This window comes from Glutamicibacter sp. B1 (assembly GCF_039602135.1).
GTDB lineage: Bacteria > Actinomycetota > Actinomycetes > Actinomycetales > Micrococcaceae > Glutamicibacter > Glutamicibacter ectropisis.
This window is the reverse complement of the sequence record NZ_CP125942.1, coordinates 402,769-516,994: the sequence shown is the minus strand read 5'-3', so window position 1 is coordinate 516,994 and position 114,226 is coordinate 402,769. Positions and strand designations below refer to the sequence as shown.

Below are 114,226 nucleotides of genomic sequence, written 5' to 3'. Positions count from 1 at the left end.
TGGAAGTGCTTGGCACCGTCAGGAATGCACCGCCCCAGTTAGCTGCACCGCCTGGGAAGACATCGGCAAAGTCCCAACCGTCCGATGCGTCACCACCGGCGCCTTCAACCTGGCCCTTGACGTTGCCCAACATCCAGCCTGGGCATGGCATCACTGCGAAGGAGCCGTCGACGAATGCTTGTCCCTTGCCCCAGTCCCATTGGGTCTGTGCCGAGGACAGTCCCTTGGACGCTGCAGCCGAAAGTTGGTCCCACCGCTCACGCAGTGCGGTGTTTCCCTCAATGTTCAGTGAGCCATCGGCTTTGTAGTAGCCTTCGTCGAGCTGGTTGACCATGGCGTTCCAAACAAAACCGGACTGATCGTAGAAGGCTTTGTCGGTTTTCTTCACGTAGTCCTCGCCCACGGAGAAGAAGTCATCCCACGTGGAGTCGGCGCCGCCGAAGAGTTCGGCAACCTGTTCGCGATCGCTGGGCAGACCGGCTGCCTTGAAGAGCTTGCTGTTGTAGCACAGCCCCATTGGTCCAATGTCGGTGCCGTAGCCGATGGTGCGGCCTTCAGCGTCGGTGGCCTGCTTTACTTTCCAGTCCACCCAGTCGCCGGCGATATCTTTGGCACCGTACTCGTTGAGGTCGGTGAAGCTATCTGAAACGGTCATGACTTGGCCAAGCCAGCCCTCTTCTACGGCTTGAACATCGGGCAGTCCGGCGCCGGCTGCTTGCTTGGTTTTCCAGTCGGTCAGTGCATTGCCACCGGTATCAATGTTGGTGGCTTCAATGGTGATGCCTGGGTTATCGGCTTCGTACTGCTTGTACAAGGGATCCAATCCCTGAGTGCCGAAGGTGGTGATGGTCAGGGTGACAGGATTATCCGCGGAGGCTGGCTGGGCGGCGTCCTTGCTATCGCCCGATGCGCAGCCTGCTGCGAGCAGGGCAATACTTGAGCTCAGGGCTACAACCTTGGCTAGCCGAGCTGTTCGTGAGGGGTTCACGGTGACTCCATTCAAGTCTTGTTTGTGCGAGTGAGGTGAGACCAACATATTTTGAGAGCGCTCTCAAAATGTGGCAAAAATATGAGGGTTCTTCCTGAACCCCATTTGCCATGGCAATGACAGCAACTCCGCTTAGCTATTTTGTGAGCGCTCTCACAAAACTTCTTCCATAATTCTCCACGATGGATTCTGCTTGTCAACCCTTAACGAAAAAATCGGCCAGACAACTACCCCAAGGAAAGTTATCTGGCCGATTGAACTAGCTAATGCTAGCCCTTCTTGTTCAACTGCAATCCGACCAGAACCGGATCATGATCCGATGAACGGTACTGGTTCGAGCTAAACAGGTTGGTGATGTTGTAGTTGTAGCGGCTGTATTCATAGCCGACGGATTCGATGGCGTTGATATTCCAGATATCCTGGCCGGTGACCTTGGAAGCCAGCTCTGGGGAAGCCAGAATATGATCCAAGGAACCGCTCAGCCCACCATAAACGTAGCTCTGCGAGTCAGCTTTGGCACCGAGATCAACGTAGCCCGCCTCGGCGAGCACTCGAATTGGATCTTCGGCAGCGTAGGAATTGAAGTCGCCAGCGAGCAAGACCTTCTGGGTGTTACGTGACTTCTTCAGCTGCTCCGCAAAACTAACCAGCGCCTTAGCCTGATCAACTCGATCGGCGTTCCAGGCACCCTGACCATCGCCGGAGTCAGCGTTGCCCGAACCATCCTTCGGGTCTGAGCCCTTCGACTTGAAGTGATTGGCTACGACCACAAAACGAGTCTTCTGATTTCCGCCGACCTTCTGGAAGGCTTGACCCAGTGGTTCGCGCGCATTATCAAAGGCCTCGTCTTCGAGAATGACCGATTCGCCGATCGGCTTCACAGCTTTGTTGCGGTAGATGATTGCGGTGCGGATCACGTCTTCATCAGCCGGGGTAGCATCCGGGCTTGGGACAAACTTCCAGATCTTTGAACCGGCGGCCGAGTTCAACTGATCCACCAGATGAGCTAGGGCAGCATCACGATCCTGGCCGAAGCGAGCCGAGTTTTCAATTTCTTCCAGTACCACGACATCCGCGGTAAATTTGCTCAACGCAGCAACAATTTTGGACTGCTGACGTTCAAAACTGGCCTGGTTGGCAGCTCCGCGGGCATCGCATCCCTGGCGCACGGTCACTGGATTGCCTTCGCGATCCGAGTAGTAACTGCAACCGGAAAGTTCATCGCCGGTAGTGGTGAAGTAGTTCAGCACATTGAAGCTACCTACGGACACATTGCCGCCGACATCCTGTGGGGCACTATTATCGATCTGCTCAAAGTGCAGGGCGATATCTGCGTCATCGGAGCCGATCACCTGCCCCTGAGGCTGCAGTCGCCACAGGTCATACCGGTAGTCCAGAATCATCGGTCCGGTGAAGGTGGTTTCCGCTCCAACACTGACGCGTTGAGCGGAATCAATATACGGCAGGGCAACGGTGGTGTTTTTGGCGGTGCTGAAATTCAAGGTGGCACCATCGTCCACCACGATCGAGCGCTGCTCGTTTTCTTTCTCCAGCTCAGCGGCCTGCGCACTGCCCGGAGCAAAGACGTCGGTGGGCTGACGCAGCAGCTTTTCCCCTGGCAGGATGGAGCTTGTTCCCATGGCTAGGGTCAGTTCACCGTACTGGTTCAGCGAATAGTTATCCGAGACAGTGAACTCCCCCTGAGGTTCAATGAGCATGGATTCGATCTGCTCACGCCCGGCTTCGTCGCTAGGCAAGGTGATGGCCAATGGCTTAACGCTTTCGGCCGGCTCACTCAGGGACTTCACACTCTGGGCTTTGATCTGGGTGAGCCCGTAGTACTCACTGACCGTTCCAGAGACCTGCAGGTGGTCCCCGACCTCAACTGAAGCTACATCGTCCGGGGCGTAAATGAACACCGCCGAGCTTCCTTCTGTTGGAATCTCTGCCCCACTGCCGGCGCTTTGTAGGTAGAATCCGCGAATTCCACCCTCTGCATAGGCGGCGGTAACCACGCCACGTACGGTGGTCTTTTGGCCGACCAATGGGGAGGTATCCCCCGTACCTTGCACCTGCTCGATGGGGGTGATCTCCACTGTGTCAGCCTGAGCTGCCGTGAAGGTGGATGCAACAACAGCCCCAGACAGCAACACTGCCGCAATACTGGTAGTTCGTCTCTTGCTCATAGGTTCCCTCGGTTGATGATCGTTAGGCGGTAGTCAGAACCGCCAATGGCGACTAGGCTTCGAGGTAATCAGAGTTCAGTGAACTACTCGTGAACTCCACACCGCGTTTATAAGGCCTAGCCAAGAACCATCCAAGAGCATCAAGCGGTTTACGTCTAGACGTGATTAAAGGAATATTCTCCCTAATTGAACTGACCGGTCAGTTCAATTAGTCTTGTTTTGTGCTTATCGCAGACTCACTTTCCGTCAAGGGACGCCACGATTTACTGGTGCCCCCCACCTCGCTTCACGTAAATCGCGGAGAGGTACACCTTGTGGTGGCCGACCCGCAAATCTCACGTACCGCCATGGCCCTCGCCCTGAGTGGGCGCATGAAACCATCTGCGGGGACCGTCTCGTGGGGTCACGCTGACTCGCTGAAAACCCTGCGCCAGCACACCGCCCTCCTGGATTCTCCAGAGGTCAACGAACCTGAATCACATATGAAGGTCCGCGATCTCATCGCCGAAGACCTCGCCCTTCTGCCGGGCCCGATCTGGAGAAAACCACGCAATAAGAAGTGGACGGCACTGCACGGGTTCGATGATGTGGCCAAAGAATGGGCAGATTCCCTAGACCCTGCCCGACGGTTGGAACTGCAACTTTTATTGGCTGCAGAAGACTCCCGCATCGAACTTATCGTCCTTGATTCTCCTGATCGCCACGACATGCAAGATGATGTCTGGCTGGATCTCCTGCTTGAATTTGCTGGTTCGAACCGCGCATTCGCGGTCGTCGCAATTGTCAGTAACGCCCCTTACGAGTGGGATGGACCGATTACTTATCTCGGATCCAACGAATACGAAGAATTTGAATCGCCGGAAGAAGCCACCGCGCTCATCTCCGAAGAACCTCTAGTTGAAGAGCCAGAAGAACCCGAAGAACTAGAAGAGCCAGAAGAGCTCGAAAATTCTGAAGCGCCTGCAGAACTAGAAGAACCCGATAAAACTGAGGTTTTGTCGCAAGAATCTGTTCAAGATGAACTGGATCTAGACGTTTCAGAGGCAGCGGAGCAAGAGGCAACGGAGCAAGAATCCACACCGGCCGAACACAGCGACGCAGAACCAACTGTCGCAGAGGATAGCGACGCGAAGGAAAAAGAATGACCACTTTGCAACTTGCGCTCTCCGAGCTAAAGCGCATGACCCGTGGCACCCTGCCAAAGCTGGCGCTCATTGCCGTGACCTGTGTGCCCCTGCTTTATGGTGCCCTCTACCTCTACGCCAACTGGGACCCTCAGGGGAACTTGGACAAGGTCACCGCGGCCGTCGTTAATCTCGATGACGGCGGGGAAAAGGACGGCAAATTCACCCGTGTCGCCGACGATGTCGTTGAGAACCTCGAAGACGATGGGACCTTCAGCTGGGCGCATCTCGATTCGAGAGACGAAGCCGCCGACGCGGTGGCCAGCGGCAAATACGCCTTCGCCCTGGTTCTGCCCGATAACTTCACCGCTGCGCTGCTGTCCCCCGGCGACTTCAAAGATGCCAGCCAGGCCAATATTGAGCTGCTGACCAATGACGCGAATAACTTCATGGTCTCCAACTTCGCAAGGACCCTGACCACCTCGGTGCGCACTTCGGTCTCCGAACAGGTCGGCACCGAAACCGCGTCAGCGATGATCGCCGGCTTTGTAGACATTCACAGCTCCATGGACAAAGCCGCGGACGGCGCACAACAGCTCTACGACGGCACGATCACCCTAGGTGATGGCATCGTGACCCTGGCCGATGGCACCACCAAGCTTGTTGATGGCAGCAGCGATCTTTCCGACGGTGCCGTCCAGCTTAAGGACGGAACCAGCGAACTTTCCAGTGGCCTTTCTCAGTTGGTCACCGGCCAGAAGAAACTGCTCGATGGCAGCAATTCTCTGGCCGATGGCACCGGCGAGCTAGCCACGGGTGCCGATACGCTCAGCGATGGTTTGAGCACCATGAAGTCCAAAACCAAGACCCTGCCAAGCTCGGTCAAACAGCTCAACGATGGCGCCCAGAGCGCCAAGAGCGCTGCCGACCAGTTGGCCACCGGCGCACGTCAGGTCGCCGATGGAAACAAGAAGCTCTCCGACACCGCCGATGACGCCATCTCGGTGATCAACGAGCTGCAGGACGAAACCGACAAGCAACTGCAGAACGTCAAAACCGATACGCAGGCCGAGCTGGACAAGCTGGTAACCGACGGAGTGCTGACCCAAGAGCAGGCAGACACCATCAAGTCCAAGGTCAGCGACAGCGTGGAGAACTCGACGCTAAGCAACACCCTGAAGAACAAGGTGGACAAGGTCAACACCGGCCTTGCAGGACTGCAAGATAACCTGCACACGCTCTCGGATGGTGCCGACAAAGTCGCCGATGGTAACGAACAGCTCGCTACCGGCCTGGGCACCCTTGCCCAGGGCACCAAGACGCTGAACGCTGCGGTACCAAGCCTCGTTGACGGAATTTCCTCGGCCGCTGACGGCTCAGCGAAGCTTGCCACCGGCGCCAACAGCGCCCACGACGGTGCCAAGCAGTTGGCCGCAGGCCAGAAGTCCGCACTGACCGGTGCAACCCAGGCCTCCGAGGGAGCCAAGAAACTGGATTCCGGAGCCGGTTCTCTGGTGACCGGCGCCGACCAGCTCCACAGCGGTTTGGTCCAGCTTTCCGATGGTGTCGGGGATCTGTCCGACGGTACCACCAAGCTCCAAGATGGCTCCAACGAGCTGGCCACGGGCTTGGATGACGGCGTCAAGCAGGTTCCTAACCCGGATAAGAAGACCAGTGAAGAGCTCTCCGACGTGATCGGTAACCCGGTGACGGTAGAGAACACCAAGCAGTCTGAAGTCCAGGTCTATGGTGAGGGTCTAGCCCCATTCTTCATGACGCTGGCGACCTTTATCGGTGTACTAATCCTCACCCAGGTAATGCGACCCATTACCAAGCGCGCGCTACTCTCTAACGGCAGCAACTGGAAGATCTCGCTCGGTGGTTGGATACCATTCGCCGCGATTGCCGTGATCCAGACCAGCTTGCTCTACGCAGTGGTGCACTTCGGACTGGGTCTACACACCGCGCACCCATGGATGGCATGGTTCCTTCTGGTCCTCGCCGCCCTGTGCTTCAGCGCCCTCATCCAAGGCTGCTTCGCCCTGCTAGGAACTGCCGGCAAGTTTGTGGTGCTCGTCTTGATGGTGCTACAGCTGGTCACCGCCGGCGGTACCTTCCCGTGGGAGACACTGCCAGCGCCATTGCACTTCCTGCACCAGATCTTGCCGATGGGTAATGTGGTCGTCGGACTACGTCACCTGGTGTACGGAGCGGAATTGAATGTGCTCTCCGCGGTCGCAGGCTCCTTGCTCATCTACACCGCGATCGGGCTCTTGCTGAGCATGCTTGCGGTACGTAAGGGCAAGACCTGGACCCTGAAAACACTGCAGCCGGAGTTGAAGGAATAATGATGCTTCCAGGTGCTCGTCGTCGAGTTCGCACCACCGATTCCAAGGAACGGCTCTTTGAGGCCGCGATGGAGTTGCTCGGTTCGCGTTCCCCCGAGGCTGTCTCGGTCGATCAGATTGCCGCTGCCGCAGGGGTGTCCAAGGGGACCGTGTACTACAACTTCGGTTCCAAGGACGAACTGGTCAGCCAGATTCTGGAATACGGTGCGGGCAAACTCATGCATCAGCTAACGCAACTGGCCAAGGACGATGATCCTTATCAGGCGCTGAAGTCTATGATCGAGTTCGCCATGGAGTTTGTCACCGGTTATCCGTCCTTCGCCCAATTGTGGATGCAGGAACAGCTGCAATCGGACAAGTCCAGCGACTTTGCGCAGAGCCCGTTGCACCGCCAGGTCACCGCCCTGCTCATCGAAGTGCTCGATCGACTGGTGCACCTTGATCAGGCCGAAAAACTACCGGTGGCCAGCACGATCTTCGGTGCGGCCCTGTTCACCGCTCGGATGAGTAGTACGCGGCGCGATGATCTGGCCCATGAGCAAGTGGTTCGCGCGATCCTGCTCACGGTTGATGGTTTGCTGGCAACCCGGCCTCGCACCACAAACTAGTCGCTTCGATCCCCGGCAGCGCCCCGGAAAAGATCACCACTCCCGGGTAGTTGTTCACCCGCTGCACCACATACTGGTAGCCGGTGAGTGGCAGCCGGGTCAGGAGCTGATCGAGCACGAGCACCGGTGGCTCACGCAACAGGGCGCGAGCCACCAGCAGTGCCGCCTGCTGGCCAGGTTCCAACGGCTCCCCGCCCCGCCGCAACCGCGTTGCTTCCCGTTGCGGCAATGCTTCTAGATCCAGCCCACACTTCTTGGCCAAGTCCAACGCTTTTTCCACGGAAGCTGAGGGGTGACGATACCGTAGGGCCCGGGCAAGAGTGCCACGTTCCGGGACCATACTTTCCAAGGCCGCACCGATCACCTTGCGTCGAGTGGTCGGCAGCAAATCCTCACTGCGCCCCTCGGCAACCCACACCCCGTAGTGGCTCGCACCCAGATTCCCCAGGCTTCCGGTAGCGATCGCGGTCAATAACCTCGTGCGCTGGCGCTCTGCCCCGACGATGTGTATGCGTTCACCGGGCTGAGCCCGCAGTACCGGGAACTGGCCGAAGTCATCGACTGGAAACTGAATTCGCACGGCCGAAAATTGCCCCATGAATTCCTTAGCATCCCTGGTACTGACCAGCGGTGTCCCGGCCCGGGAAAATTGTGCTTCCTGCGCTAGCAGAGGTGCGATGATCCGGCGTCCGGCCTTGTAATTTTGTCGGTATTCTACCGCTTTACCCCATTCGCCCAGGCTCCCGGCGCAGATCCCCATCAAGGTCAGGGCACTGGCCACCGCAGATCCCGGCAACCCCAACATCTGGCACACCGAGACGACCAGCGCCGTGCCCAACAGCGGCACGGCCAACGCCGAGGATCGCAGAGCCGCAGCATAGCGCGCCCGATGCACTGACGCGTCGACGACCTTCTGCGCACTGCTCTGGACCCGCGCCACCTCACGCTGAACCCCGCCACCGGCAGAGATCGCGGTCCTCGCCGCCACCGTGTCCGCAATTCGGGCAGCCAAGTTACCTCGGTGCCGGCGCAGAGTCCTGGCACTGGAAAAAGTTCCACCAGCTAGCCCGAACAAAAACACCGCTTCTAGCGCCAGGGTCAATCCCAAACTTGCCGCCAGCAGGGGGTGCAGCGCGAACAGCCCCACCCCGCTGACCAGCAATAACGGCAGGCCCGCCATTAATGGCACCATTCCAAAGACGATCCAATTGCGGATCGAGGACAGATCATTGGTGGAACGCGCGATAGTGATTCCGGTCGATGGTCCACGTTCGCTCAGCAGCGCATGGGTCACCAGCCCGCGCCGTAATTCCGCCACATAGTTCTGGCCAAGTTTCTCGGCCAGGACCCGTTCCAGAAACTTCGCCACAAAGAATCCGGCCACCAATACCAGCACCCGCAGCGCTAGCCAGAGGTTAAAACCGCCAGCTAGCTGGCCGATCAGCCAGCCAATGGCTAAGGAGAACAACCCCGCGGTGATACCAAGGCTGACCAGTTGTGCCAGCAACTTGCGTCGCCCGGGAGCGTAGAGCTGGGGCAACATTACTTGGCCGGTAGCAGACTGACGGCCACCTCGGCCCGGCACAGCTCGTAGGTGCCGATCACCGGTGTGGACAGCTGAGCCTGAGCTTCCTGGGTAGCTAATGGTGACGCGGTCACCACCCCGCAGACCGCAGCGAGATCCACACCTGCTTCTAGCAAAATACGCTCGCCGGCCTGTGCACCTAACGAGTCCTGCGCGCTAAAGAGCACCCGATCCACATGCTGGGTAAAGATCGGGTCAGCAAGAAGCCGCGAGGTTTCACCCTGGAATAGTCCGTCGGCAATTTCGATGACGACCGCATCGGCACCCGTGGCACTTTGCTCTCGGATCATCGCCACCAGCAGCGAGCGCACCGTCTCGTACTCCAAACGGTAGGTGGTCGGGAAGCCGAAATCGGTGAAGTCGCAGACGCTGAAGGCCCCGGCATCGGTGAACAGGTTCGGGTCATTTCCGGCGCCGGTTCCCGTGGCCTTGCCCGCGGCAACGTTCAATCCTGCATTGACCAGCCCATTGACGAGGCACCCTAGGGTGGTGGACTTTCCGGAGTTCATCGAGGTTCCCAACACTGCGATGACCGGCGGGTGCACGGCTCCGGATTGTGCAGCCTGCGGTGATTCGTTGTTGATGTCTAGGGGTGCAAAGTCTGCGAGGTTAACTACCTGACCGTGGCGCATCAGCAAACCCACTGGCTCTAGTTGCGTGGCCTGATCGATGGAGGCATGCTGTTCGATCACTTCACTGGCCACGCCGCCTGAGGCCACCAACTGGCATGGCCCCAAATCCTTGGGAACGTGGGCCAGGAACTGGTCCGGTGCATAGCGATGGCCGTAGGCGACCATGATTTCTTGTCCGACAAACATCAGTTGGCGCCGGGATACCGGGGATTGCAAACGGGTGTGCTTACCTAGTTCGCTGACCTTCGCGATCACCACATCCCCTGCTGAAGGAACCATTGACGCCCGGTAGAGGATCTGGAAGTCTTGGGGATTGCGCTGGACTTCTGCGGCCACAAAACGCGTGGTGTAGGCGACTCGTATGCTCTGGGCACGTGGTGCGTCCAAAACCTGGTGCACTTCATCACGGGCAACGCTGCTCTGAGCTGGAAGTGTTTCTGCGATGACGGCCATAGTCCCATTCCTCTTTCACACATGAACCGTGGCACTTTTCGGTGCTACGGTGTTGGCGGTGCTGCCAACAGTGTTCAGTGAAACGAGTAATGGTTAATCAAAGATGAACTGAAGCTGGTGTCTTCCCGTGGGAGAGATGAGAGGGTTTTCATAACCCCAGATCATCCAAATAATGCTCTTTGACTAGTGCATAAGAAAATATTCGGTGAGAGTTTTCTCATTCGGGCCGGGGAGCTACGAAATGCGTCACCCGGGCATCCCGCGCATCTAGATGCGAGTACGAATAGTTGGTTTCCAATACGGTAGTCCCCAACGTCGGATAATTCATCGCCAACTCGTAGACGGCTTCCTCATCCGAATCAACCGATGCCAATCGCAAGGCGAGTTCTTGAAGGATGGGTTGGTGTCCAATGACCAGCAAAGTACTGACGGTATCGGGCACTTCGTTGATAATGGAACACAGCTCAGACACCCCTGCACCATAGATCCTGGAGTCCACATAGGGCGTTGGCCCCTTTTCGCCCAGCTCAGAAAGCACCCATGCGCAGGTCGAACGTGCACGTAACGCATCCGAACACAGAATGTAGTCCGGTATCAGATCGTTCTCCACGAGCCACGCGCCAGCCGAGGGAGCCTCACGGTTTCCGCGCGCGGCCAAGGGGCGATCATGGTCGGCCAGTCCCAATGGATAGTCGGACTTGGCATGGCGCATCAAGATCAACTTACGCGTGTGCATGGTATTCATATTCTCAGCTTAAGACAGTAGCGGCGGGCAAACCGAATATGGTTTGCCCGCCGCTACTGGGAAACGACCTTAGATCGAGTATTCAGGTGCTGCCCAAACGACAACTTCTGGGTGCTCATAGAAGCGGTAACCCTGACCGCGCACGGTGCGCACGGTGTTAGCCAAGCGCCCAAGCTTGGAGCGCAGGCGACGGATATGCACGTCGATGGTGCGCTCGTTGGGAACCTCTTCGGCATTGCGCCACAGGTTTTCAAGCAGTTCTTCGCGACCCACGGTGCGAGTACCGTTTTCAACGAGGAAGTTCAGCAGTTCGAACTCCTTGAAGGTTAGGTTCAGCGTTTCACCGTCCAGGTACACTTCTCGACGTGACAGGTCGATCAGCACGCCCGAAGGACGTGGAGTGCTCGGACGAGCTTCGGTGCGTGGGCGACGCGAAACCGTTGGGTCACCCAATGCCTGACGGACAACGTCAATGGGTTCACCCTGGGCACTGGTTGGTGCCAGTGCAACAGCAGCATGGGTCTGTGCTTGTGGTGAGAGGGTGGCCAAGAACGCGCGAACCTGGGTCGCCAGCTTGCCCAGCGAGGTGCCCTGTGCCTGCGCTGCGGCTTCGTCTAGTCCGACATACAGGACAAATCCTCGTGCCGAGGTATCTGCGCTGGCCTGACCGGCTGCCTGTACCGGAGCGTTGGTCGACTGATGCGTTGTTTCACGAGTTTCATGAACGTTAGAAACTGCACGCAGTGGGCGATAACCTGCTGGAGCATAGTTGCCAGTGGCCTGGCGCTGTGCAGCAGCTGCGCGGTTCTGCGCGTTGCGAATTGAAACGTGGACGTATCCGGATCCAGCCGACATGATGTTTTCCTCTTTTAGTGCGAAGGCCAAGTGGTTTGGCGCTCGTGCTTCGGGTTTTGCTTGCGCTGTTCGCGGCCTTCGTCCACGTTCAGCAGTTGGGTTCCCCGTCAGCGACTGACAAGATGTCGATTACGAATTACTCGTAAATTCCATTTATCTTTCGCTGACGCCGAGCATTCGATTGCAACTTGCATCGGTACGCCACGGCTGTCCGCCGGGATACTTTTTGCTGTTCTGCGCCGTACTCACACCTCTAGTTTCCTCGTAACATTGTCAACTTGCAAGTAACAAACCAGGGGCATGTCCACATAGTGAGACAATAATGCTCAAAGGTGATGCACGCCACGTTAGCCATATCGAGGGTATCTAAGCGCTTAACTAAGCAATATGTTCAATACTCTAGTCACCAATAGAACACATCGACTGGTCCATTCATTGCGATGTATAAGCATTCATGGCGACACGCTGTCCACACTTCAATCATTCGCCGATCGGCAAAGTTGACCAAATTAAGCACTATCCATCAGCAATTTTCCTGCATAAACTCGACATACAGTCATAGCTCCCGCACAGCAAAAACATATTCTTACCCCATGGCAATAGGAGACGCTTTTAAACATGAATGAATCTCGGTTTTCACCTTCGCAATTGCCCCGTCTCACCCATCCTGATGGCACCCCCATTAAAGTCCTCGTAGTCGACGACGAACCATCGCTGGCCGAACTAGTCTCCATGGGAACCCGCATGCTCGGCTGGGAAGCCACCGTCGCACACGATGGTCCAGAAGCCGTCGCCACCGCACGTAACCTGGCACCAGATGTTCTTGTCTTGGACTGGATGCTGCCCGGCTTTGACGGCCCAGAAGTGCTACGCAAGGTCCGCACCCACTTCCCCGAGATTCCCGTACTGTTCCTCACCGCCAAGGACGCGGTCGAAGATCGCATCGAAGGTTTGGGCGCAGGCGCCGATGACTACGTCGCCAAGCCATTTAGCCTCGAAGAGGTGCTGATCCGCTTGCACCGTTTGGTGGAGCGCTCGGGCGCCGCAGCAGCAGACTCTGCCGAACTGGTCGTCGGTGATTTGGTCTTGAACATGGACTCCCACGATGTCTCCCGTGCTGGCCGTGACATTTCGCTGACCGCCACCGAGTTTGATCTGCTCAGCTACTTGATGAGCAACGCTCGTCGCGTGGTTTCCAAGTCCCAGATCCTTGATAACGTCTGGCACTACGACTTCGATGGCCAGGCAAATATCGTCGAACTTTACATCTCCTACCTGCGCAAGAAGATCGACGTTGACGCAGAGCCAATGATCCACACCGTACGTGGCGTTGGCTACGTACTGAAGCCGGCGGCATGAGTTTTTTCTCCCCTAGTACCAAGGTCAGTTCCCCCCACTCCTTGCAGCGCAAACTCCTGTTGATCCTGCTGACTTCGTTGACCGCTGTCTCCGTCTTGTTGGGTGTGCTCTACAACGCGGGCATGCGCCAAACCCTGATGGATCAGCTCAACAGCCAGTTGCGGTTGACGACCGAGCGCGCGCTGAATTACTCACAGGGCGCGCCAGCGGTGAACTCTCGCTTGGATGCACCAGGGCAGTCCGCGGGCACGCTCACCGCGCGCTTCGTTGATAAGTACGTCTTCAATGGCGGAGTGCTTGATGAGCGCACCGGTGAATTGCAACAGCTCAGCCAGGAAGATGCCATCCCGATGGTAGATCTTGAGCTCAGCGACGTTCATCAGGACAGCGATAATTTCCACCCGGTACGCGCCCACCTGACGGTCGGCGACTACTACCTCGTCGCGGTCAAAGATTCTGGATCCAATGGCATCCTGATCGTCGGATTGCCACTACACAGCACCGACATGGCGCTGCGCGGGATGGCATGGCTGACACTATTTATCGCGTTGATTTTGATCGCTGGTGCCGGGTTGGCTGGGTCGTGGTTGATTTCCCGTTCCCTAGCTTCCTTGAAGCGCGTGGCCTCCGTGGCGGCGTCCGTGGCAGAAGAGGATCTGGATTCAGGCAAGGTCGCGCTGACCCAGCGGGTGCCAGCTGCCGATGCTGTTCCCGGGACCGAAGTGGGCAACGTCGGCAATGCGCTGAACGCCATGATTAGCAATGTTTCCACGGCGCTGACCGCTCGCGAAAAGTCGCAGGCCCAGATGCGCCAGTTTGTGGCCGATGCCTCGCACGAATTGCGCACCCCGCTCTCCTCAATTCGCGGTTACACCGAATTGCTATCGGCCACCGAGCACTTCTCGCCAGACGGCCAACGCTCGGTAGACCGCGTGCTTCAGCAAAGTAGCCGCATGGGAACCTTGGTGGAGAATCTGTTGCTGTTGGCTCGTTTGGACGAAGAAAGTTCGTTTAAGCGCAGTAGCTTGGATCTGAGCATGCTCACCGCCGATATCACCGAAGATTTCAAGCTCACCGCCAGCGACCATCATTGGAAATTCGAATGCCTCGCTGAACAAACAACGGTCTTTGGTGACGCAGCCGCGCTACGCCGAGTCATCACCAATTTGCTGGCCAACGCGCGCAAGCACACCTCCGCGGGCAATACCGTCACCGTGACCATTGACCAGGACGATGACACCGACGAAGCAGTACTTGAAGTGCACGACACCGGCGAAGGCATCGCGCCTGAGTTCCTCCCCAAGGTGTTCGAACGCTTCACCCGAGCCGATAAGGCTCGATCCGGATCCGATGGCACCACCGGGCTGGGCCTGCCGATCGCCAAGAGCATCGTCGAAGCTCACGGCGGTAGCATTTCGGTACGCTCCGAACCGGGCAACACGGTCTTCGAGGTTCGTCTGCCACTGGCGGATGAGGAAACCGAGCCAGAAACACCTCAGGCCACGATCAAGTGATCGTGGCCTGAGGGCTAAAGCTTGATGCGGTTAGGCAATCGGTGGGGTGACGCCGTACAGGCGGTCACCGGCATCGCCCAGACCTGGAATGATGTACGACTTTTCGTTCAGTTTCTCGTCCAACGAAGCGAGCACAACATGTACTCGATCGTCGTCCCCATGGATTTCTTCCAAGCGGGCCACGCCCTCAGGGGCGGCGATCAGGCAGATGCACGTCACGGACTCGGCGCCACGATCGAAAATGAACTTAATGGCTTCAGCCAAGGTTCCACCGGTAGCCAGCATCGGGTCAAGCACGAATACCTGTCGGCCGGTCAGGTCGTTAGGCACGCGGTCGGCATAGGTGATGATGTCCAGGGTTTCTTCATTGCGAGCCATACCCAGGAAGCCGACCTCAGCGGTAGGCACCAGACGGGTCATGCCTTCAAGCATGCCCAACCCGGCGCGCAAGATAGGAACAACCAACGGAGTTGGCTTGGCAATAGCAGTGCCAACGGTGGTAGCAACCGGGGTCTGAACCTCAACTCGTTCGGTTCTCACCTCGCGGGTTGCCTCGTAAGCAAGCAGGGTTACCAGTTCGTCAGTGAGCTGACGGAAGATCGAAGACGGGGTGTTCTTATCTCGAAGAACCGAAACCTTGTGTGCCACCAGCGGGTGGTCGACTACCTGTACGCGCATAAGTAGAAATCTATCAGCACCGCTATGCTCGAATCGATAGAAAACCCCGAATTTCCGCTCATAAACGATAATGATGTGCCCAAAGAAACAGGAATGAGGCCCAAGCACGTAGAGTAAAAGCACTATGGTGCACGAATACGATGCTTGGATGGACCTCGCGCTGAGTGAAGCACGCGCGGCTCTAGTCACCGATGATGTCCCCATCGGCGCGGTGATCTTCTCCCCCGACGGTCAGGTGCTTGCCACCGGACGCAATGAACGCGAGGCGATCAAAGACCCCACCGCTCACGCGGAAGTCGTGGCCATTCGCAATGCAGTACGCGCGCTGGAAGCACGAGGTGAAAGCGACGGGTGGCGTCTAGAGGATTGCACCCTGGTGGTGACCCTTGAGCCCTGTGCCATGTGCGCCGGAGCGATCGTGCTTTCAAGAATTCCACGGCTGGTCTTCGGCGCGTGGGATGAAAAGGCCGGAGCCTGCGGATCAGTGTTCGACATTGTTCGCGAACCCCGACTCAATCACTGGGTCGAAGTCTATTCGAGGGTGAAAGAACAGGAATGCGCGGAGCTCTTGCGGCAATTTTTCCGGGCAAAACGCGGCTAAACCCGTCAATTCGTGTGTTTCGAACCACTTCAGCCGGATTATTGGGTTCTCGTTTTTGTATTCACCTTAGGTTCGGTATAGAGTTATCAGGTCTGGTGACGTGTCCGAGCGGCCGAAGGTGCAACACTCGAAATGTTGTGTACGGTAACCCCGTACCGTGGGTTCAAATCCCACCGTCACCGCCAAGAAAACCCCGTAGATTCAACGAATCTACGGGGTTTTACTTTGCCTGAGTGCTAGTTGGAGAATAGGTCTACGAGCTTGCCCTTGGCATCCCACAGTGCCAGTGAATCTCCCCCATTGTTCAGTATCGCTGCACCGCCTAGGTAGAACGCATCATCGCTATTGGTTCCTGGCCCGGGGTACACGCGTAGTTTCTCACCCGGCTTCAAGACGTAGCCGTCGCCGACCTGCAACTTATTATTAGCAGCATCACGAATCAAGTAGCCACTGACGTCAATGGTGCGATGTCCGGTGTTCTCCAAGATAACGTGTTCGCCGTTTTCCGGGGTTACGTCGCTGCCTGGCACGTCGTTGATGGCATCCGAAATCACTACACCATTATTTGCAGGGAATACCTTTTGCCCGTCGAGGTGACGGTCGATTTGCTGCGGAAAGTCGCCGGTAATGCGTTCAACGCCTAAAGCCAATGCTTCGTCTGCAACTTCAGTGGCATCGACCGTGTAAACGCCTAGGTCCAACCCCGCATCCTTCACACGTTTCGCTCCGGCAGCATCAAGGGTGCGGTAGCTGGTACCAAAAGCGTCTGCGTAAGTGGCGTAGTGCTCAAGCACCTGAGCAGACGGTACGGTTCCGGTAAGTTGTTGCAAAGGCACGTCGGGAGCCAACTGGGCAAAACGCTCATTGGAGGCGGCATCAAAACCCAAAACTTCGATCTTTCCCGCACGGAGCAAGGAATTCCATTGGTCTTCGTTGGCCAGCGCATCGGCGACTACCTGCTCGACCCCTGGAGATTTTGCGGGATCTTTGATCTCAATGAACACGCCAGTCTGGCCAGTCAAGGATCCAGGAACATCGTCAAAGCGCGGGATTTTGGTCCCGATAAACTTGTCTGAGAAATATGAGCCTGCATCCAATTGTTGTAGTTCTTCCCATGTGAACGAGGTAATCGGATCATTGGCACGATCCGGAAAGATGTCTTCAACGTTGGTGGTGCGAGCAGGTGTGCCATCGTGGAAAATGAACGGCACCCCGTCTTTTGAAAGCTGTACGTCGATTTCAATGAAATCAGCGCCGGACTGACTTCCGGTTCTGATTGCTTCCAAAGTGTTTTCTGGTGCCACGCCCGCAGCGCCGCGGTGCCCAATAACTAATGGGTTGCCTTTGGAGGTCTCACTGTCGTCGGCGACTGTTGGGACTGAAATTCCAGCAACGAGGCAGAGAGTTGCCACGCCAAGGGTGATACTGCGCAGTTTCATGTTGGGTATCCTTTGGTGTCGTTGATGAACACCCAACATGCTTTCGTGCGTGCATGACCTTCACTTCACGCAAAGTTGAAGCGAAGATTAATCTTTCCTAATCAATGACGTGTTCGCTGAACGTTGTCTCCAAAGTTGTCCCGTTCAACTCAAGATAGATCTGGCCCTCAGTTACCGAAACGGACATCGTGTTTCTGCGTGTTAGGCAACGCACGGCGTCATCGATGAAGCTGGGATCAAAAGATCTAAAACGGATGTCTTCAGCCTGGTGGATAGTCTTGCCGCGCCACGCCGAAAGCAGTTTCTCCGGATCACGATGGGTATAGATTGCAGCGCGGTCTGCGCGCTTGCTTCCAAGATGTAGACGTTGGGCATCTGGCGCACCGACTTCAATCCACGCCGTGATAAGTCCGGTCAGATCTTTGACAAGAATCGCTGGCTCTTCACCAGTTGATACTCCACCGGCCGAGAAAGCGATACCTTCTTCATATTCCAAGCAGTAAGCAAGAACTCGCGTGATCATGTAAGCGTCTGTTTCAGACGGATGTTGCGCCACACGCAGTGACAAATCCTCGTAAACCCCGCGATCTACGTCAGCAAGTTGAACCTCAAAAGTGTACATAGTCGCGCCGATAGCCATAGTTCTCGAGTTTACAGCGGTTGAGACGCAGCTGAGCGCCATCCACCGTTCAGCATCTAGGATGCTTCGGGGAATATTCGAATGATACGGACGTTTTGAGAATTCTTCTTCCGACCATCGATCTGTTCAGATAGCAATTTATCTATCCGCGCTAGGCCAATTATGGGCGGTGGCGAGGATTCATAGGTGACTTCGCCGGGCGGATGGATCTTGATCTTATGAGGGTATTCCCGAACGACTTCTTCAGTCCATCCGGGAGCTTCTTTGGCCAAATTGCAGAATTCACATTTCATGCACCCATTGCTGCAGCTAGTTTTCCCACCCTTGCTGTGCTGATGCACATGATCTGCGTGGCGAGGTTTGTTATTGCAATATGGGGTGCGGCAGTAAGGGTCTCTTAGCTGCAGAAGTTTGCGTAATGACCCTTTGAAGAGCCGCTCTTTAGAATCCATCGCCACCAGATCCTGGCCACCAGGCATGGTGTAGAGCCGCCGTATCGTTGGGAAGACTCTGATTCTGCGACGCAACAGGTCAAGTTCTGAAATTGGGGAGCAATCATCAATCTCGTCGTAGGCTTCTACCAAGCGCCTGGCATAGTTTGCCGGCACCGTGCCGTAGCCAGGGATTGTGGCCGGTTCGTTCCCATCCATCAATAAAGCCATATCCGTCATTACAAGATTTACGTGCAGCTTTATAGGCAGTGGCTTATCCGAGGGGTGGCCGGTGAGCCGCGAGACCAAAAGATCTGCCTTGAGCTGAGAAATTGAGCGCTCATCGCCGGCCTTTTTCAGCTGCTGAGCTTCATGCTCAAGTGAAGCTTCCACCGCAATACCCACTTCGATAGGCAAGCTGGCGTTCAACTTGACGCAGTCTTTTCCTTTGAAGAAGGAAACTCCGCGGTGGTTCGTCTTGCGTTCAATGTCTTCATCACGATTTTCACCGCGGACTTTGTCTACTGCTTTTTGGGAGAGATCACGGGCCTCACTAACTGAGGCAGTGTCAAACATGGCTGGAGCCTTGGCGAAGAACCTATCAAACTCTCGGCGTTCTGCTCTGCTCATATCTTCCAGCGGAGCCAAGATGGCCATGATCAATTTTTCACTGAAGTCGCCATGCTGATACCGCGAAAATAGATATGGTAGGTCAGCAATCAAGAAACGCATGCGACGCACATACGCCAGGGACCCATTCTGTGAGCGACGACGTGCCATTGCCACTTGATGAGCCGTTCCGCGCTGTTTAGCTGTCGCCGGCCCATTAAGAGTTCCGCCCTGAGTAGCGTCTAGATGAGCCGTTACTCGCGCTTGAACCGAAGCGAGAAAAGCCGTCTGAGATTCAATTTTCTGAAGTGCTAAAACGCTAAGAGTAGGGTCATCCGAGGCGAGCACCTCTTTGATAAATGACATTTCCTGTTCAGAAAGACATGGAGTATTAGCGAAGGTAGTTCCCACAGGAACCGTATCTTCGAAATCACTACCGAACACTTCATTGTCTTCGAACATATATCCAGTATACGCTCAACATCCCTTTAAAAACAGGGGTTATTCACAAGAGTTATTTCGGTCGCGGACGTGGAAAATTCGAAAACTCGTCCGTCTTAAGCGTCCTTGTCCGGGTGTTCGTCGGCCCATTGATGGGCGCGTGAGACCAATTGCTTCGAGAGGGCGGACAGATCGCCCTTGGCACTGCCCAAAGCAACGCCGAGTAAGAAGGTACTCAATGGTGCGGCAGGGCGGGCGACCTCGTGAGCCACGTGCTTGGCAACGTCCAATACCGTCGCGATGTCGACTTCGGTGGCGTCCAGGCCGAGTTCTTCGGTGGCGGCTTCGAGCCATTCGGTCAGTGCTTCGGGAGGCAAATGTACAGCCACGTTAGTCCTTTTCATTGTTGGGTTTCATTGTTGCGGGCGCGTTCTAGAGCCTGCGGAGTATCGATGTCGTTGGTGGTTTCATCATCCACCGGCAGTTCGGCCAAATCCAGTGTGCCCAAGGAGGCGCGCACTGGGGCGTTGACCAGCCGATCGCCGAGTTCAGTGCAAGCGTCGGCGACGGCGGTCGTGCGATATATGCCGGCCAGCCACTGCAGGTAGCCTTGAGCATCGCGCAGCACCATTCCGTCGGCGGCGCGGCGATCGAGGTTTTCCAGGAGGGTGCCGATCACCGCGTCGGGGTGCTGAAGATCGCAGGCCAAAATCAGGCACCAGGGGTGATCCACGGCCGCGATTCCGGCGGCGATGCCAGCCAGCGGACCGGCGAAGGGCGGGTCTTCTCGCACGAGGGCGTCGGCCTTGGTGCCGGCGGGCGAATCGCCGATCACCACCACGCGCTGTGCCCCTGCACGACGGGCAGCATCGATGACCCGATCTACGAGGCGCTGGCCGTGCAGCAATAGTTCAGGCTTGTTCGCACCGCCGAGCCGGGTGCCGCGGCCGCCGGCGAGGATGAGGGCGTCGAAGGTGATGGTCATGGCGCGGTCCGTAGTACCTCGACGGTGTCACCTGGGTGTACCTGTTGGATGCCGTCGGGGATCAGCGCGTAGCCTTGGGCAGCGCCGAAGCCTCCGACCGAATGGGAGATGCGCCCGGCGGCCACTGCGGGGGCACAGCGCAGACTCTGGCCGTGCTCGAACACGATGGGCAAAACCTGCAACCGGTTGCCTGCGGTGCTCCACCCTACGGCAGCCACGGCCTGCAGTCGGGGGCGTTGCAGCTGGCCATGACCCTGCATGGCGCGCAGTGCGGGGCGCACGAAGAGTTCGAAGCTGACCGCGGCGCTGACCGGGTTTCCGGGCAGGGCAAAAATCATCGCGCCACCGATTAACCGGCCGGCGCACTGAGGCTGACCTGGCCGTACGCGCACGCGGGTGGCGTAAACACGAGGCTGATCGGCCAACACCTTGCGCATCACGTCATAATCCCCCGGGCCCACCCCGCCGGTACTCAGGATCGCGTCGTGCGTGGCGGAAAGTTCAGCAAGCTTCGCGCGCACGAGGTGTTCGTCGTCCACACAGTGCGCGATCGTGGCCGCGGTGATGCCCGATTCGGCAAGCAGCCCGGACATCAGGAAGGAATTGCTCTCCGGGATCTGACCGCGGGCCAGTTCTTCACCCGGCGAGCGCAATTCGGCGCCGGTGATCAACACGGCGACCCGAGGCGAGGTGCGTACGCTCAGTTCGCTGGCCCCGGCAGCTGCCAGCGCGGAGAGTCGGGCCGCGGTCAGTTCTTCGCCGGTGCGGGCGATCAGCTCGCCAGCAGTGCGGTCTTCACCGGCTGCACGCACGTCCTTGCCAGCGGGTACCGGCAGATTGACCTGCACGGTGGACACATCCCAGCCAGTGGTCGCGGCGCTGGTGTCCTCGATGCGCACCACCGCATCGGCAGTGCTGGGCAGTGGGGCGCCGGTCATGATCTTCACGCACTGACCTGCTAAAAGTTCCGGGTCCCAGCTACTGCCGGCAGGAACTTCGCCGATCACCTCCAAGGTCGCTGGGGCGTTAGCCGTGTCGGCGCTGCGCACCGCAAACCCGTCCATCGCGGAGTTATCCCACAAGGGCATCGCGTGCCCGGCGAAGACATCGCTGGCGAGCACCGCTCCGTGTAGGGCCGGGCTGATCGGCACGGTCTTCACGGTGAGCGGGTGGACGAGGTCAAGTAGCCGGGCCAGGTGTTCGTCGACGCTGATGGCTTCATCGCGCTGGTGCTTCATTCTCGCTCTTTCTGGGCGGCGGCAGGAAGGGTGGCAACCACGGCGCGCATAAACCGGTTGACCGGGTTGGCAAAAACTTCTTGCACGCTGCCTGAGTCAACGATCTGCCCGCGGTCTAGGACCACCAGTTCGTCGGCCAGCGATTGGGTGTCGGCGGCGGAGTGCGAAATGAGGATGGCGCTGGTTGAGGTGCGGGTGAGCTCATCACGCACCAGTTGGCGCATATCCATGGCGGCCTCCACATCCAGGGAGGCGAAGGGTTCGTCGATCAAGAGCAGCTTGGGTCGGGCGGCGAGCGCACGGGCTAGGGCAATGCGCTGGCGTTGCCCGCCAGAGAGCGCGGCCGGACGCTGATGAGTCAGCTCTTCTAGGCCCAGTCGTTTCAGCCACCCTCGGGCCATTTCCAAGGCCGCCGGTTTAGCGATCCCCGAAGCGTGTGCCCCAAAAGCAATGTTCTTCAGCGCGTCCATATGCGGGAACAGGTGCGGTTCCTGGCTCAGCAGTCCCACCCCGCGCAGGTGCGGGGCCAGGTGCTGGTGTTCGTCGGCCAAGACTTTTGAATCAAGTTCGATCCGCCCGCCAGCAATTTTCTGGGTGCCGGCGATCGCGTTCACGATGGTGGACTTGCCTGCACCGCTGGGGCCCATGATCGCCAAGGTGGACCCGGCGCGCACCTGAAATTCCGCGTTGACCTCAAACCCGGTGCGCGGTACCTGCACATGTGCCCGGAGCCTCATTTGATCGCCCCCGGACGCCAAGCCCGCACGCACAAGAGCACCAGCACGGCGGTGGCCAGCAACAACAGGGAGAGTGCCACCGCGGTGTCCCGCCCGGTGCCCGCGCCGTTAAACGCGGTGTAGATCGCCAGCGGCATGGTCTGGGTGATCCCCGGAGCGTTGCCGGCAAATAGTGCGGTCGCCCCAAATTCGCCGATGGCCCGCGCAAAGCACAGGATCACCCCGGCGACCAGGCCAGGGGCGGCCAGTGGCAGGGTGACGCGGGAAAGGACCATCCAGCGTCCGGCGCCCAGGGTCGCGGCGGCCTGCTCGTACCCGGTACCGGCCGAACGCAGTGAGCCTTCCACCGAGAGCACCAGAAAAGGTAGGGCCACAAAACTTTGGGCGATCACCACGGCCGCGGTGGAAAAGGGTAGGGTGATCCCCCACAGTGAATCGATCAGTTGGCCGATCGGGCTGGTGCGCCCAAAGAGGAAGAGCAACGCAACCCCGCCGACCATTGGCGGCAAGACTAGTGGCACGGCGATCAGCGCACGCAAAAGTTGGGCGACCTTCGGGCTACTGCGGGCGATCAGCAGCGCTAATGGCACCCCGAGCAGCACACAGAGCGCGGTGGCCGCCACCCCGGTGCGTAAAGACAGCCACAGCGCGGATACCGCCTGCTCGCTGGTGGCATCAGCCAGCAGGGTGGACCAACTGGCCCGGCCAATCAGGGCCAGCAGGGGCAAAATCAACAGGGCCAGCCCCAGCACCGCAGGGGCCAGGGTGAAGGCCGGTACGCGCAGCCCGGTATCGCTAGCCATTGCCCTGGGCCGCCCCACTGCCAAAGCCGTAGTCGGTGAGGATCGCTTGGCCACGCTCGCCGATCACGAAGTCTACGAATTCTTGGGCCCCTGGCTGATCGGTCAGTGTGGCGATCGGGTAGCTGTTGACAACCTCGTCCGCCCCCTCGGGCACGATCGCGGCAAGCTGGGAATCGTCCTGCACGTCGGTGGCGTAAACCAACCCGGCGTCGGCTTCCCCGGCGGCCACCTTCTGCACCACCGCGCTCACGTTTTGCTCTTCACTGACCGGTTTCACGCTCACCGAAGCATTTTCCAGCAGCTGCGCGGAGGCATTTCCGCAAGGCACCTGCGAGGCGCAGAGCACGGTATTGGCGTCGGCTAAATCTTCGAGCGCTGTAATGTTGGCGGGATTGCCTTTGGGCACGGCGATCACCAGCGTATTGCTGGCAAAAATGACCGGTTCATGACCGAAGCCAGCCTCGGTGACCGTGGCCATATTCGCTTCGTCCGCGGAGGCAAAAACGTCTACTTCGGCCCCTTCGACGATCTGGGTCGCTAGGCTGGAGGACCCGTCATAGTTGATGCCGGCGATCTTCACCTCGGGGTGCTCGGCCTGAAATTCCTTGGCGATCTGCTCAAAAGCTCCGTGTAATGAGGCGGCCGCCGAAACGGTGATACTTTCTTGCTGTGCGGGTTGATCACTGGTGCAACCGGAGAGCGCTAGGGTGGCGGCGGTGCCTGCCAGCAATAATCGGGCAGCCCTCGGCCAAGATACGCGCATATGTTCTCCATTGGTTAAGCTTTGTGCCCCATGCTACAACTTTCGTGCGTTGATTTGCTGTTTTAGTCATCGAGCTTCCACCACCTTGCGCGGGCGGTTAAGCTGGTAGTTATGACAGTTTCACCCGCGGGGGATATCACCGACGCCCGCGGGCGGCCCCTGCATGATTTGCGGATCTCGGTCACCGACCGGTGCAATTTCCGTTGCGTGTATTGCATGCCCAAGGAAATTTTCGGCCGTGACTTCGCTTTTCGTGAGCGTTCGGAACTGCTGAGTTTTGAAGAGATCGAACGCCTGGCCCGGGTCAGTGTTTCGCTGGGGGTCACTAAATTACGGCTGACCGGTGGCGAACCCTTGTTACGCCGCGGCATCACCGAACTAGTTCAGAAGCTTGCACAGTTACGCACCCCGGAAGGTGCACCGGTGGATCTGGCGATGACCACCAATGGTTCGGCCCTGCCTAAAATGGCGCAGTCGCTGAAGGATGCGGGCCTGAACCGCGTGACTATTTCCTTGGATTCGCTCGATGATGCGAAGTTCAAAGCCATCAACGACGTGAACTTCCCGGTATCCCGCGTACTTGAAGCCATTGAGGTGGCCAAAGAGGTCGGGCTAGGTCCGGTAAAGATTAATACCGTGGTCAAGCGCGGGGTTAATGACGATGAGATCCTGACACTGGCCGAGCATTTCCGCGGCACCGGAGCCATCCTGCGCTTCATCGAATATATGGACGTGGGCACCACCAACGGGTGGAAGCTTGATGAGGTCTTGCCCTCGGCCGAGGTAGTTTCGATGATCAATGAGCGTTGGGATCTTCAGCCGGTGACCAAGACCGAACCGGGCGAAACGGCCAATCGCTGGCGCTATACCGATGGTGCCGGGGAAATTGGCGTGATTTCCAGTGTCACCAATGCTTTTTGTGGCAATTGCTCCCGCGCGCGAGTTTCCGCCGAAGGCCAGCTCTACACCTGCCTGTTTGCCGGGTCCGGATATGACCTGCGCAAGCTGATGCGCGAGGGAATCAGCGATGATCACTTGGCGAAGGCGCTGACCGGGCATTGGCGGAAGCGTGATGATAACTATTCCGAGCTGCGCGCCGCACTGACCCCGGGCAATCGCAAACGCATCGAGATGTCCTATATCGGGGGTTAGCGGAAATTTTTGCGGGCGTGCTTGATGGCCTGCGCGGCGACGATTTCAGCGTCTTGCCGGGCAAGGGGCGAATAAGCCACGTCGTCATCCCCGTAGAGGTCTTCAGCGATTTTCGCGGCCTCCTGCGGGTCGGCGATTTCTAATCGTGCAATCAGGAAGCTGAGATCCTCCATATCTCGCTCTCTGGCCGAACTGAGTTTCATGGCGAGCAGTGTCTGTGGTGAAGCTAGTTCGAGGCGATATTTACCGCCCACGGTTATTGGTATCCAACTCGCACCCGCGGGAATGAATGCAGTGGCAGAAGAGTTCAACCAGTCTCGTGGTAGCCCGCGCTCGTCAGCAATTTCCTGCACGATCTTTTCAATGGCAAGCACCGAAGAATATGATCCATCAATATCAATCGTGACGCGTCGATCCATACCGGATAAGGCCATGGCGGCACCACCAACTAGGGAAATAGTCTCCTGTATTCCGCTAGCTTCCAACCTGGAGTAGAGCTCGTTTAAGAGCTCCCGGATATCATCCAGGGCCAGTTCTACACGCATAGCTGGTCCAAGGAATTGTCCTTGAGGAAGATATTGAATTCTGCGAAACGCCGAGGCGTGCGCTTGATGGTCAGTGCCCGAAACTCATCGGTCAATTCCATGCGATCTTCGGCCGGGAACCAAGGATCTGCAAGCTTCGACCCCCAGCGTGGCGGTGTGGAGTGGTGGTGATCAAGGACCTCTCGGGCCCCAGCCGCAAGCAGCGCATCAAAATGTTGCGATCCAGTCGTCGGCGGCTTTTTGAGTCGGAAGGGCTTCATCGACTTGAGCCTCAGGAAGCAATCCATCGCAAGTTGCAGGGCAAACCGCGAATCGTCGTTATTAATTTCTTGAGCAATGGCTCGTGCTGCCTGATCTAAGACGGCCTGTGGCGTTTCAGCCGGTGCGTTCCACACAATATCCATGGTGGCCGCCACCCTCAGCGCGGCCCCCAGCTCAATTGTTTCCTTACCCAATTCCAGATCGCCAATGTATTTCCGAGATAGTCCACTCAGCTCAGCCAATGCTTGCTGGCTGAGCCCACGCGCGATGCGCGCCCCGCGAATGGCTTGGCCTAGCGTTTGAGCGGAATCTATCGTTTTCATGCCAACATTATGACACCGTACGGTAACAAAATGAAGAGGAGGTTTTTATGCCATGGTCTTCTGGCCATCAAGGGCTTCGCGGATGATATCTGCGTGCCCCGAATGCTGGGTGGTTTCGGCGACGATATGCAGCAGGGTGCGACGCACCGACCAGTGAGTGTCAACAAACCAGGGAGCTCCGGGCAGCTCATGCACCGCATCCAGATCTATGTCGGCGAGCAGTTCGTCGGTGGCAGCCGCAATCTGCGCGTAGTTTTCTAACAACGCTTCTAGGGTGTCTCCGACCTGCATACGAAATTCATTATGGAAAGCCTCGATCGCTTCGGGTGGCATCTGAGTGAAATCAGCACCATCCCAGGCCATGGCCACACGGCCCTTGACCATAAATTCCTGCCACTGCTTTTCGACCGCACTGACATGTTTAATCAATCCACCGAGGGTCAATTCGCTCACGGTGGTGCGCTGCGCGGCCTGTTGATCGCTCAGATTCTGAACGGTGAAACGCAGGAAATGTCGCGCGTTGGCTAGGGCCTGGAAGAGGTCGGCACGTTCGCCGCTCAAGGTGGTGTTGGTGATGGCCATGGTGCTCATGATTGCCTCCTGGCATAAGCTGCAGCCGGTATTTCCAGCTGGTAATAACCAGAGTAGAAGTGAAAAGTGCCAGTTTCTGTCCTAAATCAAGGCAGACTTAACCCATGAGTACTAGCACCCGATTTTTGCGTTTACTCTCGCTCTTACAGACCCATCGATACTGGTCCGGAGATGAGCTCGCCGAACGTTTGGATGTCAGCCTGCGCACGGTTCGCCGCGACATCGACCGACTGCGCGACTTGGGCTATCCGGTACAGGCCGATCGTGGCGTGGGTGGCGGTTATCAATTAGCTTCGGGAACCGCTTTGCCTCCCCTAGTACTCGACGATGACGAAGCCGTGGCATTAGTGGTGGCCTTGCAATCCACAGTGCACGGCGGGTCTTCCGCGCTGGCCGAGGCGGCCTTGATCGCCATGGGGAAAGTGGTGCCGGTACTACCTGCGAGGTTGCGAAAGCGGGCGCAAGCATTAACCGCGAGCACCGTTCCGCTCAATTCTTCGTCCTCCGCACCAGATCCGGTGGATCCGGCGGTGTTGGTGACCTTTGCCCAGGCGTGCCGAGATCACGAGCGGATCGCTTTCGACTACAAGGATGCCAAGGGGGTTCTCAGCTCACGACGGGTCGAACCGGTGCAACTAGTAAATGTGGGCAACCGCTACTATCTGGTGGCCTTTGATCTTGATCGGGATGATTGGCGCAGCTTCCGGGTGGACCGGGCGCAGAATCCTTCGCCGCGGGCATTGCGGTTCACACCGCGGGCGATACCAGGTGGGGACGCCGCCGGCTTCGTGCGCGCAGGGTTGCGCGGAAGCGGACAACCGGATGTGAGCGCGCGAGTGCAGGCCAGTGCCAAGGAGTTGGAGCCATTAATTGGACGCTGGTTTCAGATCGAAGCAATCGATACCGACAGCTGCCTGGTGCTTACCGAAAATACCGACCTGCGTTGGGCCGCTTTCGGTCTAGCCATGAGCCAAGCCAGGGTCAGCGACGTTCAACCTCGCGAGCTGAGAGAGCTTCTGGATTCGTGGATAGCAAACCTCGACTGACGGATAAGAAATTAACACGATGCAATCAGGCCCATAGCAGCCATTATCCGATCCGCCGAAAATCGATACCAACGATGACCGAGTAGCAGCAACGGTGTCAGAGTAGAACATCGGCCGAAAAACGAACGGGCTTTAAGTACGTAAAACGCATTATTTTCAGTCGTTCTTAACACGGTCCACCTATATTCCCATTTGGAGCTCCTGCCATGCGCGGACATTGCACCACTTCTGAGCGCGACCACGCACTGACAACTAAACTAAACAATTGTCCACAAATCCCTTCAAACAAGTTCGCAATAAGTTCCTCAGTGTCTCTTTTAACGAAGATTCTTTAATGCCATCTTTGATTTCAGACGTATACTTTTATCGGCGATCGAAAACGTAAAGGGGCCCAGAGTTGGTTAGCAGAGTTCCTACCGCAAAGATTCATTTCGACAAGAGCTTCTGGGGCAACTCAGGCAAACTCGTCCTTACCCTAGGGAAAAAAGACTATCTGCTCCGAAAGATCAAGAAATCCGAGTATGAGTACCTCATTTCTCGACAGCTAGAACAGCCAAAATTACTGGCACGAGTCAATGGTAGGGTTTATTGGCTCTTCCGAAATCAGTTCTATTCAGATTCAGATGGCCTCAAAGCCAGCGAAATCTATGCTGTGCTCGAAATGGAGCGACTTAAGAAACAACAAAAAGTCGAAAATGCCATGGCCCTCCAAAATCAAAAGTCTCAGCACGTTATACGACGAGGCATTCCTGACGACGTTAAATTACTAATAATGCATCGCGATGGAGGTAAATGCTGCCATTGTGGTTCTAACACTGAGCTCCAATACGACCACATCATTCCCCTATCTCGTGGAGGAAGTAGCAATCCCGAGAACTTGCAGTTACTGTGCGGACCGTGCAACAGATCAAAAGGCGCAAATCTGACAGTAAGAAGATTGGATTAGTCGGTCATTGACCGGCAAATTGTTGCCCAATCACGTGTGCGAACCGTCTACCTCCATGACCGACCGTCGGCTTCCTAAAGTGGTCATTTCCTTTATTGGGGTTTCATAATTCTGCTTGAGCCAGATGCCATGATGAAGCCCCTCAGCGCCGAAAAGCCCGACCCTTCACGTCTTCCCTCGAGGACATTCCTGCTACATTCATGTTTTGATTCATTGCATACTTAGCGCGAGGCGTGAACGTAAAAAGTAAGCCGGACTATAACCCAACCCATTCGGAACTGCCGGAACTGAAGTGCTGTTTCTTCCAGATCGGAACCTCGGCCTTGATGCGTTCCACCAGATTTTCGATGGCGTCGAACGCTTCCTTACGGTGTGCGGCCGCCGAAGCCGCCACCAGCGCGGCATCACCAATTTTCAACGGACCCACACGGTGCACGGCGGAGAGCTTGAGCCCAGTGCGTTCTTCTTCCTCAGCGATGATCTTCTCAAGGAAATCTTGTGCCTGCGGGTGGTGGGAGTAGTCCAAGGAGTTGACCGATTGCCCGCCATCGTGGTTGCGAATGATCCCGTGGAAGAGCACCACAGCACCGGCGGTGTCGGACTGTACAGCGTTGCGGACCGCAGCCTCGTCGATAGGTTCTTCGGTGATTAGCGCGTAGCTCATGCTCGGGCTCCTTCGGTGGGTGCGGGTTCGGCCAGTAACTGTGCAGCCACGTCAGCCAGTGCGGGAAGTCCGCCTTCAAGATACTTCGTGGTGATGCCTCGATTGGCAAGCAAGGAAGCTGCGCGTTGCGAGCGTGGGCCTCGGGCGCAGTAAACAATCACTTTCTCAGGGATCTGATCCAGTTCTGCGCCGGAATCAATGGCGGCTTCCAGCTCAGGAAGTGGCAGATGCAAGGAACCGGCAATGTGCTGCTGCGCGCGTTCATCAGCATTACGCACATCCAACAGGACCGGAGCATCGGGGGCAGTGAGTAATTCGGCGAGCGACTTGGCGCTGATGCCTTGGGCCTCGGGCAATGAACCGGAGCAGAAAAGGACGTAGTCAATGAGCTCGGTGACTTGCGTGCTGTGCGGATCCCGGGCAAACTCGAGGGTTCGAGTGCTGGCAGCTAGCGCATCGTAGATTAGCACCTTGCCCACCAGCGGATCGCCGATTCCCGCGATCAGCTTCAGCGCCTCGGTGGCCAAGAGCGAGCCGATCGTGCCACATAATCCGGGCAGGACTCCCCCAGCAGCACAGTCCGGAACGGTGCCCGGGGCAGGCGGCACCGGAAAGAGGTCGCGGTAGCCCGGACCGTACTCGTGCCAAGCCACCGACACTTGTCCGTGGTGCTGCAGAATGGAGCCCCAAATCAGCGGAATGCCCGAAAGCTGGGCAGCATCATTGGACAGGTAGCGCGTCGGGAAGTTGTCACTACCGTCAATGACCAAGTCATAATTCGCAAAGATCTCTAGCGCATTGGAAGAATCCAGGCGCAGGTTGTGCTCGATGATGCGCACGTTAGGATCCAACGCGGCGGCCGCTTGAGCCAGTGAGGTGGTCTTAGCCAGCCCGATATTGGCGGTGGTGTGCGTGATTTGGCGATGCAGGTTGGAGAGTTCCACAACGTCATCGTCGACGATGCCGATGGTGCCTACCCCGGCTCCGACCATATAGGGAACGCTGGCGCTGCCTAGTCCTCCGGCACCGATGACCAGAACCCGGGCTGCGGCAAGTCTGCGCTGTGCGGTGTCATCAAATCCGGGCAGGGTCAGTTGGCGCGCGGCTCGTGCAGCCTGGTCCTGGCTCAGTGCCGGCCCGGGGGCTACCAGTGCGGGAAAGTCGCGTTCGCTTTTCATCGTGCTCCTTATCGCTGTGGCGCGATAGCATGAAGTCATGTCGAAGATTACGATACGCTACTTCGCTGCCGCGGCGGCAGCGGCGGGCTGCGAGCAGGAGAGCTGGGAACGCCCACCAACGCTCGCGGCGCTACGTAGCGAACTGATCGATTCCTATGGGCCAGAAATGGCGCAGGTCTTGCGTGCGGGTAGCTTCCTGATCAACGGTGTGGTGCGCCGTGATGCCGGCGAACTGGGTCCGGAGGAAAATCTCACCGTGGATGTTCTACCACCATTTGCTGGCGGATAAGCGATGACCTGCACCCTAGAAAACCACCGCACCGAACTTGTTGCGCTGCTGTCCCCGGTCTTTGCCTCCCTTGGCAGTGAAGTACTGCCCGCTGGCAGTGTCGAGGCCAGTAATCGGATCCTCAGTCAGGACCTGTACGCGCAGTTACCGATCCCTGCCTTCACCAATTCGCAGATGGATGGCTACGCCGCACGCAGCGCGGATCTGGCTGAAGCAACCCCCGGATCGCCGATCTGTCTGCCGCTGGGATTCACCGCGGCCGCGGGCGACCCACAAATCACCTTGGCCGAGGGTACCGTCAGCCCGGTGATGACCGGCGCCATGATCCCTGCGGGGGCCGACACCGTGATCCCCGTCGAAGAATCGGTGGCGGGCAGCTTCCCTGACCTGGTTCGGGCTCATCAAGGTGAACCACATGGGTCTGCCGAATTCACCGCACCTAGCGAACCGGGCCGGTTCATACGAACCGCCGGCATTGATCTTGAAGCTGGCGCGCTGGTGGCCAAGGCCGGAACCCGGCTCACCCCCACCATGATCGCCGCCCTGGTATCCAGTGGCCTGCGTGAAGTTCCGGTCCGTCGCGCCTTGAAGGTGGCGGTGTGCACCACCGGTGATGAGCTCAGTGACGACCAGCGCTCGCAGGGCCAAATCCCGGATTCGAACTCCCCCATGCTCACCTCTTGGTTGCACCAGTACCAAATTCAGGTGCGCACCCTACAACTGCCCGATGATCCCGCGCGCTTTGCCCTGGCGATTGATGCACTGCAGGAACAAGTGGACCTGATCTTGACGGTGGGCGGTATCAGCGCCGGAGCCTACGAGGTCGTGAGCCAGGCGCTCTCACCCTTGGGTGGCACCTTTCACCATGTGGCGATCCAACCCGGTGGCCCACAGGGTTTCGCCCAACTGTCCCAGGCGGCCGTCCTGTGCTTCCCCGGCAACCCGGTCAGCGCACTCTTATCGGCAGAGCTGTTTTTAGCTCCGCTGCTTCGCCAGTTCAACGCCTTGCCAGAACCGGCGCCAAAGTCCTACCCGCTGGCTGGCGATGTCACTTCGCCCGAGCACAAGCATCAGGTACGCCGCGGCGTAATCAAGGATGGTGCTGTCGAAATCTTAGGCCCGGGATCGCACCTGGTCCACGACTTAGCCCGCGCCGACGCTTTGGTCCACATCCCGATCGGCGTCAGTAAGCTCAGCGCTGGGCAGCAAATTGAAACTTGGAGCATGAATGTCTGAAAAACTTACTCATCTGCGTGAAGATGGCAGCGCCCACATGGTCGATGTCAGCGACAAGGCAGTGACCAAGCGTGTTGCTACCGCTGAAGCCATCTTTGCCACCCGTGAAGATGTTATTCCGATGCTGATGACCGGTAACCTGCCCAAGGGTGAAGCTTTGGGCACCGCCCGAGTCGCGGGCATTATGGCAGCCAAACGCACCTGGGAACTGGTACCGCTATGCCACCCATTGCCGATCTCCAAGGTGTCCATCGACTTTGAGACCCAAGACGCTGCGGTGCGCGTCATCGCGCAGGTGACCACCAAGGGCGTAACCGGGGTGGAGATGGAAGCCTTGACGGCTGCGAGTGTGGCCGCGTTGACCCTGTATGACATGGTCAAGGCCGTGGATAAGCACGCCGAAGTGCGTTCGGTGAAGGTCCTAGCGAAGTCTGGTGGCAAGAGTGGCGACTGGGTTCGTGAAGACTAATCGTTTAGCCAGCGTCGTGGTTGCTTCAACCAGCGCTGCTGCAGGCACTGCCGAGGACAAAACTGGCCCATTGATCAGCCGGTGGCTGGTTGAGCGGGACTTCCAGGTGACTGCGCCTGTGGTGGTGGCCGACGGACAACCGGTGCACGACGCGGTCAAAAAACTGCTCAATTCCGGGGCACGCGTGGTGATCGTGACCGGTGGCACCGGGGTTTCCCCTGATGATCAGTCCCCCGAGATGGTTCAGCCGCTCTTGGATGTCCAGCTTCCGGGAATCATCGAGGCCATTCGTCGTCGCGGCGAAGCGTCCACGCCATTGGCCATCATCACCCGAGGGGTTGCTGGCTTTGCCGGTGAGACTTTTGTGATCACCCTGCCCGGTTCAACCGGTGGGGTTAAGGACGGGCTGGCCGTGTTGGATACCGTCTTGGAACACTTACTCACGCAACGAAGCGGTGGCTCCGGCCACGGACCACGCTAAAAACACACGAATTACTTTGATCAGGAAGTCTGAAGCATGAGCGTCGAACCCGGAATCTACCAACACTTCAAAGGACAGCGCTATGAAGTGCTGGCCGTGGGCAAACACAGCGAAACCGAAGAGCCCTTGGTCTTCTACCGCAAGCTCTATGATGACTACAGCTTCTGGGCCCGACCGCTGGAAATGTTTACCGAGCACGTCGAGCGCGATGGTTATAGCGGGCCGAGGTTCGCGAAGGTGGCTTAGGTTTCGGACATGGATTCAATCAATCCATCATGAAGGCACCGCGAGCTCAGCCCGCCATAAACCTACAAATCTTCTTGTCGCAAAACTCGATCTAGCGGTACCGAATCATTGAAAAGTACGGCTTGTACTCGCCTTTGTAATACGTGCAGATTTTCGTGCTCACGATCTTTTTCTTTTGCACGCTCAGTCCCGCAATTTTGGTTAGCGTAGTCGCCTGGCATTGCGCTTTGGTATCAAAGCTGCTCACCCAGTAGTGGTCGTACGCCTGTGCCGGAGACGCTGATAGTAGAATCCCTGCACTTAGCCCCACCGTAGCAAATACAGAAACAATCCGTGACTTAGTCTTCAAGATCCCGCTCCTCACATCGAAAATACGCACAACCAAACTAACGCCTTCGAATTCAGCAAGTCAACGCTGATGAATAATTGCTATTTCTGCACCCCCGAACTAATCCGCGATCTCTTGTGACCTGTTAGAGATGGTGCAATTCCTTTTGTTCGAGCTATCAGCTACAGATCGTTGTCTGCCTTGTTGTACCGTTCTAGCGCCAAGGCGAAGTCGCTAATTTGGTCCTTGCTCCATCCTTCCAAGCGTTCAATCACCGCAGCGCGGTGTACAGCAGCCGATGCATCAAGGCGCTCCTGACCAAGTTTGGTTAGTTCTAGAACGCGACCTCGTCCCGCTTCGGAATCGTCGTAGACCGCGTAGCCCAAGTCCAGCAACGTCCCCACTTGCCGAGAGACAGTTGAGCGGTTCAGCGAGAAGGCTTCGGCGATGTCGGTAGCACGTGTGCCGGGGGTATCGGCGATAAACCGCAGCAATGAATGCTCCACCATGCTCAGAGGCTCAGCCAATTGTCGTGCGCGCGAGTTGGCCCGTCGGGTGATCATCTGAATATGGTGATAGACGGATTCAATGTCCGCTTCGCGCTGTTTCCTGCTCATAATCCCGAGTCTAGTACGTGGTAGAGAACTCAAAATTTTATGTTGCATAATGCAACATAAGCGTTATTCTTAAAACATATGACTGCCACCGACACCATCACCCCCAGTACCCCCACCGCCAAACACTCCAACTCGGAACCGTCGAAGCCGAACACCCCAAAGCCCGCACCAAAAGGGTGGGGAAAGCTGGCACGAACCATGCTGATCCCCTTCTTCCTCTGTGCCATCATGGGCCTGTTCTACCTCGGCGCTTTCCATCAGCCGAGCCCACACAACGTACAAGTAGCTGTGGTTGGCGATTCGGCGGCGACCAAGGTTTTTGCGCAGAGTTTGCAAGATGAATCTGACGGCGCACTGAACGTGCGCACCGTTGAGAACAAAGATGTAGCCCAGCAGTTAGTCGCGGATCGCGAAATCGTCGCCGCTTATGAATCAACCGAAGATTCAGCAACGCTCTACGCATCCAGTGCGGCGTCGGAAACCTCGGTAAATATCGCCCAAAAAGTCTTCATGAACGTGGCCTACAAGCAAGGTCAGCCATTCCATGTACAGGACGTAGTGCCAGCTGGAGAACATGACAGCACCGGGCAGGGCCTGTTCTTCTTGCTTGTCGCATTGAGCATCGGCGGTTACGCCAGCGCCGTCCCCTTAGCCGGGTTCATGGGTAAGGTGAAGCTTCCAGTGCGTTTTGCCATGGCAGCAGTTGCTGCAGCAGTGATTGCGACAATCGCAGTTCTCGTCTCGGGTCCGATTTATCAGATTATCGACAATCACTTCACCAGCATTTGGCTAATCTCGTGGGTCTACGCAGCATCAATCATCATGCTTGGCATGGGCTTGCACCCGATGCTTCGTCACTGGACCACCCCGGTGTTGACCATGTGCTTTGTCGCCTTGAACTTCACTAGTTCCGGTGGCATTTTCCAGCCCGCAATGCAGCCAGGGTTCTTTGGTGCTCTCAATACTTTCTGGAACGGCGCCGGCTGGTTGCATGCCGTACAGACCTTGGTCTACTTCCCCGACCAGAGCATCGGCATGGATCTACTTAGACTCATTCTTTGGCTGATCCCAGGCATCGCCCTGATGTGCGCAACTCACGCATGGAGTGTTCATAAGACCCGCCTTGCCAACGAGAATGCAAAAATTGAAGAAGTAGAACGGACAGTGGCCGCCTAATCCGCAAACCACTGGTTCTCGCCACTTGCCCACCAATCGGTGAGCAGGTGGCGAGATTTTTATTCTGCGATATTCAACTGGCTTATCACGTGCGTTCGCACGTCTAAGAGCTCTTCGGCGTTGATGCCGTGAGCTAGGCCCGGGTAGATCCGCTCGGTCAGGGTGGAGTGCTGCGGCAAGAAATTACTGGTTCGTTCGATAGCGACCGGGGCGATAACTTGGTCTTGTTGTCCTCGGCCCCAGAAAACAGCAGGACGCTGTGCAGCGATAATTTCGTCGCCCGACTGATTCGAGCCCAAAACAAAACCACCAAGGATCGTGGTGGCGGCAACGCGTTCGGGACGCGTTCGTAGCAGCTGGCTTGCCATCAAGCCTCCCTGCGAGAAGCCGATGGGGATGACCTTGATTTCGGGGTCAAGATTTTCATCGACCCACGCCCAAATAATCTCCGTCGCCTGCTCCACCGGTGCCACTTCAGGAACACCTGGGGTCACGATGTTGAACCATGCAGCGCCACCGTTCCCTAATTCCAATGGCGCGCGGAGCGAAGCCCAGGGTAGCGACAGCCCCAATGGCTCGACAAGGGAGCTGAGATCATGTTCATTGGAGCCGAAGCCGTGCAGAAAGAGCAGAATCGCCCCCGAGCCTGGATTGTTGCTCCATTGCGTGCTGCGCACATCCTTAAGCTGCTGAGCCATGCTTGTCGAACCCTCTTCTGACACTTGAGAAAAATCCTTTATGCACAGCATAACGCAATAACTTGAAGCTTCAACCTAAAGGTGTGGCAGCTCTCTATGTCGGGGTGAATATCAACTTCAACCCTAGACAAGTTATAAAACTACTGTGATCATGTTCACATGCTACTTGCGAGTAATTAGTAGCTTCCCATCACTCCCACCGAAGGAAAACATGCAAAGACGCATTTTCTCCGGCCTGGCCGCCCTGTGCCTTGCCGCGGCTACGCTCATCGTCCCAGTCATTGGCACAAGCGCAGGAAACACCGCCCAAGCAGAAACCACGAACACTGCTTCACTGAATATCAGCCCGGTCGGCGCCAATAATTGGGACTGCACACCGAGTTCCAAACACCCCAATCCCGTGATTCTCGTCCACGGAACCTTTGAAACGATGGCCACCAACTGGCTAACGCTCTCCCCGACCCTCAAGCGCCGAGGGTACTGCGTTTTCGCACTCAACTACGGCCTTGAAAAGGGTCTTCCCGGAAGTGCCGATATCCGTCAGTCAGCAAGTCAGCTCAGTACTTTCGTAGACAAAGTACGTGCCGCAACCGGAGCAGCCAAAGTTGATCTCGTCGGACACAGCCAGGGCGGAATGATGCCACGTTGGTATCTGGGGCATATGGATGGAGCCAAGTACGTCGAGGATTTCGTCGCCATTTCCCCGTCAAACCATGGCACTCAAGGAATCATCGTTCCATCCAGTACGGGCATGAAATTGATCGGTGTTGTGGGAGCAGTCGCCTGCGATGCGTGCCTAGATCAAGTTGCTGGTAGTGAATTCTTGACCGAATTAAACTCCATCGGCGACACCGTTGCGGGGCCGGACTATACGGTCATTTCCACCAAATACGACGAGGTTGTCACCCCATACCGTTCGCAATTCCTCGATGGCCCTAAATCAAAGGTCACCAATATTGTGCTTCAGGACAAATGCCCGCTTGATCTCTCAGCACATATCTCGATCAACCATGATCCGGTGATGCATCGGCTGGTCCTCAACGCATTGGGCACCGATGGGCCGGCTAACCCGGCCTATCGCCCGTCCTGCTCCATCTAATTAGCGGGTGGAGATAAGGGCCTGTCGTACCTGATCGGCTGCCTGCAACAGTTGCGGCAGAACCGCTTGGGCGGCTTCGTGGGCATCTTGTTCGCCTGCCGGATGCACACTCATCGAAACGTTCATCGCGGCCACCACATCGTTATCGGCGTTAAAGATCGGTACCGCTACCGAACGCAGCCCAATCTCTAATTCCTGATCAACCACCGCGTAGCCCTGCGTACGGATCTTTTCCAGTTCCTTGCGCAGGGCCGCCACGGTCTTGATCCCCAGTCCGGTACGGGATTCGAATCCGCCGGCGAGTACCTCTTCACGAAGTTCCTCCGACCCGAAGGCTAAGAGCACTCGTCCCATGGAGGTGTTAACCGCTGGGAATCGGGTTCCCACCGAAATTCCAACACGCATAATCGAACGAGTGTGAACACGAGCTACATACACAATCTCGTTGCCATCAAGCACGGAGGCGGAGGCTGATTCATGGACCTTGGCCGATAAATCTTCAAGCACCGGTTCCATGAGTTGTGGCAAAGTGGCGCTGGAGAGATAGGCATACCCCAATTGCAGGACTTTGGAAGTCAGCTCAAAGTGCTTGCCATTCGAGCGTACGTACCCCAGTTCTTGGAGGGTGAGCAAGAAGCGTCGGGCGGTGGCGCGCGATAATTCGGTACGCGCGGCCACCTCGGAGAGCGTCATCGAAACATGTTCCGCATCGAAGCAACTGATGACGGCCAAACCTCGGGCCAGGGATTGGACCGACGTCGAAGGTGTTGCCTGCTCGCTCACCATACTCCTTGCACACAATGTATTAGTTGGGACTCCCCACTAATCTACTGTGTCTCTACGCCCACGTCAGTTCCACCGGCACCCTGGCCTGCAATTCATCAAAACTGATGCCATGTACCGAACGAACAAATACCTTGGCATCGCGAATTTCAAAGATGGCTAGTTCGGTGTAAATGCGCGAGACGCATCCCAACCCGGTCACCGGGTAGTTCAAGGTTTCGACCAGTTTTGATTCACCAGTTTTGGTGAACAGGCTCATCATCACCCAGGTCGCCTTAGCGCCGATCGCCAGATCCATGGCCCCACCCACGGCGGGAATTGCACCTTCGGCACCGGTGTGCCAGTTAGCCAAGTCGCCGGCCTGGGATACCTGGAATGCGCCGAGCACGCAGACATCTAGGTGTCCGCCACGCATCATCGCGAAGGAGTCAGCATGATGGAAGTAGGCAGCTCCGGGCAGTTCAGTGACTGGGATCTTGCCTGCGTTGATCAAGTCTTCATCGATGTCCTCGCCGGTGGCGACCGGACCCATTCCGAGCATGCCGTTTTCGGTGTGCAGGGTGACTTGCTGGTCGGCGGTGAGGAAATTCGAAACGTTGGTGGGCTGGCCGATGCCTAGGTTCACAAAGGCGCCGGCTGGAATATCGCGAGCTACCAATTGCGCCATGTCATCGCGGGTCAGCTTTTCTTCGGTGGTGCGCGTATCAGTCATTATTTTCCTCCTCCAAGGGCTACCACGGTGTCGACGTAGATCCCCGGAGTAATCACATGCTCCGGATCGATGCTTCCGACCTCGACCACTTCATCCACCTGCACGATGGCAGCCTTGGCCGCCGTGGCCATAATGGGGCCAAAGTTTCGTGCTGTTTTGCGGTAGACCAGATTGCCGAAGGTATCCGCCTTGAGCGCCTTAATGAGCGCAAAGTCGGCATGAATAGGTGTCTCCAAGACATAACCCTTGCCATCAATAACGCGGGTTTCTTTACCCTCGGCGAGCAGCGTGCCATAACCGGTAGGGGTGAAGAAGCCACCGATGCCGGCTCCTGCGGCACGAATGCGTTCAGCCAGATTGCCCTGGGGCACAAGTTCCAGTTCAATTTCACCGGCCCGGTAGGCCTCATCGAAGTGCCACGAGTCAGACTGTCGTGGGAAGGAGCAAATAATCTTTTTAACCCGGCGTTCCTTGATGAGCAAGGCGAGGCCCGCATCGGCTTGGCCGGCATTGTTGTTGACCACCGTCAGGTCGGTGGCGCCGCACTCCATGAGCGCGTCGATCAGTTCCATGGGTTGTCCGGCGTTGCCGAAGCCACCAATCAAGATGGTCGATCCATCACTGATTTCTGCGACGGCATCAGTCGCTGTACTGGCAATACGTGGTGCCATAATGATTCCCTCCTGTGGCTACTTTGTGGCGTTGACGTTTTCAATGACCACCGCGAGGCCCTGCCCCACGCCGATGCAGATGGCGGCCAAACCGTAGCGTTCGCCGGATTCGGCAAGTCGACGGGCTAGGGTCCCCAAGATGCGTAGCCCGGAGGCTCCCAGTGGGTGGCCGATAGCGATAGCTCCACCCCACGCGTTAAGGATTCTTGGGTCAATATCCCAGGCACGAATGCAGGCAAGGGACTGTGCCGCGAAGGCTTCATTCAATTCCACGGCAGCAATATCTGACCACTTCAGCCCGGCTTTGGACAGGGCCTTATTAGCTGCTTCAACCGGGGCAAAGCCAAAGAACTGCGGCTCCAAAGCAGAAGCGCCGTTGGAGACAATGCGCGCGATGGGAGCTTGACCTAGAAGCTCACCACCCTTTTCCGAACCGATAAAAGCGGCCGAAGCACCATCATTCATGGGCGAGGCATTACCAGCGGTGACCGTGGCGTTTTCGCCACTGCGGAATACGGTGCGTAGCTGCGAAAGCGTCTGTGCCGTTGAGCCTGCTCGGATGGTTTCGTCCCGGGTGACTTCGGTACCTCGTTTGTTAGCCGGAGGCACAGGAACCACTAGGTTGTCGTATTTTCCGGCGTCCCAGGCTGCAGCTGCCTGCTGGTGCGAGAGTGCGGAGAATTTGTCCTGGTCCTCGCGAGAAATGTTGTGCTTTTCGCGCAGTTGCTCGGTGGCTTCACCCAAGGAGACGGTCCATTCTCCTGGCATGGCCGGGTTGACCAAACGCCACCCAAGGGTGGTGTTGGCCAATTCGAGGTTGCTCATCGGGAAGGGACGCTCGGTTTTTGGCAAAACCCACGGAGCACGACTCATGGATTCAACGCCACCCACCAACACCAGATCGGCATCGCCGGTGGCTACCTGGCGGGAGGCCGCGATGGAAGCGTCCAACGAGGATCCGCACAAGCGGTTCATGGTGGTGCCAGGTAGTGAGGTGGGTAGCCCTGCAAGCAGTGTGGCCATACGCGCGACGTTACGGTTTTCTTCGCCGGCCCCGTTGGCATTACCAAAGATCGATTCATCGATGGTGTTCACATCAAGTTTGGGTGAGCGTGCGACTAGTTCTCGCACCACATGCGCGGCAAGGTCGTCGGGGCGGTGGCTAGATAGTGCGCCGCCAATTTTGCCGAAGGGGGTGCGAATTGCGTCGTACAGGTAGGCCTGCTGCATAGTCTCACTGCTCCATTGCTGAAAGATGTTCACGATGTGAACTTAAGTTCGTCTAATGAACTTTACCAGTCACGGAAAGTTGCTTCAAGGGGTGATTTAAAAAGTTCGCCTTGTGAACATTAGTGCGCTGAGTGAATTTAGTGCTAGGATCACAACGCTGTGATACCCATCACCCACACTGCATTGGGAGATCTCAAAGGAGCGACTCATGTCCTTACCGCAAACCGGTACTCAACAACTCAAGCTTGGTGGCTGGATAGCCGCGCTCTGCTTCTTCATCGTGGTCTTTGAGGGCTACGACATCGTCGCTTTGGGCGCCACCATTCCAGTACTGACCGATCCCAACATCGGCGGTTTCAGCGTGGGTGAGATGAACTGGGTCAACACCTTCTCACTGATCGGTGTGGGTGTGGGAGCAGCCATGATGGGACGGCTGGCAGACCGCTATGGGCGCCGTCGCCCACTGCTCATTGCCGTGCTGGTTTTCTCCGTCTTTACCTTGCTCTTCCCTTTCCTGCCCAACGCATTCTTGATGGGGACCTTCCGTTTCATCGCCGGTCTGGGCCTTGGCGGTTGCATGCCCGTGGCGCTAGCACTCATGCAGGAAAATGCCCCAGTAGGGCGACGCGCACTAGCCAATAACTTGCCGATGGTCGGCTATCACCTCGGGGCAGTCTTGGCCTCCCTGGCCGGCAAAGCCGCCGGAGTTCACTGGTCAGCACTGTACTTCCTCGGAGGCGGGCTGGGGCTGGCCCTCCTGGCACTGCTATGGTTCAAGCTTCCCGAAAGTGAAGTTGTCGCCAGCAACGAACGCACTTCAATCTCCGATGTGCTCAAGCCCCAATACTTGCGCACCTCCATCGGTTTGTGGATTGCCGCGTTCATGGGTTTGGTCTTGGTGTACGGTTTGAACGCTTGGCTGCCAAAGATCATGGGCGCGGCCGGCTACCCGGTAGCGGATTCGCTGACGATGCTCTTTGTGCTGAACCTCGGTGCCATCGCGGGTCTGCTTATCAGCGCCTATGCTGCCGATGCCAAGGGCATTAAGCTCGTCTCACTCATCTGGTTCGCAGCAGCGGCAGCGCTTCTGCTGATCCTGGCGATTCCTTTTGGAAGCCAGGTTCTTTTGACCGTCGTCCTGTTCGTAACCGGCGTCTTCGTTTTCAGCGCACAGTGCCTGATGTACGCCTACGCTGGGCACGTCTATCCACGCAATCTGGTTGCGACCGGCATCGGTTTAGCTTCAGGCATCGGGCGATTTGGTGCCATCATCGGCCCCTACATCACCGGTTTGATGGTAGCTGCCGGCACCGCCTACCCAGGAGCATTCTTCCTCTATGGCGGTGCCGCGCTGCTAGCGGTTGTGGTGATCGCCCAAATTCCAAAGCCACAACGGGCTTAACTCGTTCGCGAGGACTCGAAACGTCCCCACTATTAATCAGTCGGGTCTTGGCGGGGAGCGCGCAACGGAGGCGTCAATAGCGAGGCGGTGTCGTGCTCGTCCGAATATTTCAGGAACGATAGGTGGGCTTCATAGCGGTCTAGGACATCATTGATCACCTGGTCTCGTTCCAGACCCATTACGTCATAACCTTCTGAACCGGTTTGAGTGAAGACTTCCAACCTGAAGTACACGTCAATTTCACGGGACATCGTGCGACCACCGAAGGCGGGCACGGGGGCCTTGACGGCAGCCACTCGATAGTAGAAGTTACGGTATTCCGGAATATGAATGACCAGCGCATGTTCCGGAATATTGGTTTGCTCGTTCTCGGTGACATGCCGTTCGGCATGATAGCCCAACTGTTCAAATTCCTGCGCCACGTCCTGCAAAGCAGGCTGAATCACATTGTGCACGTACTTGAGCACCTGCTTATTTGATGGGTAGGCACGGAATTGTGCCATGCGTTGACGCCAGGTCTTGTCAGGCACTGCGCCACCGTGCATGGCAGCGGATTTACGTCGATTGGTACGCCCCTCACGTTCGGCGCGTTCCATCCGCAACACCTTGGAGAATGAGGCCATCACCAGATAGGCGATGATGGTCACCGGGAGCGCAAAGATCAAGGTCGCGTGCTCCATTGTGGTCACACCACCGGCGACCAGCATTGCCACGGTCAGCACCGCGGTGGCTAGCGCCCAGAAAATACGAAGCCACTTCGGCCCGTCTTGGGATGGATCTGGAATGGTGGAAGAGAAGTTGGACATCACCATGGCACCGGAGTTGGCGCTTGTTAGGTAGAACAGCAGTCCAGAAAGCGTAGCTAGTCCGATAAGGAATGGGGCTCCCGGGAACATTTCTAGTAGGGCGTACCACCCATGTTCAGGCTCAGCCATGGCCTGCTCGGCGAATCCGGTATTGCCGTCCATGACTACCTTGAGTGCGCTGTTTCCGAAGATCGAAACAATCAAGAAATCGCAGAGCACCGGAGCGGTGATGGCTGCGATAACGAACTCACGCAGCGTACGTCCGCGGGAAATACGCGCCAAGAACATTCCAACGAAGGGACCCCAAGCGAGCCAGAATGCCCAGAAGAACAGCGTCCAGCTGGCCATCCATTCGGAGCCGTCACTTTCATAGGCGAAGGTCTGCAAAGTTCGTTCTGGCAGAGTAAAAATGAACCTGCCAATGTTCTCTACTAACGCGGTGAGCAGGAAAGATGTTTTCCCGGTGACGAGGATGTAGAGCATCATCGCCGCTGCAGACCATAGGTTGAGCTCCGAGATCACGCGGATGCCTTTATCCACTCCGGAGGTACAGGCGGCGATGGTGAGGATCACAGCCACCGCGATCAGGGCAATCTGCAGTGCTAGCCCCTCGGGAAGTCCAAAGATCAGCGAGAATCCAACGTTGAGCAGGACAACGCCAATACCCATCGAGGTCGCAACGCCGAAGACCGTTCCAACTAGGGCGAAGATGTCGATAACATCTCCGGTGGCACCACGAACGCGTTTGCCTAAGAGCGGATAGAGGGCCGCCCTAATGGACAGCGGCATACCCCAACGGTAGGCAAAATATCCCATGGCCATGCCCAGCAATGCATACATGGCCCAACCGGCCACACCATAGTGGAACATGGTCCAGACCACGGCGTCTTGGGCAGCCGCCGCAGACTCAGGATCAGCAGCTGGCGGTGTCATGTACTGCGTGATGGGCCCGGTGACCGAGTAGAAGAGCATGTCGATGCCAACACCGGCGGCAAAGAGCATGGCCACCCAGGTCACCAAGTTATATTGTGGCCGTGAGTGATCCGGCCCCAATCTCACGCTGCCTTCCTTGGAGAACGCAACCCACAAAACAAAGAGCACCACCAGCGTGACCGTGAGGACATAGAACCAGCCGAGATTGGTGGAAATCCAATCAACAGTGGAGCTCATCGTGGAGGCAGCGCTAACAGGCGCGAACATGGCCCAGAGCGAGAAGCCGAGAATAACGATCGCCGCAATGACAAAGACACGCCAGTTGACCTTGGTGCCTGTGTGCTTGGCTAGTTCTTTGGGACCTTTACTCAGCTCAGTGCTGGTAATGGGAGGTCGGTTCTGATCATTGTCGGGACTTTTTCGACTTCTGTGGACTCCGAACTGGCTTCGTTCGATGGCCGGTTGGAGGTAATCGTCTCCATCATTGTGTGGGGTACGATTCTCAGGCACTTAGCGCTCCTTGATGTATCTAGTGGGAATGGTTTCAAGGAACCGGAGATCGACGGCGATCACCTTCTTTGCGCGTTCAGGGTACATTTTTCAGTGTGGAGATCCCGGGCCCTATGTGCCTAGGGTACAGGTTCGCCCGATTCACTGGATTAGAGTTATGCCATGGCCAACTCTCCTAGCGGGGATTCAATGCTGGACCGATTGGTACGAATCCTTGACTCCTTTGACGCTAAAAACCACTCGCTCAGTGTGCGCGTTTTGGCTCGGCGAGCCGACATTCCGCTGGCAAGCATGTACCGGTTGCTGGACTCGTTGGTGGAACATGATTTGCTCAGTCGCGATGATTCCGGTCAAGTGCGACTGGGATTACGGCTTTGGGAATTAGCCAATCGTAGTGCCGCGACCGGGGACCTGCGCACCGCGGCGCTGCCCTTCATGGAAGACATCAACCAACTCTTGGGGCAAAACACTCAACTCTCGGTACTGCATCAAGATGAGGTGCTGATCATTGAGCGGCTTTCGCGCCCCGGTTCGGTGGTCAACCAGGCCAATGTCGCAGGCCGCATGCCGGTGCAACGCACGTCCATGGGGATGGCCCTGCTGGCTTTTTCTCGACCTGAAGTCATTGCCGATTTTTTGTCCCGTCACCAGGCGGTCATGACGGCCACGCACCCAGATTTCCGTGCGGAAATGGCCGAGATTCGCCGCACCGGTTATGCCTCATTTGATGGGTTCATCGATCCGGAAACTACCGGTGTTGCCGCGCCAATTCTCGATGAGGCGGGTTATCAACTGGCCGTGATCTCGGTCGTACTCCCCCGCGAAACTCGTACCGTTCAGTCTGCTGGCTTGGCGTTGCGGACCGCTGCACGAGGAATCTCTAGGGCGCTGCAAATGGGTGGATCGTTGTAACCAGCCGGGATTCCTCTTTGTAGGTTCATTGCCTTCGCCATCGGCAGCTTTTCTTATTCAATGAGAATGGAGCTGATGTGACGTAGCCGACGCGCGCATCCTTATACAAGATTCCTTATTCTTGACCCGCGTCGGACCCCAGCACTGCAGCTGGATGGCACCTGCTGGTCCCGGCACAGACAGGTAGGGTCCCATGGCAAAGTCGCCACGCATCCTGAAAACCAAAGTCGGCATCATCGGCGGCGGTCCCGCAGGTCTGATGCTTTCCCATCTGCTGGCAAAAACCGGCATTGAAAACATCGTGGTAGAAATGCGCGATCACGAAACGATCCGCAACACCCACCGCGCTGGCATCCTCGAAGCCCAAGCCGTGAGCATGCTGACCGACTCTGGCGTGGATTCCCGGGTACTCACCGATGGCGACGAGCACGCCGGCATCGACCTACGTTTCAACGGCGAATCCCATCCACTAGATTTCCGTGAACTCGTTGATGCCACCGTCACCCTGTACGCCCAGAACGAGGTCTTCGTTGATCTGTCCGCAGCGCGGCAACGCGATCAGGGCGACGTGCGGTATGGGTGTGAAGTCACCGAGATTCTCGATATGGACACTTCCACCCCGAAGTTCCGTTTCACCGATGCGCAAGGAACCCTCTTCGAGGTGCATGCCGATGTGATCGTCGGGGCCGATGGTTCCCGCTCCTTCGCGCGCCGCCAGATGCCCCAAACCCTGTGCCAAGATTTTAAGGTCACCTACCCTTTCGCTTGGTTCGGCATACTCACCGAGGCACCAAAGTCCGCCCCGGAACTGATCTACGCGAATTCGCCCCATGGCTTCGCACTGATCTCTCAGCGTAGCGAGAACGTGCAACGCATGTATTTCCAGTGCGACCCGAATGAAGACGTGAACGCCTGGAGTGACGACCGAATTTGGGCCGAGCTACAACAGCGCGTTGACGGGCCGGATAACTTCCAGCTGAAGACCGGCCCGATTTTCGACAAGACCGTCCTAGGTTTCCGGTCCTTTGTGCGCGAACCGTTGTCTCACGGTCGGATGTTTTTGATTGGCGATGCCGGGCACACCGTCCCGCCTACCGGCGCCAAGGGACTGAACTTAGCTTTTGCCGATGTCAAGGTGCTCTTTGAAGCGCTAGATTCCTTCTTCTCCACCGGTAGCGACAAACTGCTGGAAGGCTATTCCGATCTAGCCCTGAAACGAGTTTGGAAGGCACAGAACTTTTCCTACTGGATGACCTCCATGTTGCACACCCCGGTGGGTGACGATCCGTTCATGGCCAAACGGGCCCTGGGCGAATTGGAAACCGTCACCTCCTCACGCTTCGGACAGCAATATCTGGCCGAGTCCTACACCGGCTGGCCACACGCCTAACCCACACCAAAAATTCTTTTGAAAGGAGCCACCATGAGCACCAATAACAAGACCCTGGATCCAGCAGCGACCACCGCTTCGCAGGAAGATATCAGCGCTGAAATCTCCAGCATCCATGAGGACTACCGGCAACAAGTGCTATCCGGTAAGAAGGCTGAAACCCAGCCACGCGTGGACTTTGCACCCTACCGATCCTCCCTGTTGCGCCACCCAACCAAGAACCTGCACCACGCAGATCCAGAAACCATCGAACTGTACTCCCCGGCTTTCGGACAGCGCGATGTGCACGCCCTAGAGTCAGACCTGACCATCCAACACAATGGTGAACCCATCGGCGAGCGCATCGTGGTCTCCGGCCGAGTACTTGATGGTGATGGCCGTCCGGTCGCCGGACAGCTGGTAGAAGTCTGGCAGGCCAACGCCGCCGGACGCTATGTGCACAAGCGCGATCAGCATCCAGCACCGATCGACCCAAACTTCACCGGGGTGGGTCGCACGATCACCGGTGCCAACGGCGAATACTCCTTCACCACCATCAAGCCGGCCCCGTACCCGTGGAAGAATCACCATAATGCCTGGCGTCCGGCGCACATTCACTTCTCGCTGTTCGGCACCGATTTCACCCAGCGCATGATCACCCAGATGTACTTCCCCGGTGACCCACTGTTTGCGCTTGATCCGATCTACCAATCGATCACCGATCAAGATGCGCGCGACCGACTGGTCGCGACCTATGATCACTCGATCACCTCCCACGAATGGGCCACCGGCTATAACTGGGACATCGTACTGACCGGGTCGAATCGCACCTGGATGGAAGAGGAAGAGGGCGAGCACTAAATGGCACAGGCACCTGAACTGAAGCTTGTCCCGACCCCGGGACAGACCATCGGCCCGTTCTACGGCTACGCGCTGCCCTTTGCGAAGGACAACGAGTTGGTCAATCAGGCACACCCGAACTCGGTAAGGTTGCACGGCGTGGTGTATGACGGTAAGGGCGAGGTCATTCCCGACGCACTGCTAGAAATCTGGCAGGCCGATGAAGCCGGAAATATTGTCTCGGAACAAGGCTCGCTGGTTCGTGATGGTTATACCTTCACCGGTTGGGGACGCACCGCGGTAGATAACATCGGGCATTACACTTTCACCACCGTGAACCCCGGAGCCACCGAAGAAGGCAAGGCACCGTTCATCATGCTCACGGTGTTCGCCCGCGGGCTGCTCAACCGCCTTTTCACCCGGATCTACCTGCCGGAGGACACCGCGGCGCTGGCTAATGATCCACTGTTGGCATCACTGTCCGAAACAGAGCGGAAAACACTGATCGCCACCCGGGAAGCGGACGGTTCCCTACGCCTAGATATTCACCTGCAGGGTGAGGAAGAGACCGTGTTCCTCTCCTATCCGCGCGAAAGCTAGGCTGAAGTTATGAGCGGTGTTGATTACGGATTTTTATCCCCTATCTGGGCTGGTGGCTCGGCAACTGGGCTGGCAGGCGACGCCCAGTTCGTTGAAGCAATGTTCGCCGTGGAACTAGCTTGGGTTCAAGTCCAGGAGGAGAACGGGCTGTGTTCCGCGGCGGATCTGGCCGCGATTGAAGCAGTGTGCGACATTGCGCGCTACGACCTGAACCTACTGGCTGCCAAGACCCCTGATGGGGCCAATGCGCTGATCCCGCTACTGGGCATGATGCGTGCCCTGCTGGCATCCGACGGTGCCCCGGCGAGCGCGAGCACTGCTCTGCACCGTGGAGCCACCAGCCAAGACATCATCGACACCGCACTGATGCTGCTGACCCAACACAGCATGGCTGCCATCTCCCGGTTATTGCAGAACACTGCCGAAGCACTGGCACACGTGGCGTCCGAGTACCGGGACACCGTGTGCATCGCCCGCTCGCTGACCCAGCACGCCCTGCCCACCACCTTCGGGTACAAAGCGGCGTGCTGGCTCTCGGCCATCATGAGCGCGGCCAAGAACCTCGATGAGGTTCGCAGCCAGCTTCCACTACAGTTCGGTGGGGCGGTGGGAACCCTGGCTTCCTTGGAACAGCATCTGGCATTGCACCCCGAATTGAATGTCACCACCGCAGCTCTCACCGCGGAGCTTGCTAGTCGGCTGAATTTACACAACCCGGCCAGCCCGTGGCACAGCAACCGCCTGCCCATCATCCAGGCAGGCTCCGCTCTGGGCTCAGCCATTGCTGCGCTAGGCACCTTCGGCGCCGATGTACTCACCGCCTCCCGGCCCGAAATCGGGGAAATCACCGAACCTCGCGAAGCGGGCAAGGGTGGTAGCTCCGCGATGCCACAAAAGCAGAACCCGGTGCATTCGGTACTGCTGCGCAGTGCCGCGCTGAACGCTCCGGGTCACGTGGCCACCTTGTTCACCGCAGCGGGTACCGCGGTGGATGAACGTCCCGACGGCGCATGGCATGCCGAATGGCCCGCCCTGCGCGAACTACTGCGCTTGGCCCTCGGATCCAGCGAACATGCAGCCACCCTAGCCAAGGGCATGAACGTCAACACCGAAGCGCTGGCGCGCAACCTCAAGCTCGGCGGGGACGCGGTCCTTTCCGAACGACTGGCCACCGTGCTGGCACCGGTCATCGAGGGAGGCAAACCAGCCATCCAAAAGCTCGTGCTTGAATCCATCACCGAGGGCACCAGCCTGCGCGAACTGCTACGCGCCCAGCTCAACCAGCAACAGGTCAGCGACGAGCAGCTCACCGACTTGCTGGATCCAGCCGGCTACCTCGGCTCGGCCCAACGCTTCACCGACAACGTACTTGCCGAGTTCTCGGCATGGGAGGAATCATGGCAGCCCCACAGCTAACCCCATCCCTGCTGCACACCGACGCAACGCTGCCAACCCTGATCCTCGGCCCTTCACTGGGGACCTCGTCCCTGCACCTATGGGGACCGGCGGTTCCTTACCTGAAGGAACATTTCCAGCTCATCGCCTGGGACCTGCCCGGACACGGAGAAAGCAAGGCTTCTACCGAGCCCTTCAGCATGAGCGAGCTCGCCAGCTCAGTGATCACCATGGTTGAAGCGCTGAAGACCGATCGCATCATTGATGATGCCCAGAAGCTCTACTACGCAGGAGTTTCCATCGGCGGAGCCACCGCCCTGCAGTTAGCTCATGACCACCCCGGCACCTTCGCTGCCCTGGCCCCCATCTGCACCGCTGCGAAAATCGGCACCCCCGAAGGCTGGAATGAACGCGCGGAGCTAGTCTCCACGGCGGGCACCCCCACCATGGTGGTCGGTTCCGCCCAGCGCTGGTTCGCCCCGGGATTCATCGAAAAGAACCCAATCGTTTCCACCGAGCTACTGCACAACCTGCAGGATGCGGACCGCTTCTCCTACGCCCACGCCTGCGGTGCGCTCGCCGGATATGACCTGCGAGAAGAGCTAGGCAACATCAAGGACCCAATCTTGGCTATCAATGGAGCACAGGACCAGGTGTGCCCACCGGCAGATGCAGAATTTGTTGCAGAGCATGCGCCGAATGCGCAGGCCGCCGTGATTGATGCCGTGGCGCACCTTGCCCCGGCCGAAGACCCTGTCGCGACCGCTGCGCTTCTCGTTGATTTTTTCACTGCCCACTAGCAAAGGACTTTTCAATCATGACCGATTCCCAGCGCCTGCCGGGCGACACCTACGATGCTGGCATGGCCGTGCGCCGCGAAGTACTCGGCAACGAGCACGTTGACCGCTCCACCACTAACTCAAACGAGTTCACCGACGAGTTCCAGGAAATGATCACCCGCTACGCATGGGGAACCATTTGGACCCGCGACGGTTTGCCACGCACCACCCGTAGTGCCATTACCTTGACCGCCATGATTGCCGGTGGCTACTGGGAAGAACTAGAAATGCATGTGCATGCTGCCCTGCGTAACGGAATGACGCCGGAAGAAATCAAGGAAGTCTTCCTGCAGTGCGCTATCTACTGCTCGGTACCGGCCGCCAACGTGGCCTTCAAGATCGGTAAGAAGGTCTTGGACGAATACGAAGGGCAATAAATTGCGTTCAGGAGGTACGGCTTCATTTGCGCCGTCGGATCAAGGTACGCACTATCGCGGGCAAGATGAACGTCAAGAGCCATAAACCTGCGAGGATGATTGCAAACCACAAAGCTTCGTAATGGCTCGGATCTTGCTTATCGCTAAGGGTGAGCCATAGCAGAAATACTGCCAACGCCGCGAGAAAAAGCAAGACTCGTACGGTGTTGACCGCTGTCCCCACCGGATTGACTGCCAGTCGGACAATCCAAGCCAAAGCCAAGATTCCAACAAAACCAGCTACGATCCACACGATAATTCTCCTGAGCTTATTTCATACGCACGCAAGTCGTTCTTTCCTCATCTCACATGTCATTGGTCCAGATCATGGATTCTTCGCTCGCTAGATACTGGCTGGAATCAGGGAAGCTTCCAACCACTCCCGTTCTTGGCCATTAAGTACTCGCGAGGAAACCCCGTCAGCAGCCAAAGGAACCATCACGGTGGTCGAGTCAAATACCGGCTGTTCATCCTGATAACCGACGCCACGCACAGTGAAAGACTTATTACCGATGCGGCTGATCCCCATGCGGATCAATAGTTCTGGCTGATAATACAGCGGCCTTTTGTAGTCGATCTGGATGGAAGCAACGACCGTTCCGAATTCAAATCTTCCGGTGTTCCCATCTTCACGGGTCCAGCGGATGCGGGCCTCTTCCATCAGGGTGACAATGCGGGCATTGTTCACATGGCCCAATGCGTCTTGATCCGACCAACGTAGTTGCAACACAATTTCCGTTGCGGCGGCCAGTTCCTTTGTTGCTTCATTGCTCATGAACCTATTGGAACAGAATTCAGTTGCTGCGGCCCCCAGCGTGACAGAGCGTTAACTCGCACTTTTCTCGGCGCGAACCCAGTGCTCATCCTCGCTGTTAACATCCAGACAGTTCCAATGCTGGACCTGTTCTGCCTCGCGCAGGGTGTCGATGAACCAATATGTAGTATCCGGATCCCACCCTGCGATGAGCGTAGCGTAAGTATCATCCACGGTCAGAGATCCTCCGGCTAACTCAAGGTATGCGCCAATGCTCAGATGCACTGCGTCATATTTGCGGGACACCGCTAACCAATCCGGAATAACCCATGCTCCATCACGGCCGGTGACGTGATACCAATCGTGACGTTTCTGCTCAGTCACCTCAATGCAATAGTCGTGACAAAGATTCACCCACTGCTCCGCCGAGGAAATTTCTAGCACCCTGGCACTATTCGGAATATCTACCAGAATGGTACTTGCCCGCTCCCAACCGAAGCCGTCTTCTACGCAGCTAAGGCCCACTGGTTGGCTGTTCGTAAATTGACCGCAGGTCGGATCCAAGAAAAGACTGGGAGCAGACCACCACTCACCGCCAATACTTCCAATCACAGATTTCCTTGAGGACTTTGCAGAATGTGCCTCAGTGACGATCAAGTGTTCTTTCCAGGCGAGCAAAGATTCAAGACCTGTGCGAGGCACTGGTCGGGTGTTGTCTTCTGCCTCCGGCATTTCAAATTTCACGCGATATTGCGCTTTCGGTCGAGAGGCCCAAACCACGGTTCAAGCTGACCGGAAGCCGCGAGGTGTTCAGCAATGCGTGAGAGTTGAGGTCTAAGCGTCGCGGAATCCAGCAAAGTGTCTATTCCGTCGGGTTCTTGCCAATAGCGCGCAGCATTAACCGTGATGCTCAGTGAGCTTATTAACAGCTGTTCAGTGACCGGGATCAGCTGTGTAAGTTCTAACAACTCGGCAATTTCATCCACACTCACACTGGTCATGTGGCCGTCGTCTGCTCCCGGACCGAACATCACCACACTATCGCCCCGAGCCTTTTCTAGCTGGTAAGAAGCATAGAACATTCCCTCAAAGAGCGGGTGAGGGTTCTGTTCAGGAATCAGTTCAGCTTCGCTTGCCACAGCGAACTCCCACAGCAGTCGTCGACCGCGCTGCCCTTGTAGCAGTGCATTACTGATCTCCATGATCACATCCATGTTCTCTGGTCGGTTATATCTAAATACGCCCAAGACACCTTGCAAGTATTAACAGAATCGATTATTCGAGATTACCTGAGGATGGGCTGTTATTCACCTTAGATTGACAGCGTGGGCAAAGGCCGGTCAACGGGCCGGCAGATTGTCACCACCCCGGAGGAACGCACGTGAAATTCTTCGCTCGACCCGGCAAAACCAATCAAATCACCCCACTACGCATCACTGCAGGCACGCTCGTTGTCCTTGCAGCTTCAGCAGGTCTCACAGCCGCCAATTCATCACCCGATCCAACACCAGCTACAGAGCCAGTAGCTAAGACCACGTCCGACTGGAACTCTTCAGCCTACCGAGGCTCAGTTCAAGTTGTTCGCGCCAAGGATGAAAAGGTCGCTGCCAAAGACAAAACCCTTGAAGGAGTTGTCTTCGAAGACAGCAATAAGAACTCCAAGCAGGACGCCAACGAGCCAGGCCTGCCCAACGTCACCGTTTCCAACAGTCGCGATGTAGTGACCACCGACGGCCAAGGACGCTACAAGTTGCCCGTCTTTGAGAATATGACCGCTTTCGTCACCCAGCCACGCGGTTTCCAGGTGCCAGTCGATGATGACAATGTCGCACAGTTCTCCTACATTCACTTACCAGAAGGTTCACCCAAGTTGAAGTACGGTGGCATTGCGCCAACCGGGGAATTGCCTGAAGCAGTAAACTTCCCGATGGTTCGTAGCGCGGCTACCCAGTCGCCAGATCAAAGCTGCGCTATCGGCGCCGACGTACAGACCTATAACCAGAAGGAAGTCGAATACGCCCGCAAGGGTGCTTTCGCGGACCTAGCAGCCCGCACCGACTACACCGGCTGTGGCGCCCTATTCATCGGAGATCTTGTCGGCAATGACCTGTCCGTGTTCGCCCAGACCCGCGAACTCACCTCCATGCTCAACGGCCCAGCCCGTTTCCTCCCAGGAAACCACGATATCGACTTCGATTCCCTCGATGGAGTGCACGAATTCGCTACCTTCCGCGCCAAGCTTGGTCCCGAGTACTACTCTTACGACACCGGTAAGACGCACGTGGTTGCGTTGAATACCATCGAGTACCCCACCAAGGTTCCGGCCAAGCGTAGCGATTACACCTACCAGCTAGGCAAGCAGCAACTTGAATGGTTGCGAGCCGACATTGCCAAGGTTCCAAAGAACAAGGCAATTGTTCTGGCCGGCCACAGCCCATTGTTGGAATTCTTCTACAACGATGAACACAGCACCAAAGAGGTCAAGGATATCTATAAGATCCTCAAGGGTCGCGAGGTCGTTTCCCTAGGCGGTCATACCCACATGTCCGAGAATCTTCGTAAGGGTGACTTGATGAAGGGATGGCTGGACGAGGTTGGCGAAGCTGGCTTGCCATTCACCCACCTGACGGTTCCAGCGGTTGCCGGTCAGTGGTACGACGGACGGGTCACCGAGAACGGCTATCCGACGTCCATCCAGCGCGACGGAACTCCTCCAGGCGTGCTGACCTTGGACATCAAGAACTCAAAAATCACCGAACGCTTTACCCCCACCGGCGGTGATGACAACAAGCAGATGGCCGTAGGGCTGAACACTCCCAAGTACCGTGCATGGTACGAAGAGAATGTGGACAAGGAATATGGCACCGTACCAGCTTTGAAGAACCCACTGTCGGTGAGCCGTGCTGACTTGGCCAAAGACACTTGGGTTACCACTAACTTCTGGATGGGCAGCACCGGGTCCACTGTGAAGATTTCCCTTGATGGAAAAGCCCCGGTCAAGTCGGTTCGCACCCAATCACTGACCGGTGAGACTGCACTGACTGGTGCCCCGTATTCGGATCCAGTTGCGATCGCTGAGCAGTTCGTTCATGGCGGTGGGTTGGCTGAAAAGACCAGTCACCTGTGGCGTCTTGAATTGCCAAATAACCTCAAAGTCGGATCGCACACCGCGCAGGTAACGGCCACCGATGTTCATGGTCGTTCCTTCACCGACAAGCTTGAATTCGAAGTCACCAACTAGTTTTCAATCTGTCATGGGTGGCCGGTGCTGTGAGCTCCGGCCACCCATTTGTCCTACAAATGCTCAATGGTGATCAACGAAGTAAAAAACGCGTCGCTAGAACGTGGAAACACCTAGGATGAACTCATGCGCATTGCCATTTTGGATGACTACCAGAACGTTGCCACCGACCTCGCAGATTTTGAAGGACTGGCGACTGAGCTCAACGCTGAGCTAACAGTATTTACCGAGCACCTCGGACATGATGATGTGGCCGTCTGCACGGTGCTCAAAGACTTTGACGTCATCGTGGCCATGCGCGAGCGCACACCATTCCCGGCATCCCGATTTGAATTGTTACCGCAGTTGAAACTGTTAGTCACCACCGGGCGACGCAATGGTTCTATCGACCTAGAAGCCGCAGCCGCGCACGGTGTTGTGGTCTCACATACCGGCTATATCGCCACGGATGCGGTGGAACATACGTGGGCTTTGATCTTGGCCGCTGCCCGCCGGTTGGACGTAGAACTATTCTCTTCAGAGAACCCACGTTCCGAGAGCACACCATGGCAGTCGAGTTTCGGCATAGGATTGTCAGGAAAAACCCTCGGTGTCTACGGGCTGGGTAACTTGGGTTCAAAGGTGGCAAAGGTTGGCTTGGCCTTCGGCATGCGAGTTATTTCCTACAGCCAGAACCTCACCAAGGCTCGGGCCACCGAGGTCGGTGTGGAGTTGGTGTCCGAGGCTGAGTTGTTTGCCACCAGCGACATCGTGAGTGTGCATCTGAAACTCTCGGAGCGTAGCACCGGTGTCATTGGTGCAAAACAGTTGGCCTGGATGCGCCCGGAGTCCATTTTGGTCAATACCTCGCGCAGCCGGATTGTGCAGACCGATGCGCTCATTGCGGCTCTTGAAAACGAACTGCTGTATTTGGCTGCCGTTGACGTTTTTGACGTCGAACCGTTGCCTGCCAAGAATCAGTTACTCAAGACTCGCGGTGTCATTGCCACCCCGCATATTGGCTATGTGACCATCGAACAGTTCTCGATCTTCTATAAAGACGCAGTTGATGATATTCGTGCTTGGGCTAAGGGTTCACCGATCCGGGTGTTGAGCTAGGAAGAGTTCTCCGCGGGACAAAGAAGTAATGCAAGATTGCCACTACGGCGGCCCACGCAGCACCGATCAGTAATCCGACCAGCACGTCCGAGACCCAATGGTGCCCGATGTAGATACGTGATGCGCCCATGGCGAGGACAAACAACGTTGCCACGGTGGCGATGAGGTAAGCGTAGCGTCGTAACCCGTAAATGATGGCCAGATAGCTGGAGATACCAATCAACGCTGCAGCATTCAGTGTGTGACCACTGGGAAACGAATAGGACAGTGGCGGCGTTGGTCCACCAGGAACACCTTCCGGCCGATGCACTTGAAGCGAAGCTTTGAGCAAGATGGTGAGCCCGACGGAAACCACAGCCGTCAGGACCACAGCAATAGCTGGCCAAATACTTCGAGTCTTCCAACTGAGCAGCCCGGTAATCAGCACCATGATGATGCTCATGCCAGGTGTTGATCCCCAAAAGAATAAGAAGTCGGAGATTGCGAAGAGAACCGGCGACTGATGGTTTAGGACCCACTGATAGGTTGGTGCGTCAAGGTCCGTAGCCCAACCCCCCGCGTGCAATGACACCAGTACTCGACGGGTGAAATAGAAGATGGCGACAACGATGCCGAAGATCGTCCAGAGCACCTGCACTCCGCTGGGTCGTTGGCCTTGCGGAAGCGGTCTGGGAATTCTCATGCTCTCCATCGTATCGGTGCCTAATTCAAAGCATCTAACTGAGGAATGCGGAACAATGGAGGCATGACAATTAAGGTGCTGGCAGTTGGCAAAAAACATGAGTCGTGGGTTGATGAAGGAATTTCCCGCTACGAGAAGCGACTCAAAAAGCCTTTTAACCTCATCTGGCAGTTACTTAACCACTCATCACGCGAGAATGACGCCGCTCGCACCGAGGAATCCGCACGCATCTTGGCGAAGATTGATGATCGAGATTTTGTGGTGTTGCTTGATGAGCGTGGCAAGAATGTTGACTCTCCGGCATTGGCCAACACACTACGCTCCCCCATCGATTCTTCGCGGAATGTTGTGATCATTATTGGTGGAGCCTACGGTGTTGATGCCACGGTGCATGCTCGCGCAGATTTCACGTGGTCCTTGTCCAAACTGGTTTTCCCACACCAGTTGGTGCGCCTGATTTTGACCGAACAGCTCTACCGCGCGCAGGACATTTTGGCTGGAGGCAAGTACCACCACGTGTAGGCCACATCATTGACTTTCCATCATGGAAAGACAAGACTTTCCTTAACGGAAAGTGAGTGCCATGGCTTCGACAGAGGATTCAATGAAACAAGACCGGGCAGCCAAGCTGCTGCAATCTGTCGAGCAAGATTCACAACAGATGGTTGATGTTTCTGGGAATCCGCGCGGATTGCTTACCAGCGTCGTCGCAGTCTCAGCGGTTGTTTTCACCATGTTTCAGGCTTATCCGCCTCAGGCTTATTGGCTGGCATTACTGTACCTTCCGCTGATCCTTTGGTACGTCCTGGCCCAACGCGGTCGCGCAAAACCGCGCGCACTATCCAACGCCTCAAACCTTCTGACGGGTTCCTATGCAGGATATTTTTTCCTCTGCATCCTGCTAATCAATTGCCTCGGGTTCTGGGAAGCAAGCCATCTAGAAGAAATTCTCGCGAAAGTAGTCGTTACTTTTATCAGCGGGATGTTTTTGGTGACCAAGATGCAGGCTGTCTACAACAAGGCCCGCGTCCAGGACGGCAATGACAACATCCGATAACAGCGCCCAATTCGACGAGTTGATCCACGCGCCGATACGGTTACGGATCTGCGCGAGCTTAGCCCCGGTCGAGTGGGTGGAATTCGCCCAGCTTAAACAGAACCTAGGCGTTGCGGACTCGGTACTCAGCAAGCACTTGAAGCAACTTGGCGATGCCGGCTACGTTCACATTGAACGCTTCACAAAGCTGGGCCGAAGCCACGTGCGGGTTTCGCTAACCACAGCAGGGCGTCGAGCCTACGTCGGCCACGTCGCTGCCCTTCGTGAAATCACTGCAGGCGAATAGGCATGCGTCAGTTCACGCGACATGAACATGAAATTCAAACACAGCAACAGCAATATCGGGCTGATGATAAAGATTTCCAGACCAAGCACTCTGTAGTGGAATACTGTCCGCTTTAAAGGTACGGTCTGGGGCTGGTGGTGGTTCGTTTGCGCCCAGCTCTCAACGCGAAAATTATGATTGCAATGCCAACAAGTGCAATCAGTGGCGACCCAGAGGCCGCGAAGCTCTCAAAGGCCGTGTCTCCCCCGCTTCCGCCAGATTCAAGCCTCTGAACCTCTTCCGGCGTAAGAACTTCAGTGTTATACCAAGTAAACAACCCAATACTGATCGCTAGGAGTAAGGCGCCGGTGACGATCATCCATACTTTACGTTGACTTTTTTGCATGCCGATTACTTTCTACGAAGTGCTACAAGTAGCGCGCAGGGCCAGTACGTAAAATACGTATGGACGCCATGTGTCTAAATTCCAGTTCTTCTATGTGGGTCTTTCAAGCGAATAGCATCGATGCGACTATTCAGTTGATCCCTCGTCGATGTGGCAACGACCGCTAGAACCAGCCTTGCTCAGAACTCGCTTGAATTTTTCTTGAGCTCTCGCTTTTCAAATCGACGCACTGGGAACCAATGGGAATCATGTCCGAATTCCACGACTCCACGTTCCGAGTACCCCTGCCCCACGTAGTACTGACAGAGCGGCACGTTTGAAGCAACGCAATCGAGACGAGACACTGAATACCCCTTGGCATAGATAGCTCCCTCAGCCCATGCAAGAACCCTTTTCCCAATGCCCTGACCAGAATGTGAACGATCGACCATTAGCCCGTGGATGTAGGCAGCCTGCGGGTCACCTTCCGGCCAAATCAGGTGGTCAGTTACAACGATACGAACTGTTGCGATGATCTTTCGGTCTACCTCACGGATCCACCACTCATTGCGACTAATCTGTTCTGCGACTTGACCGACCGTCCATTCACCAGGCACCCATTGTTGTATTAGTTTTTGTTGTTGCCAATGTGCCAGCGAGTCCCGAAGTTCGACGATGCCTGAGGCTGCTTCGGCAGTCGCAAGGTGTAACAAGTCAGTCTCCCTCATGCATCGAAGTATTCCATGCAACGGCAGACAACAAGTGAATCCACACCTAGTCACGGCTGCGAATTCTCTCGTAAAGTTTTAGCCATGCTGCTTGCGAGAAGACTTAGTAAACAACTTCGTGTTGTTCAGAATGCTCGCGCGGCGGGAGTACCAGTACAAGGTTGGGGTCCGACAATGGAAAGCCTGAGGATCGGTAGACGAGAGTTCTATGGAATCGCATTATCTGATTCATGGTTGCACACTCGCACTTTGATCTATGTTTACTCCGATGAAAAGTTTCACGAACCGTCCTCTTTCGAGCTACGTCTAGTAGATGCGGAAGGAACAGAAGTCGATGATATTTCAACCGAGTTCTCAAGCGGAGACTCTTGGCACATGGATGAATTCACGGATTTAATAAACTGTCTAGCACCAGGAGAAATCCTTTGGCTAGATCCGGTGGAATCGTTTCGCTTGGTTTACTAGAGAGATCTGTTCCAAATGCATCGTAGCGATGCAAAAGCGATCGCAACCTCCAAAGTCTGTTGATTGCCGTTCCCGAACTGTCGTGGGTAGAACGTAGTATCAATTCCATGAGTGATGTGCTTTCCCGCTTCGGTGCGGCCACCCGTAAGTGGTTCACCGATGTCTTCTCTGCGCCCACGGTCGCGCAGAGCGGAGCCTGGGAATCCATCTCTGACGGGAAGCATACCCTGGTCATTGCGCCAACGGGCTCAGGTAAAACCTTGGCGGCCTTCCTCTGGGCTTTGGATCGACTGCATCACGCAGAACTTGATGCTCCAGCGTTGCCCGGCTTGGAATCCGATGCAGATCATCCGGCCGGCAACGGCACCAAGGTACTCTACATTTCTCCGCTGAAAGCCCTGGGCGTCGACGTTGAACGCAATCTGCGTTCCCCACTAGCCGGAATCCGTGCCACCGCACATGAAATGGGCTTGTCCCAGCCTTCGGTCTCGGTGGGTGTCCGCTCGGGCGATACTCCGGCCAATGACCGGCGCAAACTGCTCAAGGATCCGCCCGAAATCCTGATCACTACGCCCGAGTCACTGTATCTGATGCTCACCAGCCAGGCGCGGAAAACCTTGTCGCAAGTGCACACGGTAATCATCGATGAAGTCCACGCCATCGCCAATACCAAACGCGGTACCCACCTGGCACTATCCTTGGAACGACTCGACACGCTACTGCCTACCCCTGCCCAGCGCATTGGCCTCTCGGCCACGGTAGAGCCTCCCGAAGAAGTCGCTCGGTTCCTGGCAGGATCTGCACCGGTAAATATCGTGCGCCCGGAATCCACCAAGAAGTGGGAACTCGCGGTGCGCGTCCCTGTCGAGGACATGACCGATTTGCCGTCGGCTGCTGGCGCCCACGATCTTGGACCGGGGTCCTCCCCCGCAGCATCGGCGAGCATCTGGCCACATGTGGAGAACCAGCTGGTGGACTTGGTATTGGAAAACCATTCCACGATTATCTTCGCCAACTCCCGACGACTGGCTGAGCGTCTCACCGGACGGCTCAACGAGATCTACGCTGAAAGACAAGGCTTCAGCGCCGAGGATACCTCCACGTCCACTCCGGCAGTTTTGATGGCTCAAGCCGGTTCCACTGCTGCTTCACATCCAGAAGCACCATTGCTGGCTCGTGCCCACCATGGCTCGGTTTCTAAGGATGCTCGCGCCCAAATTGAGGAAGATCTAAAGTTAGGCAAACTGCGCGCCGTGGTGGCCACTAGTTCACTGGAACTAGGCATCGACATGGGCTTAGTAGACCTCGTCATTCAGGTGGAATCCCCCAACTCTGTCTCTTCTGGACTGCAACGCGTAGGCCGCGCCGGACACCAAGTAGGCTCGGTTTCCCAAGGCATCTTCTTCCCCAAGCACCGTGCCGACTTACTCTCCACAGCCCTGGTGGTCACGCGCATGCGCGCGGGCAGGATCGAAAAGATGGTCATCCCAGCCAACCCGCTAGATGTGTTGGCCCAACAAACCCTGGCCGCGGTAGCCATGGAAGATTTGGAAGTCGAGCAGTGGTTCGAGACCGTCCGCCGGTCCGCGCCCTATCAACAACTTCCACGCAGCGCCTACCTGGCCACCTTGGATATGCTCTCGGGCAAATACCCTTCCGATGAATTCGCTACCCTCAAACCCCGACTGATCTGGGACCGTGACGCCGGGACCCTGACTGCCAGACCCGGCGCGCAACGACTCGCGGTGATTTCCGGAGGCACCATCCCGGACCGTGGTCTTTTTGGTGTCTTTCTCGCCGGGGCCGAAGATGACAAGGCTCCTAAGCGCGTGGGTGAACTCGATGAGGAGATGGTCTACGAGTCGCGAGTCGGCGACGTCTTTGCCCTGGGCGCGACCAGCTGGCGCATCGAGGACATCACCCATGACCGAGTACTGGTCACCCCAGCCTTTGGCCAACCCGGAAAGCTGCCATTCTGGCACGGCGATGGTCTGGGCCGACCGGTGGAACTTGGCGAAGCCCTCGGCGAGTTCACCAGCAGCCTGCTGGCCAGTGAGCGTGCCGAAGCGTCCGAGGTACTACATACCGGCGGGCTAGATGACTTCGCGGCGAATAATCTTCTGAACTACCTGGGTGAACAACGGAGGGCCACCGGCCAGGTGCCCAACCATCAGAACTTCGTCATCGAAAGATTCCACGATGAGCTCGGCGATTGGCGAGTGATCCTGCATTCACCTTTCGGCCTTGCGGTTCATGCCCCGTGGGCGTTAGCCGTCGGCGCCCGTGTGCGTGAACGGTGGGGCCTCGATGCCTCTGCGATGGCTGCCGATGACGGGATCGTACTGCGTATTCCCGCGATGGATGAGCAGGCGCCGGGAGCGGATCTTTTCGCCTTCGAAGCCGATGAAATCATTGATGTAGTCACCTCGCAGGTAGCAAATTCTGCGCTGTTTGCTTCGCGTTTCCGTGAGTGTGCGGCCCGGGCGCTGTTGCTGCCTCGGATCAATCCGAGCAAGCGCACCCCGTTGTGGCAGCAACGTCAACGTGCCAGTCAGTTACTGGATGTTGCCCGCAATTACCCTGACTTCCCGATCATTCTTGAAACCGTGCGCGAGTGCCTGAACGATGTCTATGATCTGCCAGCGCTGACCTCCATTCTTTCCAAAGTCTCTTCCCGCGCCATCCGACTGGTGGAAGTCACCACCGAGTTACCCTCGCCCTTCGCCCAGTCCCTACTTTTTGGCTATGTTGCGCAATTCCTCTATGAGTCAGACGCGCCTCTAGCCGAGCGTCGCGCGGCCGCGTTAAGCCTCGACCCGGTCTTGCTCGGTGAACTATTGGGTCGCAACGATGTCCGGGAAATCCTAGACCCACAGGTGATCACCGGGATGCAGGAACAGCTACAGTACCGGGCAGAAAACCGGCGTTTGGCCGGCATGGAAGGTGCGGCCGATTTGCTACGCCTTTTGGGTCCGCTGAGCGTTGAAGCATTGGCGATTCGCTTACGCGACCCCAACGATGACAGCGCACCTTTGGATCTTGCCACCTCCCGGGCACACGCCGAGTCCCTCGTTGCCACCCGACGGGCTTTCACCCTGCGGCATCGTGGTTCCTTGGCGTACGCAGCCATTGAAGATGCGGCCAAGTTACGCGACGCGCTGGGCACTCCGCTACCCACCGGGATTCCCGCCGCGTTCTTAGAACCGGCCACTGAGCCCATCCAGGATCTGATCTCACGCTTCGCCCGCACGCATACGCCGTTTACGCTCACCGAAATTGCCGCAGAGCTGTCGCTGGGCGTTGCGGTGCTCAGGCCAATACTCGACAAGTTGGTAGCAGCTGGCCGGCTTTCTGTCGGTGCTTTCCGTCCGGTGGAGATCGTTCCTGAGGGCATCAGTGGCGATGAATATTGTGATGTTCAAGTCTTGCGCACCATCCGCACCAGATCGTTGGCGGCCCTGCGGGCTGAAGTAGAGCCGGTAGATCAGAACACCTATGCGCGGTTCCTTCCTGCCTGGCAACAGGTCGGTTCAACGCTGCATGGCGCCGATGGCGTGTATGAAATCGTTGCTCAACTAGCTGGCGCCGAAGTTCCCGCGTCAGCGTTGGAATCATTTATTCTGCCCGCCCGACTGGTGGGGTACCAAAGCTCATGGCTCGATGAACTGTGCAGTGCCGGAGATGTGTTGGTCTGTGGGGCGGGTGCCACAGGTGGCAAGGATGGCTGGCTGTCACTGCACACGGCAGAACATGCAGCGCTCTCCCTGCCAGCGCCTAACGCCGGTGATCTGCAGGCCTTAGACCTGCGTGTGCTTGAAACCTTCGAATCCACCGGGGCTTACTTTGCCGAAGAATTAGCCGCGCGTCTGCATCATCCAGACCAGCAGCCGGTGAGTTCCTCCGATATTTCCGAATCCTGTTGGCGTCTTTTCTGGGCCGGATATATTTCGCCCGATACCTTGGCGCCCATTCGCGGTTACTTAGCCGGTGGAAGTACCGCCCACAAGATCGCCAAACCAGCCCCTCGGGCTCGCGCCGCACGGCTCAACCGACTTTCGGGCCTGTCTCGTTTAGCCCAAGATCATGGTGGCTCCCCGATGCGCGGTCCCCGCGGATCGGCACGCTGGTCGTTGCTCCCCCAGCCGGTGACAGATCCAACCATTGCGGCGCATGCAACCGCTGAAATCATGCTGGAACGTTATGGTGTGCTCACCCGAGGGTCGGTCGCAGCCGAAGCGGTACCGGGTGGTTTCGGCCAGTTGTACAGGGTCCTATCCAAGCTGGAAGAAGCCGGACATGCTCGACGCGGCTATTTCGTGGAAAAGCTAGGGGCAGCCCAGTTCTCCACCTCTACTACTATCGACCGCTTACGTGGGTACCAGCTCATGGAGGATCCACGACGGCAACCCGTTGCCACGGTCCTCGCCTCGACCGACCCAGCGAATCCTTATGGTGCAGCGCTAGGCTGGCCTGCCACACAAACCGGGCACCGTCCCGGCCGTAAAGCTGGCGCCATTGTTGGCTTGTTAGACGGCCAGTTATGCCTATACCTGGAACGTGGCGGCCGCACGGTACTCACTTTCACCCAGTTGCCCGATGAGTCGTGGAACCTGATTGCCACACAATTGGTCTCAGCCCTGCGCACGGCCAACGTGGAGAAAATAGCTATCGCCACCGTGGACGGTCAACCGGTCCTGGATCACCCGGTAGGTTCAGCACTATTGGCGGCCGGGTTCTATTCAACGCCGCAAGGCATTCGATTCCGACGCTGAGTAACCAACAGAAAGAAGTATTCTCATGCCCGAAGGTGATTCCGTCTATCGTGCCACCGCCGGGCTTCACCGAGCCTTGGCCGGAGAAATCCTGTTGTCTTCGGACTTCAGAGTTCCGTCCCTAGCGACAACAGACCTCACGAATTATGTTGTGCACGAAGTTGTTCCCGTCGGGAAGCATCTATTGATGCGGCTACAACCGCCAGTCGATGCGACTGGAGAATTTTCTACCAAACCACTCACCTTGCACTCACATCTGCTGATGGAAGGCCGCTGGGACCTATATGCGCCCGGCGAGCGCTGGAATCGGCCGGCACACACCGCAAGAGTCGTGCTCAAAACTTCCACCGTGACCGCCGTGGGTTTCGACATTGCCCAGGTACGTCTGGTTCCTACGGAACAGGAGACCGAGCTTGTAGGACACTTGGGACCTGATCTGCTCAGTGCACATTGGGATCCTGAACTGGCCCTAGAAAACCTGCGCCGCACTCCTCGCCAAGGCATCGGACAAGCCCTCTTGGATCAACGGATCATGGCAGGAATCGGCAATGTGTATCGTTGCGAGATCCTGTTCCTTAGACGTATACACCCACTGACGAAAATCGGAGAGATCGCCGATCTTCCTGCCGTCGTGCAGATAGCTCATCGCCTGCTGAATGTTAATAAGGACCGAGCACGTCGTGTCACCACCGGGCAAGAACGCACCCGAGAACCACTGTGGGTTTATGGACGTGCGGGCAAGCCCTGCCTTCGTTGCGGTACACCCATCGGGGTACTAAAAATTCCGTCCACCGCCGAAGGTGCCGAACGTGACTGCTTTTGGTGCTCTCACTGCCAACCTGCGCGCTGAATTCCCTAGGCAAAGATGAAAGAATAGCCTCTATGGCTATGGAATCCCCACTCCCCGTTCGTAACGGAGTTAATGCAACCCGTTTGCGTCTTCCCCAAGACGGCGGATGGGCCACCGTGGCCGATTATCTGCTGGAACGCTTTGGCCATGTGGATCCCGAAGGTATCCTGCGACGCTTCGACCAACAAGAAATTGTCGGGCTCGGCGGTGTACCACTGGACCGGCAAACCCGTATGGGGGAACACGAGTTCATCTGGTACTACCGCTCATTGCCAGTGGAAACTCCGATTCCTTTTGAAGCCACCATTCTGCATCAAGATGAACACCTACTAGTAGTTGATAAGCCACATTTCCTGCCCACCACTCCCGGTGGACGTTTCATCCAAGAATCTGCCCTGGTGCGCCTACGCAACCAGACAGGAATCGATGATCTTGTACCGATGCACCGGTTAGACCGTGCCACCGCAGGCGTGATTCTTTTTGCGGTCAACCCTGAAACTCGCGGCGCTTATCAAATGCTTTTTGAACGCCGGGAAATCAGCAAACGATACAAAGCTGTCGTTGCACTACAACAGGGTCCGGGACTAGAAACCGGGCGGGTACTCCAGCCCAACGGCGAACACTCGCTGGTCAAGAACGAGGATCAACTCTCCGATCTTCTTGACCAAATGCCAATGACTTTTGAGAATCGCATGTCTAAGGTCAAAGGCCAATTGCGTTCCATCGTCGAAGAAGGCGAACCAAACGCCAAGACCTTCATTGACGTTGAAGCGGTGGGCCACAGCTCTGGCCACCATTCAGGGCTGAAAGTTGCATTGATGGATCTAAAACCGCATTCAGGCAAGACCCACCAGCTGCGCGTTCATCTAGCCTCGCTGGGTTTGGGAATCATCAATGACGCGTTTTACCCACGTTTATGGGATTTAGCTCCAGACGATTACCAGCGCCCACTTCAGCTGCTGGCTCACACGATTTCCTTTACGGATCCGCTGACTGGAATCGACCGAAGCTTCAGCTCAAAACAACAGTTGGCTGAGGCCCCGGTCGGCTAGGCGATACTTCTTCAGTACGTTAAAGCGCCTAAGCAGTGAATCGACCACATCGATCAATTTACTGTTCATGCCCAACGATCTCTAGCGTGGTGCCATGCGGATGGCCCCATCCAAACGAATAGTCTCACCGTTGAGCATCGGATTAGCCACGATATGTTCCACCAGTGCCGCGTATTCTTCCGGACGCCCCAACCGTGAAGGGTGTGGCACCTGCGCGCCCAAGGAATCTTGGGCAGCTTGTGGCAAGGAATCCATCATTGGTGTGTGGAAAATGCCCGGCGCAATGGTCATCACCCTGATCTGGTGGCTCGCTAGTTCGCGGGCCAGCGGTAGCGTCATTGCTGCCACGGCCCCCTTCGAGGCAGCATAAGCAGGCTGTCCGATCTGCCCGTCGAACGCCGCGACCGAGGCGGTATTTACGATGACGCCACGTTCGGTGGTGCCGTTAGCATCGGTGAGCGCTTCGCTATGCACCATGGATTCGGCAGCTAGACGCAGCACGTTGAAAGTACCGTTCACGTTGATCTCCAGCACCTTGGAGAAACGCTCCAGGGGCAAAACTCCATCACGACCCAGCACCTTGCCCGGGGTAGCCACGCCAGCACAATTAACCACCACACGCAGAACACCGAGTTCTTTGCAACGCTCAATGGCAGTGGCTACCTGCTGTGGATCGGTCACATCAGCCGGAGCGTAACGGACGTTCGAGCCGATCTGCGCTGCGATTTCATCACCGTCTTCGCGTGGAAGATCCACCACAAGAACATGTTTCGCGGAGGTAGAGAGTTTCTGGGCGGTAGCCCGACCCAAGCCCGAAAGTCCCCCGGTGACCAGCGCAACCGAATCCTGCAACTGCATGCTTACCCCTTTGTAGTCAGTACACTTATCAGCCAGCCTACTGCCGAGCCCAACACTGCAAAAGAACCCAACAACATTCCGAAGACAAAAAAGCTGGATACTCCCGCAGGAGCATCCAGCATTTTTGAGTTTAGGATCTATCAGTGATTTCCAGCCGAAGCAGGTTCAGCGTCAAGACTGACTGGTTCCTTCTTGCCACCTAGCAAGAACCCAATGATGACAATGCCGACCGAGCAGCCAGCGCCGATCAGGAAGCCCGGCTGGAATCCTTGAACGGTGGCGGTCAACTGGTCATTCCCGGAAGCCAACTTCGCCGTCGTGGTCGCTGCAACGACACCCACCAGCAGTGCGGTGCCCATGGCTCCGGCCAACTGCTGCAAGGTAGAAAGTAGCGCCGAACCGTGCGAGTGCAGGTGATGTGGCAATGGGTTCAATGCGGTGGTGAACGCCGGGGTGAAGATAAACGCCAATCCCAAGCTCATCACCAGGTGCAGTACAACCAGCAACCAAATCGGGGTGTTCTCGTTCAGGATCAGTGCATAACCAAGCAACGAGGCCAGCAGGATCAAGGCGCCCGGAACAATCAGCGGACGGGCACCCAAGCGGTCATACAACTTACCCACCATCGGAGCCAAAACACCCATCAACAAACCGCCGGGCAGCATGATCAAACCGGTGGTCAGGGTTTCAATGCCCAACACGTTGGTGAAGAACATTGGCAGCAAGATGATGACACCGAAGAGGGAAATCATCGCGAACATCATCAGAATCAGCGAGAGCGTGAAGTCTTTGAAGTTCAGTGGGCGCAGGTCCAAGAGGGCTTTGTCTTCCTTCTGCAATTGCAACTGCAGGAAGACGAAGGCTGCCAAGCACAACAGGGCAACTACGAGGATGCCGATGTTGATCGGGGTAACCCCAACGGAAAGGCGGCTCAGGCCGAAGACCAACCCACCAAAGCCTGGGATGGCCAGAATGACCGAGGTGAGCGACAGCGGAGTGGAAGCACCGTCAACTTCAGTGGACAAGCGCGGGGTACCAATAATCAGCGCTGCGATCGCGATCGGGATGATCACGATGAACATGAAGCGCCAGGAAAGGTACTGCAGGATCAGACCTGACAGCGTTGGGCCAATGGCTGGCGCCACCGAGATCACGATGGACACGTTACCCATCAGCACACCACGACGTTCGGCAGGAACTAGGTGCAAGATGGTGGTCATCAGCAGTGGCATCATGATGGCGGTACCGCAGGCCTGAATCACACGTGCAATAAGCAGCACAGTCAGCCCTGGGGCCGCTGCAGCCAGGATGGTGCCCAGCGTGAACAGGCCGATGGCCAGCACGAAGACGTGTCGCACGCTTAGTCGTTGCAGCAGGAAACCGGTCATCGGAATGACCACTGCCATGGTCAGCATGAAAATCGTAGACAGCCATTGAATGGCATCTGGGGTGACGTTAAATTCATGCATCAGAACGGGCAGTGCCACGTTCATAATGGTCTCGTTCAAGATGACTACGAAGCTGGAGACAATCAGCACCGCAATCGTGGTGAAGTTCTTTTTGCTCAGTCGTTCTGGAGCGTTCGTCACGGCAGGATTCTGCTTCCACGAGTAATTGAAAAAGGGGAAAGTGTTTCCGATGCCCGCGGTCAGCGCACAGCAGAGAGATTGGGAGATCTCAATCAATAATATCGAGAGAAGTTCAACGGCACTAGAGCCGGAGAATAACCAGATGGTGAGTTCCGCAACACAGACACAGCTTCATGGCTTGAACAGGTTTTGTGTACCAAGATAGAACCATGAACGTGCGCACGCCAGATCCTTACCCCGGTTGGCTTTCAGAAGAAGATCTCTACGAGGCTCGTCAGCGCCTGCCGATGCTCTATGTCGAAGCGATCCCGGTTCGCCTCGACCCACTGGGCTATGTGAATGAAGTTGGACTACTGCTCACCGGTGACAATGATGGTCGCATGCTGCGCACCTTCGTTTCCGGTCGAGTCATGTACCGCGAAACCATTCGTGCGGCGTTGATTCGCCACATCGAAAAGGACTTGGGCACCATGGTTTTGCCCCAGCTTCCAGCTTCCCCGGTTCCGTTCACCGTCGCTGAATACTTCCCAGCACCCAGCGAAACCGGATTGACCGATGACCGTCAGCACGCCGTGTCGATGTGCTACATCGTTCCGGTCCGTGGTGAGTCCACTCCTCGCCAAGATGCACTGGAGTTGACCTGGCTCTCCCCCGCCGAAGCATTAAGCTCGGATATTCAGGGCGAGTTTGCCGGCGGACGAGAAAACATTCTCAGGCAAGCTTTGGCTCATGTCGGAGTGAATATCTAGGCTCAGCTTTCGCTCTTGGGAACAGGATCCTGTCGGCGTTTAAGAAACGAACCGAACCAGCTTCCCAAGAGCACGCCGAGCATACCCACAGCACAACCGATCAGTGTTTCAACCACACGGTCATACATCACTGTGCCGCTGAGCCCGGTGACAAGGGAAACTCCCACCAGTGCCATCGGTGTAATGAAGATCTGCGCCAAGAAGTAATTTCGCATCACCAACATCTCAGCCAAGAACTGACACACGGCGATGACGGCCAAGAGAACCCACACCTGTGGGTTGAGCCAGATCAGCAACGCCATCAGAACCATGCCTACCAAGGTTCCGAGCACACGGTGCACACCACGACGAATTCGCAGTTTGGTGGTGTGGCCAACCAACGGCACGACCGCGGCCACCATCGCCCAGTAATTATGTCCGGCTGAGAGTTGGCTTCCCAACGTGTTGGCGAGGATACCGGCTACCCCGGCGGAAAGAATATAAAACAGCCCTTCCCACCAGATCGCTTTGCGCACGTTATCCGAAAGCGGTGGCAGGGCGGTACGTTCCCAGAGGTTGGCCCACTGCCCGATGGCGCCTGCTGAACCGATGATCAGGGCGAGCACAATAGTCAGCCCCGCGACCAGCAGGGCTTCGCCCATCGGTGCGGCATGCGGAATTGAAGCGATGGCGGCAAAGGCGAAGATGTGGAATAGGGAGCCGCCGGGGCGCAATCGCATAAAGCCGACGAGCACCGAGCAGATACCGGCAACCAACGTAGTGGCACCAACAATCTGCCATTGCATGACTTCTGGATTATCGTGGTCAACCCACCAATACGAGGCTGCGAGGGCCACCGCGATTACAACGAAGAATAAGAGCCCTGATCGCACCTGCATCCGCAAGCGGTTCCAGTAGCCGTCCACTCGGCCGTAAACCCCGGTGAAGGCCCCGAAGACCGCGAAGACCACCAGGTCGAGTCGGTCGATGGCGAACAGAATAATCAGGGGTGCAAAAATACCGATACCGGTGCGAAGCCCGATCCAATGGTCCTTGCGGGCAGGGCCCAAGAGTGATGAGTGCTTTGGTTGATTCCTTCAGTTTCTCCAGGCCCACAATTTCCTTCCGTCGCGTTGGACACAACACGTACCTCTCATTATTCGCTCATTGCCTTGTGAGGGGCTAGGTTTATGGGCATATTGGCTTTGTCGTTTTCCTCGGGAGCGTTAATACGGCACACTTGGTACGTGCCCGAAAAGAACTTTGACCCCAGCGCCCCGCATGCCCGCCAGGAAGAATTCGGATTTGAAGTCGGAACTCGACTTACCGCACCGGATGGTTCCCCGATGTTGGGCCGTACCGGTGTCATCCGTACGCCACATGGCGAAATCAAGACTCCAGCGTTTATCGCCGTAGGCACCAAAGCAACGGTGAAGGCAGTCACCCCGGCCCAGGTTGAAGAACTCGGGGCCCAAGCAGTGCTGTCTAACGCGTATCACCTGTACTTGCAGCCGGGCGCGGACATCCTCGACGAGGCCGGCGGACTGGGCAAGTTCATGGGCTGGCATGGTCCAACCTTCACCGACTCCGGTGGATTTCAGGTCATGTCCTTGGGATCAGGTTTCAAGAAGGTCATTGATATGAAGTCCGTAGACCAGTCAGGTCCGGATGACGCGGTGGCCCCTGGAAAGGAGCGCCTGGCCAACGTGGATGAAGACGGCGTTTGGTTCAAGTCGCATCTTGATGGCACCAAACATCGTTTCTCGCCAGAGATTTCCATGGGAGTGCAGCACCAAATCGGCGCGGACATCATGTTCGCCTTTGATGAGCTGACCACCTTGCAGAACTCGCGCGGTTACCAGGTTGAATCTTTGGAGCGCACTCGGCGTTGGGCCGAACGTTGCATCGCCGAGCACTTCTCCCTCACCGATTCACGTGAAGGCAAAGATTACCAGGCGCTGTTCGGCGTGATTCAGGGGGCGCAGTACGAAGATCTTCGTCGCAAAGCGTGCCAGGATCTTGGGGCCATGGCCTTTGACGGTTTTGGTATCGGTGGCGCTCTGGAAAAGGAAAACCTCGGAACCATCGTTGGTTGGTGCGCAGAGGAACTACCCGAGAACAAGCCTCGCCACCTGTTGGGCATCTCCGAGCCAGATGACATTTTTACGGCCATTGAGAACGGCGCAGACACCTTTGACTGTGTCTCGCCTACTCGTGTTGCCCGCAACTCTGCCTTCTACACCCCGTGGGGACGATTCAACCTTTCCGGTGCCCGCTACAAGCGAGATTTCACCCCACTGGTTGAGGGCTGCGATTGCTACACCTGCCAGAACTTCACCCGTGCGTACATTCACCACTTGTACAAGGGCAAGGAGCTACTGAGCCACACCTTGATTTCCATTCACAACGAACACTTCACCGTGGGGTTGGTTGAGTCTGTACGCCAAGCGCTGGAAGACGGCACATTCTTCGAGCTCAAGGATCAGGTTCTTGCTAGCTACTATGCTGGCAAGCCCGATCCACAGGGACAGCCAGCGGCAAAATAGTCCGCGAAACTACTAGATAGGGCATCATGCTTCGACTTTTAGGCCGAAGCATGATGCCCAATTTTGTGGCTTAGGAAAAGTAATCAGGGTTCTTCAGCTGAGAATCCAGAGTTAGTTTTAGCTCCGCGATTGTTTAGAAAATTCCCCAACAAGCATGTGTAGCGCACGGAACGCAAAGATCAGAGAAACCAACCACAGCGGCCACGCAATGACCCTTTGCGGGCTAAGCACGAGGGACAGCAATGGTGCAAGGGTCGCTACTGCTCGGACCAGCGTCGAAACTTCGTTGAACAGCACCGCGGCAATTGCCACATCGTTGGTGGCCCCACCCAGTAAGCTTTCCCAGTCCCGTTCTTTGCGTCGTGCATATCCCAAGGAACCGGCGGCGCTACCGAGAGATCCGAGGAGCACTGCGGCACCCCACATCCAAGCATTGCTCAGCTCGATAACACCCAGCGCCCCGAGTCCCGCGGTTAATAATGTCAACGCTAGGGCGCTGTAAAGCACAGCAAAAAGAGCTGCTGTTTGCCGCAACTTAGCAGCGGATTGTCCCAAATGCTGGGTCAGTTGCGACTGCGTGAGCAACGGTGAAATCACTGCCGAGACGTTGAGCGTCAGCAGTACGCTAAGCAATAGATAGAAGACTACTGCGCTCAACGGATTCGCAATCTGCTCTACCGTCATCGTCAGGGCCATCACCAAGACCAAGTAGCGAACCGGCAAATGCCAACGAGCACCACGAATAATCCGCAGCACCAACACCCGCCACGCAACTGGTAGGTGAGAAACCAGCCTTCGACCCTGAGAACGACGACGTCCGATCAGTGCCGTTGAAGGAGCCGTGGCTGCGCGGTAATCCGCCTGCATCAGTGATCCCCATAAGAGCTGCTGATTCTCGCCAGATGAGCGTAGGGCTCGTGCACCGATGTTGCTATAAGTTCGATGTGACCACCAGGAGCTGAGGACGCCTAGGCAAAACAGGATGATGGTCCCGCCAACCCAAGTGGAAATCTGCAGTATTGCGTCGGCAGCGCTTTCTACAGCACCTAAGACCCATTGATTCTGTGCTTTGAGCAAGCCCCAAAAGACCACAAGTACAACGATGAGAACGAGGACTGCTCTTCGTAGCCAGCGTTGAACCTGATCTTGTTTTCCGTTGCTTTGTACAACGACTGCCAGATTTGTTAAGACTATTCCTGCCAAGACAAAGCAAACCATCGCCCAGCCAGCGACAAGCGGGTCAAATGCACCGGCGAGGCCATACAACACAATGAGCCAGATGATTCCGATGAAAGCACTGGCGAGCATGCCCAGTAGTAACGCCTGACGCAAGGCCCGGCCTCTGAGCGCATTGGAATGCAATGGCAGCGGCAACCACCATTCGGCTTTGGACGAGTCGACTGCCAGAGGGCCCAGATGAAGTAAGAGCCGAAATAGATAAATGGTGGCAAGCACCAATAGGACTGGTGAGAGTTCTTGTAAACTCCAAACCGCCAATGGCATGTGAGGATGGGGAACGCCTTGTCCAAGGAGCGCGAAGATCAACCCGAAGATCGCGCTGAATAGGTACGCCAGGGCCACGAGGGCTGCCAGCACCCACACATAGGCGTCGGAGAAGCTATCAAAACGTTCCGAGAAGTTTCGGCGTCGCTTAGCTCGCAGGATCAGCTGTTGTGGATCAAATTCGGGAACTTGTACTGCTGCATCGTTAGCGTTCAAGCCACTGCGCTCCGGACTCGGCGCTGATCATCTCACCTTGATCCTCGTCGAGGAGCATGGCGTGCTCCAAAGAATTGCGCAGCAACTGGGGATCATGGGTGACCACCAGCAGTGTGGTTCCTGACTGACGCAGGGTTGCTAATCGGCAGTAGAGTTTCTGCCGAATCCGCAGGTCCAAGCGTTGTTCAGGTTCGTCGAGCAGCACCAGTTGTGCAGGTCGAATCAGGGTTGCCGCTAAGAGCACCTTGCGTCGTTGGCCTGAAGATAGTTCGCCCGGAAGCAGACCGGCCACCTCTTGTAATTCGAAGAAGTCGAGCTCGGCCTGAACTTTTTGTTCCCACGAGGGCAAGCTGTGCCCGCGGGCGACAATTTCGAGGTGCTCGGCAACGGTGAGTTCCTCGAAGAATGTACCGTCGGTGACTTGAACTGCCACTTCTTGGCGGAAAGTCATCGAGTCTTCATTCACCGGTAGTCCGAGGAATTCAATCTCCCCCTGGACTGGGGCAAGGTGGCCGAGGACGGTTCGAATGAGTGTGGATTTTCCGCTGCCGTTGGCACCAATAATGCCTACACCATGGCCTCGGGACAGTTGCAGGTTGAGTGGACCACAGATGGTCCGTTGCGGATAGCCAATAACCAGTTCTTTCGCTTCCAACTGATATTTAGCGTCCTGACCTGTCTGCATAGTCACCACGTTAGTCGCCGAGTACAACTGTGGGCATCGTCCTTACGGATGATGCCCACCGACCTCTTAGCTGGCGTTAGCAGCCTGGATGTAGCCTGGCTCGCGTTTCTTGAACCAACGAATGACTAGTGAAGTCACTGGCACCAAAATGATTTCCACGGCCGTCTTGTAGACGAAGCCAACAACGACGTAGTTGATGAAGTTGGGAGCATCGCTGATACCGATCACCGGTGCTGCGATCGCGCAGAAGATCAACGTATCCAAGAATTCACCTACACCACTGGAACCGATCAATCGTCCAATAAGTCCGCGTTCACCGGTCCGCTCCTTGAGTTTGACCAGTACCCATGAATTGGCGAATTGACCCACGAGGAAGCCACAGGCCGAAGCGAGAACGATCTGCCAGATGGGACCTAAGGTACGTTCGAGGGCTTCTTGTCCGTCGTAGAACTCTGCCGATGGCAAGTGGATCATGATCCAGAAGGAGAACACCGCGAAGAAGGCTAACGCGAAGGTCAGAATAATTGAACGGCGGGCGGCCTTGAGCCCATACACTTCGGAAATGACATCGCCGAGGATGTAGGCCATAGGGAAGAGGAAAAATCCGCCGTCGGTAATGATCGGCCCGAAGCTCACTCCCTTAGAAGCTCCAATATTCGAGAGAATCACGATCGCGCCCATCAGGGTGAGCACCGTGGAGAAATAGGGTGAACCGGCCGAAGCGAAAACGGCCTTTTTGGTCTTAGTCAGATTATTTGAGGCGTTGATTTCGCCCATGCTAGTTGTCCTTGTCAAAGTGGTTCGCCAGAACTCTTCGTTGCAGATCTCTCCTGTTCGATGAGGATGAGGGAGATTTTTTACTGCGCGCGGTTCCGCTGTATTAGCACTTACCTAGCAAGTATCCCATGTTGTCGCCCGCAGTGACCGGTTTACTTCAATTTGCAACCAAGTTTCAGAATTCATTCCTTTCGTAATCCAACATCTCACCTGCAATTCTTCGGAATAGTAATTCGAGGAATCTAATAGTGCAGTGATCACCATCCCGTGCTTCCGCATGGAATTTTTCGTTTTTTGAACGCGTTCAAAAAATGTTAGAATCAACTTCACCACATTTCATTCGAAGGGCTGATGAGCATCCAACCACGCACCGAGAAGGGTCGCCAGACGCAGGCCAAGCTGTTGGCAACCGCCTTGGATTGCTTCGCCGAAGAAGGCTACCGAGCCTCGAGCATGCGAGTCATCGCGGCCAAAGCCGGTGTGTCCCTGTCGCATGCCTACTACTACTTCCAATCCAAAGAAGACATCGTCACGCAGTTACTGCTGAATTTGCGTAACGAACAGTACGAGCTCTGCCAGGGTGTTTTTGACGAGGGCAATACCTTGGAATCGAATATTCGTGCTGTGCTAGATGCGGGAGTCCAAGTCTTGGCTCCTTATCACGAGTTCGGTCCGGTCTTCTTGAAAGTTTTACTCTCCGACGAACACGCCAACGACGAAGTCTCGAAAATTGAGCTCTCCTTGTGGGAGCAAGCAGTTACCGGCGCACGACCGCTGCCACCACTTGGAATTCGCCGTGATTTACCGAAATTCCTATTGCTCGTTTCTCGCCATGTCTTCTCCGCTTGGGCCTACGACCAATCGGCGCAGCAACGCCGTTCCCGGGCCCTGATGAAAAACATTGCCCCAGTAGTCGCCAAATTTGCTGTTCTTTGTCGCTTGCCGGTAGTTCGTTCGCTCTTTGAAGACATCCTGGCTCTTTTGGATCCCAAAACCCTCGATGAAACCGAGGCAAATCAACCACTACGCTCCGCTTTGCGACGCCCGCGGGCTTCCTAACCAACAGACCAACGCACCAGGAAGTTGCAACGAGGCAACACAGTTGAGTACTGCCCCGTTTTTAGGCGTAAAGTCAATGTTGTCTATAGGCAATCCCTAGCGAACCAAAAGGAGAACGCAACAACATGAGCTCAACTGCGCGAACATTGCCAAGTTGGACCAGCGACTACGCATTACTTCGCGACCGCATTGCATCCTTCCCAAACCAGCAGGAAATTCGTTCCGTGAATCAAGCCGGTGAAGACGTAGAAATCTTGCGTCATTGGCCAGAAGATTCATGGGTTGCACCGGCAGATGCACAGCGTTTGATCTTTTTGGGGCCGCCTAAAGACAGCACCAAGGCCAAGTTGCAGGGCGAAGGTTGGCAGCACAGCGCAACCATGCACCTACTCGCTGCAAAGCCTGAAGACGTAGAACAAGTGGTGAAGCTACCTGACACCTCGGGGCTCTTTGAAGCACCGATGGAAAACTACGATGTTGTCGAGGTGACCGACTTTGACCGCCCAGTAGCTCGCGGTCGCATGCACTTTGGTGCAACCTATGGACTGCTCAGTGACCCCGATCTGTTCTCCCCCGATAATCCAGATGTTGCCCGCCGCGCAGTACTGGCAAACTTCGCCGGAGCAGCATTTAGCCACGGGCTTCCTTGGCTATTATTAGTAGCCACTGAAGAACACGCTGCGCAGTTACCAGCTGGTTGGTCTAAGGCGACTGAGCTAACCTTCTGGCAGCACAACTAATTCTTCTCCAATCCGCACTATCCCCAATTGAGACTATGACTAATACAAACACCGTTGCACCAGCAATCACGTTGACCATCGCAGGTTCAGAAGCCACCGGTGGTGCCGGCGCTCAGGCCGATTTGAAGACTTTCCAGGAACTGGGAACCTACGGCATCGTAGCGTTGACCTGCATTGTCTCTTTTGACCCCAAAGATTCGTGGAACCACCGCTTCGTACCTGTTGATCAGCAGGTCATCGCAGATCAGCTCGAAGCAATCCAGACCTGCTACGAAGACAAGCTGGGCACCGTCAAGCTGGGCATGATGGGCTCGCCAGCAACGATCAACACCGTTGCTACCGCACTAAAGTCACAGAAGTGGGACAACGTCCTGCTTGATCCTGTGCTGATCTGCAAGGGCCAAGAACCTGGCCATGCATTGGACACCGACGAAGCTCTCAAGGCCGAACTGCTCCCCTTGGCTACCTTTGTCACCCCTAACCACTTTGAAGCTGAGCAGCTCTCAGGGCTGAAGATCACCACCGAAGAGGATTTGATCAAAGCAGCGAAGAAGATTCACGAAATTTCGGGCGCAGCGGTTCTTGCCAAGGGTGGCGTACGCATCGCCGGCGAAGATGCTGTGGACGTGTTCTACGATGGCACGTCCCTCGAAGTTCTCCGCGAGAAGAAGATTGGCGAAGTTGCTGTTTCCGGTGCTGGTTGCTCCCTGGCAGCCGCTGTAACCGCTGAACTAGCCAAGGGCGCTACCGCGCTGGAGGCTGCGCGCACCGCCAAGGCCTTCGTGACCGAAGGCATCCGCAATCGCGTATCGGGAAACACCCCGTTTGATGCACTCTGGCAGGGTGGACGCCGCTAACCAAGGCGCGCGAATTTCATGACCCCTGGTGCCGGTCGCATTCGTAATGGATGCGACCGGCGCCACGTTTAAGCGTGAGCATGCTCATTGTCATCATCCGATGACTCTTGCTACGGTAGTTGCAGAACATCAATCATCGACGCGTGAATCAGTCACGGGAAAGGGCGGCCGGCTATGCAAGCCACTTTGACGCTCCACCCGTTCGTCTGCGCGTCGAACGGGGTTAGCAAGTAGATTCCGCCGCAGGATTTTCCTCTGGCTCTCTTTTGTAACCCTTCCATTATTTTCGTTGCAGACCTCAACATCCCTATTTTGATTGACACCTTCGTGCGCCCATTTACTGTGCACGGACTCTTTGAGGATTACCATGCAGCCCTTAACCGAAAAAACCATCCGCTCTTCCTTCATCAACGCCAGTCGTCAGGAAGCCAAAAAGCTGACCTTACCGGAAAATTTCACCACCCTAGACTGGGATTCCTTGGAATACCTAGGCTGGCGAGATCCCAAGATGCAGCAGCGCGGTTACCTGTTCCACACCGACGAAAACGGCCGGACCCGAGGCATCCTGTTGCGCCCGACCGATGGTGGACGCAAACCAAATAACGCCACCATGTGTGAGATGTGCCGGGACGTTAACATTCCAGTTGCCGTAGGCATGTGGAGCACTCGCCGAGCCGGGCAAGCAGGTCGTGATGGCGATACTTTAGGCACCTTGATTTGCCTGAACTTCGAGTGCTCACGCAATGTGCGCATCCCACCTCCGAAGAACCCGATCTACCCGGATCCGATGGTCGTTGTTGCTGAGCGCATCGAGCTACTCGACGAACGAGTGCATAGCTTCTTGAATCGCCTCTAGCAATACCACCAACTAAATAGATCTCTTGATCGACAACCCGTCCAGTGTTAGCTAACTACTGAGTAACAAAGCGTCGAATTTTTCTAAAAAATCTTCGCACTCATTGGCTAACGCTGGGCGGGTTTGTCGCAGTGGTGCACGGAATTTATTGTGAAACGCCCAAAGTAGTTGACGCGTCGCTCAGAAAATATTATTCAACAACCCCTTGATATATGCCGTAGGTCACTTAGGATTCCTAGCTATAGGACGACGTATCAGCGGACGTTGTCCTCGGACGATCATCAAAGCTCGCACCGCTTTGCCATTTTCGCCCGCCCGGTGACGGGAGCAATACCGCTACCCAGCCCAGCTAGGAGAACCATGGTCACTCGGCGCACGCAACGAGTGCCGCGCCTGATTTTGGGGTCAGCCACTGCAGTTGCAATGGCAGTCACCCTTTCAGGCCCGGCAAGTGCAGCAGGCATTCCCCAACCAGCAGATGGCGAACAAGCTTTCTCGCTGCCGATTAGCAGCTCCCAGGCGCTGTCAAACCTCAAAGTTTCAGGACCACTGGCTAAAGCCTCAGGCGAGGTATCGGTGTTCGTGCAGCTTAAGGGCGACGGAGCTTTCGAGACCGTCAAAAAGTCTGGAAAGAACAAAGACACTGCCAAGGTCAAGAAGATGAGCAAGGACGTCAAAGCGAAGGGCAAGCAGCTCGCCGCCGAATCTGACTCCACCATCATCTACACCACGCACAACGCGCTCCAAGGCGTAGCTCTGACCGGTGACGCTGAAGATCTTCGCAAACTCGCTGAACGTAGCGACGTAGCGAAAATCAGCTCCATCGTTCCAAAGAAACCCTCAAACCGTAGCTCCGTCGTAGACACCGGCGCTTTGGAATCATGGAAATCCTTGGACAAAACCGGCAAGGGCATCAAGGTTGCCGTACTGGATACCGGCGTGGACTACACCCACGCAAGCTTCGGCGGTCCAGGCACCTTGGAAGCCTATGAGGAAGCGCAAGCCTCCACCGAGCTACCTTCGGCAGACTCCGGACTACGTGATGACAATAAGTTCATCGGCGGTTGGGACCTGGTAGGCGATGACTACAACGCGAACTCCGATGCTGAGAGCTACCAACCCATTCCACATCCAGACCCCAACCCGCTGGACTGTGAAGCAGCCGGTCACGGTTCCCATGTCGCCGGCACCACCGCCGGTTACGGCGTCAACGCCGATGGCTCCACCTTCACCGGAAACTACGCGGACTTGGATGCCAAGGCCCTGTCGGAGATGAAGGTAGGCCCAGGCTCTGCACCAGAAGCTCAACTCATCGGCATCCGCGTTTTCGGCTGTGAAGGTTCCTCCTCGGTAGTCGGCCAAGCACTGGATTATGTGCTCGACCCGAACGGTGACGGCGATTTTTCCGACCGCGCACAGGTAGTGAATATGTCCCTGGGCTCGGATCATTCCCCGACCGAAGACCCTGAAAACGACATCGTCGATGAACTGACCAAGGCCGGAATTCTTTCGGTTGTTGCTTCGGGCAACGCCGGCGACGTCACCGATGTCGGCGGTTCCCCCGGTAACTCGCGCTCATCACTGACCGTTGCCAACTCGGTGGGATCTCACGTCACCTTGGATAAGATTCAGGTTGATGAGCCAAGCGATGTTGCAGGTACCGCCTCAGGTCAGTACTCCTCAAACTTCAACTACACCAACGCTGACCCAGCTCAGCTGACCGGTGAAGTTGTGATGGCTCCAGCCAGCAATGAATACGGTTGCGACGCATTCGAAGCAGGTTCGCTGGAAGGCAAGTGGGTTTGGCTGAAGTGGAGCAAGAACGGCGAATTCCCTTGTGGATCCGCTGCTCGTTTCAACAACGCTGAAGCCGCCGGTGCCACCGGTGTAATCCTCGATTCCGAAGCAAACCTTTTTGACGCTGGCATTGCGGGCAACTCCACCATTCCAGGCGCACAGTTCACCTTGGATCAGTCGCAGCGACTGCGTCCAGCAGCAGAAGCTGGCACGTTGAAGGTGACCCTGTCGCCTGACTTCGTCGGTGGATCCTCCAGTGAATCCGGTGCCGGTGACACCCTGAACTCCTCGTCCTCACGAGGCGTTCATGGCAGCAACGGCGTAGTCAAGCCTGACGTTGCCGCCCCGGGCACACAGATCGGTTCGGTAGGCGTTGGCACCGGAACCGGTACCGCGGTCATGTCGGGCACCTCAATGGCTACTCCACTGGTAGCCGGAATTGCAGCACTGGTTCTTGAAGGCAGCGATTACACCCCTTATGAGGCCAAGAGCGTCATCATGAACACCGCAGCCACCGACATCAAGGCCGCCAACGGTGAGGCTTATGGTCCAAACCGCGTGGGTGCAGGTCGAGTAATGGCTGACGCTGCGATTGAAACTCCAGCCTTCGCCTACGATTCCGACGCGCCGGATCTGACCAGCGTGGTCTTCGGTGTCATTGAATTGGACGGCAAGAAGGGTTACACCGCCAAGCGTAAGATCACCGTTCAGAACACCAGTGACAAGACGCAGACCTACAACGCCAACTACGTTGCTGCGACCCAGATCCCTGGCGCAAGCTACAGTCTGGATCGCAAGAGCGTCACCGTTAAGGCCGGCAAGAGTGCACAGCTGACCGTGACTTTGAAGGTCGATCCAAAGGAATGGGCCAAGACCATTGACCCAACCATGGCTACCACCCAGTCCGGACTGTCGCGTGCATGGCTTGCCGATGCCACCGGTCGTGTCGAGCTGACCAGTAGCACCGCTCCAACCTTGCGTGTTCCAGTTCAGGCAGCTCCTAAGCTGGTCGCTGATATGTCCGGCAAGGTCAAGAAGCTGAAGAAGGGTTCAAACACCACGACCCTCGATCTGAAGGGCAAGGGCATTACCGCTGGCGAAGGCGCTACCGAAGTGACCTCCCTACTCGGTGCCTTTGAACTCGGCGCTTCGAGCGACCGTGGCGATGCTTCCTTGGATTCGATCCCTGCAGCACGGTCCATGGACCTGCAGTATGTGGGCGCATCGAGCACCGCTGGCCGTACCGGCGTGGCTGATGGTCAGTTGAACATCGGTATCTCAACCTGGGAGAACTGGGCTCACTTAGCTGGTGGCAGTGAACTGGACGTTGAGATCGATACGAACGCTGATGGTAAGGCCGACTTTGTCACCTTCACCACCGTCATCGATGAATTGGATCTGGATCTGGCAGCGACCTTCGATCTTGCCACCGGCAAGCAGGTCGATTTGCAGCCAGTGAATGGCGTGCTCGGCGATGTTGATACCAACAGCTACGACACCAACACGGCAATCTTGCCGGTCTCGCTTTCGGCCCTGGGCCTGAGCGATGACGCGGCCGAGATTTCCTACCGTGTCCTTGGCTACTCCTGGTACAACACCGATGACGCTGGCTCAATGGTTCCAGTGGACCAGACCGACTGGATCAACTTCAATGTGGCAACGCCACAGGTTGATTTTGGTGCAGAAGGCTCACTGTTCACCGATCTGAAGGGCAACAAGATTCCGGTCACGGTTGCCGATAGCACTAAGGATTCCAAGGCGCTGTTGCTTCACCTGCACAACGCCAGCGAAGACCGTGCACAGGTACTGGACATCGTGTCCGGTAACACCGGAAAGCCAAAGACCAAGTAGTTCTTAGCTTTCCATAAGACCAGGTCCGGGACGCATCCTAGCGAGTAGGAATGTGCCCCGGACCTTTCTTATTGATGTCGGAGTCGACGTCTAATCACTGTTGGCGAAGTTTCGCTTCTAGCTCCACCACCGCTGCTTCACGGACCTTGTCTGCGAACTTCTGGTCTTTTTTGGCTTCATTGCTCAGTGCCTTGGCCATGACGATTGCCTGATCGGAATTAACACAAAGTGGCACAGTGCCTCCGGCCTCCACAAATTTCACGGCTCGTTGTCCCATATCTACCGAGGCAATTTGCTTAGCCTCGCAGAGGTCATCGGAAATTACCACTCCCTCATATCCCATGTCCTGGCGCAGTAGCCCGGTGATGATCTTCTCTGAGAAGGGCGCATCGTTTTGAGCATCAAGTTCTGTATAACGGGCGTTGGAGATCATAATCCACGAATTTCCTTGATCGATTGCCTCTTTAAAAGGCTCAAGGTCGGTGGCGTCCGTGCCAATCACGGTGTCGGTAACTCCGCTAGAAGTATCAGTATTCTTTGCTACCCGACCCAATCCTGGGAAGTGTTTGACGACTGGTTGCACCCCGGCAGAATTCAGAGCATCGGTGACGGTAGTAATAGCGGAAGTCACCGTTTCAGCGGTGTTGCCATACTGCCTACCAAAATACCGGATGGGTGCGTTCTTGGTACCGATTTTTGCGGGAACTACATCTGCCACCGGGGCGAGGTTCACGTTAATGCCGGCTTCAGCCAGTTCTTCGCCGACTTGCGTGATGTTCGAGGCTAATTTCTCACTGCTCCATTGCCCTTGTTTTGTGGCGGTAGGCAATTCAGTAAATCCAGAACCCTGTAACACCCTGACAAATCCGCCTTCTTGGTCGGTGGCCACCCATACCGCAAGGTCCTCAGGGACATTGGATTTGAGGGTTTTAGTTATAGCCCCGACTTTCGTAGCGGTCTGCTTGAGTGACAGCTGCGAACGGCCCCGTAAGAAGACGTTAGAGATCCCCTGCTCTTTCATTGCCTTCAGTTCACCGGTACTCGCGCCGGTCGCCGGAACGCCCGCCATCACCAAACTTGCGGCCTGTTGCTCTACCGTCATCTGGTCCACAAGTTCTTCAGCCTGCGCTCGCACCGTCGGCTCTTGGCTCGGAGTTGGTGTGGGCGTTGCTGTCGGCGAGGTGTTCGGGCTAGTTCGCGGTGATTGGCTGCTAGCTGAAGACGACACCGAAGAGGACGCCGACGATGACGGCTCGTTGGTACTTGACGTATCTGTTGGCGAACCGGGCGCACTGCAACTGCTCAGCAGGAGCATCGCGAGCATTCCAAACGACATGAGCTGTCTGACGTGAGTAGCCATCTTTTTATCCTCCCACTCCGTTCTGCGAAGACGCCGAAAGTTTCTGTGGCGCGGATGATCTTCCCAGTTCTAGGCGCGAACTTCTAAAAGCTCATCCCATTCGGTGGTGTAGCGCTGGGATATGTGTTCGCGTTTCATCGTCCACTGCGGACTCTGCGCCATTCCTGCAGGCCCCAAGCCGATGGACTTTGCGCCGAAGCGTGCGGAAATATCCTGGACTACCGAAGAAACATTCTTCTGTTCTTCCTCTTGCCCGTCTCCAAGTTCAAATAGGTCTAGTTGTTTTTCTCCTGGCGAATCGCTGAGCCCCGATAGGATTACTCCCCCGCGCACATAGTCCATTCCTGGCTGCATCAAGTCCCGCATGGCTGCGATGGCTAGTTTGCTGAGCAGAATTGGATCTCGTGTCGGTCGTGGGAGGCGTACTTGGGCGCTGGGGAACGAGGCCTCGCCCTGAGCAAACCTGCTGGTGCCTGCAGTGACGGTTAATAACGTGGCATAGCGTCCTTCACTGGCCAATCGGCTGGCGGCCTTTTGCGCGTAGATGGACATGACTTCTTCCATTGCCTCGTAAGTTCGTACCGGAGTCGAAAAGGACCTGGTGAACATGACCTGTCCACGGTCGGCGCGTTCTTCCACGGGCCCGATGCAACGCTGCCCGTTGAGTTCAAAAACGGTACGTTGAAGAACCACGGAAAACTTTTTGCGGATAAGCAACGGGTCGGCATCCCGTAAGTCCGCGATCGTTTCAATACCCATGCTCGTGAGCTTGGCCCCGGATTTCCTTCCGACGCCCCAAACATCAGTGACTGGAACGCGGGAGAGAATATTGTCCAACACAGAACGATCCATCAGTTGCTGAACACATACGCCACCAAGTCCTGGATTGTGCTTGGCGATGTGGTTAGCCAACTTGGCCAGTGTTTTTGTCGAAGAGACCCCCACACAAACAGGGACACCGATACTCTTATCAATGGCCTTTCGAATCTGAGCCGCGGTGCTACGCACCTGTTCGAGGTTGCCTTCCAAACCGATGAATGATTCATCAATGGAGTAGACCTCATGCCAAGTTCCATAGCGGCCCAGCAATTCCATAACTCGCGCGGACATATCGCCGTAGAGCTCATAGTTGCTCGAACGTACCGCCAGGTTGTGGCTATCCATGAGCCGCTGGATCTTAAAGAACGGTTCACCGGTGGCGATACCTAGGTCTTTGGCTTCTTGGGATCGCGCGACAACACACCCATCATTGTTCGAAAGCACGACGACCGGTCGGTTACGTAAGGAGTAGTCGAAGGCTCGCTCGCAGGAGACATAAAAGTTGTTCACGTCCACTAGGGACACGTGGTCAACGGACATAATGTAGACACCTTGTAATCACTCCGAAGACACCGACTTCATCGCCTTCGGTTAGCCACACAGGTAATGGTGATTCGTCGCTGAGTAATCCGACTTTGGGTCCATCAATGTGCCAGCGTCGCACCAGCATCTGGCCGTTAAGATTGACGATGACCACCGAGCCATCACGGACGGAGAGTGAACGGTCCACAATGACTTCGTCGCCATCGTGAATTCCTGCAGAGCGCATGGCATTGCCACTAACGCGCATAATGAAGGTTGACACTCGATCCTTGACCAGCAACCTGTTCAGATCCAGACCACCGTCAAAATAGTCCCGGGCAGGCGAAGGGAATCCCATCGCTGATACGGCCTGCACCGGACCTGCGCTAGAAGGCTCCGGCACAAAAGGCTCTGCGTTGCTCAAAGCTCCACCTCACCATTACCCAAAACTAGTACAAACTTTCGAACATTTAGAATTGTACTCGGTTTTCGCACCCCGTGTTCCACCCCGGGAAGGACTTAGCATTCCGGAGAATTTAGGTCGCTAGATCGCGTTTAGTTGATAGCCCGTTTGGGGTTCGCGTGCCACTTCGCTGGCTCGGGCCGACATATATGAACTCTAGTGCAGCGCCTTGACCCGCCAGCGTTCTACCCTAGAAGGAACGATCTTTTGTTTTCGGTCAAGGAGTCACGTGCAGGTTTTACTAGTCAGTGCCGGTGATGTCGCCATCGAGGCGGGCTTACGTTTTGCCCGTGCTGGAGATCAGGTCACCGGCTGGCGACGCAATAGCGCTAAGCTGCCGACAAGTTTCACCGGTCAGGATGTCGACCTGCTCCAACCCGCTTCTTGGCCACAATTCAACCCCGAGACCGAGGTCGTGGTGTTCACTCCGGTCCCGGCGGCTCGCACCGTGGAGGCTTACACCCGCAGTTACTTGGAAGTGGCTAAGGAGCTGGTTTCCCGGTTGAAGGTGCAGGCACCGCAGCTCAGGCGCTTCATTTATGTTTCTTCTTCGGCCGTTTCGGGTGGTGGCGAGGGCGAATGGATCGATGAGTCCACCGAGGTAGCGCCCAACCGCCCAACTTCACAGGTGCTGGCCGATACCGAGCAGGTGCTACTCGATTCGGGTTTGCCGGTGACCATCCTGCGCGCTTCCGGAATTTACGGACCGGGTCGTAACCATCTGATCAATCAGGTACGTGATGCCAGCGCTCGAACACCGCTCGAATCGCATTGGACCAATCGCATCCACCGCGACGATCTGGCCCAGGCAATCGTACACAGCGCCGCCCTGGACGAAACCGGCACGCAGATCTACATGGTCACCGACAACGAGCCTGCGCAGATCGGCGAGATCTATACCTTCCTCGCCCAACAGCTAAGTCTGCCGGTCCCACAGCAAGCCACCGAACCAGCAGTGCGTCGCGCGGCCAACCGGCGCATCCGCAATGACAAGCTATTGGCCACGGGCTTCACTTTGCAGTTCCCCGGATACCGTGAAGGGTACCGATCGGTGTTGGCCGGCGAATCCACGCGACACGCTTAAAAGAACGAACCGGCGCGATCCCACCATGGTTTGAGTTCGCGCCGATTCACTTTACTCAGGTTCCTGATGTGGAGCAGAACTGGTTAGAAGCCGTTGCGCAGCGGGTTGAAGTGGCGCGCGATGGCTGGCACAGACTGTCCGGTGATCTGGGCAGCCAGAATCTTGCCGGTCAGCGGGCCAAGGGCCACGCCCCACATGCCGTGTCCGCCGCCCACCGAGACGCGTGAGGAAGCGGTCTGGCCGACCAGCGGCAGGCCGTCGGCGGTGCAGGGGCGCCCGCCAACCCACTCTTCCTTGCGGTTCTCCCAGTTGATGCCCTTGTAAACCGGGGTTGCAGCGGCAACGATGGCCTCGATGCGCTTGGGCTCCAGCTTGTGGTTGACGTCGCGGAACTCCATGGTGCCGGCGATGCGGAAGCGGTCGCCCAGCGGGGTGCAGGCCACACGCTGGGTAGGGAAGTAAATCGGGTGAGTTGGCATGTCTTCTGGCTCAACCGTGAAGGAGTAGCCACGGCCAGCCTGGACGACGACCTTCACACCGAACTTGCTGGCGATATCAGTCATCCAGGCACCGGTGGCGAGCACTACGTGGTCGGCGGTGATGGCACGGCCCTCGGAGCCGATGACCGTCACGGAGGAACCGTTGTCGCGCACGTCGGTGACGTTGAAGGTGCCGATGATGTCCCCACCACGAGCGATCACGGACTCGGCCAGCGACTCCATGAACTTCGGCGGGTTGATGTAGCGCTGGCCCTTAATGGCCACGCCAGCAACAACGTTGTCGGACAGGGTCGGTTCGATGTCGCGCAGCCGATCGCCACTGAGCAGGTCAAAGTCGACGTGCCCGCCGGTCTTGTGGATCATCTCGAACTCGTGCAGCAACGCGTCACGATCCTTCATGGAGATGAAGCCGGTCAGGAATGGGTCGGCAGGCTTGGTCTTCTCCTTGGTCCCCGGTCCCGCAGCAGTGTCTTCGGCGATCTCATCGAAGGCATCCAGGCCGGTGTGTCCCACCTCGGAGAAGATGCGCATGGCTTCTTCCCACTTCTTGGGGGTGGAGTGCCAGGTGAAGCCGAGCAGGAAGCGCAGCAGCTTAGCATCGGCCTTCAGCGGGATGTACAGCGGCGAAGCAGGATCCAGCATCATCTTCAAACCCTGCGAGAAGATCGATGGCTCGGCAATCGGTAGGGTGAGCGCCGGGGTCAGCCATCCGGCGTTACCCCAGGAAGATCCCGAGGCTACGCCGCCACGGTCAACAACGGTGACTTTGACACCGGCTTCTTGTAGGTACCAAGCCGTGGACAAACCGACGAATCCGGCGCCGACAATGACAACATGATCTGGCGCAGTTACCGCTGCCATGACCCACTCTCCTAGCAATTCCTTGGCCTCTATGCACGAGGTTGTATGTGTTCACTGTCGCGCGATCTACGATGAAATTCAACGCGTTCTGAGGATTCAACAGTGATAGCCACCACACTGTTGTGTGATTTGCGTTTTCTGCGGAATCTGGAACTTTTCACCGTATTTTTAACAGTTCTCCAGTGGAACGCGAAAAGTTTAGCTACGCGTGACCAAGTAGCTGACCCCTGAGCCCCACCGCCCAATCACCGTCTGCGTACACTGAAAACAAGTGCATCATCATCGCCCCACCCCGACCAACCAGCACAAAGGAACATCACCACACACATGGCCTCACGTAAACCAGCCAAAAAGAAATCAGCGCAGGGACACCCGGCCCGCCGAGCAGGAGCTAGCTCCGTGCCTTTCGAGACTGAAGTACGTCAGGCGCTTCAACCGTTTAAGTCTCAGCTCTTCCGCCATTTCCAAGAAGAAGGTCAGCCAGCCAGCGAAACGCGTGCAGCCATCGAAGGGTTAACCACCTTGCTGACGGTGCACGCTCAGTTGCGCAAAAGTGTTGATGTCCAGTCGCTGGATCCAACGATTCTTGGTGAGCAGCTTGGTCACCTATCGTCCTTGGGTAAAGAGGTCGCAGCAACCAGCGCCGCGATCCTCAAGCACTACCTCACGTTCCTAGGGACCACCGCTAACTTTGGCGGCAGCGTCGAGGACTTCAAACAGACTTTTGAGTTCCTCTCACGTATGGCTGGAGATTCGCCGATCGTCGCACCTTTCCTAGAAGACGATGAAGCCAATGGCGCATTCGAATCGATGCCATTTGTGTTTGCCGCTCGTGAACTGATCCAGTGGGTTGGCGCGGGCAAGCCGAGCACTCCCGCCGGCGTGCTGACCGGCGAAACCTTGCAGGACGCTGCCCAAGCATTGGGCCTATTCATCAAGGTCGATGAAAGTGCTGACGCGCCTGAAGAGAGCGCCTGGGAGCCAGAGGATGGAACTGTAGTTCCCGCGCTGGCCGACATCCCCCGGCTTTCCGCGTACTGGGACGCGCTGATCGGCACCGCCATGCTGACCTACCAAGCACCTAACGCTAAGCCGACCGAATCATTGAGCGAAGCATTGCTTGCTTCAAGCGGGGCAGGTTCGCGCGTAGTTAAGGAACTGATCGCGGAAGTGCTGTACTCGCACATCCTGATCAACACCTTGGAAAAGCCAGGCCAAGCGCAGATCGCCGAAATGGTTGCTGGTGTTCTGAGCAACGCCGCTTCGTCCACTCCTCCGCGCACCGAGTTTGCTCTGCAGATCCCTACCCAGGATGATCTTCCAGCAGAGCAGCATCACCTGATCCCGAGCTTGGAAGAGGTTGTGCCACAGGTTGAATCCCTGCTTCGTATCTTTGAACGTGAAGGCCTTGTGGAAATCGACGATCTGATCACCGTTCCACTCGTGCTTCGCTCGTCGTTGGAGCGCGCGCTGGGTAAGGTCTCGGATCATGTGCTGAAGCACGATGCGGCTTCCGAAACACCAGAAGCGTAAGTCTTGCAGTAATTGAATAGTGATGGCTCCGGAGGTTCTCCGGAGCCATCACTATTTGAAGAGATTATTTACTATCCGTGCAACCTTTGAGAGTTCGCACTTAAGTTATAAAAGGTACGCTGCACTGCTGACAGACAACGGCGGGGCGATGGGGGCGCAACCGCCGATGAAAGATCAGTCCGTTCAAACAATGCAACGCACCTTTTAATCACCTCAGGTCCTTCATGATGCCACTCGCAAAACACCACCAAGTACCTCATTGGTGATCGGTCTTCACCGATACATGTCTAACCTATCGCGTTCACAAGAATTTCGAAATCATACTTTAGTAGGAGGGCAGGGCTTAGAACGGGATGCTGGCCCGAAGGATCCACTGCCCTTTTTCGGCGCGGGTCGAGAACTTTCCTCCAAAAGCGCGCATTCGGTCGGACATTCCAACCAAACCGCTTCCACCCTCAGGCAATCCCTTTGATTTCGTACCCGAAACATCGATCTGATTAGTAATTTCTAGTACAGCTTCAGTTCCGTTGGACACCAGCTCAAGAGTGCACGATGTATCGGGGGCACCGTGTTTTATGACATTCGTTGTACCTTCTTGCATCACGCGATAGATCGCGGTTTGTGCCGAACGAGGAAGTTCCGAAATCTTCTCATCCGTGGTTGAGGTCACTTTAAAGTTTGCGTCTCGAAGTCGTTGAGCAAATAAATCCACACCCTGAAGTGCATATACCGTCGTTGCGGCAGGTTTATCGACAGCAGACCCGGCCTCATCGGACATCGTTCCGTCGGCTCTCAAAACGTTTAGCATCAGACGCAAGTCGTGCAGGGTCTCGGAACTCAGTTTGGATATGACATCGAGGGTCTCCAGAGCCATTTGTCCATCATTAGCAAACTTGGCGGCCTTTGATTGCATTACCACGATGGTGATGTCGTGGGCGACGATGTCATGAAGATCGCGAGCGATGTTCTTCCGCTCCCTCTCAATGGCTAGTTGAGTCTGTTGCTGAGCTTTCTGCATTTGTCGTACCGCTTCAGTGTTTTTCTCGCGCAAGACATAGATACTTCGCGTTAAAAAGTAGGCCAGGAGCGTCAACGGCACCAACGCCACGAGCAGTACCGCATCGCTTCCAGCCTGAATTCCAAATTGCACCATCCATGCAACAGTCAACGTCAGGAAAAGACCTCGGACGCTGCGTGCACTAACAGTGGCCGCTAGTGATGCGAACACCATGAATGAAACTATGGTCCAGAAGAATAACGAGGCATCATTCAAGAAGAAGTATGCGCCCGCGACGAAAAGGCCAAGAGATACGGCGATCCAGCGAAACCCTAACGCTAGAGCTACGCAGAGCCCCACCCCAACAAGGGCACCGCGAATAGATACGTCTGAGGAACCGCTAAATCCCTCTTGCAGAAGGGTAACGAATTCACTGCTGGAGACGGCAATGAGAATCGCCATTCCAGCCCAAATGATGACACCCCGGCCAGCAAGGTGCTTGGTCAGGGTGCCTTTTAGTCGTTCACTCATATGCCGAATAATTCACGGCAACGACTTTCAAGTCAAATAGATCGGTTACGGACAACTCACACCGTAGTGCTTGCAGAGCCACATGCCGAAGTCTGCACCCCAACCCGCTGGTGTGGCCACCGAACCAGAGCCGATCTGCCCCGAGTCCGCAGATGCGGGAGCCGCAACTGCAGTCAAAGGTGTCAAAACCAATGCGGCGACAGCCAGCATCTTCAAAGCCTTCATAACGAACCCCAAATCTCGTTAACTTATATACTTTCAAGTGAACAGGCCGATTGGCGGTCAAAAACATCGACTCAAAGGAAACAAATGGAACAAATCAAGGTCCTAATCGTCGATGATGAACCCCTTATTCGACATGCGTTGAGCACAATCCTAGCAACGGATCACGGAATTGTAACCGTATTTTCTGCAGAAAATGGGAAGCAGGCAATCGAGTATTGTTCGGACCATGAGGTCGACGTAGTTCTGATGGATTTGCAGATGCCAATCATGGATGGGGTTAGCGCTACTCGCGCCATCAAATCCCACATAGACAGCCCAGCAATCCTTGCAATTACGGCATTTTCATCGGATGAATATCTGATTCCAGTCCTCACCGCTGGCGCCAGCGGATACCTTGTTAAAGATTCTGAGCCGGATGAAATTATTAATGCGGTTCATGCAGTTCATCAGGGTACCGCCGCCATTTCACCTTCGGTTTCTTCGGACCTAATTTCGGCCGTTCGCAATGCGTATGTCGATAATTCGCAAACCGTCGAAGATCTCATTTATGATCTGGGGATTACCAGTAGAGAAATTCAAATTCTTAAATTACTTGCTCAGGGATTAAATAACCCAGAAATCTCTAAAACTCTGGGCATCACCGAAACTACGGTCAAGACTCACATGGCAAAAATCTTCGCCAAGCTTGAAGTTCGCGATCGCGTGCAAGCACTCGTGGCAGCGGCGCGCATGGGAATTGTCGAAATCCACAAAGACTAAATTTCGTTCACTGGCAGTGTGACATCCGACGCTCAGAAAGATATTTTGCGAGCCACGGGAATATCCTGAAGCCTACAGCGTTGAACATGAGCATAGACCGCTCAAGTTTCTACTAGGAGGCTCACTTGCCAGCATTTTTTGGTGCACCCTCAGACGGCTCGTTTGAGGAATTCCTCTCTCGGTTCCTCTCGTCACGGGCTCAGGCAGCGCGTCCCATCGACATTACTCGCCTGCTTTCCACGCGTACGCACGAAGCAGTAGCAACGGCTGCGGCCATCTCGCACGAGCACGGGCACGACGAAATTGACTCCCTGCACCTGCTCGCTGCCCTGATTCGTACCGAACCTATCGGTGAACACCTCACCGCCATGGGCATCGACATCGAAGCTCTAAGCCAGGATACCATCGCGCACATGCCAAAGAGCCAAGAAAAAGGCGAAAAGCCAACCCGGCTATCCTCGGCTGCCCAGCGCAGTCTCTTCGATGCCTACCAGGTAGCCCGTAACTACGGTTCGACCTACATCGACCCGGACCACCTCTTCCTCGCTTTTGTGTTCAACCCGGAATCCCCGGTCAGTCACCTGCTGGCCCAACACGGAATCACCGGCCAGTCCCTCCAGCAGGCAGCCATGGAACAGGCGCAGCGCGCCCAAAATGGCGGCCAGGATCAGGGCCAGGAAGACTCCGATGCTTCCATGCTCGAACGCTACGGTACTGATCTGACCGCACTGGCTGCTGACGGACAAATTGATCCGGTCATCGGGCGTGATGACGAGCTGGATCAGGTTGTTGAGATCCTTGCTCGCCGTACCAAGAACAATCCGGTGCTCATCGGTGAAGCTGGCGTAGGTAAGACCGCCATTGCCGAGGGCCTGGCGCGTGCCATCGTTGATGACGAGGTCCCCGAGCAAATTCGTGGTTCCCGACTGATCTCCATCGATCTGCCCGGAATGTTGGCCGGCACCCGATACCGCGGTGATTTCGAACAGCGCCTCACCGGCCTACTGGAGGAAATTGCCGACGCAGAAGGTCAGGTACTGGTATTCATCGACGAGATGCATCTGCTCGTAGGGGCAGGTTCCGGCGAGTCCGGAAACATGGATGCCGCCAATATCCTCAAGCCACGGTTGGCTCGTGGAGAGCTGCACCTGATCGGCGCCACCACCCTCGACGAATTCCGCAAGGTAGAGAAGGACAGCGCTCTGGCCCGCCGCTTCGGCAAGGTCATGGTTGACGAGCCATCTCAGGAAGTCGCCCTGGCTATTTTGGAAGGCCTGCGTGAGTCCTACGAGGATCACCACCAGGTGCAGTACACCCCGGCAGCTCTCAAGGCAGCCGTGGCACTGTCGGCTCGCTACCTGACCGATCGCCAGCTTCCGGACAAGGCCATCGATCTGATCGATATCGCTGGTGCTCGTCGTTCCATCGCTGCTGGCGATACCGAAGACGTGCAGTCCCTGCGCGCCGATCTGGTGGAAGCCGAACGTGAGAAGTCTCGTGCCATCGGCGAGGAACGTTATGAAGATGCTAGTGCCTGGCGCGATCACATCGCCGAGCTCACGGCGCGGATTAACGCTGCTGAAGAGGCCGGCGATGCCGGGATCACGCGAGTGGTAGACGAGGCTCAGATCTCTGAGGTCATCTCCCGTTCCACGGGCATTCCGACCTCCCGGATCACGGGCGATGACAAGTCGCGTCTGGCAACGCTGGAACAGGCCCTACATGCTTCGGTTATCGGCCAGAAGGATGCGGTGTCCGCAGTGGCTCGTGCCGTGCGCCGTAACCGCACCGGGCTATCCCCGGCAGGACGTCCGATCGGTTCGTTCCTCTTCCTGGGCCCAACTGGCGTGGGTAAGACCGAATTGGCCAAGGCGCTAGCTACCAACCTCTTCGGTTCGTCCGATTCGTTGGTGCGCGTGGATATGAGCGAGTACGGAGAGAAGCACACCGTTGCACGCCTGATTGGTGCCCCTCCGGGCTATGTTGGCCACGACGAACCAGGCCAGTTGACCGAGAAGGTACGACGTAACCCATACTCGGTGATCCTGCTTGACGAGATTGAGAAGGCCCATCCGGATGTGTTCAACGTGCTGTTGCAGGTGCTCGATGACGGCCGTTTGACCGACTCTTCAGGCCGCACCGTGGACTTCTCGAACACGCTGATCCTGATGACCAGTAACCTCGGTGGTGAGTACCTGGCTAACCGGGCCGGTAACTTCGGCTTCACCTCGGCCAAGGCCGGTAGCGAAGCCAGCGAGATCCGCGCCAAGGTGATGAGCAAGGTGCGCGAGTTCATGCGCCCCGAGTTCTTGAACCGTCTTGATGAGGTCCTGCTCTTCTCCAAGCTGTCGCAGTCGGAGATCGGCCAGATCGTCAAACTGGTCATCGCTGATACGCAGCAGCACCTGGCAGATCAGGAACTGGATCTGGAAGTCAGCGAAGCAGCCGTGAACTGGTTGGCGTCCGAGGGATACGACCCTGAGTTTGGTGCTCGACCACTACGCCGACTGGTTCAGCGTAAGGTACAAGATGCCATCGCCGATCTGCTGATCGATGATTCGCTGACTGCCGGCGACACCGTCTTGGTGGACTTTGCTGAGGACAAGTTGGTGGTGCGCAAGAAGGTTGATGCGCCAACCCCACCGGCGCAGAGCGAGCAGGTACCTAGCTTCTTCAATAACTAGGTAGCGCCAGCTTCAAGGGGGCTTGTTGCCCGGGGCTTTTGCCCCGGGCAACAAGCCCCTTTTGTGCGCCCTGAGCACATCAGTTAACCGAGTTCATTGGGGCTCACCGAAGGATCAGATTTCGAACATGGAATCATTAGGGTTTTCGCTCAGTTTCTCTAATTAATAGCTTTTGTTGATTCATTCCTAATAGACTGAGAATTCATCACTCTACTAGGAGCTAATCTTGCGCGTCCGAAGTCTCATGACCTTATCCTTGGCGGCCATCTTGATGACTGGATGTAGCGCAACCCAAAGCCCAGAATCTCCTGCAGAACCGACAAGCGCCGCAACCACGCCAGCAGTTTCCAGCGCAACAGCTACGACTGCTGACGTTGAGCTGGCCGAAAACTCGCTCGCCCCGTCTCCTACAGAGGCAACGTCAACGCCCCTCACCGGCCAAGCCTGGGCTGACTCAAAAATTCAAATGTGGAAAGACAATTCTGGCATCAAATCCACGCAAGGATTCCTGTATCCCTATAATTTGATGACCTCGTGGGAGTCTCCAAAAGAGGGCGTTCTGAATATTTATTTGGATAACAGCATGATCTTTAACCGGGACGGAATGCAGGAAAGTTATGAGACACGCGAGGATGAACTGCGTTTCATGGGTCGAATAATGTTCGAGAGCGTCGGCGAGAAATCGCCAGAGTTTGAAAGCGTCACTTTCGCCACCGAGGACGGCAAGAATTCAGGAACTTACTCGCGAGCTCGCACCGGCGCAGATCCCAACGACCGCAAAGCCTGGGCCAACGAAAAATACGTGCAGTGGCTATCGGGCATGAACGACGTATACGAGTCGATGTGCCACGCAGAAATTACCACCCTAGAGGTGTACCGCAGCTGCCTTCCCGACGACCCACACGCCTACGTAGATAAAGTAACCTCACCTGCCTTCGGTGAACTTGTTGTCACGATCAAAGACGGTCCTTGGATGGATGGTACTTACGACATGCCTGCGTCGGGTTTCGTCGCCTCAAACATGCTCATCAAGATCAATGACAAAGCTGCCGTTGGGGAGCAAGTTGAAAAGCTCACCGTCATCGCCCGAGGCGGTGAAGATACGACCACCTCCCCACGGGAAGAATGGCTGCAATAAGCACCAACATCTACCCCATAGATTCTTTGAGCGGAAAGAGCACGCTCTAGGGTTGACGTTATGACCCAAGAACTATCGATTCCGTTTAATGACTCCGAGCTCAGCGCCCTCTTGTACCCGGCAGAGAAAGCTCGCGCGTTCATGATTCTGGCTCACGGATCTGGTGCCGGTAAGAATCATGAGTTCATGACTGGTTATGCACAAGCCGTCGCGGACCTGGGAATCAGCGTCTTGAGCTTCAATTTTCCATATATGGATGCCGGAAAGAAGTTCCCCGATAAAGCACCGACCGCAATTGCCGTTTGGCATCAGGTACGTGCATGGGTTGATGATCATTTAGCCAGCGGGCTTCCAGTAGTCGTTGCTGGCAAGTCCTTTGGTGGACGGATGGCTTCGTTGGCTATCGCCGAGGGGATGCCAGCAAAAGCTTTGATCTTCTTGGGTTATCCGCTGCACGCTCCAAAGAAGGAAGACAAGCTTCGCGACGAGCATCTCTACCCATTGACGGTTCCCATGCTGTTTTTGGAAGGTACCAAGGATCCCTTCGCCAACCCATCAAAAATGGAAGCAGTCGTTGCGAACCTCAATGAATCGGCCGAACTAGTTTGGTTTGAAGGCGGTAATCACTCCTTCAAAGTAGCTCGTTCCAAACGAACAGTGGCACAAGATGGCGCCTGGCTGGCCAGTGCGTCCGTCGACTTCATCTCCCGATACGCACTCTAGTCTGAGTCGCGCAACCAATAACCGTGTGGGTTATCGAAGAACTCTTGCCACTGACGCACGAGCTGTAAGTGTTCAAACTGGCTCTCCCGTAATCCCCACGCTCCAACTTCCAGAATCTGCGCCTCTGGGAACGTAGCGAGCATCGGGGAATGGGTGGAAATGATGATCTGTGATCCCCCATCAGCGATGGTTCGCAGTAGCTTCATCAGTCTTGCGCAGCCAGCAAGAGACAACGCGGATTCCGGCTCATCCAAGATCCATAAGCCCTGGATAAATGGGACTCGCTCTTCCACGAGATCAAGGAATGACTCACCGTGGCTACGCTCGTGCAATCTAGTTTGGAATCTTGACTCTTCAAGATAGGTATAAAAATTATGCATGGTTTCAGCACGCAAGAAGAATCCCTTGCGCGAGGCAGCGGCACCACGCTCAAGTTTCAACTGTTGCCATAATTCTGATTCGCTGGGTCGCGTCGCATTCATGGCACCGGTTGATCCACCCTCGGCGTTCATTCCATAAGCCATCGCCAAGGCTTCAACGAGCGTCGATTTTCCAGTTCCGTTCTCACCAACAATGATGGTCACTTGCCCAAAATCCAGACCTTCATGAAGCAACTGACGCACCACCGGTAAAACAAAGGGCCACTGCTGGTTTCTGAGCAGTGCGTCCGGATCAATAGCTTCGACGCGTCTGACCGGCAAGAACATCTGTGAAAAATCCACAGACTCACCCTTCCTGGCGTTGCAAGAAACTATAAACCTCAGTTTCATCCACACCGGGGAAAGCTCCCGTGGGCATCGCCGCCAGCAGGTGAGTGTTGGCACGCGTAGCTGGCCAAGCATTTCCAAACCACTGGTCAGAGAGGTGGGCTGGTGGACGACGGCAGCAATTTTCGTCAGGGCAGGTGGACTGACAGCGTTCCTTGGTATCGCGCCCACGGAACCATTTCACGTGCTCAAAAGGGACACCAATAGAAAGCGAATACAATCCTGATGAGTGCCGTTCGGTACGTGCAGAACACCAAAAGGTGCCGTTGACGGTATCGGTATATTGCTCAAAAGATCGGAATTTATCCATCTGTTCAAAGACGACACGGCTGGTCCAATATCGGCAGATAGTCTGCCCTTCGATAGCGCCGGTGTGGTCCGCAGGGAAGTTCACACGATCATTCTCATAGGCCTTATGCAAAATTCCGGACTCATGAACCTTTTGGAAGTGACAGGTCATACCAAGGTGTTCGGTGGCGAGATTCGTGAATCGGTGCGCGGCGGATTCATAAGACACCGCAAAAGCATCGCGCAAATCCTCAATAGCCAACTCTCGGTTATTCTTGGCCCTGCGCAGATACTCAACTGTTGATTTCTCCGGCAACATCAACGCCGCTGCAAAGTAGTTGGTGGCCACGCGTTGGGAGAGGAAATCAAAATAATCCGTAGGGGTCTTATGCCCCAGAACGTGATGCCCCAAGGCCTGCAGTAGAACCGACCGCGGATCATGCTCAGTCCGATTAGCCTGAGTCAGGTAAATACGCATGTTTTTCAGATCGGTCACGGATCGTGTGGAGTGCGGCAAATTTCCCACAAAACGCAAGCTGAAGCCTAAATGCTCGGCAATGTCTGCTGCACGGTGATGAGAAAGTGGTCCGGCATCGTGACCGACGGCCGAGAGCACTTTGGCAGCTTCCTGCTCAATATCCTTGTAATAGTTATTGCGACGTCGCATCTCCTGGCGCAACGCAGTATTAGCTCGTCGGGCTTCTTCCGGAGTCGCAGCCTGTTCATTCAGTCGTCGTTCGAGTTCGTGTTGCAGTCCCACCAATGATTCGAGCACGTCCATAGGAAGACGGGTGCCTACGCGCACTGTTGGAAGACCCAAAGACTCGTAGAGCGGGCCACGCTGCGCGCGCTCAAGTTCAATTTCCAAAGCAGCTCGGCGTGAGGGAGGTTCAGTGCCCAAAAGGTCATCAACGCCAACATCGAAAACTCCGGCTAAGGCTTTGAGCAGAGAGAGTTTCGGCTCACGCTTTCCGTTTTCAATGAGGGAAAGTTGGCTCGGCGCGGTATCGACCACGGCCGATACATCGTCCAAAGTCATCTGTTTGCTCTTGCGAAGGAAGCGAATCCTACGTCCCAAGGCAATAGCATCCATCTCCGGTGTTTCTCCGGAGCCATTGCCATTTTCCGGCGTCGTCGCACGGTTCCATGTGGTTGCAGTCACATACCCAGAGTAAGCGAAGAACGTAGAAATTTTCCAGAACTCTGTACGTTCAGTTACTTTTCTAGGGCTTTAGGTCCTTCCCAGCGCGAAAAATTCTTAGTTCTTCCACTGAGGATCGCTGTAGCTTTTCATGTCACATCTAATGCTTGCCGACGGAATCTAGCACTCTGACCACCCCATAAATGAGCCCCCGGAGTTAGCATCCAGCTGCGCGGAGGTGCAGAAATCCTGGAGTGCTTTCATCGTGTGCAACAACAAAATTAACTGGCCCCATTCGTGCCGATGACACGACACAACTGGTTGGTCAGTTGCGCATGGTCACAGGCAAGTAGACTCGAACCATGAGCGAAGCACAGGCTACTTTTGCGCCGGAATCCATTCTTGAATTGTCCAAGAGCGCTAAGAAGCAATGGGAGCTAGGGCAGGTCCGCCTCATCGCCGCGGGCACCCTCTCTGATGCTGGCACCTTGCAGCGCAGTTCCGAGGCCGAAGCTACCTGGCAGGTATCCATTCGCTCCATCGAAAAGGAAGCATCCTTCACCGCAGCTCTACCTGCGCAAGTGATGACCCTGATTGCTGGAGACTTCGTGCAGCTGGAGGTCGAAGGTGAGCCACATGGTCTAGAACCATTGCGTCCACTGAAGTTCACGTCCTCCGCCCCAGTAGAAGCCAGCCAACCCACCGAAGAACTGCTCACGGTTTATGTTGCCGCGGATCCGCAGAAGGTTCGCCCGACCGTTCGAGTCGTTGAGTTATCGAAGAAGCGTGAACAGTACCTCTTTGATGGTCAACTTGGCATCCTTGTTCAAGGTTCCGCAGTGCTATTGCTTGGAGATCAGCAGCAGGCGATAAATCTTCGCGACACTGTTGCTGGATCAGATGCTCAGGAACCGCGCATTTCCGGTCGCGGTGTCATGGCGGTTGTTTCTTTCGATCTAGCTTGATCGACCACGAGCATCAGTGCGCGCCCGGTCTCTCAAAACAAAAACCGAAGATTTTTACGTCGTGACATCCAGCTACGCGCAGTCACGGAGCGCGTAGCTCCCTTTTTTAGCGCACTGAACATCCCGCAACCCCGGGGCTAACAGCGCTCTTGATTGCAGCCGCACCTGGGTTCCTATTTTCAGCTTCCCGCGGCAAAATCCCTAATCAGCTGGCACTCAAACGTGTTCTACCAGGCGTCCGCGACGGCGCATTTTCCCCGTAAACACACGAGTGCTTCTAAAATTTGCCACTTTTTCTTGGTCAAATATCCAGATTTGGCCAATTTTTTAGGTTCTGGCTCACTTCGGGCGGAAGAAGTTCAAATCTTTCACTTTTGTTAAGAAGTGCGGATCTTAATCTCAAAAACCTCTATTTCTGCCCTTGCGCTTGAGGAAAAGTAGTTGTCACGAAGAAGTTCACAAGATCACCTAGCGATCAACATGAACCCGGAACTTGTGCGAAGGAGCCAAGGAAATGACTACCGAGAACACCAACGAAACCTCGATCGACAACCGCATCGCAGCCATCGAAACCGATTGGGAAAACAACCCTCGTTGGAGTGGCGTCACCCGTGACTACACCGCAGCCGATGTCGTAAAACTGCAGGGTCGAGTTCAGGAAGAGCACACCCTAGCAAAGCGTGGTTCGGAGAAGCTGTGGAAGCAGCTCACCGAAGAAACCCCGACCGGCGGCTACACCAACGCACTGGGCGCACTGACCGGTAACCAGGCAGTACAGCAGGTCAAGGCCGGACTTCGTGCCATCTACCTTTCAGGTTGGCAGGTCGCAGCCGATGCAAACCTCTCGGGCCAGACCTACCCGGACCAGTCGCTCTACCCAGCAAACTCGGTCCCACAGGTAGTTCGTCGCATCAACAACGCTCTACAGCGTGCCGATCAGATCGAATTCTCTGAAGGCATCCAAAGCGTCGAGGACTGGATGGTCCCGATTGTTGCTGATGCAGAAGCTGGCTTCGGTGGCCCACTGAACGCTTACGAGCTGATGAAATCCATGATTGCGGCCGGCGCCTCAGGCGTTCACTGGGAAGACCAGCTGGCCAGCGAAAAGAAGTGCGGCCACCTCGGCGGCAAGGTGCTGATCCCAACTCAACAACATATCCGCACCCTGAACGCGGCCCGCCTGGCCGCCGACGTGGCTGGCACACCCTCCGTGGTCATTGCCCGCACCGATGCTGAAGCAGCAACCCTGATCACTTCGGATGTTGATGAACGAGATCAGCAGTTCATCACCGGCGAGCGCACCCCCGAAGGTTTCTACAAGGTCACCAACGGTATCGAACCATGCATCGCCCGTGCCAAGGCTTACGCACCATATTCGGATCTGATCTGGATGGAGACCGGAACTCCTGATCTGGAATTGGCTCGCAAGTTCGCTGAGGCAGTCAAGAAGGACTTCCCTGATCAGATGCTCTCCTACAACTGCTCGCCTTCCTTCAACTGGAAGAAGCACCTGGATGATGCAACCATCGCCAAGTTCCAGCGCGAACTGGGCGCCATGGGCTTCAGCTTCCAGTTCATCACCTTGGCTGGCTTCCACGCATTGAACCACTCAATGTTCGATCTGGCTCAGGGCTACGCGAAGGACGGCATGAGCGCCTACGTCGAACTGCAGGAACGCGAATTCGCTTCCGAGGCTGCTGGCTACACCGCCACCAAGCACCAGCGCGAAGTCGGCACCGGCTACTTCGACGCAATCTCCACGGCGCTGAACCCGAACGCCTCCACCCTGGCCCTGGTGGGATCCACCGAAGAAGGCCAATTCCATTAGACCCTGATGGGTCGATGGTGCTAGCCGGCAGTGTCGCCGGCTAGCACCACCACCATTTTTAATCTTTAAGGACGCTGCCATGAACTCCCCCATCACCCTCAACAACATCACCATCACGGCTACCCCAGTTCGCTACCAGGAGCAGATCCTGACCAGCGACGCACTAGACTTCTTGTCTTCCTTGCACAGCGCATTTGAATCCCGCCGTGCCGAACTCATGCAGCGTCGACAGGTCAACCGGGCACGCATCGCCAATGGTCGTGATCCAAAGTTCTTGGAAGAGACCCGCAGCATTCGCGAAGATGATTCATGGCAGGTCGCCCCGATCGCCCCAGGGCTGGAAGATCGCCGAGTAGAAATCACCGGTCCGATCGAACGCAAAATGGCGATCAATGCACTGAACTCCGGCGCTAGCGTATGGCTGGCCGACATGGAGGATGCTTGCTCCCCAACCTGGCAAAACGTGATCAAGAACCAGGTCAACCTGATCCGCATCCTGGATCAGGAGCTGGACTTCACCGCACCCGACGGTCGTGAGTACAAGCTGAACAGCTACGAACTGAGCGAACTGCCCACCATCGTGGTTCGTCCCCGCGGCTGGCACCTGCCAGAAAAGCACCTGCTGGTTGCTGGCACCCCGATCTCCGGCGCATTGGTGGACTTCGGACTGCACTTCTTCCACAATGCCAAGCGTCTGCTGGCAGCCGGCCGAGGCCCGTACTACTACCTGCCAAAGCTGGAGAACCACCTGGAAGCACGCTTGTGGAACGACGTGTTCAACATGGCTCAGGATCTGTTGGGAATCGAGCGCGGAACCATTCGTGCCACGGTGCTGATTGAAACCATTACCGCAGCTTTCGAAATGGAAGAGATCCTGTACGAGTTGCGTGAACACTCCTCGGGCTTGAACGCAGGACGCTGGGACTACATCTTCTCGATCATCAAGAATTTCCGTTCCCGCGGACCACGCTTTGTCTTCCCTGATCGTGACACCGTGACCATGAGTGCACCGTTTATGCGGGCTTACACCGAGCAGTTGGTTCGTGCTTGCCATCGTCGTGGGGCATCGGCCATCGGCGGAATGAGCGCCTTTGTTCCTAGCCGCAAGGATGCATCGATCAATGAGATCGCCTTCAGCAAGGTTCGTGAGGACAAGGCTCGTGAAGCTGCCGACGGTTTTGACGGATCCTGGGTGGCTCACCCGGATCTGGTATCCGTGGCTCGTGAGGTATACGACGAGGTACTGGGTGAAAACCCGAACCAGTTGCAGCGCACCCGTGAAGATGTTGAGGTTTCGGACACCGCTTTGCTGAACATTCAGAGCGTAACCGGCAAGATCACCGAACGCGGCATCCGAGACAACATCGAGATCGGTATCCGCTACATCGAGTCCTGGCTGCGCGGCAATGGTGCAGTGGCCCTGCGTAACCTGATGGAAGATGCAGCTACCGCTGAGATCTCCCGTTCACAGCTGTGGCAGTGGATCCACCAGTCCGCCATCACCGATGAGGGTGAAATCATCACCCGTCGTTGGGTACAGGAACTGGCCGAGGAAACCATGGACCGCATGGAGCGTTTTGAAGGAGACCGCTTCGAGGAAGCGATGGAAATCTTCGAAGCTTGCGCCCTGCGTGATGACTTCCCGACCTTCCTGACCAAGAATGCTTACCTGCGTTACCTGGATGCGCCAGCTCGCACCCTTGAAATGGCAGGCTAAGCCCCTACTAGACCGGGCCGATTGTCACCAGTCGTCCGAAAGATCGGCCACGAAAAGCGGCATTCATCCGTTGGTAACCAGTCCAGCGGGCGGATGCCGTTTTTTGTGCGCAGTGACTAGGCTGTAGCCATGGCATTTCAGTTCAAGAGCCCCGCCGAAGACCTTTGGCAGCCCGACTTACTAGGGGAAGACTTCTCTTATAGGCCACTGCCGATGGCCGATGGCTCTACCGCAACACTGGTGCGACACCGTCCGCGCAAAAAACTGCGCCTGCCACCACCGCTGCGCTCCATTGCAGTGCTCTACGTCCATGGCTGGTCCGACTACTTCTTCCAGAAGGAATTGGCCGAGTTCCTCTCCGAAGCCGGTGCGGATTTTTATGCCTTGGATCTACGACATTACGGACGCAATCTGCCCACAGATCACGCCAGTGGCCTCTCTGAAAGTACAAGCCCCGGATTCACCACGGACTTGCAAGAGTACTTTGAAGAATTTGATGCTGCACATCGGATCATCACCAGCGCACATCCGGGCACCCGGTTTGTCATGCTGGCACATTCCACTGGCGGGCTCAGTGCGTCCATGTATGCGGCCGCTAATCCGAACAAGGTGGATGCGCTGGCCTTGAACAGCCCGTGGCTCGAATTTCAGGCGAGTGAAATCGGGCGCACCGCCCTGGCGCGCATCATTCAGGCGGCCAGCGCACGCAACCCACACCGTTACCTGCCCACGGTGGATCCAGGTTTTTATACCCGCACTGTGTCCAACCAATTCTCCGGTGAATGGGACTACGACCTGAGCTGGCGGCCGGTGAATGGTTTTAAACTCACCGCCGGATTCATCGGGGCGGTTTTCAACGCACAAGCCAAGGTGAAAAAGGGCCTAGACCTGCAGATGCCCACCTTGGTGATGCTTTCGGCAGAGGACTACCTGCTGCCCCGCTGGCATGACACTGCCACGCGTGCCGATGTTGCCTTAAATGTGCAGGTTGTGGCGCAACGCAGCCTAGATTTGGGCAGAGAACTACACGTAGTACGTTTGCCCGGGGCGCTGCATGACATCTTTCTCTCCGCCCCCGCGGTGCGCGCCAAAGCCTACCGCTCGCTGGGTTCCTGGCTGGCTGCGCTCAAGACCCGTCAACGCGATTCGCAATTGGTTAACTGCATTCGCACGGTGTTGCCCGAAGGCAGCCAGTTCCTAGATTCTTAGTGGATCAGCTTCTGCGGAACCTCGTCGTTGACGAGTTCTAGTTGCCATTCCCCGGCCTTGTCACGGCCCACAATGGCCACCGAGCCGTTACGAATGGTGTCCAGTTTGTAGCCGGCTAAGTGTGAGAGGGTGTAGCGAATGATCGTGCCGTGGCAAACGATGGCAACGTTTTTACCTGGGTAATCGGCCGCGATCTGCTCGATGGCGCGCAATCCGCGATCCACCACGGAATCCAGTGGCTCGATGCCACCGCCGTTTTTCTCTGGCCACTTCTCCAGCGCTTCGGTTTCCACCATGCCCTCGCCCTGCGCGTAGTCACGCTCGATTAGCAGGTCATAGCTGGGGCCCAATTCCATGCCCAGGCCATCGGCAATGATTTGTGCGGTTTCGCGGGCTCGCGATAGAGGGGAAGAAACAATAACGTCCCAGCCTCCGGTCTCCAGAACCTTCACTGCCTCTCGGGCTTGGTTCCGACCGGTGTCGTTCAACGGAATATCACTGGAGCCCTGCAGTCGGCCTTCGAGGTTCCATTGCGTCTGTCCATGGCGGACGAATCCTAGTTTCATGAGCCCATTCTCCCACTGGGTGGGTAGGCATCGGCAACCGCTGGTGGTTAAGCTCACGGTAGATCTGTGACACGTTCTTCGCCTCAAAGACCACATAGAACATAGGATTTTCTGGGCTGTTTCTTGTTTTCAACCGTAGATAAGCCCCAGATCGAATGCCCCCGAAAAGGATCCGAGCAATACCATCGTGACCGATATTAAGGCCTCACTAGCCCGCGGGCTCACGGCCCGCCACATTCGCTTCATGGCCCTGGGCTCAGCGATCGGAACGGGCCTGTTTTATGGCTCCTCCTCCGCTATCCAAGCCGCCGGACCAGCAGTCCTCTTTGCCTACATGATCGGCGGTGCTGCCGTCTTCATCGTCATGCGTGCCATGGGCGAGATGGCAGTGAAGCATCCGGTCTCCGGGTCATTTGCACACTATGCCTCGCGCTATCTGGGCAACTTTGCCGGCTTTGTTACCGGGTGGACCTTCAGCTTTGAAATGGCCATTGTGGCTATTGCTGACGTGACAGCCTTCGGAATCTATATGGGCTTTTGGTTCCCGCAGGTACCGCAATGGATCTGGGTGCTGACCGTGGTATTACTGATCGCCACAATCAACCTGATGAAGGTCAAGGTCTTCGGCGAAACCGAATTCTGGTTGGCCGTCGTGAAGGTTACGGCAATTATTGCCATGATCGTCGGTGGCGCGGCCCTAATCATCTTCGGTTTTAACGCCCCTGACACCGAGACCGCCACAGGATTCGCCACGCTGATGAGCGCCGGCACGCTCTTCCCCAACGGGTTCATGGGTCTGTTGCTGTCCTTCGCCGTGGTGATGTTTGCCTTCGGCGGCATTGAAACCATCGGTATCACTGCAGGCGAAGCCGATGATCCTTCCAAGTCCGTACCGGCAGCGATCAACACCGTGCCTTGGCGTATCCTGCTGTTCTACGTAGCCTCGCTAGCCGTGGTCATGATGCTCTTTGACTGGCGTCAGATCGATGGTTCGGCCTCACCATTTGTGCAGATTTTTGACGGGCTCGGCCTCCCAGCAGTGGCTCACGTGCTGAACGCCGTGGTGATCACGGCAGCAGTCTCAGCCATTAATGCTGATACCTTCGGCGCCGGTCGTATGCTCTACGCCATGTCGGTGGCCGGCCATGCACCCAAGTCCTTCGGCCGGGTTTCGCGTAATGGCGTGCCATGGATGACCGTGGTCATTATGGCTGTGGTGCTGCTCTTGGGCGTGGTGCTCAACGCGCTGTTGCCTGAAGCACTGTTCACCATCATTGCTTCGATCGCGACCTTCGCTACCGTCTGGGTGTGGATCATGATCTTGGCTTCCTACCTAGCGATGCGTCGCCGAGAAGCTAAGGAAGGCATTGATGGATCGGTTGCTCGCGAATATGCGGTACCTGGCGGAACCATTGCTGCCTGGTCGGCCCTGGTATTCATGGCCTTTGTTGTGGTGCTACTAGCGCTGAGTGCTGAAACTCGCGTGGCCTTGTACACCGGCGTTATCTGGCTGGTGATACTAGGCGTGCTGTACAAGCTCCTGGTCCGCCCTACGGCTGCGATCGATCAAAAGAACAACGACTCGTTGCTGAACTAAATTTCAGTGACAACGGCGCCCAGACACTCATTTTCGTGATGTCTGGGCGCCGTTGTCATATCCGGTCGCTTCTAGTCGATTCTCTGCCGATCAGAACGCCGGTTCCTAACCCGAAGTTGTGGGTCAGCTTGAGCACGCAATTCTTGGACCAGGGCTATAGTGGCCCACAGCAACATACCAGCTCCGACAATCCATAAACTGCCCAATCCCAGGTGCAAATAAGCCAACACGCCACCGAGCGAACCCACGGTGATCATGGCCCACAACACCGCATAACGCAGCCACAGCAATCTGCTGACTCCTTGGTTGGAACCGGTCACCAGTCCAAGGATGGCTCCGCCCAAGGCCTGTCCGAGTTTTACCAGTGTGCCCGTCATGTAGGTCAGGCCCAAAGAGACCTCCCCTGAACGCGTATAGGACACGTTCACCACACCCATGGCGGCTGCCAACAAAAGTGCAGTGAGATGGGGCTGGATGATCGCGGTGGCAGTGGCAGTGAGCAGTAAGGCTGCACTGAGGTACATCGCAACAGGTCTGCGCAACGCGGCCAGAGGAGCCGTCAGTAGCGTCGCAACGACCACACCGGCGACAAAGCTCGACACCAGGGACATTGCGGTAATCCACCCGGTGATGTCACCGGTCATGAGCGCCGCGGAAGAGCGCGTAGAGTTGCCCGACATAAATGACAAGAAATAGCCGCCAAAGTGCACAAAACCGACGCCGTCCACAAAACCGGCCATGGCGGTAATGGTTCCGGCAAAGAGGATACCTCGCCAGCGAAGATTCTTTGCCACCTGCAACTGCTTTCTGCTTTGATCCGTGTTTTTGGACGCGTTCGCCCGTTTCCTAACTATTCCATTTAATGTTCGCGACCAATTCGCACCGACAGTGGAATGCAACGCAGTGAAATATTGTTAGCCCGAGTATGAGTGAAATTTCTGGCGAACAGCCAACCGAATCAAAGCGCCTACGCGTCGACATCTTTTCCGATATTGCCTGCCCGTGGTGCTTCATTGGCAAACGACGCTTTGAAAAAGGTGTTGAAGCATTCGAATTCTCACAGAACATTGATGTGTATTGGCATGCCTATCAATTAGATCCTTCCCTGCCCGATAACTACGACGGTAGCGAAGCAGAATATCTCTCGAAGATGAAGGGACTAGATCAGGCGCAGGTTCAGCAGATGCTGCAGCACGTGACTGCTCAAGCTGCTGAGGAAGGCTTGAAGTACGACTTCGAGAATCTCAAGGTCGCCAATTCCTTTACCGCACTGCGTGTTCTGGAGTTTGCAAAGCAGCACGGAGCCGGCGATGAAATGAAGGAAGCGCTACTCTCGGCACACTTTGAAAAGGGCCTAAATACTGGAGAGCTTTCAACTCTCTTGGAAATTGCAGACTCATTGGGCCTGAATACTCAGGAGTTGAGTAAGCAGCTTGAATCTGGGGCCTACACCGATGAAGTGAATGCCGATATTTCTCAAGCACAGCAGCTCGGTATTACCGGAGTTCCCTTCTTTGTGCTCGATGGAAAATACGGTATTTCCGGGGCACAACCAGCCGAAGTTTTCGCTAACGCACTGACTCAGGTCTACGCGGAGAATGTGAAAACTCAGTAACCAGGAAATCCGACGTGGCTACTCTGCCGGTGCGCACACCAGCTTGCCGGCAGAAGTATCCAATTTACGTTCCTTCTGCAGTCCCTCAAATTTCTCCCCGACGGCCAGATCTACAGTGGTTCCCCATTTTTCTGCATCAAAGATAAACACTGTCCCTGGCACCTGGCGCTGAACGGTAAAAGCCTGCGCATAGCCATCTGGACCGGCAATGACGGCGCCTGTTGTCTCCGCAAGGGAGCTCCACCCAGAGGTCAGTGAGGAAATCTTAAAACCGCGATCTTCCAGCGACTTTCCGGTGTCCGAAGCGAGCCCGGCAATATTCGTGGTGTTCAGAACCCGTATTTTGAAACTCTGCGGGTCTTGGTAAGTGAAGTTCACGTCAGGGCACGTAGCGTTTTCAATTTTTACTGGCGTCGGAGCTGCAGTTTCGGCGCTCGTGGCGTCCGCTCCGAGTTTCAAGTTTCCGGTGACAATCAGCACGGCACCTGCGGTGACTGCAATGACAAGTAGGGCCATCACTGTGAACACGGCGTTCTGCCGTCTACGCGCACGCTTCTTAGCTTTACGATCCGAACTGAAGCTCAGGTCTTGTTCATTAACGATATGTGCACCGTGCCAGTCGGCCGGGTCTTCGCTTTGACGCATCTTCCCACCTAGCTCCGGGTAGCACTGGGCTACGGCCAGCCGGGATAACTACCTTGTCATCCCCGTGGCAGTTAGCTTATCGAATCGTCGTCCAAATCCAATATCCGCGCGTGTATTACGGAACGATGATGAAGTGCCGAACGCAATGCGCGGTGCACCCCGTCTTCAAGATATAGAACTCCCTGATAGCGCACGACGTGCGGGAAGAGGTCGCCATAAAAAGTGGAGTCTTCGGAGAGCAAAGTTTCAAGATCGAGCGTGGACTTAGTCGTAACCAGCTGATCCAGCTTTACCTGTTGGGGTGCTAGTTCACTCCAGTCACGTGAGGAGACCAACCCGTGCTCTGGGTATGGGCGCTTGTCACCTATTGCTCGAAATATCACCCTTCCAGCATAAGCTCACGGTAGTGCGATCGCTGGAATTACCTGCCGCTGCGCCCGTGTGCGCTTGGATAAGTTTTATCCGTCATAGCAACTGCTTGCCGAGCACAACTGCCTGAACGATGGGGCAAAGCCCGTCGCCAGATCACGGGATCATTTTCAGTTCTTTTGAAAGTGACAGCAACACTAGTCCCGAAGTACTGGAGGCCCCGGCAGGGAGAATTGTCGCGATCAGCGAAAGCCAGCTCCTAGCTGCACCTTCGCCGCGTCAAAAAGGGAGCTCTGGGCGTCATCCAAGCGCTGAGAATGATTCAACGTCGTATCCTGTTTACGCACTGGGGCCGATACGCCTCCTGAGGGTAACGCGCGTCGCAGACAAACGCCTCAAATTTTGTGAAAACACTCATTATGAACCTCATTTTTGTTCTTCGCAAGGATTGTTACACGGCAAGAAACGTGAAGGAACCGGGCGTAACTTAGGCTGGTAACAATCACGTCATAAGGTGCACTCTGAGGATATGAAAAATGTAGTCACCGAGATCCCAGTCCTCGACATTTCTACCTCACGCAATGCAGACGGCAGCTTTAACGAAGATTTCGTCGCCGCCCTTCGTGACGCGGCGCATCGTGTTGGATTCTTCCAAATCGTTGGCTACAGCTCCCAAGAAGGTCAAGACCAAGAGCTGTTGGACACCATCGCAGAGTTCTTCAACAAGCCAGTCGAGCAGAAGATCAAGCTTGATAACCGCAATAGCGCCCAATTCCGTGGTTACACCCGCATGGGCACCGAAATCACCCGCGGACGTGCAGATGCTCGCGAACAGATTGACTACGGACCGGAGCGCGAGCCCCTGGCAGTCGTGCCAGCCGATAAGCCATACCTGAACCTGCAGGGACCAAACCAGTTCCCAGAAGATTTCCCACAGCTCGAAGAACGTGCCATGGCTTGGGCTGAGCTGATGAACAAGACCGGTCACGAATTGCTCTCAGCAATTGCCGTGGGTCTGGGCTTGTCCGAGAACCACTTCGACGAGCCTTTCGCTGACACTCCTTCGTGGATGGGCAAGCTGGTTCATTACGTATCCGGCGACGTTGTTCCAGAATCCGGCAACCAGGGTGTTGGTCTGCACGCCGATTACGGCTTCGTCACGCTCTTGCTGCAGGACCAGGTAGGCGGCCTGCAAGTACAGCCTTATGGTCAGGAAGAGTGGATTGAAGTTCCACCAACTCCGGGCGCTTTGGTCGTCAACCTTGGTGAAATGTTGGAAGTTGCCACTGACGGTTACCTGATGGCCACCATTCACCGTGTCATCGCACCGCCTGCTGGCGTTGATCGTTACTCGGTACCGTTCTTCTACTCACCTCGTCTGGATGCAGTCATTGACAAGGTTGAGTTGCCGGCAGAATTGGCCGCTGAAGCACGTGGCGTTTCCGATGATCCAGAAAATCCAATGCTGGCTTCTTACGGAGCCAACGTACTCAAGGGCTGGTTGCGCGCTCACCCACAGACCGCGGCAATCCACTACCCCGAGGTACTCAAGGCAAAGAAGAGCGCATAGCTCCTCTGCCCCGCTAGCCTGCCGGGGAGGCAAACTAGAAAAAGACCTGTTGGTCTCTTCTCGAAAGCAATTTTCGAGTTGAGGTCAGCAGGTCTTTTGCCGTTTATCGACCTAGATCGCGCCCGCAAGGACACAGAATTCATTGCCTTCAGGATCGGCGAGCACGACCCAACTCACGTCCTCATCCTGACCAACGTCTGTGTAGGAGGCGCCGAGAGAAAGCAGTCGATCGACTTCTTGTTGCTGATCAGTGCCATGCGGTCGTACATCGAGGTGTAGCCGATTCTTGCCTAATTTCGGTTCGGGAACCTGTGCGAAGGTCAAAACAATGGTCGCGCTATTCTCATCGGGAGCGCCAATGGTGACTAATCCGACTTCTTCTTCCTGCACCTTAAAGTCCAATACTTCGCACCAGAAGCGAGCCAGAAGCATCGGGTTCGTGCAGTCCACGGAAATCTCGCTCAACACACTTGCCATGATCTTGCCTCGTCGAAAGATTGATCGTCAGTTGGTTCGGATCATACCGGCAAACAATCTCTCGGAGTCAAAGGGCAAAAAATAATGTCCTGATTCACCGCGTATACGACGAATCAGGACATTAAAAATGGCGGAGGATAGGGGATTTGAACCCCTGAGGGCGTTAACCCAACACGCGTTCCAGGCGTGCGCCATAGGCCGCTAGGCGAATCCTCCTCAGTTTGCTCCGTGGAGCAGGATCCAGCATATCTAAATTCTCGCTCAATCACGAATCGAGAGTTCTCCTGCCGTTTCCCGCACCGTCATTCAGAGTAATTTCCCTGAATCCCGGCGATTCTGGAGGTTATACCCATCTCGTTGCTTTCCCGTTTTGCCCCTCAGCAGCGGATGAATACTACTAATCATGAGCAAAAGAGAGGTATTTCACAGCAGCGATGATCCTCGCCGCCTACATATTGGCCCTCCCGGAACTCGCGCTACTCCAGGGGATTTCGGCCATTGGGCCGCCAATCTTGATCAAGACAATCTTTTCGCACAGATTGCTGCCACAGGGCGGCAACTCTACGAACGGCCGCCTGCAACCTCAACAGATCAGGGCTTGGATACGCTAAAAATCATTTCGCGTTTGCGCAGCATGCTGGATGCAGCAGAGGCCGCTGTCATGGCCGATTCTTTTGAGCAAGCGGTGAAAGCAACTTCTGAACAGGGAACTCAAGATTCACTCATTGAGATCTCTGATAGTGCGGCTCAAGAGCAGTCTTCTCGTTACTACGGTGTCGATCCTTCAGAGGAAGCGGTCGTCCGATCTTCATTTGTCGCTGAAGCTGCCATGGCATTGCGGACTTCCGAGGCCAATGTCAGAGATCGACTATTTATCGCTGAAGGACTTCGCCATCTATGTCCTGAAACCCTTGAAGAATTAAGTCGTGGCGAAATCACCACCAGAACTGCCCAAGAGATCGTGAGGCAGTCTCAAGATCTTGAACCTGAAGATGTGCGGCATATGCAGCAAACATTGTTACCTATTGCTCGGACCGCTACGGATGCCGCCGTCGCTCATCGCGCACGCAAGATCCACGAACGACTTCACCCACGTCCAATTGAGGAGCGCCATAAGAAAAGCGCCGAAGACCGAAAGGTCACTTACTGGAACGAGCCTAACGGGATGTCGGTAATCCAGTTGTTCATGCCCGCCGAAAATACTCTGAGCATCATCAACACCGTCAACTGGCATGCCTCGCAGCACGATGATCCTGAGGATGAACGAACCGAACAACAACGGCGCCTCGACATCATTTGCGATGCTTTAATCGACGGATGGCCGGCGACAAAAGGCACCCCACTCAAAGCACGAGTCGCGGTGACCATCCCTGCATTGGAAATGCTCACCGATCCCAAACGAGCCCTAGCAGACCTAGAAGGCTACGGACCGATACCCATCGGCACCGCATTACGTATTGCCAAAGATGCGCCATCCTTCATGAAGGTCCTCACCGACCCATGGTCTGGTGCCGTGATAGATGTCGGTCGTGAAAAGTACCGGCCCTCTAAGGCTTTGAGGGACCTATTACGCAATCGCGATATTTGTTGTCGGTTCCCCGGTTGCAATCGTCCTGCGGAAACTTCAGAAATAGATCACATTGAGGCTTGGGAAACCGGAGGTCACACCTCACGGACCAACACACACCTACTATGCAAGCGGCATCAAATGTTCAAGCATGCCTTGGGATGGCAAGCTACCTATCTGCCCGATGGTTCGGTGAACTGGCGCTCACCACATGGTGTGGTGTGCATCGAACTTCCCGGAAGCGTCACCAATGTGCAGAACTTCGACTTTGAAAAAGAGCAGACGCCAATGCTTCCGACAGTTGCGCTCAATGAACGGGTGCGCAAGGTTTTGGGATGGTTTGAACCGACAGATCAGGAGACCGGTTGAGAGCAAGCGCACGCTCCCCGATTTTTGTCCAAGCACCACCCTCGGGTAGTATTTTCGATGACCCCTCGTGTGGTGTCATCCTGTTGAACTCCCCCAGGACCGGAAGGTAGCAAGGGTAGATGGGCTCTGGCAGGTGCATGAGGGGTCTTTACTTTTTCACGCAAGCCGAATGGAGTCCACGTGGGCGCTGGCCGTTTCGCCCCTAGCCCTTCCGGGCCACTCCACCTTGGCAATTTGCGCACGGCCATCCTTGCCTGGCTTTTTGCCCGTTCTACGCAGCGCGATTTCTTGTTGCGTATCGAAGATCTTGACCGTGTACGTTCCGGTGCCGAAGCGACACAGATCTTTGAATTGGAATCCCTTGGACTGCAATTCGACGGTTCGCTCTTGCGTCAATCCGAACGCCTCCCCCTGTACTTTGAAGCCGTCAAGCAGCTGGAAGAGCGGGGACTGGTGTTCCCCTGCTTCTGCTCTCGGAAAGATATTGCAGAAGCGGCAAGTGCGCCGCATGCAGCACCCGGGGCTTACCCGGGAACCTGCCGGAACTTGAGCTCAGCCGAACGCGAGGTGAAGGCAAAAGAGCGTCCCGCGGCTTTGCGGCTACGCTCGGAAGTTACAGAATTCTCAGTACACGACCAGCTGGCTGGCGACTACACAGGCGTCGTTGATGATTTTGTGTTGGTTCGCAACGATGGGGCACCGGCGTATAACTTGGCGGTCGTGCTTGATGACGCATTGTGCGGAATTGATCAGGTAGTGCGTGGAGATGACCTGCTCTCGTCCGCACCCCGACAGGCATACCTTGCCACGCTTTTGAGCTACGAAGTTCCGGACTACGTTCACGTGCCACTGGCACTAAATACCAAGGGGCAGCGACTTGCCAAACGCGATGGTGCGGTAACACTCGAAGAGATCACCGAACATGGGGTACATCCAGCCGATGTTGTGGCGATTTTGCTAGAGTCGTTGGGCTTGCCAAGTACAAGTTTGCAAGCAGCCCTTGAAGCTTTCGATCCGGTGAACTTACCCCGTGAACCGTGGATCGTAGAACCTGAAAAGATCGTCCAACAGCTGATGCCTCCAGCATCACGCAACCGATAGGGAACCGGTGTGAGTACAGCGCTATATCGCAGGTATCGTCCCGATACGTTTGCCGACGTCATCGGTCAAGAGCACGTCACTGCTCCGTTGATGACGGCTCTGGAGAAAAACCGTGTCAACCACGCGTACCTTTTCTCGGGCCCACGCGGTTGCGGTAAGACGACCTCAGCACGAATTTTGGCTCGTTGCCTGAACTGCGAACAGGGTCCTACTCCTGTTCCATGTGGCACCTGCCCTAGCTGTGTTGAACTGGCCAACGGTGGCCCGGGTTCGCTCGACGTGATCGAGATCGATGCTGCC

At 56.2% G+C, this 114,226-nt stretch carries 108 protein-coding genes, 2 tRNA genes and 1 other RNA gene (2 of these 111 running past the window's edge); 58 read left to right on the top strand and 53 right to left on the bottom strand.

The features are described 5' to 3' along the window. On the bottom strand, positions 1-988 hold the 5' portion of the coding sequence (locus QMQ05_RS02440) for an ABC transporter substrate-binding protein (RefSeq protein WP_345472729.1). Its footprint begins 344 nt before the window's first position; the window shows 988 of its 1,332 coding nt (coding positions 1-988); it begins with the start codon at positions 986-988; its stop codon lies off the left edge, out of view. 269 nt (positions 989-1,257) lie between these two features. Continuing rightward, a complete protein-coding gene (locus QMQ05_RS02435; RefSeq protein WP_345472727.1) occupies positions 1,258-3,174 on the bottom strand; it encodes an ExeM/NucH family extracellular endonuclease in 1,917 nt (638 codons plus the stop codon). Positions 3,175-3,491: 317 nt separating this feature from the next. Here QMQ05_RS02435 and QMQ05_RS02430 point away from each other — a divergent pair, with 317 nt between their 5' ends. Genes QMQ05_RS02430 through QMQ05_RS02420 form a run of 3 tightly spaced genes read left to right on the top strand, consistent with a single transcriptional unit; the run spans position 3,492 to position 7,254 of the window. Then, positions 3,492-4,319 carry an ABC transporter ATP-binding protein gene (locus QMQ05_RS02430; protein ID WP_345472725.1) on the top strand — a complete coding sequence of 276 codons (828 nt, stop codon included), beginning with the start codon at positions 3,492-3,494 and terminating at the stop codon, positions 4,317-4,319. Next, entirely contained in the window at positions 4,316-6,646 is a 2,331-nt protein-coding gene (locus tag QMQ05_RS02425; RefSeq protein ID WP_345472723.1) for a YhgE/Pip domain-containing protein, read from the top strand. Before QMQ05_RS02430 ends, QMQ05_RS02425 begins: the two co-directional genes overlap by 4 nt. After that, positions 6,646-7,254, top strand: coding sequence for a TetR/AcrR family transcriptional regulator (locus QMQ05_RS02420; RefSeq protein ID WP_345472721.1), 609 nt, complete (start codon positions 6,646-6,648; stop codon positions 7,252-7,254). The genes QMQ05_RS02425 and QMQ05_RS02420 overlap by 1 nt, the downstream gene beginning before the upstream one ends. Here the strand turns inward: QMQ05_RS02420 and QMQ05_RS02415 are convergent. The 4 genes from QMQ05_RS02415 to QMQ05_RS02400 form a co-directional block, all read right to left on the bottom strand. Then, positions 7,208-8,839 (bottom strand): ABC transporter ATP-binding protein, encoded by a 1,632-nt coding sequence (locus QMQ05_RS02415; RefSeq protein ID WP_345472719.1) that lies wholly within the window; start codon positions 8,837-8,839, stop codon positions 7,208-7,210. The two genes, QMQ05_RS02420 and QMQ05_RS02415, sit on opposite strands and share 47 nt — an antisense overlap. After that, positions 8,797-9,924, bottom strand: coding sequence for a DUF1611 domain-containing protein (locus QMQ05_RS02410; protein WP_345472717.1), 1,128 nt, complete (start codon positions 9,922-9,924; stop codon positions 8,797-8,799). Before QMQ05_RS02410 ends, QMQ05_RS02415 begins: the two co-directional genes overlap by 43 nt. A 217-nt stretch (positions 9,925-10,141) precedes the next feature. Next, positions 10,142-10,669: a SixA phosphatase family protein gene (locus QMQ05_RS02405; protein ID WP_345472715.1), complete on the bottom strand. Its 528-nt coding sequence runs from the start codon at positions 10,667-10,669 to the stop codon at positions 10,142-10,144. 69 nt (positions 10,670-10,738) lie between these two features. After that, the gene (locus QMQ05_RS02400) at positions 10,739-11,524 is read right to left on the bottom strand and encodes a winged helix-turn-helix domain-containing protein (RefSeq protein ID WP_345472713.1); all 786 of its coding nucleotides are present in this window, start codon (positions 11,522-11,524) and stop codon (positions 10,739-10,741) included. A gap of 618 nt (positions 11,525-12,142) precedes the next feature. Between QMQ05_RS02400 and QMQ05_RS02395 the strand changes: the two genes are divergently transcribed. Next, positions 12,143-12,883: a response regulator transcription factor gene (locus QMQ05_RS02395; RefSeq protein WP_058256285.1), complete on the top strand. Its 741-nt coding sequence runs from the start codon at positions 12,143-12,145 to the stop codon at positions 12,881-12,883. Beyond that, positions 12,880-14,397 (top strand): sensor histidine kinase, encoded by a 1,518-nt coding sequence (locus QMQ05_RS02390; RefSeq protein WP_345472711.1) that lies wholly within the window; start codon positions 12,880-12,882, stop codon positions 14,395-14,397. The genes QMQ05_RS02395 and QMQ05_RS02390 overlap by 4 nt, the downstream gene beginning before the upstream one ends. Before the next feature lie 30 nt (positions 14,398-14,427). Here QMQ05_RS02390 and upp read toward each other — a convergent pair whose 3' ends face one another. After that, positions 14,428-15,075, bottom strand: coding sequence for a uracil phosphoribosyltransferase (gene upp, locus QMQ05_RS02385; protein WP_058256283.1), 648 nt, complete (start codon positions 15,073-15,075; stop codon positions 14,428-14,430). A gap of 124 nt (positions 15,076-15,199) precedes the next feature. Here upp and tadA point away from each other — a divergent pair, with 124 nt between their 5' ends. Beyond that, positions 15,200-15,676 (top strand): tRNA adenosine(34) deaminase TadA, encoded by a 477-nt coding sequence (gene tadA, locus QMQ05_RS02380; RefSeq protein WP_334121932.1) that lies wholly within the window; start codon positions 15,200-15,202, stop codon positions 15,674-15,676. Between the two features lie 94 nt (positions 15,677-15,770). Beyond that, positions 15,771-15,861 (top strand) — tRNA-Ser (locus QMQ05_RS02375). Positions 15,862-15,912: 51 nt separating this feature from the next. Here QMQ05_RS02375 and QMQ05_RS02370 read toward each other — a convergent pair. The 9 genes from QMQ05_RS02370 to modA form a co-directional block, all read right to left on the bottom strand. Then, positions 15,913-17,115, bottom strand: a complete 1,203-nt coding sequence (locus QMQ05_RS02370; RefSeq protein ID WP_345472707.1) for a glycerophosphodiester phosphodiesterase family protein — start codon at positions 17,113-17,115, stop codon at positions 15,913-15,915. 97 nt (positions 17,116-17,212) lie between these two features. Then, on the bottom strand, positions 17,213-17,755 hold the full coding sequence (locus QMQ05_RS02365; RefSeq protein WP_345472705.1) for a YaeQ family protein: 543 nt from the start codon (positions 17,753-17,755) through the stop codon (positions 17,213-17,215). A 56-nt stretch (positions 17,756-17,811) separates the two neighbouring features. Continuing rightward, positions 17,812-19,257 (bottom strand): HNH endonuclease, encoded by a 1,446-nt coding sequence (locus tag QMQ05_RS02360; protein ID WP_345472703.1) that lies wholly within the window; start codon positions 19,255-19,257, stop codon positions 17,812-17,814. A 95-nt stretch (positions 19,258-19,352) separates the two neighbouring features. Continuing rightward, positions 19,353-19,625, bottom strand: coding sequence for a DUF6457 domain-containing protein (locus tag QMQ05_RS02355; protein WP_345472701.1), 273 nt, complete (start codon positions 19,623-19,625; stop codon positions 19,353-19,355). Between the two features lie 11 nt (positions 19,626-19,636). Beyond that, the gene (gene mobA / locus QMQ05_RS02350; RefSeq protein ID WP_345472699.1) at positions 19,637-20,221 is read right to left on the bottom strand and encodes a molybdenum cofactor guanylyltransferase; all 585 of its coding nucleotides are present in this window, start codon (positions 20,219-20,221) and stop codon (positions 19,637-19,639) included. Further along, complete coding sequence (locus QMQ05_RS02345) at positions 20,218-21,459, bottom strand: molybdopterin molybdotransferase MoeA (RefSeq protein ID WP_345472697.1); 1,242 nt, start codon at positions 21,457-21,459, stop codon at positions 20,218-20,220. Before QMQ05_RS02345 ends, mobA begins: the two co-directional genes overlap by 4 nt. After that, a complete protein-coding gene (locus tag QMQ05_RS02340; protein WP_345472695.1) occupies positions 21,456-22,178 on the bottom strand; it encodes an ATP-binding cassette domain-containing protein in 723 nt (240 codons plus the stop codon). The genes QMQ05_RS02345 and QMQ05_RS02340 overlap by 4 nt, the downstream gene beginning before the upstream one ends. Positions 22,179-22,192: 14 nt before the next feature. Beyond that, positions 22,193-22,999 (bottom strand): ABC transporter permease, encoded by an 807-nt coding sequence (locus QMQ05_RS02335; protein WP_345472693.1) that lies wholly within the window; start codon positions 22,997-22,999, stop codon positions 22,193-22,195. Continuing rightward, positions 22,992-23,762: a molybdate ABC transporter substrate-binding protein gene (gene modA / locus QMQ05_RS02330; protein ID WP_345472691.1), complete on the bottom strand. Its 771-nt coding sequence runs from the start codon at positions 23,760-23,762 to the stop codon at positions 22,992-22,994. Before modA ends, QMQ05_RS02335 begins: the two co-directional genes overlap by 8 nt. A gap of 111 nt (positions 23,763-23,873) precedes the next feature. On the opposite strand from modA, the gene moaA reads away from it, so the two are divergent. Continuing rightward, entirely contained in the window at positions 23,874-24,914 is a 1,041-nt protein-coding gene (gene moaA / locus QMQ05_RS02325) for a GTP 3',8-cyclase MoaA (protein ID WP_345472689.1), read from the top strand. On the opposite strand, the gene QMQ05_RS02320 is transcribed toward moaA, so the two are convergent. From QMQ05_RS02320 to QMQ05_RS02310, 3 genes are read right to left on the bottom strand one after another with little or no spacing between them, the layout of a single operon-like run. Next, complete coding sequence (locus QMQ05_RS02320) at positions 24,911-25,459, bottom strand: DUF6036 family nucleotidyltransferase (RefSeq protein ID WP_345472687.1); 549 nt, start codon at positions 25,457-25,459, stop codon at positions 24,911-24,913. The genes moaA and QMQ05_RS02320 overlap by 4 nt on opposite strands. Next, entirely contained in the window at positions 25,450-26,043 is a 594-nt protein-coding gene (locus tag QMQ05_RS02315) for a helix-turn-helix domain-containing protein (RefSeq protein WP_345472685.1), read from the bottom strand. Before QMQ05_RS02315 ends, QMQ05_RS02320 begins: the two co-directional genes overlap by 10 nt. Positions 26,044-26,088: 45 nt before the next feature. After that, on the bottom strand, positions 26,089-26,634 hold the full coding sequence (locus tag QMQ05_RS02310) for a DinB family protein (RefSeq protein WP_345472683.1): 546 nt from the start codon (positions 26,632-26,634) through the stop codon (positions 26,089-26,091). A 104-nt stretch (positions 26,635-26,738) separates the two neighbouring features. Here QMQ05_RS02310 and QMQ05_RS02305 point away from each other — a divergent pair, with 104 nt between their 5' ends. Then, complete coding sequence (locus tag QMQ05_RS02305; protein WP_345472681.1) at positions 26,739-27,680, top strand: helix-turn-helix transcriptional regulator; 942 nt, start codon at positions 26,739-26,741, stop codon at positions 27,678-27,680. Positions 27,681-28,341: 661 nt separating this feature from the next. Continuing rightward, the gene (locus QMQ05_RS02300; protein ID WP_345474603.1) at positions 28,342-28,626 is read left to right on the top strand and encodes an HNH endonuclease; all 285 of its coding nucleotides are present in this window, start codon (positions 28,342-28,344) and stop codon (positions 28,624-28,626) included. A 256-nt stretch (positions 28,627-28,882) separates the two neighbouring features. On the opposite strand, the gene QMQ05_RS02295 is transcribed toward QMQ05_RS02300, so the two are convergent. Together QMQ05_RS02295 and QMQ05_RS02290 are read right to left on the bottom strand one after the other, a co-directional pair. Beyond that, on the bottom strand, positions 28,883-29,290 hold the full coding sequence (locus tag QMQ05_RS02295; RefSeq protein WP_345472679.1) for a molybdenum cofactor biosynthesis protein MoaE: 408 nt from the start codon (positions 29,288-29,290) through the stop codon (positions 28,883-28,885). Beyond that, the gene (locus tag QMQ05_RS02290; RefSeq protein WP_345472677.1) at positions 29,287-30,468 is read right to left on the bottom strand and encodes a ThiF family adenylyltransferase; all 1,182 of its coding nucleotides are present in this window, start codon (positions 30,466-30,468) and stop codon (positions 29,287-29,289) included. The genes QMQ05_RS02295 and QMQ05_RS02290 overlap by 4 nt, the downstream gene beginning before the upstream one ends. A gap of 37 nt (positions 30,469-30,505) precedes the next feature. Here QMQ05_RS02290 and QMQ05_RS02285 point away from each other — a divergent pair, with 37 nt between their 5' ends. The 5 genes from QMQ05_RS02285 to QMQ05_RS02265 are packed head-to-tail and all read left to right on the top strand — an operon-like array spanning position 30,506 to position 33,189. Further along, positions 30,506-30,757 (top strand): MoaD/ThiS family protein, encoded by a 252-nt coding sequence (locus tag QMQ05_RS02285; RefSeq protein WP_058256264.1) that lies wholly within the window; start codon positions 30,506-30,508, stop codon positions 30,755-30,757. 3 nt (positions 30,758-30,760) lie between these two features. Beyond that, on the top strand, positions 30,761-31,993 hold the full coding sequence (locus QMQ05_RS02280; protein ID WP_345472673.1) for a molybdopterin molybdotransferase MoeA: 1,233 nt from the start codon (positions 30,761-30,763) through the stop codon (positions 31,991-31,993). Next, on the top strand, positions 31,986-32,462 hold the full coding sequence (gene moaC / locus QMQ05_RS02275) for a cyclic pyranopterin monophosphate synthase MoaC (RefSeq protein WP_345472671.1): 477 nt from the start codon (positions 31,986-31,988) through the stop codon (positions 32,460-32,462). The genes QMQ05_RS02280 and moaC overlap by 8 nt, the downstream gene beginning before the upstream one ends. Next, on the top strand, positions 32,452-32,943 hold the full coding sequence (locus QMQ05_RS02270) for a MogA/MoaB family molybdenum cofactor biosynthesis protein (RefSeq protein WP_345472669.1): 492 nt from the start codon (positions 32,452-32,454) through the stop codon (positions 32,941-32,943). The genes moaC and QMQ05_RS02270 overlap by 11 nt, the downstream gene beginning before the upstream one ends. 36 nt (positions 32,944-32,979) lie before the next feature. After that, positions 32,980-33,189, top strand: coding sequence for a DUF1653 domain-containing protein (locus tag QMQ05_RS02265; RefSeq protein WP_058256260.1), 210 nt, complete (start codon positions 32,980-32,982; stop codon positions 33,187-33,189). A 510-nt stretch (positions 33,190-33,699) separates the two neighbouring features. On the opposite strand, the gene QMQ05_RS02260 is transcribed toward QMQ05_RS02265, so the two are convergent. Continuing rightward, positions 33,700-34,134, bottom strand: a complete 435-nt coding sequence (locus tag QMQ05_RS02260) for a MarR family winged helix-turn-helix transcriptional regulator (RefSeq protein WP_345472667.1) — start codon at positions 34,132-34,134, stop codon at positions 33,700-33,702. 78 nt (positions 34,135-34,212) lie between these two features. Here QMQ05_RS02260 and QMQ05_RS02255 point away from each other — a divergent pair, with 78 nt between their 5' ends. Then, positions 34,213-35,310 carry an ABC transporter permease gene (locus QMQ05_RS02255; protein WP_345472665.1) on the top strand — a complete coding sequence of 366 codons (1,098 nt, stop codon included), beginning with the start codon at positions 34,213-34,215 and terminating at the stop codon, positions 35,308-35,310. A gap of 59 nt (positions 35,311-35,369) precedes the next feature. Here the strand turns inward: QMQ05_RS02255 and QMQ05_RS02250 are convergent, their stop codons facing one another. Next, a complete protein-coding gene (locus QMQ05_RS02250; protein WP_345472663.1) occupies positions 35,370-36,008 on the bottom strand; it encodes an alpha/beta hydrolase in 639 nt (212 codons plus the stop codon). 211 nt (positions 36,009-36,219) lie between these two features. Between QMQ05_RS02250 and QMQ05_RS02245 the strand changes: the two genes are divergently transcribed. After that, positions 36,220-37,107: an esterase/lipase family protein gene (locus tag QMQ05_RS02245; RefSeq protein ID WP_345472661.1), complete on the top strand. Its 888-nt coding sequence runs from the start codon at positions 36,220-36,222 to the stop codon at positions 37,105-37,107. Here the strand turns inward: QMQ05_RS02245 and QMQ05_RS02240 are convergent, their stop codons facing one another. Genes QMQ05_RS02240 through QMQ05_RS02225 form a run of 4 tightly spaced genes read right to left on the bottom strand, consistent with a single transcriptional unit; the run spans position 37,108 to position 40,503 of the window. After that, the gene (locus QMQ05_RS02240) at positions 37,108-37,893 is read right to left on the bottom strand and encodes an IclR family transcriptional regulator domain-containing protein (RefSeq protein WP_345472659.1); all 786 of its coding nucleotides are present in this window, start codon (positions 37,891-37,893) and stop codon (positions 37,108-37,110) included. A gap of 52 nt (positions 37,894-37,945) precedes the next feature. After that, complete coding sequence (locus QMQ05_RS02235) at positions 37,946-38,602, bottom strand: 3-oxoacid CoA-transferase subunit B (RefSeq protein WP_345472657.1); 657 nt, start codon at positions 38,600-38,602, stop codon at positions 37,946-37,948. Beyond that, positions 38,602-39,273, bottom strand: coding sequence for a 3-oxoacid CoA-transferase subunit A (locus tag QMQ05_RS02230; protein ID WP_058256252.1), 672 nt, complete (start codon positions 39,271-39,273; stop codon positions 38,602-38,604). The genes QMQ05_RS02235 and QMQ05_RS02230 overlap by 1 nt, the downstream gene beginning before the upstream one ends. Positions 39,274-39,291: 18 nt before the next feature. Beyond that, positions 39,292-40,503: a thiolase family protein gene (locus QMQ05_RS02225; RefSeq protein WP_345474601.1), complete on the bottom strand. Its 1,212-nt coding sequence runs from the start codon at positions 40,501-40,503 to the stop codon at positions 39,292-39,294. A 208-nt stretch (positions 40,504-40,711) separates the two neighbouring features. On the opposite strand from QMQ05_RS02225, the gene QMQ05_RS02220 reads away from it, so the two are divergent. Then, positions 40,712-41,905 carry an MFS transporter gene (locus QMQ05_RS02220; protein WP_345472653.1) on the top strand — a complete coding sequence of 398 codons (1,194 nt, stop codon included), beginning with the start codon at positions 40,712-40,714 and terminating at the stop codon, positions 41,903-41,905. A gap of 32 nt (positions 41,906-41,937) precedes the next feature. On the opposite strand, the gene betT is transcribed toward QMQ05_RS02220, so the two are convergent. Continuing rightward, positions 41,938-44,154 carry a choline BCCT transporter BetT gene (betT, locus tag QMQ05_RS02215; RefSeq protein WP_345472651.1) on the bottom strand — a complete coding sequence of 739 codons (2,217 nt, stop codon included), beginning with the start codon at positions 44,152-44,154 and terminating at the stop codon, positions 41,938-41,940. 162 nt (positions 44,155-44,316) lie between these two features. On the opposite strand from betT, the gene QMQ05_RS02210 reads away from it, so the two are divergent. The 7 genes from QMQ05_RS02210 to pcaC all read left to right on the top strand — a co-directional run bounded on the left by QMQ05_RS02210 (position 44,317) and on the right by pcaC (position 50,486). After that, on the top strand, positions 44,317-45,066 hold the full coding sequence (locus QMQ05_RS02210; RefSeq protein ID WP_345472649.1) for an IclR family transcriptional regulator: 750 nt from the start codon (positions 44,317-44,319) through the stop codon (positions 45,064-45,066). Between the two features lie 193 nt (positions 45,067-45,259). Beyond that, entirely contained in the window at positions 45,260-46,456 is a 1,197-nt protein-coding gene (locus tag QMQ05_RS02205) for a 4-hydroxybenzoate 3-monooxygenase (RefSeq protein WP_345472647.1), read from the top strand. Between the two features lie 33 nt (positions 46,457-46,489). Beyond that, complete coding sequence (gene pcaH, locus QMQ05_RS02200) at positions 46,490-47,296, top strand: protocatechuate 3,4-dioxygenase subunit beta (protein WP_345472645.1); 807 nt, start codon at positions 46,490-46,492, stop codon at positions 47,294-47,296. Continuing rightward, a complete protein-coding gene (gene pcaG / locus QMQ05_RS02195) occupies positions 47,297-47,875 on the top strand; it encodes a protocatechuate 3,4-dioxygenase subunit alpha (RefSeq protein WP_334121966.1) in 579 nt (192 codons plus the stop codon). 9 nt (positions 47,876-47,884) lie between these two features. Then, the gene (locus tag QMQ05_RS02190; RefSeq protein ID WP_345472641.1) at positions 47,885-49,291 is read left to right on the top strand and encodes a lyase family protein; all 1,407 of its coding nucleotides are present in this window, start codon (positions 47,885-47,887) and stop codon (positions 49,289-49,291) included. Next, the gene (locus QMQ05_RS02185) at positions 49,273-50,070 is read left to right on the top strand and encodes an alpha/beta fold hydrolase (RefSeq protein WP_345472639.1); all 798 of its coding nucleotides are present in this window, start codon (positions 49,273-49,275) and stop codon (positions 50,068-50,070) included. The genes QMQ05_RS02190 and QMQ05_RS02185 overlap by 19 nt, the downstream gene beginning before the upstream one ends. Before the next feature lie 17 nt (positions 50,071-50,087). Next, the gene (gene pcaC, locus QMQ05_RS02180; RefSeq protein ID WP_345472637.1) at positions 50,088-50,486 is read left to right on the top strand and encodes a 4-carboxymuconolactone decarboxylase; all 399 of its coding nucleotides are present in this window, start codon (positions 50,088-50,090) and stop codon (positions 50,484-50,486) included. Between the two features lie 22 nt (positions 50,487-50,508). On the opposite strand, the gene QMQ05_RS02175 is transcribed toward pcaC, so the two are convergent. The 4 genes from QMQ05_RS02175 to QMQ05_RS02160 form a co-directional block, all read right to left on the bottom strand. Then, positions 50,509-50,778 (bottom strand): hypothetical protein, encoded by a 270-nt coding sequence (locus tag QMQ05_RS02175; protein ID WP_345472635.1) that lies wholly within the window; start codon positions 50,776-50,778, stop codon positions 50,509-50,511. A gap of 90 nt (positions 50,779-50,868) precedes the next feature. Further along, the gene (locus QMQ05_RS02170; protein ID WP_345472633.1) at positions 50,869-51,300 is read right to left on the bottom strand and encodes an acyl-CoA thioesterase; all 432 of its coding nucleotides are present in this window, start codon (positions 51,298-51,300) and stop codon (positions 50,869-50,871) included. A 51-nt stretch (positions 51,301-51,351) separates the two neighbouring features. Continuing rightward, positions 51,352-51,663 carry a hypothetical protein gene (locus QMQ05_RS02165; protein WP_345472631.1) on the bottom strand — a complete coding sequence of 104 codons (312 nt, stop codon included), beginning with the start codon at positions 51,661-51,663 and terminating at the stop codon, positions 51,352-51,354. Between the two features lie 356 nt (positions 51,664-52,019). Next, positions 52,020-52,481, bottom strand: coding sequence for a hypothetical protein (locus tag QMQ05_RS02160; protein WP_345472629.1), 462 nt, complete (start codon positions 52,479-52,481; stop codon positions 52,020-52,022). 179 nt (positions 52,482-52,660) lie between these two features. Here QMQ05_RS02160 and QMQ05_RS02155 point away from each other — a divergent pair, with 179 nt between their 5' ends. Then, positions 52,661-54,520, top strand: a complete 1,860-nt coding sequence (locus tag QMQ05_RS02155; protein ID WP_345472627.1) for a calcineurin-like phosphoesterase family protein — start codon at positions 52,661-52,663, stop codon at positions 54,518-54,520. A 126-nt stretch (positions 54,521-54,646) separates the two neighbouring features. Continuing rightward, positions 54,647-55,618, top strand: coding sequence for a D-2-hydroxyacid dehydrogenase family protein (locus QMQ05_RS02150; RefSeq protein WP_345472626.1), 972 nt, complete (start codon positions 54,647-54,649; stop codon positions 55,616-55,618). Here QMQ05_RS02150 and QMQ05_RS02145 read toward each other — a convergent pair. Beyond that, positions 55,587-56,300, bottom strand: coding sequence for a phosphatase PAP2 family protein (locus tag QMQ05_RS02145; protein ID WP_345472624.1), 714 nt, complete (start codon positions 56,298-56,300; stop codon positions 55,587-55,589). The genes QMQ05_RS02150 and QMQ05_RS02145 overlap by 32 nt on opposite strands. 63 nt (positions 56,301-56,363) lie before the next feature. Between QMQ05_RS02145 and QMQ05_RS02140 the strand changes: the two genes are divergently transcribed. From QMQ05_RS02140 to QMQ05_RS02130, 3 genes are all read left to right on the top strand, one after another. Then, a complete protein-coding gene (locus QMQ05_RS02140; protein WP_345472622.1) occupies positions 56,364-56,822 on the top strand; it encodes a 23S rRNA (pseudouridine(1915)-N(3))-methyltransferase RlmH in 459 nt (152 codons plus the stop codon). A gap of 61 nt (positions 56,823-56,883) precedes the next feature. Then, positions 56,884-57,357, top strand: a complete 474-nt coding sequence (locus QMQ05_RS02135; protein WP_345472620.1) for a hypothetical protein — start codon at positions 56,884-56,886, stop codon at positions 57,355-57,357. Continuing rightward, positions 57,341-57,643, top strand: a complete 303-nt coding sequence (locus QMQ05_RS02130; RefSeq protein WP_345472617.1) for a transcriptional regulator — start codon at positions 57,341-57,343, stop codon at positions 57,641-57,643. The genes QMQ05_RS02135 and QMQ05_RS02130 overlap by 17 nt, the downstream gene beginning before the upstream one ends. A gap of 564 nt (positions 57,644-58,207) precedes the next feature. On the opposite strand, the gene QMQ05_RS02125 is transcribed toward QMQ05_RS02130, so the two are convergent. Further along, the gene (locus QMQ05_RS02125) at positions 58,208-58,735 is read right to left on the bottom strand and encodes a GNAT family N-acetyltransferase (protein WP_345472615.1); all 528 of its coding nucleotides are present in this window, start codon (positions 58,733-58,735) and stop codon (positions 58,208-58,210) included. A gap of 572 nt (positions 58,736-59,307) precedes the next feature. On the opposite strand from QMQ05_RS02125, the gene QMQ05_RS02120 reads away from it, so the two are divergent. The 3 genes from QMQ05_RS02120 to QMQ05_RS02110 are packed head-to-tail and all read left to right on the top strand — an operon-like array spanning position 59,308 to position 65,874. Further along, positions 59,308-63,972, top strand: coding sequence for an ATP-dependent helicase (locus QMQ05_RS02120; protein ID WP_345472613.1), 4,665 nt, complete (start codon positions 59,308-59,310; stop codon positions 63,970-63,972). Between the two features lie 25 nt (positions 63,973-63,997). After that, positions 63,998-64,822 carry a DNA-formamidopyrimidine glycosylase family protein gene (locus QMQ05_RS02115; protein WP_345472611.1) on the top strand — a complete coding sequence of 275 codons (825 nt, stop codon included), beginning with the start codon at positions 63,998-64,000 and terminating at the stop codon, positions 64,820-64,822. Positions 64,823-64,860: 38 nt separating this feature from the next. Next, positions 64,861-65,874: a pseudouridine synthase gene (locus QMQ05_RS02110; RefSeq protein WP_345474600.1), complete on the top strand. Its 1,014-nt coding sequence runs from the start codon at positions 64,861-64,863 to the stop codon at positions 65,872-65,874. Positions 65,875-65,955: 81 nt separating this feature from the next. Here QMQ05_RS02110 and QMQ05_RS02105 read toward each other — a convergent pair whose 3' ends face one another. Both QMQ05_RS02105 and QMQ05_RS02100 read right to left on the bottom strand, forming a co-directional pair. After that, positions 65,956-66,732 (bottom strand): SDR family NAD(P)-dependent oxidoreductase, encoded by a 777-nt coding sequence (locus QMQ05_RS02105; RefSeq protein WP_345472609.1) that lies wholly within the window; start codon positions 66,730-66,732, stop codon positions 65,956-65,958. Between the two features lie 140 nt (positions 66,733-66,872). Continuing rightward, a complete protein-coding gene (locus QMQ05_RS02100) occupies positions 66,873-68,321 on the bottom strand; it encodes an MDR family MFS transporter (RefSeq protein WP_345472607.1) in 1,449 nt (482 codons plus the stop codon). A 209-nt stretch (positions 68,322-68,530) separates the two neighbouring features. On the opposite strand from QMQ05_RS02100, the gene QMQ05_RS02095 reads away from it, so the two are divergent. After that, positions 68,531-69,070, top strand: coding sequence for an NUDIX hydrolase family protein (locus tag QMQ05_RS02095; RefSeq protein WP_334121167.1), 540 nt, complete (start codon positions 68,531-68,533; stop codon positions 69,068-69,070). A 2-nt stretch (positions 69,071-69,072) separates the two neighbouring features. Here QMQ05_RS02095 and QMQ05_RS02090 read toward each other — a convergent pair whose 3' ends face one another. Then, a complete protein-coding gene (locus QMQ05_RS02090) occupies positions 69,073-70,119 on the bottom strand; it encodes an FUSC family protein (RefSeq protein ID WP_345472606.1) in 1,047 nt (348 codons plus the stop codon). 120 nt (positions 70,120-70,239) lie between these two features. Between QMQ05_RS02090 and tgt the strand changes: the two genes are divergently transcribed. Then, positions 70,240-71,595: a tRNA guanosine(34) transglycosylase Tgt gene (gene tgt, locus QMQ05_RS02085; RefSeq protein ID WP_434063166.1), complete on the top strand. Its 1,356-nt coding sequence runs from the start codon at positions 70,240-70,242 to the stop codon at positions 71,593-71,595. Between the two features lie 117 nt (positions 71,596-71,712). Here tgt and QMQ05_RS02080 read toward each other — a convergent pair whose 3' ends face one another. The 3 genes from QMQ05_RS02080 to QMQ05_RS02070 all read right to left on the bottom strand — a co-directional run bounded on the left by QMQ05_RS02080 (position 71,713) and on the right by QMQ05_RS02070 (position 74,776). Further along, the gene (locus tag QMQ05_RS02080) at positions 71,713-73,314 is read right to left on the bottom strand and encodes a hypothetical protein (protein WP_345472605.1); all 1,602 of its coding nucleotides are present in this window, start codon (positions 73,312-73,314) and stop codon (positions 71,713-71,715) included. Continuing rightward, positions 73,304-73,999, bottom strand: coding sequence for an ABC transporter ATP-binding protein (locus QMQ05_RS02075; protein ID WP_345472603.1), 696 nt, complete (start codon positions 73,997-73,999; stop codon positions 73,304-73,306). The genes QMQ05_RS02080 and QMQ05_RS02075 overlap by 11 nt, the downstream gene beginning before the upstream one ends. 66 nt (positions 74,000-74,065) lie before the next feature. Then, positions 74,066-74,776 carry a queuosine precursor transporter gene (locus QMQ05_RS02070; RefSeq protein ID WP_345472601.1) on the bottom strand — a complete coding sequence of 237 codons (711 nt, stop codon included), beginning with the start codon at positions 74,774-74,776 and terminating at the stop codon, positions 74,066-74,068. A 351-nt stretch (positions 74,777-75,127) separates the two neighbouring features. Here QMQ05_RS02070 and QMQ05_RS02065 point away from each other — a divergent pair, with 351 nt between their 5' ends. The 5 genes from QMQ05_RS02065 to QMQ05_RS02045 all read left to right on the top strand — a co-directional run bounded on the left by QMQ05_RS02065 (position 75,128) and on the right by QMQ05_RS02045 (position 81,936). Further along, entirely contained in the window at positions 75,128-75,835 is a 708-nt protein-coding gene (locus tag QMQ05_RS02065) for a TetR/AcrR family transcriptional regulator (protein WP_345472599.1), read from the top strand. A 125-nt stretch (positions 75,836-75,960) separates the two neighbouring features. Beyond that, the gene (locus QMQ05_RS02060) at positions 75,961-76,575 is read left to right on the top strand and encodes a hypothetical protein (protein WP_058256211.1); all 615 of its coding nucleotides are present in this window, start codon (positions 75,961-75,963) and stop codon (positions 76,573-76,575) included. A 35-nt stretch (positions 76,576-76,610) separates the two neighbouring features. Next, positions 76,611-77,432, top strand: a complete 822-nt coding sequence (thiD, locus tag QMQ05_RS02055; protein ID WP_345472596.1) for a bifunctional hydroxymethylpyrimidine kinase/phosphomethylpyrimidine kinase — start codon at positions 76,611-76,613, stop codon at positions 77,430-77,432. A gap of 367 nt (positions 77,433-77,799) precedes the next feature. After that, entirely contained in the window at positions 77,800-78,288 is a 489-nt protein-coding gene (locus QMQ05_RS02050; RefSeq protein ID WP_345472594.1) for an FBP domain-containing protein, read from the top strand. A gap of 360 nt (positions 78,289-78,648) precedes the next feature. Continuing rightward, a complete protein-coding gene (locus QMQ05_RS02045) occupies positions 78,649-81,936 on the top strand; it encodes a S8 family serine peptidase (RefSeq protein ID WP_345472592.1) in 3,288 nt (1,095 codons plus the stop codon). Positions 81,937-82,030: 94 nt separating this feature from the next. Here QMQ05_RS02045 and QMQ05_RS02040 read toward each other — a convergent pair whose 3' ends face one another. Continuing rightward, positions 82,031-83,071, bottom strand: coding sequence for a glycoside hydrolase family 3 N-terminal domain-containing protein (locus QMQ05_RS02040; RefSeq protein ID WP_345472590.1), 1,041 nt, complete (start codon positions 83,069-83,071; stop codon positions 82,031-82,033). A 25-nt stretch (positions 83,072-83,096) separates the two neighbouring features. On the opposite strand from QMQ05_RS02040, the gene QMQ05_RS02035 reads away from it, so the two are divergent. Further along, positions 83,097-83,288: a hypothetical protein gene (locus QMQ05_RS02035; protein WP_345472588.1), complete on the top strand. Its 192-nt coding sequence runs from the start codon at positions 83,097-83,099 to the stop codon at positions 83,286-83,288. Positions 83,289-83,365: 77 nt separating this feature from the next. Here the strand turns inward: QMQ05_RS02035 and QMQ05_RS02030 are convergent, their stop codons facing one another. Both QMQ05_RS02030 and QMQ05_RS02025 read right to left on the bottom strand, forming a co-directional pair. Beyond that, complete coding sequence (locus QMQ05_RS02030) at positions 83,366-84,655, bottom strand: Y-family DNA polymerase (RefSeq protein ID WP_345472586.1); 1,290 nt, start codon at positions 84,653-84,655, stop codon at positions 83,366-83,368. Then, positions 84,645-84,995 (bottom strand): LexA family protein, encoded by a 351-nt coding sequence (locus tag QMQ05_RS02025; protein WP_370736831.1) that lies wholly within the window; start codon positions 84,993-84,995, stop codon positions 84,645-84,647. The genes QMQ05_RS02030 and QMQ05_RS02025 overlap by 11 nt, the downstream gene beginning before the upstream one ends. Before the next feature lie 334 nt (positions 84,996-85,329). On the opposite strand from QMQ05_RS02025, the gene QMQ05_RS02020 reads away from it, so the two are divergent. Continuing rightward, positions 85,330-86,184 (top strand): NAD(P)H-binding protein, encoded by an 855-nt coding sequence (locus QMQ05_RS02020; protein ID WP_345472583.1) that lies wholly within the window; start codon positions 85,330-85,332, stop codon positions 86,182-86,184. An 83-nt stretch (positions 86,185-86,267) separates the two neighbouring features. Here QMQ05_RS02020 and QMQ05_RS02015 read toward each other — a convergent pair whose 3' ends face one another. Then, on the bottom strand, positions 86,268-87,545 hold the full coding sequence (locus QMQ05_RS02015) for an NAD(P)/FAD-dependent oxidoreductase (RefSeq protein WP_345472581.1): 1,278 nt from the start codon (positions 87,543-87,545) through the stop codon (positions 86,268-86,270). Positions 87,546-87,872: 327 nt separating this feature from the next. On the opposite strand from QMQ05_RS02015, the gene QMQ05_RS02010 reads away from it, so the two are divergent. Further along, complete coding sequence (locus QMQ05_RS02010) at positions 87,873-89,078, top strand: hypothetical protein (RefSeq protein WP_345472579.1); 1,206 nt, start codon at positions 87,873-87,875, stop codon at positions 89,076-89,078. A gap of 343 nt (positions 89,079-89,421) precedes the next feature. Here QMQ05_RS02010 and QMQ05_RS02005 read toward each other — a convergent pair whose 3' ends face one another. Next, positions 89,422-90,606, bottom strand: coding sequence for a sensor histidine kinase (locus QMQ05_RS02005; RefSeq protein WP_345472577.1), 1,185 nt, complete (start codon positions 90,604-90,606; stop codon positions 89,422-89,424). A 309-nt stretch (positions 90,607-90,915) separates the two neighbouring features. Here QMQ05_RS02005 and QMQ05_RS02000 point away from each other — a divergent pair, with 309 nt between their 5' ends. From QMQ05_RS02000 to QMQ05_RS01985, 4 genes are all read left to right on the top strand, one after another. Further along, positions 90,916-91,590, top strand: a complete 675-nt coding sequence (locus QMQ05_RS02000) for a response regulator transcription factor (RefSeq protein ID WP_345472575.1) — start codon at positions 90,916-90,918, stop codon at positions 91,588-91,590. A 125-nt stretch (positions 91,591-91,715) separates the two neighbouring features. Continuing rightward, positions 91,716-94,274, top strand: coding sequence for an ATP-dependent Clp protease ATP-binding subunit (locus QMQ05_RS01995; protein WP_345472573.1), 2,559 nt, complete (start codon positions 91,716-91,718; stop codon positions 94,272-94,274). Between the two features lie 226 nt (positions 94,275-94,500). After that, a complete protein-coding gene (locus QMQ05_RS01990; protein WP_345472571.1) occupies positions 94,501-95,412 on the top strand; it encodes a hypothetical protein in 912 nt (303 codons plus the stop codon). A 60-nt stretch (positions 95,413-95,472) separates the two neighbouring features. Beyond that, positions 95,473-96,135 carry an alpha/beta hydrolase family protein gene (locus QMQ05_RS01985; protein WP_345472569.1) on the top strand — a complete coding sequence of 221 codons (663 nt, stop codon included), beginning with the start codon at positions 95,473-95,475 and terminating at the stop codon, positions 96,133-96,135. On the opposite strand, the gene QMQ05_RS01980 is transcribed toward QMQ05_RS01985, so the two are convergent. Together QMQ05_RS01980 and QMQ05_RS01975 are read right to left on the bottom strand one after the other, a co-directional pair. Continuing rightward, the gene (locus tag QMQ05_RS01980) at positions 96,132-96,857 is read right to left on the bottom strand and encodes an AAA family ATPase (RefSeq protein WP_345472567.1); all 726 of its coding nucleotides are present in this window, start codon (positions 96,855-96,857) and stop codon (positions 96,132-96,134) included. The two genes, QMQ05_RS01985 and QMQ05_RS01980, sit on opposite strands and share 4 nt — an antisense overlap. 4 nt (positions 96,858-96,861) lie before the next feature. After that, positions 96,862-98,283: a helix-turn-helix domain-containing protein gene (locus QMQ05_RS01975; RefSeq protein WP_345474597.1), complete on the bottom strand. Its 1,422-nt coding sequence runs from the start codon at positions 98,281-98,283 to the stop codon at positions 96,862-96,864. A 410-nt stretch (positions 98,284-98,693) separates the two neighbouring features. Between QMQ05_RS01975 and QMQ05_RS01970 the strand changes: the two genes are divergently transcribed. From QMQ05_RS01970 to QMQ05_RS01955, 4 genes are all read left to right on the top strand, one after another. Further along, complete coding sequence (locus tag QMQ05_RS01970; RefSeq protein WP_345472565.1) at positions 98,694-99,296, top strand: HutD family protein; 603 nt, start codon at positions 98,694-98,696, stop codon at positions 99,294-99,296. A gap of 514 nt (positions 99,297-99,810) precedes the next feature. Beyond that, the gene (aceA, locus tag QMQ05_RS01965) at positions 99,811-101,124 is read left to right on the top strand and encodes an isocitrate lyase (protein WP_345472563.1); all 1,314 of its coding nucleotides are present in this window, start codon (positions 99,811-99,813) and stop codon (positions 101,122-101,124) included. A gap of 79 nt (positions 101,125-101,203) precedes the next feature. Then, positions 101,204-102,841, top strand: a complete 1,638-nt coding sequence (aceB, locus tag QMQ05_RS01960; protein WP_255165491.1) for a malate synthase A — start codon at positions 101,204-101,206, stop codon at positions 102,839-102,841. Between the two features lie 129 nt (positions 102,842-102,970). Next, complete coding sequence (locus QMQ05_RS01955) at positions 102,971-104,050, top strand: alpha/beta hydrolase (RefSeq protein ID WP_345472557.1); 1,080 nt, start codon at positions 102,971-102,973, stop codon at positions 104,048-104,050. On the opposite strand, the gene QMQ05_RS01950 is transcribed toward QMQ05_RS01955, so the two are convergent. After that, positions 104,047-104,616, bottom strand: coding sequence for a histidine phosphatase family protein (locus tag QMQ05_RS01950; protein ID WP_345472555.1), 570 nt, complete (start codon positions 104,614-104,616; stop codon positions 104,047-104,049). The two genes, QMQ05_RS01955 and QMQ05_RS01950, sit on opposite strands and share 4 nt — an antisense overlap. Positions 104,617-104,860: 244 nt before the next feature. On the opposite strand from QMQ05_RS01950, the gene QMQ05_RS01945 reads away from it, so the two are divergent. Further along, a complete protein-coding gene (locus QMQ05_RS01945; protein ID WP_345474595.1) occupies positions 104,861-106,213 on the top strand; it encodes an amino acid permease in 1,353 nt (450 codons plus the stop codon). A gap of 71 nt (positions 106,214-106,284) precedes the next feature. Here the strand turns inward: QMQ05_RS01945 and QMQ05_RS01940 are convergent, their stop codons facing one another. Continuing rightward, positions 106,285-107,007 (bottom strand): YoaK family protein, encoded by a 723-nt coding sequence (locus QMQ05_RS01940; RefSeq protein ID WP_345472553.1) that lies wholly within the window; start codon positions 107,005-107,007, stop codon positions 106,285-106,287. Between the two features lie 131 nt (positions 107,008-107,138). Here QMQ05_RS01940 and QMQ05_RS01935 point away from each other — a divergent pair, with 131 nt between their 5' ends. Then, a complete protein-coding gene (locus QMQ05_RS01935; protein WP_334121135.1) occupies positions 107,139-107,828 on the top strand; it encodes a DsbA family oxidoreductase in 690 nt (229 codons plus the stop codon). 18 nt (positions 107,829-107,846) lie between these two features. On the opposite strand, the gene QMQ05_RS01930 is transcribed toward QMQ05_RS01935, so the two are convergent. Together QMQ05_RS01930 and QMQ05_RS01925 are read right to left on the bottom strand one after the other, a co-directional pair. Further along, the gene (locus QMQ05_RS01930) at positions 107,847-108,473 is read right to left on the bottom strand and encodes a LytR C-terminal domain-containing protein (RefSeq protein WP_345472550.1); all 627 of its coding nucleotides are present in this window, start codon (positions 108,471-108,473) and stop codon (positions 107,847-107,849) included. A 71-nt stretch (positions 108,474-108,544) separates the two neighbouring features. Further along, a complete protein-coding gene (locus tag QMQ05_RS01925) occupies positions 108,545-108,856 on the bottom strand; it encodes a type II toxin-antitoxin system VapB family antitoxin (RefSeq protein ID WP_345472548.1) in 312 nt (103 codons plus the stop codon). A gap of 515 nt (positions 108,857-109,371) precedes the next feature. Here QMQ05_RS01925 and QMQ05_RS01920 point away from each other — a divergent pair. Further along, positions 109,372-110,412 carry an isopenicillin N synthase family dioxygenase gene (locus QMQ05_RS01920; RefSeq protein ID WP_345472546.1) on the top strand — a complete coding sequence of 347 codons (1,041 nt, stop codon included), beginning with the start codon at positions 109,372-109,374 and terminating at the stop codon, positions 110,410-110,412. Positions 110,413-110,523: 111 nt separating this feature from the next. Here QMQ05_RS01920 and QMQ05_RS01915 read toward each other — a convergent pair whose 3' ends face one another. Together QMQ05_RS01915 and QMQ05_RS01910 are read right to left on the bottom strand one after the other, a co-directional pair. After that, positions 110,524-110,889: a VOC family protein gene (locus QMQ05_RS01915; protein WP_345472544.1), complete on the bottom strand. Its 366-nt coding sequence runs from the start codon at positions 110,887-110,889 to the stop codon at positions 110,524-110,526. Positions 110,890-111,017: 128 nt separating this feature from the next. Beyond that, positions 111,018-111,105, bottom strand: a tRNA-Ser gene (locus tag QMQ05_RS01910). Positions 111,106-111,292: 187 nt separating this feature from the next. On the opposite strand from QMQ05_RS01910, the gene QMQ05_RS01905 reads away from it, so the two are divergent. From QMQ05_RS01905 to QMQ05_RS01890, 4 genes are all read left to right on the top strand, one after another. Continuing rightward, positions 111,293-112,825 carry an HNH endonuclease signature motif containing protein gene (locus tag QMQ05_RS01905; RefSeq protein WP_345472542.1) on the top strand — a complete coding sequence of 511 codons (1,533 nt, stop codon included), beginning with the start codon at positions 111,293-111,295 and terminating at the stop codon, positions 112,823-112,825. Between the two features lie 56 nt (positions 112,826-112,881). Beyond that, an RNA gene (ffs, locus tag QMQ05_RS01900) (signal recognition particle sRNA small type) lies at positions 112,882-112,978 on the top strand. Positions 112,979-113,005: 27 nt separating this feature from the next. Further along, entirely contained in the window at positions 113,006-113,926 is a 921-nt protein-coding gene (gluQRS, locus tag QMQ05_RS01895; RefSeq protein ID WP_345472540.1) for a tRNA glutamyl-Q(34) synthetase GluQRS, read from the top strand. 9 nt (positions 113,927-113,935) lie between these two features. Continuing rightward, positions 113,936-114,226 carry the 5' portion of a DNA polymerase III subunit gamma and tau gene (locus QMQ05_RS01890; RefSeq protein WP_345472538.1) on the top strand. 3,252 nt of this gene lie beyond the right edge of the window, so only the first 291 of its 3,543 coding nucleotides appear in the window; its start codon is at positions 113,936-113,938; its stop codon lies beyond the right edge, outside the window.

Bases quoted from the DNA above. Each gene is read 5' to 3' on its own strand.
- QMQ05_RS02435 (WP_345472727.1), bottom strand. From the start codon at position 3,174: ATGAGCAAGAGACGAACTACCAGTATTGCGGCAGTGTTGCTGTCTGGG.
- QMQ05_RS02425 (WP_345472723.1), top strand. From the start codon at position 4,316: ATGACCACTTTGCAACTTGCGCTCTCCGAGCTAAAGCGCATGACCCGT.
- QMQ05_RS02420 (WP_345472721.1), top strand. From the start codon at position 6,646: ATGATGCTTCCAGGTGCTCGTCGTCGAGTTCGCACCACCGATTCCAAG.
- QMQ05_RS02410 (WP_345472717.1), bottom strand. From the start codon at position 9,924: ATGGCCGTCATCGCAGAAACACTTCCAGCTCAGAGCAGCGTTGCCCGT.
- QMQ05_RS02405 (WP_345472715.1), bottom strand. From the start codon at position 10,669: ATGAATACCATGCACACGCGTAAGTTGATCTTGATGCGCCATGCCAAG.
- QMQ05_RS02400 (WP_345472713.1), bottom strand. From the start codon at position 11,524: ATGTCGGCTGGATCCGGATACGTCCACGTTTCAATTCGCAACGCGCAG.
- QMQ05_RS02395 (WP_058256285.1), top strand. From the start codon at position 12,143: ATGAATGAATCTCGGTTTTCACCTTCGCAATTGCCCCGTCTCACCCAT.
- QMQ05_RS02390 (WP_345472711.1), top strand. From the start codon at position 12,880: ATGAGTTTTTTCTCCCCTAGTACCAAGGTCAGTTCCCCCCACTCCTTG.
- upp (WP_058256283.1), bottom strand. From the start codon at position 15,075: ATGCGCGTACAGGTAGTCGACCACCCGCTGGTGGCACACAAGGTTTCG.
- tadA (WP_334121932.1), top strand. From the start codon at position 15,200: ATGGTGCACGAATACGATGCTTGGATGGACCTCGCGCTGAGTGAAGCA.
- QMQ05_RS02370 (WP_345472707.1), bottom strand. From the start codon at position 17,115: ATGAAACTGCGCAGTATCACCCTTGGCGTGGCAACTCTCTGCCTCGTT.
- QMQ05_RS02365 (WP_345472705.1), bottom strand. From the start codon at position 17,755: ATGGCTATCGGCGCGACTATGTACACTTTTGAGGTTCAACTTGCTGAC.
- QMQ05_RS02360 (WP_345472703.1), bottom strand. From the start codon at position 19,257: ATGTTCGAAGACAATGAAGTGTTCGGTAGTGATTTCGAAGATACGGTT.
- mobA (WP_345472699.1), bottom strand. From the start codon at position 20,221: ATGACCATCACCTTCGACGCCCTCATCCTCGCCGGCGGCCGCGGCACC.
- QMQ05_RS02345 (WP_345472697.1), bottom strand. From the start codon at position 21,459: ATGAAGCACCAGCGCGATGAAGCCATCAGCGTCGACGAACACCTGGCC.
- QMQ05_RS02335 (WP_345472693.1), bottom strand. From the start codon at position 22,999: ATGGCTAGCGATACCGGGCTGCGCGTACCGGCCTTCACCCTGGCCCCT.
- modA (WP_345472691.1), bottom strand. From the start codon at position 23,762: ATGCGCGTATCTTGGCCGAGGGCTGCCCGATTATTGCTGGCAGGCACC.
- moaA (WP_345472689.1), top strand. From the start codon at position 23,874: ATGACAGTTTCACCCGCGGGGGATATCACCGACGCCCGCGGGCGGCCC.
- QMQ05_RS02320 (WP_345472687.1), bottom strand. From the start codon at position 25,459: ATGCGTGTAGAACTGGCCCTGGATGATATCCGGGAGCTCTTAAACGAG.
- QMQ05_RS02315 (WP_345472685.1), bottom strand. From the start codon at position 26,043: ATGAAAACGATAGATTCCGCTCAAACGCTAGGCCAAGCCATTCGCGGG.
- QMQ05_RS02310 (WP_345472683.1), bottom strand. From the start codon at position 26,634: ATGAGCACCATGGCCATCACCAACACCACCTTGAGCGGCGAACGTGCC.
- QMQ05_RS02305 (WP_345472681.1), top strand. From the start codon at position 26,739: ATGAGTACTAGCACCCGATTTTTGCGTTTACTCTCGCTCTTACAGACC.
- QMQ05_RS02300 (WP_345474603.1), top strand. From the start codon at position 28,342: ATGGAGCGACTTAAGAAACAACAAAAAGTCGAAAATGCCATGGCCCTC.
- QMQ05_RS02295 (WP_345472679.1), bottom strand. From the start codon at position 29,290: ATGAGCTACGCGCTAATCACCGAAGAACCTATCGACGAGGCTGCGGTC.
- QMQ05_RS02290 (WP_345472677.1), bottom strand. From the start codon at position 30,468: ATGAAAAGCGAACGCGACTTTCCCGCACTGGTAGCCCCCGGGCCGGCA.
- QMQ05_RS02285 (WP_058256264.1), top strand. From the start codon at position 30,506: ATGTCGAAGATTACGATACGCTACTTCGCTGCCGCGGCGGCAGCGGCG.
- QMQ05_RS02280 (WP_345472673.1), top strand. From the start codon at position 30,761: ATGACCTGCACCCTAGAAAACCACCGCACCGAACTTGTTGCGCTGCTG.
- moaC (WP_345472671.1), top strand. From the start codon at position 31,986: ATGTCTGAAAAACTTACTCATCTGCGTGAAGATGGCAGCGCCCACATG.
- QMQ05_RS02265 (WP_058256260.1), top strand. From the start codon at position 32,980: ATGAGCGTCGAACCCGGAATCTACCAACACTTCAAAGGACAGCGCTAT.
- QMQ05_RS02260 (WP_345472667.1), bottom strand. From the start codon at position 34,134: ATGAGCAGGAAACAGCGCGAAGCGGACATTGAATCCGTCTATCACCAT.
- QMQ05_RS02255 (WP_345472665.1), top strand. From the start codon at position 34,213: ATGACTGCCACCGACACCATCACCCCCAGTACCCCCACCGCCAAACAC.
- QMQ05_RS02250 (WP_345472663.1), bottom strand. From the start codon at position 36,008: ATGGCTCAGCAGCTTAAGGATGTGCGCAGCACGCAATGGAGCAACAAT.
- QMQ05_RS02245 (WP_345472661.1), top strand. From the start codon at position 36,220: ATGCAAAGACGCATTTTCTCCGGCCTGGCCGCCCTGTGCCTTGCCGCG.
- QMQ05_RS02240 (WP_345472659.1), bottom strand. From the start codon at position 37,893: ATGGTGAGCGAGCAGGCAACACCTTCGACGTCGGTCCAATCCCTGGCC.
- QMQ05_RS02235 (WP_345472657.1), bottom strand. From the start codon at position 38,602: ATGACTGATACGCGCACCACCGAAGAAAAGCTGACCCGCGATGACATG.
- QMQ05_RS02230 (WP_058256252.1), bottom strand. From the start codon at position 39,273: ATGGCACCACGTATTGCCAGTACAGCGACTGATGCCGTCGCAGAAATC.
- QMQ05_RS02225 (WP_345474601.1), bottom strand. From the start codon at position 40,503: ATGCAGCAGGCCTACCTGTACGACGCAATTCGCACCCCCTTCGGCAAA.
- QMQ05_RS02220 (WP_345472653.1), top strand. From the start codon at position 40,712: ATGTCCTTACCGCAAACCGGTACTCAACAACTCAAGCTTGGTGGCTGG.
- QMQ05_RS02210 (WP_345472649.1), top strand. From the start codon at position 44,317: ATGGCCAACTCTCCTAGCGGGGATTCAATGCTGGACCGATTGGTACGA.
- QMQ05_RS02205 (WP_345472647.1), top strand. From the start codon at position 45,260: ATGGCAAAGTCGCCACGCATCCTGAAAACCAAAGTCGGCATCATCGGC.
- pcaH (WP_345472645.1), top strand. From the start codon at position 46,490: ATGAGCACCAATAACAAGACCCTGGATCCAGCAGCGACCACCGCTTCG.
- pcaG (WP_334121966.1), top strand. From the start codon at position 47,297: ATGGCACAGGCACCTGAACTGAAGCTTGTCCCGACCCCGGGACAGACC.
- QMQ05_RS02190 (WP_345472641.1), top strand. From the start codon at position 47,885: ATGAGCGGTGTTGATTACGGATTTTTATCCCCTATCTGGGCTGGTGGC.
- QMQ05_RS02185 (WP_345472639.1), top strand. From the start codon at position 49,273: ATGGCAGCCCCACAGCTAACCCCATCCCTGCTGCACACCGACGCAACG.
- pcaC (WP_345472637.1), top strand. From the start codon at position 50,088: ATGACCGATTCCCAGCGCCTGCCGGGCGACACCTACGATGCTGGCATG.
- QMQ05_RS02170 (WP_345472633.1), bottom strand. From the start codon at position 51,300: ATGAGCAATGAAGCAACAAAGGAACTGGCCGCCGCAACGGAAATTGTG.
- QMQ05_RS02160 (WP_345472629.1), bottom strand. From the start codon at position 52,481: ATGGAGATCAGTAATGCACTGCTACAAGGGCAGCGCGGTCGACGACTG.
- QMQ05_RS02150 (WP_345472626.1), top strand. From the start codon at position 54,647: ATGCGCATTGCCATTTTGGATGACTACCAGAACGTTGCCACCGACCTC.
- QMQ05_RS02145 (WP_345472624.1), bottom strand. From the start codon at position 56,300: ATGAGAATTCCCAGACCGCTTCCGCAAGGCCAACGACCCAGCGGAGTG.
- QMQ05_RS02140 (WP_345472622.1), top strand. From the start codon at position 56,364: ATGACAATTAAGGTGCTGGCAGTTGGCAAAAAACATGAGTCGTGGGTT.
- QMQ05_RS02135 (WP_345472620.1), top strand. From the start codon at position 56,884: ATGGCTTCGACAGAGGATTCAATGAAACAAGACCGGGCAGCCAAGCTG.
- QMQ05_RS02130 (WP_345472617.1), top strand. From the start codon at position 57,341: ATGACAACATCCGATAACAGCGCCCAATTCGACGAGTTGATCCACGCG.
- QMQ05_RS02125 (WP_345472615.1), bottom strand. From the start codon at position 58,735: ATGAGGGAGACTGACTTGTTACACCTTGCGACTGCCGAAGCAGCCTCA.
- QMQ05_RS02120 (WP_345472613.1), top strand. From the start codon at position 59,308: ATGAGTGATGTGCTTTCCCGCTTCGGTGCGGCCACCCGTAAGTGGTTC.
- QMQ05_RS02115 (WP_345472611.1), top strand. From the start codon at position 63,998: ATGCCCGAAGGTGATTCCGTCTATCGTGCCACCGCCGGGCTTCACCGA.
- QMQ05_RS02110 (WP_345474600.1), top strand. From the start codon at position 64,861: ATGGAATCCCCACTCCCCGTTCGTAACGGAGTTAATGCAACCCGTTTG.
- QMQ05_RS02105 (WP_345472609.1), bottom strand. From the start codon at position 66,732: ATGCAGTTGCAGGATTCGGTTGCGCTGGTCACCGGGGGACTTTCGGGC.
- QMQ05_RS02095 (WP_334121167.1), top strand. From the start codon at position 68,531: ATGAACGTGCGCACGCCAGATCCTTACCCCGGTTGGCTTTCAGAAGAA.
- tgt (WP_434063166.1), top strand. From the start codon at position 70,240: ATGGGCATATTGGCTTTGTCGTTTTCCTCGGGAGCGTTAATACGGCAC.
- QMQ05_RS02075 (WP_345472603.1), bottom strand. From the start codon at position 73,999: ATGCAGACAGGTCAGGACGCTAAATATCAGTTGGAAGCGAAAGAACTG.
- QMQ05_RS02070 (WP_345472601.1), bottom strand. From the start codon at position 74,776: ATGGGCGAAATCAACGCCTCAAATAATCTGACTAAGACCAAAAAGGCC.
- QMQ05_RS02065 (WP_345472599.1), top strand. From the start codon at position 75,128: ATGAGCATCCAACCACGCACCGAGAAGGGTCGCCAGACGCAGGCCAAG.
- QMQ05_RS02060 (WP_058256211.1), top strand. From the start codon at position 75,961: ATGAGCTCAACTGCGCGAACATTGCCAAGTTGGACCAGCGACTACGCA.
- thiD (WP_345472596.1), top strand. From the start codon at position 76,611: ATGACTAATACAAACACCGTTGCACCAGCAATCACGTTGACCATCGCA.
- QMQ05_RS02050 (WP_345472594.1), top strand. From the start codon at position 77,800: ATGCAGCCCTTAACCGAAAAAACCATCCGCTCTTCCTTCATCAACGCC.
- QMQ05_RS02045 (WP_345472592.1), top strand. From the start codon at position 78,649: ATGGTCACTCGGCGCACGCAACGAGTGCCGCGCCTGATTTTGGGGTCA.
- QMQ05_RS02030 (WP_345472586.1), bottom strand. From the start codon at position 84,655: ATGTCCGTTGACCACGTGTCCCTAGTGGACGTGAACAACTTTTATGTC.
- QMQ05_RS02025 (WP_370736831.1), bottom strand. From the start codon at position 84,995: ATGGGATTCCCTTCGCCTGCCCGGGACTATTTTGACGGTGGTCTGGAT.
- QMQ05_RS02015 (WP_345472581.1), bottom strand. From the start codon at position 87,545: ATGGCAGCGGTAACTGCGCCAGATCATGTTGTCATTGTCGGCGCCGGA.
- QMQ05_RS02010 (WP_345472579.1), top strand. From the start codon at position 87,873: ATGGCCTCACGTAAACCAGCCAAAAAGAAATCAGCGCAGGGACACCCG.
- QMQ05_RS02005 (WP_345472577.1), bottom strand. From the start codon at position 90,606: ATGAGTGAACGACTAAAAGGCACCCTGACCAAGCACCTTGCTGGCCGG.
- QMQ05_RS02000 (WP_345472575.1), top strand. From the start codon at position 90,916: ATGGAACAAATCAAGGTCCTAATCGTCGATGATGAACCCCTTATTCGA.
- QMQ05_RS01985 (WP_345472569.1), top strand. From the start codon at position 95,473: ATGACCCAAGAACTATCGATTCCGTTTAATGACTCCGAGCTCAGCGCC.
- QMQ05_RS01975 (WP_345474597.1), bottom strand. From the start codon at position 98,283: ATGGATGCTATTGCCTTGGGACGTAGGATTCGCTTCCTTCGCAAGAGC.
- QMQ05_RS01970 (WP_345472565.1), top strand. From the start codon at position 98,694: ATGAGCGAAGCACAGGCTACTTTTGCGCCGGAATCCATTCTTGAATTG.
- aceA (WP_345472563.1), top strand. From the start codon at position 99,811: ATGACTACCGAGAACACCAACGAAACCTCGATCGACAACCGCATCGCA.
- aceB (WP_255165491.1), top strand. From the start codon at position 101,204: ATGAACTCCCCCATCACCCTCAACAACATCACCATCACGGCTACCCCA.
- QMQ05_RS01955 (WP_345472557.1), top strand. From the start codon at position 102,971: ATGGCATTTCAGTTCAAGAGCCCCGCCGAAGACCTTTGGCAGCCCGAC.
- QMQ05_RS01950 (WP_345472555.1), bottom strand. From the start codon at position 104,616: ATGAAACTAGGATTCGTCCGCCATGGACAGACGCAATGGAACCTCGAA.
- QMQ05_RS01945 (WP_345474595.1), top strand. From the start codon at position 104,861: ATGGCCCTGGGCTCAGCGATCGGAACGGGCCTGTTTTATGGCTCCTCC.
- QMQ05_RS01935 (WP_334121135.1), top strand. From the start codon at position 107,139: ATGAGTGAAATTTCTGGCGAACAGCCAACCGAATCAAAGCGCCTACGC.
- QMQ05_RS01930 (WP_345472550.1), bottom strand. From the start codon at position 108,473: ATGCGTCAAAGCGAAGACCCGGCCGACTGGCACGGTGCACATATCGTT.
- QMQ05_RS01920 (WP_345472546.1), top strand. From the start codon at position 109,372: ATGAAAAATGTAGTCACCGAGATCCCAGTCCTCGACATTTCTACCTCA.
- QMQ05_RS01915 (WP_345472544.1), bottom strand. From the start codon at position 110,889: ATGGCAAGTGTGTTGAGCGAGATTTCCGTGGACTGCACGAACCCGATG.
- QMQ05_RS01905 (WP_345472542.1), top strand. From the start codon at position 111,293: ATGAGCAAAAGAGAGGTATTTCACAGCAGCGATGATCCTCGCCGCCTA.